General features: G+C 64.2%; 93 protein-coding genes and 1 pseudogene (2 of these 94 only partly in view). 47 read left to right on the top strand and 47 right to left on the bottom strand.

Translation table 11 applies throughout. From position 1 onward, the window contains the following. On the top strand, positions 1-728 hold the 3' portion of the coding sequence (locus IVB19_RS29680) for a catalase family peroxidase (RefSeq protein WP_018454108.1). 199 nt of this gene lie to the left of the window's left edge; the window shows 728 of its 927 coding nt (coding positions 200-927); its start codon lies beyond the left edge, outside the window; it ends in the stop codon at positions 726-728. 3 nt (positions 729-731) lie between these two features. On the opposite strand, the gene IVB19_RS29685 is transcribed toward IVB19_RS29680, so the two are convergent. The 7 genes from IVB19_RS29685 to IVB19_RS29715 all read right to left on the bottom strand — a co-directional run bounded on the left by IVB19_RS29685 (position 732) and on the right by IVB19_RS29715 (position 9681). After that, entirely contained in the window at positions 732-1658 is a 927-nt protein-coding gene (locus IVB19_RS29685; RefSeq protein ID WP_018454107.1) for an AraC family transcriptional regulator, read from the bottom strand. Between the two features lie 270 nt (positions 1659-1928). Continuing rightward, positions 1929-3797, bottom strand: coding sequence for an ABC transporter ATP-binding protein (locus IVB19_RS29690; RefSeq protein WP_018454106.1), 1869 nt, complete (start codon positions 3795-3797; stop codon positions 1929-1931). Between the two features lie 9 nt (positions 3798-3806). Beyond that, complete coding sequence (locus tag IVB19_RS29695; protein ID WP_018454105.1) at positions 3807-4733, bottom strand: 2-hydroxyacid dehydrogenase; 927 nt, start codon at positions 4731-4733, stop codon at positions 3807-3809. Positions 4734-4746: 13 nt separating this feature from the next. After that, positions 4747-6075 carry an NAD(P)/FAD-dependent oxidoreductase gene (locus IVB19_RS29700; protein WP_247820461.1) on the bottom strand — a complete coding sequence of 443 codons (1329 nt, stop codon included), beginning with the start codon at positions 6073-6075 and terminating at the stop codon, positions 4747-4749. 58 nt (positions 6076-6133) lie between these two features. Then, positions 6134-7009 (bottom strand): ABC transporter permease, encoded by an 876-nt coding sequence (locus IVB19_RS29705; protein ID WP_026232671.1) that lies wholly within the window; start codon positions 7007-7009, stop codon positions 6134-6136. 2 nt (positions 7010-7011) lie between these two features. Beyond that, positions 7012-7962, bottom strand: a complete 951-nt coding sequence (locus IVB19_RS29710; protein WP_018454102.1) for an ABC transporter permease — start codon at positions 7960-7962, stop codon at positions 7012-7014. A 27-nt stretch (positions 7963-7989) separates the two neighbouring features. Further along, the gene (locus tag IVB19_RS29715; protein WP_018454101.1) at positions 7990-9681 is read right to left on the bottom strand and encodes a peptide ABC transporter substrate-binding protein; all 1692 of its coding nucleotides are present in this window, start codon (positions 9679-9681) and stop codon (positions 7990-7992) included. Positions 9682-9897: 216 nt separating this feature from the next. Between IVB19_RS29715 and IVB19_RS29720 the strand changes: the two genes are divergently transcribed. Continuing rightward, positions 9898-10530 (top strand): cupin domain-containing protein, encoded by a 633-nt coding sequence (locus IVB19_RS29720; protein WP_018454100.1) that lies wholly within the window; start codon positions 9898-9900, stop codon positions 10528-10530. Between the two features lie 142 nt (positions 10531-10672). After that, complete coding sequence (locus tag IVB19_RS29725; RefSeq protein ID WP_039798950.1) at positions 10673-12532, top strand: ATP-binding protein; 1860 nt, start codon at positions 10673-10675, stop codon at positions 12530-12532. Positions 12533-12708: 176 nt separating this feature from the next. On the opposite strand, the pseudogene IVB19_RS29730 reads toward IVB19_RS29725, so the two are convergent. Next, a pseudogene (locus IVB19_RS29730) lies at positions 12709-13727 on the bottom strand (helix-turn-helix transcriptional regulator). A 187-nt stretch (positions 13728-13914) separates the two neighbouring features. Here IVB19_RS29730 and IVB19_RS29735 point away from each other — a divergent pair. From IVB19_RS29735 to IVB19_RS29750, 4 genes are all read left to right on the top strand, one after another. Next, positions 13915-14364: a cupin domain-containing protein gene (locus IVB19_RS29735; protein ID WP_018454097.1), complete on the top strand. Its 450-nt coding sequence runs from the start codon at positions 13915-13917 to the stop codon at positions 14362-14364. A gap of 106 nt (positions 14365-14470) precedes the next feature. Further along, positions 14471-15961, top strand: coding sequence for a flavin-containing monooxygenase (locus tag IVB19_RS29740; protein ID WP_247820462.1), 1491 nt, complete (start codon positions 14471-14473; stop codon positions 15959-15961). 102 nt (positions 15962-16063) lie between these two features. Continuing rightward, a complete protein-coding gene (locus tag IVB19_RS29745; RefSeq protein ID WP_018454095.1) occupies positions 16064-17137 on the top strand; it encodes a hypothetical protein in 1074 nt (357 codons plus the stop codon). A 154-nt stretch (positions 17138-17291) separates the two neighbouring features. Continuing rightward, positions 17292-18467: a YncE family protein gene (locus tag IVB19_RS29750; RefSeq protein WP_018454094.1), complete on the top strand. Its 1176-nt coding sequence runs from the start codon at positions 17292-17294 to the stop codon at positions 18465-18467. Positions 18468-18503: 36 nt separating this feature from the next. On the opposite strand, the gene IVB19_RS29755 is transcribed toward IVB19_RS29750, so the two are convergent. Next, entirely contained in the window at positions 18504-19298 is a 795-nt protein-coding gene (locus tag IVB19_RS29755) for an ABC transporter substrate-binding protein (protein WP_018454093.1), read from the bottom strand. A gap of 255 nt (positions 19299-19553) precedes the next feature. Between IVB19_RS29755 and IVB19_RS29760 the strand changes: the two genes are divergently transcribed. After that, a complete protein-coding gene (locus IVB19_RS29760) occupies positions 19554-20747 on the top strand; it encodes an efflux RND transporter periplasmic adaptor subunit (RefSeq protein ID WP_247820463.1) in 1194 nt (397 codons plus the stop codon). A 24-nt stretch (positions 20748-20771) separates the two neighbouring features. Next, positions 20772-23930 carry an efflux RND transporter permease subunit gene (locus tag IVB19_RS29765; protein ID WP_247820464.1) on the top strand — a complete coding sequence of 1053 codons (3159 nt, stop codon included), beginning with the start codon at positions 20772-20774 and terminating at the stop codon, positions 23928-23930. On the opposite strand, the gene IVB19_RS29770 is transcribed toward IVB19_RS29765, so the two are convergent. Both IVB19_RS29770 and IVB19_RS29775 read right to left on the bottom strand, forming a co-directional pair. Continuing rightward, a complete protein-coding gene (locus tag IVB19_RS29770) occupies positions 23927-26194 on the bottom strand; it encodes a cation:proton antiporter domain-containing protein (RefSeq protein WP_018454090.1) in 2268 nt (755 codons plus the stop codon). The genes IVB19_RS29765 and IVB19_RS29770 overlap by 4 nt on opposite strands. Positions 26195-26627: 433 nt before the next feature. Continuing rightward, positions 26628-27800 carry an MFS transporter gene (locus IVB19_RS29775; RefSeq protein ID WP_018454089.1) on the bottom strand — a complete coding sequence of 391 codons (1173 nt, stop codon included), beginning with the start codon at positions 27798-27800 and terminating at the stop codon, positions 26628-26630. A 59-nt stretch (positions 27801-27859) separates the two neighbouring features. On the opposite strand from IVB19_RS29775, the gene IVB19_RS29780 reads away from it, so the two are divergent. Together IVB19_RS29780 and IVB19_RS29785 are read left to right on the top strand one after the other, a co-directional pair. Continuing rightward, complete coding sequence (locus tag IVB19_RS29780) at positions 27860-28711, top strand: AraC family transcriptional regulator (protein ID WP_026232669.1); 852 nt, start codon at positions 27860-27862, stop codon at positions 28709-28711. A 171-nt stretch (positions 28712-28882) separates the two neighbouring features. Next, positions 28883-30235, top strand: a complete 1353-nt coding sequence (locus tag IVB19_RS29785; RefSeq protein ID WP_085351884.1) for a malonyl-CoA decarboxylase — start codon at positions 28883-28885, stop codon at positions 30233-30235. 189 nt (positions 30236-30424) lie between these two features. On the opposite strand, the gene tarD is transcribed toward IVB19_RS29785, so the two are convergent. The 5 genes from tarD to IVB19_RS29810 all read right to left on the bottom strand — a co-directional run bounded on the left by tarD (position 30425) and on the right by IVB19_RS29810 (position 34234). Beyond that, the gene (gene tarD, locus IVB19_RS29790) at positions 30425-31594 is read right to left on the bottom strand and encodes a D(-)-tartrate dehydratase (RefSeq protein WP_247820465.1); all 1170 of its coding nucleotides are present in this window, start codon (positions 31592-31594) and stop codon (positions 30425-30427) included. Positions 31595-31738: 144 nt separating this feature from the next. Beyond that, positions 31739-31996, bottom strand: a complete 258-nt coding sequence (locus IVB19_RS29795; protein WP_007613756.1) for a DUF3297 family protein — start codon at positions 31994-31996, stop codon at positions 31739-31741. Next, positions 31993-32469, bottom strand: a complete 477-nt coding sequence (locus tag IVB19_RS29800) for a glutathione peroxidase (protein WP_018454085.1) — start codon at positions 32467-32469, stop codon at positions 31993-31995. Before IVB19_RS29800 ends, IVB19_RS29795 begins: the two co-directional genes overlap by 4 nt. 2 nt (positions 32470-32471) lie before the next feature. Then, entirely contained in the window at positions 32472-33872 is a 1401-nt protein-coding gene (locus IVB19_RS29805) for an amidase family protein (RefSeq protein ID WP_026232668.1), read from the bottom strand. Positions 33873-33976: 104 nt separating this feature from the next. Further along, positions 33977-34234, bottom strand: coding sequence for a DUF6894 family protein (locus tag IVB19_RS29810; protein WP_007613759.1), 258 nt, complete (start codon positions 34232-34234; stop codon positions 33977-33979). 250 nt (positions 34235-34484) lie between these two features. Between IVB19_RS29810 and pqqA the strand changes: the two genes are divergently transcribed. The 10 genes from pqqA to IVB19_RS29860 all read left to right on the top strand — a co-directional run bounded on the left by pqqA (position 34485) and on the right by IVB19_RS29860 (position 44486). Next, on the top strand, positions 34485-34565 hold the full coding sequence (pqqA, locus tag IVB19_RS29815) for a pyrroloquinoline quinone precursor peptide PqqA (RefSeq protein ID WP_007595659.1): 81 nt from the start codon (positions 34485-34487) through the stop codon (positions 34563-34565). 118 nt (positions 34566-34683) lie between these two features. Then, the gene (pqqB, locus tag IVB19_RS29820) at positions 34684-35613 is read left to right on the top strand and encodes a pyrroloquinoline quinone biosynthesis protein PqqB (RefSeq protein ID WP_085361488.1); all 930 of its coding nucleotides are present in this window, start codon (positions 34684-34686) and stop codon (positions 35611-35613) included. Between the two features lie 20 nt (positions 35614-35633). Continuing rightward, a complete protein-coding gene (gene pqqC, locus IVB19_RS29825) occupies positions 35634-36401 on the top strand; it encodes a pyrroloquinoline-quinone synthase PqqC (protein WP_018454082.1) in 768 nt (255 codons plus the stop codon). A gap of 10 nt (positions 36402-36411) precedes the next feature. Continuing rightward, positions 36412-36723 carry a pyrroloquinoline quinone biosynthesis peptide chaperone PqqD gene (gene pqqD / locus IVB19_RS29830; RefSeq protein WP_007613770.1) on the top strand — a complete coding sequence of 104 codons (312 nt, stop codon included), beginning with the start codon at positions 36412-36414 and terminating at the stop codon, positions 36721-36723. Continuing rightward, positions 36720-37919 (top strand): pyrroloquinoline quinone biosynthesis protein PqqE, encoded by a 1200-nt coding sequence (gene pqqE / locus IVB19_RS29835; RefSeq protein WP_018454081.1) that lies wholly within the window; start codon positions 36720-36722, stop codon positions 37917-37919. Before pqqD ends, pqqE begins: the two co-directional genes overlap by 4 nt. Beyond that, entirely contained in the window at positions 37909-38895 is a 987-nt protein-coding gene (gene pip, locus IVB19_RS29840) for a prolyl aminopeptidase (protein WP_018454080.1), read from the top strand. The genes pqqE and pip overlap by 11 nt, the downstream gene beginning before the upstream one ends. 12 nt (positions 38896-38907) lie before the next feature. Then, on the top strand, positions 38908-39585 hold the full coding sequence (locus tag IVB19_RS29845) for a DUF4286 family protein (RefSeq protein WP_018454079.1): 678 nt from the start codon (positions 38908-38910) through the stop codon (positions 39583-39585). 232 nt (positions 39586-39817) lie between these two features. Continuing rightward, positions 39818-41617, top strand: coding sequence for an FAD-dependent oxidoreductase (locus tag IVB19_RS29850; protein ID WP_018454078.1), 1800 nt, complete (start codon positions 39818-39820; stop codon positions 41615-41617). After that, positions 41587-43434 (top strand): 2-oxoacid:acceptor oxidoreductase subunit alpha, encoded by a 1848-nt coding sequence (locus tag IVB19_RS29855; RefSeq protein ID WP_247523172.1) that lies wholly within the window; start codon positions 41587-41589, stop codon positions 43432-43434. Before IVB19_RS29850 ends, IVB19_RS29855 begins: the two co-directional genes overlap by 31 nt. Next, entirely contained in the window at positions 43431-44486 is a 1056-nt protein-coding gene (locus tag IVB19_RS29860) for a 2-oxoacid:ferredoxin oxidoreductase subunit beta (RefSeq protein ID WP_018454076.1), read from the top strand. The genes IVB19_RS29855 and IVB19_RS29860 overlap by 4 nt, the downstream gene beginning before the upstream one ends. 4 nt (positions 44487-44490) lie before the next feature. Here IVB19_RS29860 and IVB19_RS29865 read toward each other — a convergent pair whose 3' ends face one another. Then, on the bottom strand, positions 44491-44934 hold the full coding sequence (locus IVB19_RS29865) for a DUF4399 domain-containing protein (protein WP_018454075.1): 444 nt from the start codon (positions 44932-44934) through the stop codon (positions 44491-44493). Between the two features lie 17 nt (positions 44935-44951). Beyond that, positions 44952-46502, bottom strand: coding sequence for an SUMF1/EgtB/PvdO family nonheme iron enzyme (locus IVB19_RS29870; RefSeq protein ID WP_247820466.1), 1551 nt, complete (start codon positions 46500-46502; stop codon positions 44952-44954). A 303-nt stretch (positions 46503-46805) separates the two neighbouring features. On the opposite strand from IVB19_RS29870, the gene IVB19_RS29875 reads away from it, so the two are divergent. The 6 genes from IVB19_RS29875 to IVB19_RS29900 all read left to right on the top strand — a co-directional run bounded on the left by IVB19_RS29875 (position 46806) and on the right by IVB19_RS29900 (position 49448). Continuing rightward, a complete protein-coding gene (locus IVB19_RS29875; RefSeq protein WP_247820467.1) occupies positions 46806-47426 on the top strand; it encodes a hypothetical protein in 621 nt (206 codons plus the stop codon). Positions 47427-47458: 32 nt separating this feature from the next. Beyond that, a complete protein-coding gene (locus IVB19_RS29880) occupies positions 47459-47908 on the top strand; it encodes a DsrE family protein (RefSeq protein ID WP_018454072.1) in 450 nt (149 codons plus the stop codon). Between the two features lie 82 nt (positions 47909-47990). Beyond that, positions 47991-48317, top strand: a complete 327-nt coding sequence (locus IVB19_RS29885; protein ID WP_247820468.1) for an ArsR/SmtB family transcription factor — start codon at positions 47991-47993, stop codon at positions 48315-48317. Next, positions 48314-48745, top strand: coding sequence for an SRPBCC family protein (locus IVB19_RS29890; protein WP_018454070.1), 432 nt, complete (start codon positions 48314-48316; stop codon positions 48743-48745). The genes IVB19_RS29885 and IVB19_RS29890 overlap by 4 nt, the downstream gene beginning before the upstream one ends. 44 nt (positions 48746-48789) lie before the next feature. Continuing rightward, the gene (locus IVB19_RS29895; RefSeq protein ID WP_026232665.1) at positions 48790-49008 is read left to right on the top strand and encodes a hypothetical protein; all 219 of its coding nucleotides are present in this window, start codon (positions 48790-48792) and stop codon (positions 49006-49008) included. Between the two features lie 2 nt (positions 49009-49010). Next, the gene (locus IVB19_RS29900) at positions 49011-49448 is read left to right on the top strand and encodes a DUF1801 domain-containing protein (protein ID WP_026232664.1); all 438 of its coding nucleotides are present in this window, start codon (positions 49011-49013) and stop codon (positions 49446-49448) included. A 215-nt stretch (positions 49449-49663) separates the two neighbouring features. On the opposite strand, the gene IVB19_RS29905 is transcribed toward IVB19_RS29900, so the two are convergent. From IVB19_RS29905 to IVB19_RS29920, 4 genes are all read right to left on the bottom strand, one after another. Beyond that, complete coding sequence (locus IVB19_RS29905) at positions 49664-51199, bottom strand: SpoVR family protein (protein ID WP_018454067.1); 1536 nt, start codon at positions 51197-51199, stop codon at positions 49664-49666. Beyond that, on the bottom strand, positions 51196-52473 hold the full coding sequence (locus IVB19_RS29910; protein WP_026232663.1) for a YeaH/YhbH family protein: 1278 nt from the start codon (positions 52471-52473) through the stop codon (positions 51196-51198). The genes IVB19_RS29905 and IVB19_RS29910 overlap by 4 nt, the downstream gene beginning before the upstream one ends. Positions 52474-52492: 19 nt before the next feature. Then, complete coding sequence (locus tag IVB19_RS29915; protein ID WP_018454065.1) at positions 52493-54436, bottom strand: PrkA family serine protein kinase; 1944 nt, start codon at positions 54434-54436, stop codon at positions 52493-52495. Positions 54437-54735: 299 nt separating this feature from the next. Further along, positions 54736-55386: a hypothetical protein gene (locus IVB19_RS29920; protein ID WP_247820469.1), complete on the bottom strand. Its 651-nt coding sequence runs from the start codon at positions 55384-55386 to the stop codon at positions 54736-54738. A 308-nt stretch (positions 55387-55694) separates the two neighbouring features. Here IVB19_RS29920 and IVB19_RS29925 point away from each other — a divergent pair, with 308 nt between their 5' ends. From IVB19_RS29925 to IVB19_RS29950, 6 genes are read left to right on the top strand one after another with little or no spacing between them, the layout of a single operon-like run. After that, the gene (locus IVB19_RS29925) at positions 55695-58544 is read left to right on the top strand and encodes a bifunctional transaldolase/phosoglucose isomerase (protein ID WP_018454063.1); all 2850 of its coding nucleotides are present in this window, start codon (positions 55695-55697) and stop codon (positions 58542-58544) included. 13 nt (positions 58545-58557) lie between these two features. Continuing rightward, on the top strand, positions 58558-59556 hold the full coding sequence (gene gnd, locus IVB19_RS29930) for a phosphogluconate dehydrogenase (NAD(+)-dependent, decarboxylating) (protein WP_018454062.1): 999 nt from the start codon (positions 58558-58560) through the stop codon (positions 59554-59556). Positions 59557-59584: 28 nt separating this feature from the next. Beyond that, entirely contained in the window at positions 59585-61096 is a 1512-nt protein-coding gene (zwf, locus tag IVB19_RS29935; protein WP_018454061.1) for a glucose-6-phosphate dehydrogenase, read from the top strand. Further along, positions 61093-61845 carry a 6-phosphogluconolactonase gene (pgl, locus tag IVB19_RS29940; protein ID WP_026232662.1) on the top strand — a complete coding sequence of 251 codons (753 nt, stop codon included), beginning with the start codon at positions 61093-61095 and terminating at the stop codon, positions 61843-61845. The genes zwf and pgl overlap by 4 nt, the downstream gene beginning before the upstream one ends. Then, positions 61832-62362: a gluconokinase gene (locus IVB19_RS29945; protein WP_026232661.1), complete on the top strand. Its 531-nt coding sequence runs from the start codon at positions 61832-61834 to the stop codon at positions 62360-62362. Before pgl ends, IVB19_RS29945 begins: the two co-directional genes overlap by 14 nt. Before the next feature lie 34 nt (positions 62363-62396). Next, positions 62397-63209, top strand: a complete 813-nt coding sequence (locus IVB19_RS29950; RefSeq protein WP_247820470.1) for an HAD family hydrolase — start codon at positions 62397-62399, stop codon at positions 63207-63209. Position 63210: 1 nt separating this feature from the next. Here the strand turns inward: IVB19_RS29950 and IVB19_RS29955 are convergent, their stop codons facing one another. Both IVB19_RS29955 and malQ read right to left on the bottom strand, forming a co-directional pair. Continuing rightward, the gene (locus tag IVB19_RS29955) at positions 63211-65013 is read right to left on the bottom strand and encodes a glycoside hydrolase family 15 protein (RefSeq protein ID WP_018454059.1); all 1803 of its coding nucleotides are present in this window, start codon (positions 65011-65013) and stop codon (positions 63211-63213) included. 42 nt (positions 65014-65055) lie between these two features. Next, on the bottom strand, positions 65056-67017 hold the full coding sequence (gene malQ, locus IVB19_RS29960; RefSeq protein WP_247820471.1) for a 4-alpha-glucanotransferase: 1962 nt from the start codon (positions 67015-67017) through the stop codon (positions 65056-65058). A 204-nt stretch (positions 67018-67221) separates the two neighbouring features. On the opposite strand from malQ, the gene IVB19_RS29965 reads away from it, so the two are divergent. Genes IVB19_RS29965 through treY form a run of 6 tightly spaced genes read left to right on the top strand, consistent with a single transcriptional unit; the run spans position 67222 to position 81225 of the window. After that, positions 67222-69168, top strand: coding sequence for a maltotransferase domain-containing protein (locus tag IVB19_RS29965; RefSeq protein ID WP_018454057.1), 1947 nt, complete (start codon positions 67222-67224; stop codon positions 69166-69168). Between the two features lie 11 nt (positions 69169-69179). Then, the gene (gene treS / locus IVB19_RS29970) at positions 69180-72473 is read left to right on the top strand and encodes a maltose alpha-D-glucosyltransferase (RefSeq protein ID WP_018454056.1); all 3294 of its coding nucleotides are present in this window, start codon (positions 69180-69182) and stop codon (positions 72471-72473) included. After that, entirely contained in the window at positions 72466-74604 is a 2139-nt protein-coding gene (glgB, locus tag IVB19_RS29975; protein WP_247475576.1) for a 1,4-alpha-glucan branching protein GlgB, read from the top strand. The genes treS and glgB overlap by 8 nt, the downstream gene beginning before the upstream one ends. 3 nt (positions 74605-74607) lie before the next feature. Beyond that, positions 74608-76686 carry a glycogen debranching protein GlgX gene (glgX, locus tag IVB19_RS29980; protein ID WP_085385326.1) on the top strand — a complete coding sequence of 693 codons (2079 nt, stop codon included), beginning with the start codon at positions 74608-74610 and terminating at the stop codon, positions 76684-76686. After that, the gene (treZ, locus tag IVB19_RS29985) at positions 76683-78437 is read left to right on the top strand and encodes a malto-oligosyltrehalose trehalohydrolase (RefSeq protein ID WP_085351911.1); all 1755 of its coding nucleotides are present in this window, start codon (positions 76683-76685) and stop codon (positions 78435-78437) included. The genes glgX and treZ overlap by 4 nt, the downstream gene beginning before the upstream one ends. A 1-nt stretch (position 78438) precedes the next feature. Beyond that, positions 78439-81225 carry a malto-oligosyltrehalose synthase gene (gene treY, locus IVB19_RS29990; RefSeq protein WP_247820472.1) on the top strand — a complete coding sequence of 929 codons (2787 nt, stop codon included), beginning with the start codon at positions 78439-78441 and terminating at the stop codon, positions 81223-81225. A 3-nt stretch (positions 81226-81228) separates the two neighbouring features. On the opposite strand, the gene IVB19_RS29995 is transcribed toward treY, so the two are convergent. After that, on the bottom strand, positions 81229-81546 hold the full coding sequence (locus tag IVB19_RS29995) for a polyhydroxyalkanoic acid system family protein (RefSeq protein ID WP_085351913.1): 318 nt from the start codon (positions 81544-81546) through the stop codon (positions 81229-81231). 186 nt (positions 81547-81732) lie between these two features. Here IVB19_RS29995 and IVB19_RS30000 point away from each other — a divergent pair, with 186 nt between their 5' ends. Beyond that, a complete protein-coding gene (locus IVB19_RS30000; protein ID WP_007595743.1) occupies positions 81733-81897 on the top strand; it encodes a DUF3309 family protein in 165 nt (54 codons plus the stop codon). 103 nt (positions 81898-82000) lie between these two features. Here the strand turns inward: IVB19_RS30000 and ligD are convergent, their stop codons facing one another. Beyond that, the gene (gene ligD, locus IVB19_RS30005; protein ID WP_247475578.1) at positions 82001-84688 is read right to left on the bottom strand and encodes a DNA ligase D; all 2688 of its coding nucleotides are present in this window, start codon (positions 84686-84688) and stop codon (positions 82001-82003) included. A gap of 115 nt (positions 84689-84803) precedes the next feature. On the opposite strand from ligD, the gene ku reads away from it, so the two are divergent. Then, complete coding sequence (ku, locus tag IVB19_RS30010) at positions 84804-85688, top strand: non-homologous end joining protein Ku (protein WP_018454048.1); 885 nt, start codon at positions 84804-84806, stop codon at positions 85686-85688. A gap of 144 nt (positions 85689-85832) precedes the next feature. Here the strand turns inward: ku and IVB19_RS30015 are convergent, their stop codons facing one another. The 6 genes from IVB19_RS30015 to IVB19_RS30040 form a co-directional block, all read right to left on the bottom strand. Then, positions 85833-86522: a response regulator transcription factor gene (locus IVB19_RS30015; RefSeq protein WP_247475579.1), complete on the bottom strand. Its 690-nt coding sequence runs from the start codon at positions 86520-86522 to the stop codon at positions 85833-85835. Beyond that, entirely contained in the window at positions 86519-89242 is a 2724-nt protein-coding gene (locus IVB19_RS30020; RefSeq protein WP_085351915.1) for a DUF4118 domain-containing protein, read from the bottom strand. The genes IVB19_RS30015 and IVB19_RS30020 overlap by 4 nt, the downstream gene beginning before the upstream one ends. A gap of 37 nt (positions 89243-89279) precedes the next feature. Further along, positions 89280-89882: a K(+)-transporting ATPase subunit C gene (locus tag IVB19_RS30025; protein WP_247820473.1), complete on the bottom strand. Its 603-nt coding sequence runs from the start codon at positions 89880-89882 to the stop codon at positions 89280-89282. A 110-nt stretch (positions 89883-89992) separates the two neighbouring features. Continuing rightward, on the bottom strand, positions 89993-92107 hold the full coding sequence (gene kdpB, locus IVB19_RS30030; protein ID WP_247820474.1) for a potassium-transporting ATPase subunit KdpB: 2115 nt from the start codon (positions 92105-92107) through the stop codon (positions 89993-89995). A 49-nt stretch (positions 92108-92156) separates the two neighbouring features. After that, positions 92157-93860 (bottom strand): potassium-transporting ATPase subunit KdpA, encoded by a 1704-nt coding sequence (gene kdpA / locus IVB19_RS30035; RefSeq protein ID WP_247820475.1) that lies wholly within the window; start codon positions 93858-93860, stop codon positions 92157-92159. Between the two features lie 31 nt (positions 93861-93891). Continuing rightward, entirely contained in the window at positions 93892-93981 is a 90-nt protein-coding gene (locus IVB19_RS30040; RefSeq protein WP_018454042.1) for a K(+)-transporting ATPase subunit F, read from the bottom strand. A 689-nt stretch (positions 93982-94670) separates the two neighbouring features. On the opposite strand from IVB19_RS30040, the gene IVB19_RS40790 reads away from it, so the two are divergent. From IVB19_RS40790 to IVB19_RS30055, 3 genes are all read left to right on the top strand, one after another. Continuing rightward, entirely contained in the window at positions 94671-94937 is a 267-nt protein-coding gene (locus IVB19_RS40790) for a hypothetical protein (RefSeq protein ID WP_524536708.1), read from the top strand. Positions 94938-95151: 214 nt separating this feature from the next. Then, entirely contained in the window at positions 95152-95787 is a 636-nt protein-coding gene (upp, locus tag IVB19_RS30050; RefSeq protein WP_018454040.1) for a uracil phosphoribosyltransferase, read from the top strand. A gap of 34 nt (positions 95788-95821) precedes the next feature. Then, a complete protein-coding gene (locus IVB19_RS30055; protein ID WP_247475583.1) occupies positions 95822-97408 on the top strand; it encodes an AMP-binding protein in 1587 nt (528 codons plus the stop codon). 69 nt (positions 97409-97477) lie between these two features. Here the strand turns inward: IVB19_RS30055 and IVB19_RS30060 are convergent, their stop codons facing one another. Next, positions 97478-98644, bottom strand: a complete 1167-nt coding sequence (locus IVB19_RS30060) for an acyl-CoA dehydrogenase family protein (protein WP_007613843.1) — start codon at positions 98642-98644, stop codon at positions 97478-97480. A 179-nt stretch (positions 98645-98823) separates the two neighbouring features. On the opposite strand from IVB19_RS30060, the gene IVB19_RS30065 reads away from it, so the two are divergent. Beyond that, positions 98824-99327, top strand: a complete 504-nt coding sequence (locus IVB19_RS30065; protein WP_018454038.1) for a MaoC/PaaZ C-terminal domain-containing protein — start codon at positions 98824-98826, stop codon at positions 99325-99327. Beyond that, entirely contained in the window at positions 99327-100178 is an 852-nt protein-coding gene (locus tag IVB19_RS30070; protein ID WP_026232655.1) for an HpcH/HpaI aldolase/citrate lyase family protein, read from the top strand. The genes IVB19_RS30065 and IVB19_RS30070 overlap by 1 nt, the downstream gene beginning before the upstream one ends. Before the next feature lie 188 nt (positions 100179-100366). On the opposite strand, the gene IVB19_RS30075 is transcribed toward IVB19_RS30070, so the two are convergent. After that, the gene (locus IVB19_RS30075) at positions 100367-101164 is read right to left on the bottom strand and encodes a fumarylacetoacetate hydrolase family protein (RefSeq protein ID WP_085361511.1); all 798 of its coding nucleotides are present in this window, start codon (positions 101162-101164) and stop codon (positions 100367-100369) included. Positions 101165-101363: 199 nt separating this feature from the next. Between IVB19_RS30075 and IVB19_RS30080 the strand changes: the two genes are divergently transcribed. Further along, a complete protein-coding gene (locus tag IVB19_RS30080; RefSeq protein ID WP_018454035.1) occupies positions 101364-102263 on the top strand; it encodes a LysR substrate-binding domain-containing protein in 900 nt (299 codons plus the stop codon). A 105-nt stretch (positions 102264-102368) separates the two neighbouring features. On the opposite strand, the gene IVB19_RS30085 is transcribed toward IVB19_RS30080, so the two are convergent. The 13 genes from IVB19_RS30085 to IVB19_RS30140 form a co-directional block, all read right to left on the bottom strand. Then, positions 102369-103481, bottom strand: coding sequence for a trypsin-like peptidase domain-containing protein (locus IVB19_RS30085; protein WP_247475585.1), 1113 nt, complete (start codon positions 103479-103481; stop codon positions 102369-102371). Positions 103482-103508: 27 nt separating this feature from the next. After that, entirely contained in the window at positions 103509-103634 is a 126-nt protein-coding gene (locus IVB19_RS40280) for a hypothetical protein (RefSeq protein ID WP_018454033.1), read from the bottom strand. Continuing rightward, on the bottom strand, positions 103634-103966 hold the full coding sequence (locus IVB19_RS30090; RefSeq protein WP_247475586.1) for a hypothetical protein: 333 nt from the start codon (positions 103964-103966) through the stop codon (positions 103634-103636). The genes IVB19_RS40280 and IVB19_RS30090 overlap by 1 nt, the downstream gene beginning before the upstream one ends. 133 nt (positions 103967-104099) lie before the next feature. Beyond that, positions 104100-104561 carry an Hsp20 family protein gene (locus tag IVB19_RS30095; RefSeq protein ID WP_247820476.1) on the bottom strand — a complete coding sequence of 154 codons (462 nt, stop codon included), beginning with the start codon at positions 104559-104561 and terminating at the stop codon, positions 104100-104102. Between the two features lie 241 nt (positions 104562-104802). Further along, complete coding sequence (locus IVB19_RS30100; protein ID WP_247475587.1) at positions 104803-106293, bottom strand: amidase; 1491 nt, start codon at positions 106291-106293, stop codon at positions 104803-104805. 17 nt (positions 106294-106310) lie between these two features. Further along, positions 106311-107108, bottom strand: a complete 798-nt coding sequence (locus IVB19_RS30105) for an FAD binding domain-containing protein (RefSeq protein WP_247820477.1) — start codon at positions 107106-107108, stop codon at positions 106311-106313. Positions 107109-107119: 11 nt separating this feature from the next. Further along, a complete protein-coding gene (locus IVB19_RS30110; protein WP_247820478.1) occupies positions 107120-109507 on the bottom strand; it encodes a xanthine dehydrogenase family protein molybdopterin-binding subunit in 2388 nt (795 codons plus the stop codon). Between the two features lie 2 nt (positions 109508-109509). Next, positions 109510-110001, bottom strand: a complete 492-nt coding sequence (locus IVB19_RS30115; protein WP_247453303.1) for a (2Fe-2S)-binding protein — start codon at positions 109999-110001, stop codon at positions 109510-109512. Positions 110002-110022: 21 nt separating this feature from the next. After that, positions 110023-111129, bottom strand: a complete 1107-nt coding sequence (locus IVB19_RS30120; RefSeq protein WP_247475589.1) for an ABC transporter ATP-binding protein — start codon at positions 111127-111129, stop codon at positions 110023-110025. Positions 111130-111137: 8 nt separating this feature from the next. Then, positions 111138-112040: an ABC transporter permease gene (locus IVB19_RS30125; protein WP_247820479.1), complete on the bottom strand. Its 903-nt coding sequence runs from the start codon at positions 112038-112040 to the stop codon at positions 111138-111140. Then, complete coding sequence (locus IVB19_RS30130; RefSeq protein WP_247475591.1) at positions 112037-112954, bottom strand: ABC transporter permease; 918 nt, start codon at positions 112952-112954, stop codon at positions 112037-112039. Before IVB19_RS30130 ends, IVB19_RS30125 begins: the two co-directional genes overlap by 4 nt. A 55-nt stretch (positions 112955-113009) precedes the next feature. Continuing rightward, complete coding sequence (locus tag IVB19_RS30135) at positions 113010-114359, bottom strand: ABC transporter substrate-binding protein (RefSeq protein ID WP_247820480.1); 1350 nt, start codon at positions 114357-114359, stop codon at positions 113010-113012. 263 nt (positions 114360-114622) lie between these two features. After that, positions 114623-115343 carry the 3' portion of an MFS transporter gene (locus IVB19_RS30140; RefSeq protein ID WP_247475593.1) on the bottom strand. It continues 581 nt past the right edge of the window, so the window shows 721 of its 1302 coding nt (coding positions 582-1302); its start codon lies beyond the right edge, outside the window — the gene reads right to left on this strand; its stop codon occupies positions 114623-114625.

Here is a 115343-nt window from a genome sequence, read left to right on the forward strand (position 1 = left end):
TCTCCGTCGGCGGCGGCAATCCTGGGATGACCGACACCAACAACCTCGTGCTGCGCGGCTTCAGCTTCAGGCTGGGCGACGACGCCCATCGCTCGGACATCCTGACGGAAACCGCTCCGGTGCATTTTGCACGGACGCTCGACCAGATGCTCGCCTTCCTCGAGGCGCGCATTCCGGGTGCGGACGGCAAGCCCGACATCGAGAAGGTCCGGGCCTTTTCGGCGGCCAATCCTGAAACACTGAACCAGGCGAATTACGTCGCGGCACGCCGGCTGCCCGGCAGCTTTGCCGGCACGACCTATTGGGGCGTGCACTCCTTTCCCGCGACGAACGCGAAGGATGAGACCCGCTTCATCAAGTTCAAGGTCTCGCCGGTCGGCGGCGACGTCACCTTGAGCGAGGACGAAGCGAGGGCGAAGTCGGCCGATTTCCTGCATGACGATCTCGCGCGGAGGATCGTAGCCGGCGATGTCCGATTCAACGTGATGGCCTTGCTCGACCGTCCCGGCGATCCCACCATGGACGTGACCCTGCGATGGCCGGACGAGGACAACCGTGAGCAGGTGCGGCTGGGGACGATCGTCATCACCAGCCTCGAAGCCAACGCGGCCTGCGACGGCTCCATCTTCAATCCAGCCAATCTTGCCGACGGCATCGGCCATCCGCCGGACGAGATCTTTGCGGCGCGCCGCACGGCCTACACGATCTCGCTGGCAAAGCGCCGGTAAAATTCAAGTCTTGTCCCGTCCGCCATCCGTTTCGCGGCGCCACGCGCCCGGACTGACGCCGACGATGGACGAGAACACCCGCGTGAAATGGCTCTGATTGGCAAATCCGGCCGAGATGGCAATCTCGGACAACGGCAGGTCGCGGACTGTCATCAGTTGCTTGGCCGCCTTGACGCGCTGCTGGAGCAGCCATTGATGCGGCGGCAGGCCGGTGGAGATCCGGAACGCGCGTGAGAAGTGGCTGACTGACAGCCCAAGCTCGGTCGCGATCAGCTGTAGCGCGATCTTGCCCGAGAGATCGGAATCGAGCCGGTCACATGCACGCTTCACCTGCCATGGCGCAAGACCGCCGCGGCTCGGTTCTGCGGCTGGCTTCAGCCCACCATAGGTCTGGGCGACATGGGCGGTGAGCGCGAGCATCATGTGATCGACGAAAAGCTGGTTGGTCTCGTCGGGCCGACACAGTCCTTGCCGCAACGAGGCACCGACATGTCGAACGACCTCGTCGTCATGACCGACACCGGGCTCGTAGCTGAGCTCGCCTACGCGCGGCCCGCCCGGTTGCCTGGCAACGCTGTTGAGCGCAGAGCGCGGCAAATAGAAGAAGAGCGAGTGAAACGGCTTGTCGATCACATAGCGCGGGTCACGCTTGAGGTCGTACAGATAGGTCGCACCTGCGCGAACATCCGCCTTGGTGACACAGCGGCCCTCCTCCCAGCATTCGCAATCCGGATAGTCGCGGAGTTTCAGGCTGAGGAGATAGGCATCTTCCGCAGCCAGCGAGCCGGAAATATCCGGTGTCGGATCGTCGTTGCGGACTTCGGTGACCGCGAGCTCGGCGCTGTGCAGCGAACGCGTGATCAGGACCGGTGCTTGCTTGGAGCGAAGGCCCTGCCCGAGCCTCTGCCCGTAGACGCCTGCGTGTGTCATTCTAGTAAATCCATCCGTAAAGGCACGTCTTCGCCGGCCTTCCCGAGATCCGCACATTATCGGAGATCGCCGGCCGACGGTCCAGCTGCAGCGCATAACACGAAGCTGGCGCGGCCGGCCGTCGCACCGGGCCGTGCCGCGATGATTTCATTGTGATTTCAGCGTGATGTCACCGGCCTGGCGTCGCGAAGGACACCACCGTTGACCTGCCCGGCAGATCGCGGGGCGACTTCATCGTGCATTTTGGAAATGATTTGTGGCCTGCGCACGTCAGTTGGACCATTCCTCGCCCCAGAGCTGGACGACATGGCCCGGCGACACCTCACGATATTGACGCACGGGCGGCTGGTAATCGGGCGCACGCACCGGGCTTCTGATCTCGTCATTCGTGGCCTCGCGCCTGGTGCCGCGGCGCGCTGGATCGGGCACCGGCACGGCCCCCATCAGCTTCTTCGTATAGGGATGCTGCGGATTTCCGAACAGGGCCGCGCGTGGACCGGTTTCGACGATCTCGCCGAGATACATCACCGCGACGCGATGGCTCATGCGCTCGACCACCGCGATATCGTGGGAAATGAAGAGATAGGCAAGTCCCATGCTGGCCTGAAGGTCCAGCATCAGATTGACGACCTGCGCCTTGACCGAAACGTCGAGCGCCGAGACCGCTTCGTCCGCGACGATCAGCTTCGGTCCGAGCGCGAGCGCGCGGGCAATGCAGATGCGCTGGCGCTGGCCACCGGAGAATTCGTGCGGAAAGCGCGCGGCCATGTCGGCGGTGAGACCAACGCGGACAAGCAGGTCGGCGACCTTCTCCCGTGCCTGCGACGCCGTGACGAGCCCGTTGGCGAGCAATGGGGCCGCAATCGCCGTTCCCACCGACATGCGCGGGTTGAGGCTCGCGAACGGATCCTGGAACACGATCTGCATCTGCTTGCGAAAGTCACGCAAGGTGCGGGCATTCATCGCCAGCACATCCTGCCCGTCCACCAGAACGGTGCCGCTGTCCGGCTCCGTCAGCTTGAGAATGGAGCGGCCCGTCGTCGACTTGCCGCAGCCGGATTCGCCGACCAGCGCCAGCGTCTCCCCGGCGCGCAAGGTGAAGGAGATGTTCTCGACCGCATGGACGCGGCCCGAGACCTTGCCGAACAGGCCCGAGCGGATTGGAAAGCGCGTCGTGAGGTTGGAGACCTCGAGCAGCGGTCGCTCGGCAATCGAGACCGTATCGGGCGTCTCCGCCGGCTCGTCAGAGGTCCCCGTCACCTTGTCGACGGTCGGAAAACGCATCGGCCGCGTCCGCCCGTCCATCGAGCCGAGGCGTGGCACGGCCGCGAGCAGCGAGCGGGTATAAGGATGCGAGGGTGAAGCAAAGATGCGCGCGGTCGCATCGGTTTCCACTGCCTGGCCGCCATACATCACCACGGTGCGGTCCGCGATCTCGGCCACCACCCCCATGTCGTGGGTGATGAAGAGGATCGACATCTCCTCTTCCTGCTGAAGCTCCTTCAGAAGCTCTAGGATCTGGGCCTGGATCGTGACGTCGAGCGCGGTGGTCGGCTCGTCTGCGATCAGCAGCCTCGGCTTGCAGGCCAGCGCCATCGCGATCATTACGCGCTGGCGCATGCCGCCGGAGAAGCGATGCGGATGCTCGTGGAAGCGCGATTTCGCCGCAGGTATCCGCACGCGGTCGAGCAGGCATATGGTCTCGACCTCCGCCGCCGCGCGCGACAGGCCGCGGTGCTGGATCAGTGCTTCCGCAATCTGGAAGCCGATGGTCAGCACCGGATTGAGGCTCGTCATCGGCTCCTGGAAGATCATGGCGATTTCGTTGCCACGAACATCCTTCATGCTCGCTTCGGGCAGCGTCAGCAGGTCGCGACCGGCAAGCCGGACGCTGCCTTCGACCCGGCCGTTCTCCTTCGGAATGAGCCGCATGATCGAGAGCGCAGTGACGCTCTTGCCCGAACCGGACTCGCCGACGATCGCCACGGTTTCCCGCGAGGCAATATCAAACGACACGTCGCAGACGACGGGAATCCATTGCCGCTCACGCAGGAAGGACGTCGTCAGGCCGGAAACCGACAGCACCGGCGACTGCGCGTTGGCAGCGATTTGATCAGCTCCGCTTGCGCCCATGCTCATGCCAGTGTCCTAATAGCCACGACTACGATCGACACGCCCCGGCAATTCTTCACCGCGGCGGTGGCGCGCAATCACATCCAGCACGAAATCGACCGCCGTATCCGGCGTCGTCATGCTGGCATTGTGCGGCGTGACCAGGATGCGCGGGTGGCTCCAGAAAGGGTGACCCGCAGGCAGCGGCTCCGGCTCGGCGACATCGAGGACAGCACCCGACAACGCGCCGCTGTCGAGCGCCGCGAGAAGGTCGGCTTCGACCAGATGCGGGCCACGCCCGACATTGACGAGCGACGCGCCGCGCGGCAGGCGCGCGAACAAGTCCGCATTCAGGATGCCGCGGGTCTCGTCGGTCAAAGGCAGCAGGCAGACGAGAATGTCGGTCTGAGCAAGGAAATCCGGCAACGTCTCCATGCCCGCGTAACTCGTGACGCCCTCGATCTCGCGCGGCGAGCGATTCCAGCCGAGAAGCGGAAAGCCGAACGCCGTGAGGCGTTCGAGCACGGCCTGGCCGAGTTGGCCGAGACCGATCACGCCGACGCGACGACGTTTGGCCGGCGTGATCCGGATCTCGCGCCAGACCTGCGCCTTCTGCTGAGCAATGAAGTGCAGGAGATCGCGATGCAGCGCGAGCACAGCCATGGTGACGTATTCGACCATGGTCTCGGCGATACCGGGCTCAAGCATGCGCACCAGCGGAATGTGCGGCGGAACTATTGACGGGTCGAACTGGTCCACACCCGCACCGACCGAGAAAACGAGTTCGAGATTAGGGAAAGTCGTCGCGATGTCGTCCGGCGGCACCCACGCCACGAGATAGCGGATGTCGGCGGGATCGCCGATGTCGGGCCAGAGCCGGAATGGCACATCGGGCGCGCGCTCGGCGAAGAAGCCCGCCCATTCAGCGCCCCGAACCATGTTGGCCTTGTAGAGAACCGTCATGCCGCCAAAACTCTCAGAACGGGCTGACCGGCGCGAGCCGGCGGCCGTCGATCAGGCGCTTGTGGCTGTAGGCCGCGGGATCGACCAGCGGCGTCGCGCCCGTCACGATGTCCGCCGCGAGCTTGCCGGCCGCAGGACCGATGCCAAAGCCGTGGCCGGAGAAGCCGGTGGCAAGGAAGAAGCCGGGCATGGCATCGACCGGCGAGATGACCGGAATGGTATCCGGCGTGCAGTCGATCGTCCCGCCCCAGGCTTCCGCGATCTCGATGTCCTTCAATTCAGGGTTCGACTTGATCAGCGAAGCCAGCGCGGCATTGACCAGCGACATGTCAGGCGCGGGATCGCGCACCCGCTCGGTCTCGAATGGCGACGGCTTGTCCAAGCTCCAGTTCGTGCCGCGCATGAGCTGGTCGAAGAAGGATTTGCCGAACGACAGTTTCAACCCGTTCTTGCGATGCAGATAGGTCGGCCAGAAAGTTCGCGCGTACCGGAACAGATCAGGCGACAGTTCGACCGTGCCGCGGTTGCGTAGCGCCAGGGTAAAGCCGCCGTCGAGGCGGCGGCGGATGCAATAGAAATCGGTGCCGAGCGCACCGGAGGTGATCTCCGGCCCCGGCGTGGTCCGGCACGCGGTCGCATTGACGAGGCCGATCGGCAGCTCGATGCCGTGGCGACGGCAGAATAGCGACGACCAGGCGCCGCCGGACAGCAGCACCGATTGCGTGCGAACGGTGCCCTTCTCGGTGACGACGGCGCTCACCCGTCCACCTTGCGTCTCCAACCCACGCGCGGCGCAGCCCTGATGAATAGTGACGCCGTGCTTTCGCGCGGCGGTCGCAAGCGCCGGCACGGCCATTGAGGGCTCGGCGCGCCCGTCGCCCGGCGTGTGCAATCCGCCGACCCATTTTTCGGCATTGCCGGGCAGGCGCTCGGCGACCTCCGCCGGCGTCAGGACCGTGGAGTGGACCTGCATCTCGCGCGCCGTTACGGCCCATCGCTCCCAGCTGGCGAGTTCGTCCTTGCTCTTGGTCAGGAACAGCACGCCGGTGCGGCGGAAGCCGGCATCGACGCCGGCATCGTTCTGCATGTCTTCCCACAGTCGCAGTGCCTCGCGGGCCAGCGGGATCTCCTCACGCGCGCGGCCCTGCTGGCGGCACCAGCCCCAATTGCGGCTCGACTGCTCGCCGCCGACATGGCCCTTCTCGACCAGGGCGACGGAGAGGCCCTTCTTCGCGAGATGATAGGCCGCGGAGACGCCAATGACGCCGCCGCCGATGACGACGACATCCACCTGCGCCGGCAGGTGCTCGTCGCTGTTTATACGGGTGAGCGGCGGGGACATAGGACACTCCAGATATTCAGTTCGATCGGAGCAAGCTTGCTCATCGCTAGTTTGCAGATCATGGGATGTTCATTCGCGGATCGAGCGCATCGCGCAGGCCGTCGCCGAGGAAGTTGAAGCTCGTCACGGCAAGCGTGATGGCGAGGCCCGGCGCGATCGCAAGCCAGGGCGCACTGGTGAGATAGATCTGCGCGTTGTTGAGCATGTTACCGAGGCTCGCGGCCGGCGGCTGAATGCCGTAACCGAGATAGCTGAGATAGGATTCCAGCAGAATTGCCTTGGCGACGTTCAGCGTCGCCGCCACCACGATCGGCGCAATCGCATTGGGCACGAGCTCGCGGAACATGATCCGCAGGTTCGACGAGCCGAACGCGAGTGCAGCAACCGCAAACTCGCGTTCCCGCAGCGAACGCACCTGGGCCTCGACGACGCGGGCCACCCACATCCAGGCGGTTGCCGCGATCAGCACGGTGGTGGTGACGAAGCCGGGCTCGATGAGCGCCGCGAGCGCAAGCAGCAGGAAGATGGTCGGAAAGCAGAGCATGGCATCGACGAGCCGCATCAGCACCGCGCCGACCACGCCGCCATAGAAGCCGGCGAAGGCCCCGACGACGATGCCCACCGCCATCGCCATCACCATCGCGACGAAGCCGATCGACAGCGAGACGCGCGCGCCCATCATCAGCCGCGCCAGCACGTCGCGGCCGAGTTCGTCGGTGCCGAGGATGTGCGCGCCCGACAGCGGCGGTGCGAACCGCTTCATGATATCGATGTAGGTGTCGTCGAACGGCAGGAGGTACGGGCCGAATGCCGAACCGAGAACAAGGGCGAGAATGATCACCGCGCCTGCAAGCGCAAGCCGGTGCCGACGAAATCGCCGCCACGCGGCCTGGCCGGGTGCGGGTTGAGCGCTGGACAAGTCTACGGTCGTCATCCCTAGCCCACCCGGATGCGCGGATCGACGACGGCATAGAGGATGTCGGCCAGCAGCGACCCGATCAGCACCATGATCGCCGAGAACATCAGAATGCCCATCACCACGGGATAGTCGCGATATCCGATGGAATCGAGGAACAGCCGGCCCATGCCCGGCCAGGTGAACACGGTCTCGGCGACCAGCGCACCACCGAGCAGCGTCGGAAACTGAAGGCCGCCCACCGTGATCATCGGCAGCAGCGCGTTACGCAAGGCGTGAACCGTAAGGATTCGCCATTCCGGCATGCCCTTGGCGCGCGCGGTGCGAATGTAGTCCTGGTTGATGACTTCGAGCATCGAGGAGCGCATGAAGCGGCCCCACATCGCGGTCTCCACCAGCGCCAGCACCAGCGCCGGCGCAATGAGATGATGGAGCAGATCGAGCAGGGAGCCATCGCCGACGGTCTGCCGGTTGCCGGCCGGCAGCCAGCCGAGCTTCACCGAGAACACATAGATGGTGACGAGGCCGAACCAGAAGGTCGGGATCGACAATGCGATCATGGCGCCGACGGTTGCGAGCGAATCGAACAGCGAATAGCGGCGCAGCGCACCGAGTACGCCAATCCAGCAGCCGAGCAGCACCGCGATGATGGTCGCAGTCGCCATCAGTTCCAGCGTGGCGCCGAGATGCGACGAGATCACCGCCAGCACCGCCTCGCCGTCACGATACGAGCGGCCCCAATCGCCCCTCAGCATCCGGCCGAACCAATCGAGATACTGGATCGGCAGCGAACGATCGAGGCCGAGTTGCCGCGTGACGCGGTCGAGATCCTCCTGCGTCATCTGCGCGGACGCCGCGAATTGCGAGAGCGGACCGCCGGGCGCCAGATGCAGGATGGCGAAGCCGATCGCGGACACGATCACCAGCAGCATGATCGCCTGCGCCAGGCGATTGGCGACGTAACGGGCCATCTCAGGCGATCTCGCGCGCCTGAACCATCAGGCCCAATACCATTCGCGAATGTTCCAGCAGTTGATCGACATGTTGATGTTGGGACGGAAGCCTTGCAGCCCTTCCTTCACACCTTCGGCGATGAAGCCCTGGAACAGCGGCAGGATCGCGAGGTCGTCGCGGATGAGCTTTTGCAGAGCGCCATAGGTCGTCTTGCGCTGCGCCAGATCGAACTGCTTGGCACCTTCGGCGAGAAGCCGATCCGCCTCCGGGTTGCGATACTGATAGGTGTTGTAGCCGCGGCCACCTTTGGCAGGAATGGCGCCGGAGCCGAAGCGGGGCGTCACGTCGGGGTCGCTGCCGAGCATGAAATTCACTCCCACGATCACCGAATTGAATTTCGATTGCTGCCAGAAGTCGCCCCAGATCACGGCGGCCGGCATGTTGTTGACGCGCATCGCGGCACCGATCGCGCGCCAGTCCTGGATCAGCAGCTGCTGGGTCTGCTCACGCACCGCATTGCCCGACGTCGTTGAATTGGTGAATTCGAGCTTGACGCCGCCTTTCTCGCGCACGCCGCCGGCGCCGCGGACCCAACCGGCCGCATCGAGCAGCGTGTTGGCCTTGGCCGGATCGTATTTGTGCTGCGGCAGTCCCTGCTGGAACGACCAGGCCTGTTGCGGCACGAAGCTTTCGGTCTGCGTCGGCAAGCCGTAGTTCAGCGCGTCGATGATCGCCTGCTTGTTGATCGCGAGATACAGCGCCTCGCGCACCGTGCGGTCCGCCAACGCGCCGAACTCCAGATTGGGCGCGATGTGCTCCACCGACGACGTGGATGAGACGAAGATCTTGCGGCCCTTCAGCGTCTTCGCTTCCTGCACGAAGTTCGGCAGAATGCCTTGCAGGCCGGTGTAATCGACCTGGCCGGTGCGGAACTGGGTGTAGAGCACGGTCAGGTCTGGAATGTATTTGAACACCACGCGCTCAACGTAGGGTCCCTTGGCGTGATAGGCGGTATGGGCATTCAACTGAATGTGGTCGCCCGGCACGCGCTCGCCCCAGCGGAACGGTCCGGTGCCGACAGGCGCATTGTGGAACGGCGAGGCGTTCGGATCGGTCACCTTCTCCAGGATGTGCTTGGGCACGATGAAGGTCAGCGATCCCAGGATCGACATATAGGGCGAATAGGGAGCTTCCATGCGCCAGTGAATCTCGTCGGGCGCGACGATCTTGATGTCCTTGACGAGACTATGGCCGACGCGGCTGCGCGCGCGAAAATCGGGGTTGTTGATCAGCTCAAGCGAGAACTTCACGTCCTCGGCCGTGAACGGCGTGCCGTCGTGCCATTTCACGTCGCTGCGGAGCTTGATCTTCCAGGTCAGGCCGTCGGCCGAGAGGCCGCCATTCTCGACCGTCGGGACTTCGCGGGCGAGGTCGGGAACGAACTTGCCGTCGGGATCGATGAACCAGAGCGGCGAGAACACCTGCCACCAGATGCCCTGATCGACTTCGATGCCCGGCATCAGGGGATGAAAGACCGTCGGCTCCTGCGACAGCGCCGCGATCACCTGTCCGCGCGGCTTGTCCGGCGGATTGGTCGGGCGTTCTGTCTGCGCAAATGCGTTGCCCGATAGCGTCCATCCCGCCGCGGCGCCGGCCCCGAGCTGAAAGATCTGACGGCGATTCGGATTGCCGAGATGCAGTGCCCCAACGCCGAACTTCCCGGTGTCGTCCGCCATGACCACTCTCCGTTGTCGCACGCGGCACCGTCTCCCGGGCCCCGAGACCCCGGCAAAGGGACAGGAATGGGCTTTAGTGCTTCTAAATTTTCTATCAAAAGTTCATCACGACTAAATACAGCTGTCAATCATATTGCTAGGATGCGCGACCTTTTCACTCCGACTGAAGCTCCGGAACGTCATTGTCCGGGCTGAGATGATGCATGGGAGAGCGACATGGATGGTCGCGGCGAGATCAACGATCCGAAGGATGCCCCGCCGACCGAAGCCGACGATGCCGTCGACCAGCGCCTCGGCGAGACCGTGCGGCTGCTGCGGCAGCGCGCGGGCCTGTCGATCCAGGACGTCGCCAAGAAGACCGGCCTCTCCAACGGCATGATCAGCCAGCTCGAACGCGCGCGCGCCATGCCGTCGATACGCACGCTGCGCCTGCTCAGCATCGCGCTCGACGTTCCCATCTCCTATTTCTTCGAGACCACCGATCCCGCCGACGTGCAGCGCTATATCGTGCGCAAGAACGGCCGGCGCCTGCTGCGGCTCACCGCCAGCGGCGTCGTCAAGGAAGCGCTGACGCCGGCAGACAAAGGCCAGCTCGAATTCTACGAGCTCACGCTCAATCCCGGCGCCTCGTCCGGCACCGACTTCCTGCAGCACACCGGCGAGAAGGCGGGCTACATCCTTTCAGGCAGCCTGCGGCTGTGGCTCGACAACCAGGCCCATCTGCTCGACGCCGGCGACAGCTTTCGCTTTCCGAGCATCGTGCCGCACATGTTCGACAACCCGACCCAGCAGACGGCCCGCGTGATCTGGGTGACGACGCTGCGCCAGACCGATTCGCCGGCAGGTTGAAAGCGCCGCCAGCCCGGCACCACCGCAAATTGCCCCTCGACGCTGCCGCGCGGAATCTGTAGCTCACATCTGTAGCTCACGTGGAGCCGGTCATTGACAGGGCGGACACGAGGGTCTGCCACTGACGCGTTGGTGTGAGACCATGAAACTCAGGCGGCTTCTGACACTCGCGATGGCCGCGCAGGTCATCGTGACCGCGGCGGCTCTCCTCGTCTCCTATGCCGCGACCGGAACCGGGTTCGGCATTGCCCAGATCGTCGCCATGCTCGCAAGCGGCGCCATTGCGGTCCTGCTCGCTCGTCTGTGCACGCGCGCGATCGAAACGGCGCAGGAAAAACGGGCCGCCGCGCTACTGACCGAGCAGGCGCGGGCCAGCGCACAGATGACGCAAGCGGTCATCAAGACCGCGCTCGATGCCTTCGTTCAGACCGACCAGAACGGCATCGTGCTGGAATGGAGCCTTCAGGCCGAGGCCCTGACGGGATGGACGCACAAGGAGGCGCTCGGCACGGACGTCGTCAATCTCCTCATCGCCGAGCCGCTGCGCGACGGCTTCAGGCAACGCATGATGCGGCTGCTGCCGGAATTGTCGGATACGCCAATCGGCATCCGGTTCGAAGCGACCCTGCTGCACCGGGACGGCGACGAGATCCTGATCGAGGCCTCCAGCACGGCGCTCCACATCGGGGGGCGCACCCTCATCAACAATTTCGTCAAGGATGTCACCCAGAAGCGCGCCGCCGAGGAGCAGCTGATCCAGGCCCAGAAGATGGAGGCGATCGGTCAGCTCACCGGCGGCATTGCGCACGAATTCAACAACATGCTCACCGTGATCACGGGCACGATCGAGATCCTCGCCGACGCCGTGAAGGATAATCCGCCGCTCGCGACCATCACCAAGCTGATCAGCGACGCCGCCGATCGCGGCGCCGCGCTGACGTCGAGCCTGTTGTCCTTTGCCCGCAAGCAGGCGCTCAAGCCGGCCGAGAGCGACATCAACGAGCTGCTCGAAGAGCTCGCAAAGCTGCTGCTGGCAACCTTCGACAAGAAGATCGAGATCGTGACCCGGCTCGACGGCAACATTTGGCTCGCCCTCGTCGATCGCGGCCAATTGAGCTCGGCGCTTCTCAACCTCGCGATCAACGCCCGCGACGCGATGCTGGACGGCGGCAGACTGACGTTGACGACGCGCAACGTCGTGTTCGGCGTCCGCGAGGCCGTGGCGGTCGGGGCCGGCTATGCCGGCGACTATGTCGAGATCGAGATAGGCGATACCGGCACTGGCATTCCGCCGGCCATTCTGGAGCGGATCTTCGATCCCTTCTTCTCGACCAAGGACATCGGGAAGGGCACCGGGCTCGGGCTCAGCATGGTGTTCGGATTCATCAAGCAGTCCGGTGGCGGAATCAAGGTCGCTTCCGAAGAAGGACGCGGCACGACTTTCACGATCTATCTGCCGAAGGCGGAGGCGAGCACGCTTCGCCCCACCGGCTATGACGAGCGCAAGGTCGTGGGCGGGACGGAAACCATTCTTTGTGTCGAGGACGACCGCGACGTCCGCCAGTACGTCACGGTTCAGCTCGAAAGCCTCGGCTACAAGGTCATCCCGGCCGCCAATGCAGCCGAGGCACTGGCCATCGCGGCCGAAGGCACGCCCTTCGACCTGCTTTTCACCGACATCGTGATGGCCGGCAGCTTGAACGGACGAGAGCTCGCCGACGAGATGGTGGCATCGCGCCCCTCGCTGCGGGTGCTCTTCACGTCGGGCTATGCCTACGACGCCCCGCATGCGCAGGGGCGCGCCACCAAGGGCGCACCGCTTCTGACAAAGCCCTACCGCAAGGCCGAGCTCGCGCGCATGCTGCGCCGCTCTCTCGACACCGCTGTCGACGACGCGGGCGATCCGATCCCGACGCCCTATTCCGTGCAGGCCGATCTCGAAGGCTTTCTGCGCAGGCAGGCGGCTGAACGCGATGGCGCGACAAGGTCGCGGAAGACCTAGGCCATCCGCTGCGAATTCCAACGCGGGTGGCATGGTTGAATGGTCAATCAACGACAAGCTAAAAGACTGCGACGATCAGTATTGCTGGGGCGATGTTACTCAGGCGACGACGTTCAAATGATGCCGCGTCTTCGCGCCGCGCGCTCCCCAACCGACATCGGGAAGCCGCCGGCGCATCAGCTCATCTTCCGCCGCAGCGTCGCTGACGGCGTCTCGCCGAATTTTTCGCGATAGGCGCCGGCCATGCGGCCGAGATGGGTGAAGCCGAGATCGAAGGCGATCTCGGTGATCGAAGTGTCCAGCTCGGCTTGCGTGAGCCGGGTGTGGAGATTGGCGAGGCGCATGTCGAGCAGCATCTGCGAGATCGACACGCCGAAATGACGGCGGAAACCGAGCTGTAGCGCGCGGATGCCGATCCCGGACTCACAGGCGAGGTGCGCAACGTCGAGCGGCTCGCAGGCATTCGCCGCGAGGCAGTCCCGCGCAGTGTGCAGCGCGCGCGGCAGACGCTCGCCCTGGCCCGAGAACGTTCTGATCGCGTCGGACAGGCCGTGCCGCTGGCCGTCGAGGAGGTAATGAAGCAGCGCCTCGCGCCAGCCCGCGGTCGCGACCGGTGAAAGCCTGCCGGACGGTCCGAGACCTTCGGCGAGCATCATCAGCTCGACGAGCTTCGCCGCGAGGCCGCGCGCGGCCGGCACGTTCAGGTCGAGCGTAGGGTCGAACTCGACCGCGCCGGTCGCCCTGCCCGACAATGCCGCTGCGCGCTGCTCGACCATGCGGCGGTCGAGCAGCAGGATCGCTTGCGCCGACTCGGTCCAGATCATCCGGGTCGGGATGGTCGGCGACAACAGCGACGCCGTCCGTTCCGGCGCTGTGTCGAGTTCGCGGGTACCTGCGCGGATACGGGCCGTGCCGGCGAGCGGGATCTGCACCAGGAAGAAGCGGTCGAGGCAGCCGGGATCGATGGTGACGGATCCGCCATAGGCGACATAGTTGATGGAAAAGCCGTCGAAGGCGGCACAATTGTGCCTGGCCGAGAAGCCCGACCTCCGCATCGGCGTCAGATCATGCGGGCAGAAGATGCGCCCGACCTGCTCGGCCGCTCGTCGGCGTCGTCGGTGGTGACGCGGGCGAAAGCCGCGAGCCTTTCGGCCGCGGATCGAGGCGTGCTCATTTCCAGCTCGGCTGCGGACATCGCCGACCACGCTTGGCATCACGGAATATTTTAAACCTATAATAGTTCCCCGTCCCCGGAAAGAGCCCTGTCGCAAAAACGTCGTGCCGCACGGCACAGGACGTGTCCGGATTCGTTTAGCGGATAGACAGCAGCCCGCGCCTGACCGAAGCTCCACCCTCGTCGGGATCCACGATGGAGGCGAGCCATGACTGCACTCGAGAAGGGCATTACCGCGAACGGCACGGGCTATGGCGGCAAGACCTGGAATATTCTGGGCCAGGTCTATTTTCCCAAGGCCGTCACCGATTCCACCTTTGCCTTCGAGACCAACAGCGAGCCGGGCCAGTTCGTGCCAGTGCACATCCATCCGACCCAGGACGAATTCATCCTGGTGCAGGAGGGCACGCTCGACCTCAAGCTCGACGGCAAATGGGTCAAGGCCAACGCCGGCGATCTCGTGCGCCTGCCGCGCGGCATCCCGCACGGCTATTTCAACAAGTCCGACAAGCCGGCCCGCGCGCTGTTCTGGGTCTCGCCGATGCAGAAGCTGGAGGCGCTGTTCAACCAGCTCCACAATCTGGCCGACCCCGCCGAGGTCGTGCGCATCTCGGCCCTGCACGAGGTCGACTTCCTGCCGCCTGAAGCCAACGACTAGGCGGCCGCCCCACTCCCATTTCTGTTTCGTCGCAGGTCCAGCGGCCGCGCAGCGCGGCCGAACGCGGCCTGCTGTGCCCAGAACATTCGAGCTCGCGAGCAATCCCATGGTCAACCCAAAGCATGTCTGCGTGATCGGCGCCGGCGTCTCCGGCCTTGCCGCCGCAAAGGCGTTCTCGACCCGCGGTCACCGGGTCACCATCATTGAACGCAGCGCCGATCTCGGCGGCGTCTGGGAGCCGGCGCGCTCCTATCCGGAGGTGCAGACCCAGAGCCCGAAGGAGCTCTACCGCTACACCGACCGCGCCATGCCCGAAGCCTATCCGGAATGGCCGACCGGATCGCAAGTCCACGCCTACCTCGCCAACTACGCACGAATTTTTGGCCTCGACCGTATGCTGCGTTTCAACACCAGCGTGTCGGGCATGGCGCGACGCGCCGACGGCAGACCAGGCTGGACGCTCGCGCTCTCGGACAAGAGCGGCGCCAGCACAGCTGAGGATTTCGACTTCGTCGCGGTCTGCACCGGACAGTTCTACGAGCCGCGGGAGCTGCACTGCCCAGGCGAAGACGGCTTTCTAGCACAGGGCGGGCAGATCCTGCATTCATCGAAATACAACGATCCTCAAGTGGTGAAAGGACGGCGCGTCGTCGTGCTCGGCGGATCGAAATCGGCAACCGACATCGCGGTGAACGCCGTGAAAGCGGGCGCGCGTGAGGTGACGATCGTGATGCGCGAGCCGGTCTGGCGCATTCCTTATTTCATCGGCGGTCTCGTGAACTTCAAGCGCATCCTCTACATCCGTGCGCAGGAGGAGATGTTTCCGGGCTGGGGCATCGGCGCGATGTCGCGCCTTGCGCATCGCATCGCAGCACCGTTCGTCTGGGCAAACTGGCGCGGGCTGGAAAGCCTGTTGAAGGCGCAGCTCAAGCTGAAGCAATGCAACATGGTGCCGAAGGAGCGGATCGAGGACGGAGTCAACTGCTCGGTGCCGATCGCAACACCCGGCTTCCATCCGATGGTAGCCGACGGCCGCATCAAGGCCGTGTTCGGCAGCTTCGATCATTACGACGGTGACACCATCGTGATGAGCGGCGGCGAGCGCGTGGCGGCCGATGTCGCGGTGCTCGCGATCGGCTACAAGCTCGGCGTGCCATTCCTGCCCGCCGCGTACCAGGCAAAACTGGTCGATGCGGATGGGCAGTACCGGCTCTATCGCCTGATCGCCAATCCCGACCTGCCGGAGCTCGGTTTCGTCGGTTTCAACTCCTCGTTCTGCACCGTGCTCTGCGCCGACCTCGCCGCCAACTGGCTGGTCCGTTACGCCGACGGACAGCTCGCACGCCAGCCGACCGCGCAACAGATGCGCGACAACATCGAGATGATGCTGCACTTCAAGCGGGTCGAACGGCCGGCTGCGGGCGTCTATGGCGGCCTCTGCGTCGCGCCCTATCACTACCGTCACTTCGACGAGCTGATGGCCGACATCGGCGCCAAGGAGCAGAAGCGCGGCGGGCTCGCGGGCCACTTCCGGCCGCCGGACGCGGACGCCTATGCGCGGTTTCTCGCCTCCGTGCCGGATTACCAAGCGGCGTGAGGCCGCGAATTCGGGCCGAGTGGGATTTGCCGCTCGCCAGCCCTCGCCTCCGATGCTTACGATCCCCTTGGCCATCGAATCGACAGGCCCAGGGAACCGGCCATGAGAGCACGACATCGCGCCGCCGCAGTCATAACGGCGCTTGGGCTGATCCTTGCGACCTTCGTCCCGAGCCTGGCGCAAACGCTCACGGCCAGGCAATCGGAGGCGGTTGCGACCTACGAGCGTGCGCTCGGCGATTTCAAAGCGATTCTCTCCGAGCGGCGCCGCCAGATCGACGCCAAACAGCCGCTGCCGAACCTGCCGGGCCAGGCGCTCTATCTGGCACGCGTCGCCGTGATCAGTGCTTACAAGGATCTCACCGACGTCATGCCGTCGCGGACCGGCAGGCCCAACAAGTTCGAGATCCCGCCGGCCTATTTCGATGCCGACATCGAACCGCTGGTGGACGAATACTCAAAGCTGTTCGAGATCATGGAAGCGCCGCCGGCCGGCGCGCAGAACTCGGCGACACCGTTCAAGGACGTGGTGGATCTCGCGGTCGCGATCGCACGCGCCAAGGGGTTGGCGCCTGACCACGCCGAAGCCGCGGGCCGGATCAGTCTGGGGCTGTTCTTCGCCGAGACCAACGGCAAGCAGAACGTCCGCAACGGGCGCTCGAACACCTATATGGGCAGCTTCCAGACCGGCCCGTCCGAGGACCGCAACGGCCATAGGAAATGGGACGCCATCAAGGGCGAGATCGCGGCCGCCGATCCCGGGTTGAGCGCGCGCGACGACAAGGAGGAGGCGCGGGCCCGCGGCACCGATCATCGCTTCAATCACTGGACCAACGTGCGCGACGGCCTGATGAACGCGCATGCGGATATTTTCCGGGAGATCCCAGGAATCGTGAAGACGCTGCCCGACCCGATCGACCAAATGAAGCTGTTCGAGCTGATCCAGATCGTTCCCACGCCGACGCGGGCGGCGCTCAGGTCCGGCGATCTCCTGAACTACAGGGTGTCCAGTCCGACGATCATGAAGCACCTGCGCAACAACAGCATCTTCGCATTCGGACAGGCCGACCGGGCGCGCACCTCGGCAAGCTTCCGGGAAATCCTTGGCGCGATGTGGCTGTTCAAGCGGAAGTTCGAGAAGGCGATGGCGAAATACGCGGAGATCAAGCCACGCTGAGGGGCCTCGCCGCGTGGCACGCGACTGAGAGGCTAGCTCCCGCCTTGTAGCCGTCCGTCGGCGTCTTCAAAGGCAAACGCTCGCCACCTGGTCATTGCGTCCTGCGCCCGGTGCATTTAGCTTCTCCGGACAAGAACAAATCTCGGGGGGACATATGACAGCCGCTCTTCGCAAGCGCACGCGCCGTGCCGCATGTGCTTTGATCTCAACATCCCTGGCGGGCCTCGCCAATTTCGCCGCGCACGCCGAGATCGTCGTCACGGCCAATGACGGCAAGATGGTGCTCGAGAACGGCAGCGCCCTGGTGCGCAAGCAACCACTGCCGGACACGGTGAGCGTCATCGACTTCACCGACGGTGCCTTGAAACTTCTAGGCGAGGTGCCCGCCCCGGCCAGCGTCGTCGGACCGCCGCCGAGCGTGGCAATTGCGCCGGATGGCGCGTTCGCCCTCGTTACCGGCGCGATGAAGCTCGATCCCGCGGATCCGACCAAGACGGTGCCCGACGACAAGCTTTCGGTCATCGACCTGAAATCCACGCCGCCCAAAGTACTGGCGACCTTGCAAGCCGGCGCGGGCGCTGCCGGCGTTTCGATCAACCGCGCGGGCACGCTGGCGCTGGTTGCGAACCGCAGCGAAGGAACGGTCTCGGTCTTCACCATCAGCGGGGGCACGCTTGCGCCCGTCGGCAAGATCCAGCTCGGCGACGCCAAATCAGGCCCCAGCCACGCGGTCTTTTCCCATGACGGCGCGACCGCGCTGGTCACGCGCGACGGAGACAGCGAGATCTCGCTTCTGACTGTGGACGGGAGCAAGGTCGAGTACGCCAAGCGCGATCTCTCCGCGGGCATCCGCCCCTACGACATCGATGTCACCGGCAGCGCCGCCGCCATCGTCGGCAATGTCGGCGCCAGCAGCGGCGACAACGACTCGATCAGCCTGATCGACATGACGGCGAAACCGATCCGCGTCGTCACGACAGTCACCGTCGGGCAGACGCCGGAAGCCGTGAAGATGTCCCCGGACGGCAACTACGTGGCCGTGACCGTCATGAACGGTTCGAACAAGCCGTCGGCGTCGCCGTTCTTCAACGATTTCGGCCTGCTCAAGGTCTACAAGATTTCGGGCACTGACCTTACGCCGGTGACGGAAGCGAAGATCGGCCATTGGTGCCAGGGCATGGTGTGGTCCAAGGAGTCCAAATATGTCGTGGCCCAGTGCATGGTCGAAAACGAGCTGATCGCCTTCTCGTTCGATGGCAAGGCGCTGAACAAGACATCCACGCTCAAGATGCAAGTGAGCCCCGCGGGCATCCGCACCGCGGAGCCGTAGGGCCGGAGCGCGGCGCAGTCATCCTGCGCCGCCGTCCTATTCGGTGCGGATCGGCGCGTCCTTCAGGCCATTGCTGTCGTAGGCCTTGCGCAAGGTGCCATTCGTCACCGCCTCGTTCATGAATTTGGTGACGAAGGTCAGCGCTTGGGGGTGGCCGAGCGGTACAGCGACCGCCGTGACGGTCTTCTTGAAGGTCTCGTCGAGCACGCGCGTGCCCGGGATCTTCTGCGCCATCTTGTTGAGCTGGTCGCGCGACAGCGCAAACGCATCGATCTGGCCGCTGCTGAGGAGGCCGAAGATCTCGTCATAGGTCTGATAGCCCGTGACCTTCGCATTCTTCAGATGCGCGGCCGCGCCGCGCATCGTGGTCGTGGCGTTCACGGCCGCGACCTTGATGCCCACCTGATCGAGCGTGGCGAAATTGGTGACGTTCGAGCCTGATTTGACGATGTAGGTGGCGTCCGCGACCTCGTAGATCGGGCCGAACATCATCCTGCTCTCGCGCTCAGGATCTTTGGGCAACCAGGTGACGTCCCAGTTGCCGTTCGATGCCGCGTCAGTGATCTGCCCTGAATTCTGGTACACGACATATTCAACGGGCACGCCGAGTTGCCCGGCCATCTCCCTGCCGAGATCGACCGGCACGCCGGCATAGCCGTCTCCGGTCTTGGTGGACCAGAACGCGCCGCCAGCCAGGCTGATCGCAATCGCGACCCGCAGCTTGCCGGTCGGTGCGATCTCGTCCTTAAGTCCATCGCCTAGCGCGGGCATGACGACCGCCGCTGCGAGAATGAGGCCGGCAAGGACCGACTTAAGGACCGACGTGGGCATGTCATGATCTCCCGACCTTTTCTTCTTGTATTCTTCTCTTGTTCGTCCCGACCGCTTCGCGCGCCGTCGCTCGGCCTGTGACATAATTCTGGTCGATCGGGTGCGCGATGAAAAGCGGTTTGTGATGGCAAAACTGCCAAAGGCCACAGCGCGGTCCGCAGCGCAAGGCCGACGACTGCCATGGCTATGGTGTTCCACGTCCGGGCATTTGTTGGTAGCCTCCCGCCTCGACAGACAGCAACCGGGGGCCACCGAATGACCTGCGCGAATCCCGCATCTCCCGCACGGCGCAACGAAGCGTGGAGACATGTCGGGCAGGCACTGGCCGCCGCGATGGCCGTGGCCGCGCTCGCCGGCTGCGAGGACAAGAACAGTTTCGTCGCTCCGCCGCCGCCCAAGGTGGACGTCGCCGCGCCTGTGCAGCGCCCGGTGGCCCGTTATGTCGAGGCCACCGGCAACACCGCGCCGATCAAGAATGTCGATCTCGTCGCGCGCGTGCAGGGATTCCTGCAATCGATCGACTACCAGGACGGCGCCTTCGTCAAGCAGGGCACCCAGCTGTTCACGATCGAGCCCGAGACCTACAAGCTCAAGCTCGACCAGGCGCGGGCGGCCGAGGCCGGCGCGCAGGCCTCAGTCCGGCAGGCGGAAGCCGACTACAAACGGCAGGCTGAGCTGGTGCAGCGCCAGGCCGTCTCGCAGGCCACGCTCGACACCTCGACATCGACGCGCGATAACGCGCAGGCCAATCTCCAGCAGGCCGAGGCCAACACCAAGCTCGCCCAGGTCAACTACGGCTACACCAACGTGACCGCGCCTTTCGACGGCATCGTCAGCGCTCACATGGTCTCGGTCGGCGAACTCGTCGGCGTCTCCTCTCCAACTCAACTCGCGTCCATCGTCGCGATGGACCCGATCTATGTGAATTTCACCGTCAACGAGCAGGACGTGCTGCGCATCCGTGCCGAGGCCGCCCGCCGCGGGCTCACCGCCGCAGACATGAAGCAATTTCCGATTCAAGTCGGTTTGCAGACCGAGGCCGGTTATCCGCATGAGGGCAAGCTTGACTATGTCGCCCCGACCCTCACCCAGTCGACGGGCACGCTCGCAGTGCGGGGCCTTGTCCCCAACGACAAGCGGGTGCTGCTGCCTGGCTATTTCGTCCGCGTTCGCGTGCCCTTCACTCAGGAGAAGGACGCCCTGCTCGTGCCCGACACCGCGCTCGGCAGCGATCAGGGCGGCCGCTATCTCCTCGTCGTCAATGGCGACAACGTTGTCGAGCAGCGCAAGGTGCAGATCGGTCCCGTGGACAACGGCTTGCGCGTGATCGAAAGCGGCTTGAAGCCGGAGGACCGCGTGGTGACCGCGGGACTGCTGCGGGTGATTCCGGGCCAGAAGATCGACCCGCAGGTGACGAAGATCGAGCAGCCGCAGGCGTCTGCCAAGTAAGATCTGCAAGTAGGAGCGCCGGCCATGATCTCAAAATTCTTCATCGAGCGGCCGGTCCTCTCGAACGTCATCGCGCTGCTGATGATCCTGATCGGCGGCGTCGCGCTGTTCAACCTCGCGATCGCGCAATATCCCGACGTGGTGCCGCCGACGGTGCAGGTCACCACACGCTATCCCGGCGCCAGCGCCAAGACCGTGATCGACACAGTTGCCTTGCCGATCGAACAACAGGTCAACGGCGTCGAGGACATGCTCTACATGCAGTCCTACAGCGGCTCCGACGGCACCTATACGCTGACCGTGACCTTCAAGATCGGCACCGACCTGAACTTCGCGCAAGTGCTGGTGCAGAACCGCGTCTCCAGCGCGCTGTCGCAATTGCCCCAGTCGGTGCAGAACCAGGGCGTCACCGTACAGAAGCGGTCGACGTCGATCCTGCTGTTCGTGACGCTGACCTCGCCCGACAAGACGTTCGACAGCCTTTATTTGAGCAACTACGCCACCATCAACCTCCGCGACGAACTCTCGCGCCTGCCCGGCGTCGGCAACGTCATCGTGTTCGGCGCCGGTCAGTATTCGATGCGGGTGTGGCTCGATCCGAACAAGCTGCAGGTCCGGGGCCTGGTGCCGCAGGACGTGATCCAAGCGATCCAGCAGCAGAGCCAGCAGGTCTCCGCCGGCCAGGTCGGCGCACCGCCGACGCCGCCGGGTCAGGCGTTCCAGTACACCCTCAACGTCAACGGCAGGCTCGACGATACCACCGAGTTCGAGAACATCATTGTCAAATCAGGCACCAGCGGCGACGTCACGCGGGTGCGCGACGTCGGCTGGGTCGAATTGGGCGCGCAGACCTACAGCCAGATCTTCTCGCTCAACAAGCAGCCTGCCACCGGCATCGGCGTGTTCCAGTCACCCGGCGCCAACGCACTCCAGGTCGAGCAGGCCGTCGAGAAGAAGATGGCGCAGCTCGCAAAGGCCTTCCCGCAGGGCATGAAGTATGACACGCCGTTCGACACCACCAAATTCGTGCAGGCCTCGGTGCACGAGGTCTACATGACGCTGATCGAGGCCGGCCTGCTGGTGCTGGTCGTGATCCTGGTGTTCCTGCAGGACTGGCGCGCGATGCTGGTGCCGGCGACCACTGTGCCGGTGACCATCATCGGCGCCTTCGCCGCCATGGCCGCGCTCGGCTTCACCATCAACATGTCGACGCTGTTCGCGATCGTGCTAGCGATCGGCATCGTCGTCGACGATGCCATCGTCGTGGTGGAAGGCGCGGCCCACAACATCGAGCAGGGCATGAACGGCCATGACGCCGCGATCAAGGCGATGGACCAGCTGTTCGCGCCGATCGTCGGCATCACGCTGGTGTTGATCTCGGTGTTTTTGCCAGCGTCGTTCCTCGCCGGGCTCACCGGCCGCATCTATTCGCAATTTGCGCTGGTGATCGCGGCGACCGCGCTTCTGTCCGCCATCAACGCGGCGACGCTGAAGCCGACGCAATGCGCTCTCTGGCTGCGGCCGACGGTGCCGCCGGAGCAGCGCAACTTCTTCTATCGCGGCTTCAACGCGGTCTACAACCGCGTCGAGCGCGGCTACATCCGACTGATCGGCGTGCTGTGCAGGAACAGCACGATCTCTGTCGCGCTCGCGCTGGTGCTGATCGGGATCGGCGGCTACGGCCTGTCCCGGGTGCCGACCGGCTTCCTGCCGATCGAGGACCAGGGCTATCTGATCGCTGCCGTGCAACTGCCTGACGGTGCCGCGCTGGAACGGACCCAGAAGGTGCTCGACAGAGCGAGCGAGCTGATCAAGGACACGCCCGGAGTCCAGCAAGTCATCACCATCGCCGGCATCTCCGCGCTGGACAACAGCGCCAGCCTTGCCAATGCCGGCGTCGCCTACATCATCCTGAAGGACTGGGACGCGCGCAAAGGCCCGGGCGAGGATTTGCGTTCGCTGGTGTACGGGCTGAACGACAAGCTCGCGGCCATCATGGAAGCGCGCACGCTTGTGCTGCCGCCGCCGCCGATCCAGGGCATCGGCAACGCCGCCGGCTTCTCGATGCAGGTCGAACTGCGTGACGGCAACAGCGATTTTGCCAAGCTCCAGGCCATCACGGGCGCGATGGTCTCCAACGGCCAGAGCCAGAGCGCCCTGCAGCGCGTCCAGTCCTCGTTCCGCTCCTCGGTTCCGCAATTTAACGTCGAGATCGACCGCATCAAGACCCAGACGCTGCACGTGACGACGGACCAGGTGTTCGCGGCGCTGTCGACCTATCTCGGCTCGTCTTATGTCAACCAGTTCAACAAGTTCGGCCGCGTGTTCCAGGTCTACACGCAAGCCGATCCCGCCTTCCGCGTCACCGAGCGCGACATCGCCAACATGATGGTGCGCAACTCGAACGGCGACATGATCCCGATCGGCACGGTTGCCACGATCACGCCGGCCACCGGCCCGTCGCTGATCAGCCTCTACAATCTCTATCCATCGTCGACCGTGATCGGCCTGCCGGCGCAGGGCTACTCCTCTGGCCAGTCGCTGAAGCTGATGGAGGAGATCGCGGACAAGACGCTGCCGCCGGGCACCGGCTTCGAATGGACCGCGATGTCCTATCAGGAGAAGGCCGTCTCCAACCAGATCTACTGGGTGTTCGGGCTCGCCATGCTGCTGGTCTATCTCGTGCTCGCCGGCCAGTACGAGAGCTGGTACGCGCCGATCTCGGTAATCCTGGCGGTGCCGCTGTCGTTGCTCGGCCCCATGCTGATCCTCAACGCACTGAAGATCGACAACAACCTCTATTGCCAGATCGGCCTGATCCTGCTGATCGCGCTGTCGGCCAAGAACGCCATCCTGATCGTCGAGGTCGGGCTCGAGCTGCACGGCCGCGATGGCAAGCCGGTGCTGGAATCCGCGGTCGAAGCTGCGCGCGCCCGCTTCCGCCCGATCCTGATGACGTCGTTCGCCTTCATCCTCGGCGTGGTGCCGCTGGTGATCGCGACCGGCGCCGGTGCCAGCGCGCGCAAGTCGATCGGCATCACGGTGTTCTCGGGCATGCTGGCCTCGACCTGCCTCGCGGTGCTGTTCGTGCCGGCGTTCTTCGTGGTGGTGCAGCGCTTCGAGAACTGGCGTGCGTCGAAGAAAACGCCGAAGGCGGTGGCAGTGGCCGAAGTGAAATCCTAGGCTTTCTCCGTGGACGTCGGCCGCGCCTCCCCGCTCGAGACCAGGAGCACCGACACCTTCGCTTGCCTGAGCACGGCGTCGGCGACGCCGCCGAAGGAGAGATGATCGGCCTGGATGCGATCGACCCCCATCACCACGAGATCGACGGCGGTGGTCTCGATCTCGCGCAGGATCGCCGCTTCAGGCGCCCGGTTCGCGCGCAAGGTCGTGGTGATGTCGACCTCGTAACGGGCGGCGAGATCGCTGGCGTCCTTCAGGATGCCGGCCTCCTGGTTCAGACCACGCGAGGCGCCGCGCTGCGCGCCCTTGTCGCGCGTCGTCGCGACATAGATCACCCGGAGCGAGCCTGATCCCGCCTGCGCCAGCGCGACCGCGACCTCGGCGCCGCGCTTGGAGACGCCGCTGCCGGAGACCGGAACGAGGATGTTGAGCGCCTCGGGCGTCGGCTGCTTCAGGTGCTTGCCCTTGGCCGCCACGACCGCGAGCGGTCCCTCGAACTTCGCTGCGATGTCCTCGATCCTCCGATCGAAGCGATCCTTGGCGGCAGCAACCTTGTCGACGCCGATGACCAGAAGATCGAAGCCCTTGCGCGCTTCGTCGGCGATGGACTCGCCGAGCTCCGCACGCCTTGCCCGGGTGACGACGTCGACGCTGCCGACATCGCCATCGCCATGGGCCGATACGATCTCGGCGGCCTTCTTCACCACGGTTTCCGCGCTTTCCTCTTCATCGCGGCCCTTCTCCTGATCCTTGGCGCGCTTGCCGATGTGCAGCACGGTGATTGGCAAGCCGCGCATGCCGGCGATCAGGCCGGCGATGTGGGCAGCGAAGGTGGCGTTCACGCTCTCGTCCACGGCGAGCAAGGGGCGTTCGAGATTGGCGACGAAGCCGCGCTTCTCGAATTCTTCCCGCTCCAGGCGCTCTTGCTCGTCCTTGTTCATCGGCAGCTTTGCCAGCGCGGCGCGCAGCATCGGCGGCATCGCCATCGTGGTCACGATCGCCATGGTCACAATCATCGTGAACAGGTTCTGGCTGAGCACGCCGATCGAAAGACCGATGGTGGCGATGATCACCTCGGTCGAGCCGCGCGCGTTCATCCCGCTTGCGAGGGCCAGCGACTCCCTTGTGTTCAGCCCGCCCACGGTTCCGCCGACGAAGGCGCCGCCGAACTTGCCGACGCTGGCGATCACGACCAGCAGGCCGGTGAGCATCAGCAGATGGGGATCGCGCAGCACCGTGAGGTCGGCGCTCAGGCCGGCCAAACCGAAGAACACCGGCATGAAGAAGCTCGAGATCAGCCCGCGCAGCCGCTCGTCGATCTGCCGCGTCAGGATCGGGGACTCCCCGACCAGAATGCCGGCGACGAAGGCACCGAGCACGGTGTGGACGCCGATCAGATGCGTGACCAGCGCCATCGCGCACATCAGCAGCAGGATCACCGTGATGACCGGGGCGGTGCTGACGAGATTGTCGTTGGCCCATCGAATGAGCTGGAACACGATGCGGCGGCCGATGGTGAAGCTAATCGCGAGGAAGGCCAGCGTGCCCAGCACAGCTTTCGCCACCGAGGCGATATCCAGCGCGCCGTGCGAAGCGAGGCTGAAGATGACGGCGATGATGATCCAGCCGATGGTGTCGTCGATGACGGCGGTGGCGACGATGATCTGGCCGACATTGCGGCGCATGAAGTTCATCTCGCGCACAACCACCGCGACGATCTTCACCGAGGAGATTGACAGCGCCGTGCCCATGAACAGCGACGCAACCAGGCGGGCTTGCGGATTCGGCAACAGCGCATCTGGCAGGAATTCGCCGAGCGCAAAACCGCAGGCAAAGGGCACGAGGATGCCGGCAATCGAGATCGCGATCGCGGCCTTGCCGACCTTCCTGACCAGCTTGAGGTCGGTCTCCATGCCGGTCAGCAGCAACAGCAGCAGGATGCCGAACTGCGCGATGCCGTCGATCATCGCTTTCTGCTCGGGCGTTTTGGGGAAGATTGCCTGCTGTGCGTCAGGCCAGACCCAACCGAACAGCGAGGGACCGAGCAGGATGCCGGCGAGCAATTCGCCGATCACCGAGGGCTGGCCGAGGCGCTGCATGATCTCGCCGAGACCGCGGCCGACCGCGATCAACAGCACGATCTGGGCCACCAGCAGGAATTCCGAGGGACCGGCCGATTTGCCGCCCTCGGCGCTGGCCGCAACGGTGGTGAGGACAAGCGCCGCGGGGACAAGGCCGACCGGTCGGAGCAGGCTCCACTGCATGCAGGAATTTTACCCCTTCATCTGCCCCGGCGAGGTGCCGGGATGACGGGGATAGAACCCGCGGCAGGCAACGGGAGTTCCTTGACTTCGCGGCGGGTAAGGGGCCTCAACAAAAAAAACGCGAAAACAACCCCATGCACAGTAGAGATGAGGTTGAAAAGACTGGAGAAAATTTCGTCTTTGCCGAAATCTAATTTCGCTTTGCCGAAAATGCTTGCCCCGTCGGGCAAAACACTGGCATGATGGCATCATCGGCAGACTACGCGAGCCGCCGCCACTCCCACGTCATTGCGGGCGCGGCGACTTGACAGCCGAACCTTTAGCGAAGGCGGAAGCAATCCAGAATCCGTCCGCCGAAAGATTCTGGATTGCTTCGTCGCTACGCTCCTCGCAATGACGGGATTGAAACGGGCGCGCGCCTCACGCCGATCCCTCACACCGCCTGCGGTGTCCTGATCTCGCGCGGGAGAATGATCGCGGCTGCGATCGCGAGCAGGCAGAGTGCGGCGAAGGCATGCAGCATGGTGACGAAGCCGCCCTGCTCGTAGAGCCAGGCGACCAGGCCGACCGAGGCGCCGGCCGCGGTGAAGCCGATGAAATAGCGCACGGCATAGGCGCGCGAGCGCCATTCCTCGCTGGTGTATTTGCCGACCATGGCGTCGTTGACCGTGACCTGTCCGAACGCGCCCATGACGATGCCGATCGAGACCAGGATCAGCGGCAGATTGGACAGGCTCGCGGCGAGATACAGGAACGGCGCCAGCATGAAGGACAGCGGCAGCGCCACTGTCTTCAGCGAATAGCGGTCGAGCAGCCGGCCGATCGTATACTGCGTCATCGCGCCGAACACGTAGACGCAGGCCGCGATGACGCCGAGCAGCGCCGGGCTTTTGGTGAGATCGGCAAGCCGCTCCGCGAACAGCTTTGGCAGCGCCACGGTGACGGCGTTGAACGTCGTGGAGATCGCGATCACCACGATCAGCAGCGACAGGATCACGCGCCACATGTCCTGCTTGGCGACCCGCGCCTGCGCTGCCGCCTGCTTCGAGCCCTTGCGGTCCTCGTGAACGACCATCGTCGCGAACGCGATGCCGATCAGGATGGTGACGATGCCGGGGACGATGAAGGCGAAGCGCCAGCCGAGATACTGGCCGATCACGCCGGTGACCAGCGCCGACGAAGCGACGCCGAGATTGCCCCAGACGCCGTTGATGCCCATCTCGCGGCCGAGCCTGTCAGCGTAGGAGACGATCATGGCAGTGCCGACGGGATGATAGATCGAGGCAAAAATGCCGATCGCGAACAGCGCCGCGCCGAGTTGGGCCGGGGTCTGCACGAAGCCAACCGAGATCATGGAGGCGCCGATGCCGACGAAGAAGATCAGCATCATGTGGCGACGGCTCCAGCGGTCGCCGAGCCAGCCGGTGAGCAGCGAGCCCGCGCCGAAGGCGACGAAGCCCGGCGTCGCGTAAGGCAGGAGTTCCGAATAGGCCATGCCGAGCGCCGGTCCCATGATGATCACCGCGGCGGCGAAAATCAGCATCGCGTAATGGTCGATGAAATGGCCCGCGTTGACGAAACTGATCACCCGGCTGGGGCTGTTCATGGGAATCCTCTCCTGCTCCGAAATGAGTTATATGTCTTGGGCATGACGGGATGCTGCCAATGACTGTCGTCGAGACGCCAATCCTCCGGGCGGTCCGGAGCAATCATCGCTCGCCCGCGGGCGTGCATCTGGTCGCACGCGACTATCCCAAGGGCATGCGGATCGATCCGCATATGCACCGCGAGGCACAGCTGATCTATGCCGCCAGGGGCACCATGCAGGTGACGACGCCCGGAGGGCGCTGGCTGGTGCCGCCGGACCGCGCGGTCTGGGTCCCCGCCGGGCTCCAGCACGCCATCGATCTGCTCGCCGACATCGAGATGCGGACGCTGTATTTCGACTTGGCCTGGCTGAAGCGCGCGCAGCGCCATGAGGGACTGACCAAGGAATTCGTGGTGCGGGTGTCGCCGCTGCTGAACCAGGCGATCCTCGCGCTGTTCGACGCGCAAAATACCGAGGAGCGGACCGATCTGCTGGTTCGGCTAGTGATGCTGGAACTGGTCCGGGCCGAGGATTCCGCGACCTTCGTGCCGCTGCCACACGAGCCGCGCTGCCGGCGCGCGGCCATGATCGTGCTCGACGATCCCACCGGCCTGCACGACATCGACGCGCTGGCGCGCGAGGTCGGAACCTCCGCGCGCACACTGTCGCGGCTGTTTTCGACAGAGACGCAGCTGAGCTTCAAGAGCTGGTGCCAGCGTGCGAGGATTGCGGCGGCGATCCAGCGGCTGTCCACCGATGCCAATGTGTCCGTGAAGCAGCTCGCGACCCAGCTCGGCTATGCCAGCGTACCGGCGTTTTCGGCCGCGTTCCGTCAGGTGACGGGACGGACGCCGACGGAGTTTGCCACACACTCGGTGTCATCGCCCGGCTTGACCGGGCGATCCAGTACTCCGAGACGGCGCGGCTAGAAGCGAAAAGCTGCGGCGTACTGGATGCCCCGGTCAAGCCGGGGCATGACAACTCACTTGGGGCGCATAGCCCCGCTAAACTTGCCAAAATCCCCCGCTTGATTGTGATCGGATTCCGCCCAAATCCCGTGTAAGATTCCCGCACCGCACAAACCCGACACGAAAGCCCCGATGGCCAACGCCTTCTTCTCCGACTTACTTACTACCATCTCCGAGCGCGGCCGCACGCTGCTTCGCCGCGGGGATTCTGCCGACACCAAGCCGGACGCCGATGGGCTGATCGAGCTCTGTGGCGCGCTGCTGTCGGGCCGGGGTGAAGCTTCCGGCACCGCCATGGCGCGTGAGGTGCTCGACATCTACCAGGACCTGGATGCGGCGGGACGTCGCGCCTTTTTCGAAGCCCTGGTGCGCGATTTCGGCCCGGATCGGGAACGCCTGTCCAAGGCGATCGAGACATGGCGCGCCAAGCCGGCCGACGAGGATGCCAGCGCCCTGCACTTCGCCTCCGAGCCGCGCCGGCAGGAGCTGATCCGCCGCCTCAACCGCGCACCCGGCGGCACCGGCGATCTCGTCAAGATGCGCGCCGACCTGCTCGACATGATGAACAGGCACGCCGATCTCGCCGCACTCGATCGCGACGTTTCGCATCTTCTCTCGTCATGGTTCAACAGGGGGTTTCTCGTGCTGCGCAGGATCGACTGGTCGACCCCGGCCAACATCCTCGAAAAGATCATCCGTTATGAGGCCGTGCACGAGATCAGCGACTGGGACGATCTGCGCCGCCGCATCGATCCGGTCGACCGCCGCTGCTACGCCTTCTTCCATCCCGCGATGGTGGACGAGCCCCTGATCTTCGTCGAGGTCGCGTTGACCGAGACGATCCCCGGCGCGATCGCGCCGCTGCTCGCGGTCGATCGCCCATCCGTCCCGATCGAGCGCGCCCGTACCGCCGTGTTCTACTCGATCTCCAACACCCAGCGCGGTCTGGGCGGCATCTCCTTCGGCAGCTTCCTGATCAAGCAGGTGGTGGAGGAGCTGCGCCGCGAATTGCCCAAGCTCGACAATTTCGTGACGCTGTCGCCGGTGCCGGGCTTCATGCCATGGGTGAAGCAGGACAAGGATTTGCCGCTGTCGGACGAGGACCGCGAGATCCTGAAGCGCCTCGACGATCCCAAATGGTTCGAGAACCCCGAGACAACGACACTGCTACGTGGCGTGATCGAACCGCTCGCGGCGCACTATTTCCTGAAGGCGCGCACACCCAAAGGCAAGCTGATCGACTCCGTCGCGCGCTTCCATCTCGGCAACGGCGCCCGCCTCGAGCGCATCAATTGGTTAGGCGATCTCTCGCCGAAGGGCGTGCGCGAGTCCGCCGGCGTGATGGTCAACTACCTCTACCGCCTCGACGACATCGAGAAGAACCACGAAGCCTACGCCAATGACGGCGAAGTCGTGGCCTCGAGCGCGGTGAAGAAGCTCTTGAAGGGCGAAGGGCGGCGGCTGTTGGATATGCGACTGTCGTAAGGGACGACCTCGGCTGATTGCGTTGGTTCGTCCACAATCTCGGTGTCATCGCCCGGCTTGACCGGGCGATCCAGTATTCCAGAGGCCTCCGTTGAAGCGCTCGCTCTCGCCACATTCGCGACGGCGTACTGGATGCCCCGGTCAAGCCGGGGCATGACAGCGGAAAGCATGGCGTGGCCGTCGCGCCCCCTACTCCGCCAGCGCCTTCATCTCCTTGTAGAGATCCGACTTGCCTTCGAAGCCGATGCCTGACAGCTCCGGCATGGTGATGTGGCCGTTCTCGACGCGGACGCCGTCGGGGAAGCCACCATAGGGCTGGAACAGGTCGGGGTAGCTCTCGTTGCCGCCAAGGCCTAAGCCGGCTGCGATGTTGAGCGACATCTGGTGGCCGCCGTGGGGGATGCAGCGGCTCAGCGACCAGCCATGAGTTTTCAGCACCTCCATCGTGCGCTGGTATTCGCACAGGCCGTAGGACAGCGCGCAATCGAATTGCAGCCAGTCGCGGTCGGGGCGCATGCCGCCGTAGCGAATCAAATTGCGGGCATCCTGGTGGCTGAACAGGTTTTCGCCTGTTGCCATCGGGCCCGGATAGAATTCGGCGAGGGCTGCCTGCAGCGCGTAGTCGAGGGGGTCGCCAACTTCCTCGTACCAGAACAAGGGATAATCCCGCAGCATCTTGGCATAGGCGATGCCGGTCTCGAGATCGAAGCGGCCGTTGGCGTCGACGCCGAGCTGCGCGTCCTTGCCGATTTCCTTCAGCACCGCTTCGATGCGGGTGCGGTCGTCCTCGATATCAGCGCCGCCGATCTTCATCTTCACGACGTTGTAGCCGCGATCGAGATAGCCTCGCATCTCGCCGCGCAGCATCGAGAGGTCCTTGCCGGGATAGTAGTAGCCGCCGGCAGCGTAGACGAACACGCGCGGATTGGCTTTGACGCCGTGACGCTCAGCCAGCAGGCGAAACAGCGGCTGGCCCGCAATCTTCGCGACCGCATCCCACACCGCCATGTCGATGGTGCCGACCGCGACCGAGCGCTCGCCGTGACCGCCCGGCTTCTCGTTGGTCATCATCGCGGCCCAGACCTTGTCGGGGTCGAGATTGTCGCCGGCCGCGTTCAGCAGCGATTTCGGATCGGCCTCCAGGATGCGCGAGGCAAAACGCTCGCGGATCAGGCCGCCCTGCCCGTAGCGGCCGTTGGAGTTGAAGCCGTAGCCGACGACGCGCTTGCCGTCGCGAACGACGTCGGTGACGACGGCCACCAGGCTCGTCGTCATCTTGGTGAAATCGATATAGGCGTTGCGGATCGGCGAAGAGATCGGCTTCGTGATCTCGCGGACGTCGACGATGCGGACGGACATGGGGTTTGGCTTTCTGCGGGCTCCCTCCTCTCGTCATGGCCGGGCTTGTCCCGGCCATCCACGTCTTAGCCGCTCGAAGAACGTGGATGCCCGGGACAAGCCCGGGCATGACGGCGTGCCCCAAGCACGCTTCGCATTCCAAAACTACTTCTTATCCCTGAAATACGGCTCGACCGGGCCGTGCACCTTGATGGTCAGCGGGTTGCCGTGGCGGTCCTTGGCGTTGCCTGCGGTGACGCGGACCCAGCCTTCGCTGATGCAGTATTCCTCGACATTGGTCTTCTCGACACCCTTGAAGCGGATGCCGACGTCGCGCGCCAGAATGTCCGCATTGTAAAAGGGGCTGTTCGGATCGACCGAGAGGCGGTCCGGAAATTCGTCGCTCATGATTGTCTCGCTCATAACAGGGTCTCGATTTGCTGCCGCAATCCTTCGGGCCGCGCGGTCGGCGCATAGCGCGAAACCACCTTGCCGGCGCGGTCCACCAGGAATTTCGTGAAATTCCATTTGATGGAGGCGCCCAGCAGGCCGGATTGCTGGCGTTTCAGGTACTCATACAACGGATGGGCATTGCTGCCGTTGACGTCGATCTTCTCGAACAGGGGAAAGGTGACGTCGTAATTGGTCGAGCAGAACGCCTGGATCTCGCTCGCCTGCCCTGGCTCCTGCGCACCGAACTGGTTGCAGGGAAAGCCGAGCACCGAGAAGCCGCGCGGGGACAGGTCGCGATGCAGATCCTCCAGCCCGCGATATTGCGGCGTGAAGCCGCATTTGCTCGCGGTGTTGACGATCAGCAGCACCTGCCCCTCGAAGCTGCGCATCGGCACTTCTTCGCCGAGAAGCGAGTTGGCCTTGAAGTCGTAGATCGCGGACATCGCTAACCTACGGGATCGATCGGCGACGGCGGCACGCCGCCCGCCTCGATCGCCTCGCCTGCGAGCAGGCAGAGATCCTCGCGATAGCGGCCCGACACGATGTGCACGCCGACCGGCGCCTTGCCGACGAGGCCCGTGGAGACCACGAGGCCCGGCAGGCCCATGAAGGGAATGGCGATCTGCGGCAACTGCGCTTCCCAGACGCGTTTGAAGGAAGAGTCGTCCTTGCGGTCGAGATGATCGGGGAACGGCAGTTCGCCGGAGACCGGCGTCAGCAGCACGGCATAGGTCTCGAAGAACAGCATCCAGTCGCGGGTCAGCCTGGCGCGGCGGGTCAATGCCTTGGCGTAATTGGCCTGGTCCATCGGCGTGACCCTGGCACGGTTGCCACGCAGGCACGCCAGCGCGCCGGGATCGCCTTCACGCTCGGCCATCTCGAGCTGCGCCTCATAGCCGTCGCCGAGCCAGAGCTTGATCTGCCACTCGACCGCTTCGCGCATCGGCGGGGTGTTCTCGATTGTCTCGACGGTCCAGCCGGCCCGTTCGAGCCGCTTGCCGGCGTCGATGACGGCGGCCTTCACCTCGGGCGCGGTGGCCAGGCCGTCCGGGTCGAGACAGAGCGCGGCGCGCTTCGGCCGCGCGGGGCCTTCCAGCGGCACCGGCACAAACCAGGGATCGCGGATGTCGCGGGCCGACATGGCCGCGAGCGAAATCCTGATGTCGTTGACGGTGCGCGCCAGCGGCCCCGACACCGCCATGATCTGCGGCCCGATCGGGCGCTCCGGCAGGGCCGGATTGAAGGCCGGGATGCGGCCCAAGGTCGGGCGCAAGCCATGCACGCCGCAGGCATAGGCGGGATAGCGGATCGAGCCGGCAATGTCGGTGCCATGGGCGATATGGCCGATGCCGGCCGCGACCGCCGAGCCCGCGCCGCCGGACGAGCCGCCCGGCGTCAGCGAGGCGTCGCGGGGGTTCTTGGTGTCGCCGTGGACCAGGTTGGTGGTGAACCAGCGATAGGAGAAGGCCGGGCAATTGGTGCGCCCAAGCAGAACGGCGCCGGCTTTGCGGAAATTGGCGACCACCGGATTGTCCTCGCGCGCGATCAGGTCGCGCTGGAGCTTGAGGCCGTTGGTGGTGGCAAAGCCCTCCTGGTCGACATTGGCCTTGATGGTCACGGGCACTCCGGCCAGCATGCCGGGGTCCTCGCCCCTGGCGATGGCGGCATCGACGGCGTCGGCCTGCTTGAGCACGTCCTCGGGCCGGTGGTCGATCACGGCGTTGAGGCTCGGATTGACGGCGTCGAGCCGGGCGAGGCCGGCCTGCGCGGCCTCCCTGGCGGAGACCTTTTTGGTTTTGACGAGATTGGCGAGGTCGGCCGCCGACAGGCGCCAGAGATCTTGCATGACTTGCTCCGTGTAACCGGCGTCTTTTAGCCCCGGGAACGCGGCAAAGCCATGCGGATTTCGCAGGGATTCCTCCGCCATTGCGACGGTGGCGAGAGCAAGCCTTAATGCCGGGTGGCGGACTGGTCCGGAATGTCCAGGAGTGCCTCGGTGAAGGGGAATTCGAGCACGATCTCGCCTTCGCGGTCGGTGACCTCGATGACGGCCTCAAGCAGGGCCGGCTGGGTGCCTTCCGATCTCAGCACCTCCAGAATCATCTGGCGGGCAACCTCCCAGGCGCGATCGGGATTGCGCAAATCCTCTCCCTCAGGATCCACGATCAGTTCGTCGCCGATACGGGTGTTGAAGAAATATCTGGGCATCACGAAGTTCCAGTTGGGTCGCCTGTACCGGATTGAAAGCTGCACTGCACTCACAACCGCTTTATCAGGACAGGGTTCGCGACCGAATGCGCCGGGCGCAAGGCAGCATCACCAGCAAGTATCGTTCCGGCAGCATTTTTCGCGCCGCAACATGGCTTTCTCGGGAAAATTTCACTGGCGAACTTTTCCACCCGCACTAACTTAAGGGTTGGGCGGATACGTCCGAATTCTCGAAAATGGAGAGCCGAAAATGGCCTGGAAAGCCCCGAAGATCGTCGAAGTGCCCTGTGGCATGGAAATCAACATGTATGTGAGCGCCACCCGCAAGTAAGCGGTTGGTGAGTTCGCGTTCTGCGCAGGTGGATCTTTCGGTCACGATGCATGTCCGGAAGACAGGATTTGTGTTTGCGTGAGGTCCACCTCGCGACATTGCCTCCAGGAGACGGATCATGCTTCGCGTCGTCGTCCTGGGCGCCGCAGCCGGCGGCGGAGTGCCGCAATGGAATTGCGGCTGCGAGGGCTGCCGGACGGCCCGTGATAACGGCCAAGAGCTGCAACGGACCCAAGCCTCGGTCGCCTTCAGCGGCGACGGCGAGCACTGGTTCTTGATCAACGCCTCCCCCGACCTCCGCCAGCAATTGAATGCGACGCCACAGCTGCATCCGAAGGCAGGCGCGCTGCGCCATACGCCGATCGCAGGCGTGATCCTGACCAACAGCGAGGTGGACGCAGTGGCCGGCCTGCTGTCGATGCGCGAGGGTTCGCCCTTCACGGTCTATGCGCACGAGAAGGTGCTGGCGATCCTGAAGGCGAACAGCATCTTCAATGTGCTGAACGAGAAAAACGTGCAGCGCCTGCCGGTCGACATCAATGAGCCGTTCGAGCCGCGGCTGCCGGACGGGGCGCGCTCAGGACTTGAGGTGCTGCCCTTCGCGGTCTCGGGCAAATCGGCCTGGTACCTGGAAGGCAAGACGCATCCGGGCGGCGACAGCGGCGAAGGCGATACGCTGGGGCTGAAGATCACCGACAAAGCAACCGGCAAATGCTTCTACTTCATCGCCGCCTGCGCCGAGGTCACCGACGCGCTCAAGGCCGAGATCGACGGCGCTGCGCTGGTGTTCTTCGACGGCACGGTGTGGCAGGACGACGAGATGATCAAGGCCGGGCTTAGCCACAAGACCGGCAAAAGCATGGGCCACGTCGCGATGTCCGGCGACCACGGCGCCATCGCGCGGCTCGCCGACCTCACACTCGACAGGAAGATATTTCTGCATATCAATAATTCGAATCCGGCGCTGCTGCCCGCTTCCCCGGAGCGCAAGGCCGCTGAAGCGGCGGGCTGGCAGATACCCGCGGACGGAACGGAGATCGTGCTGTGAATGCCGCGTCACTGACTGGAATGACCGCGCTCTCGATCGGCAAGGACATCAGGCTCACTTGCGCCGAGGAGCTGGAGGCGACGCTGCGTCACATCGGTGCGACGCGCTATCACAGCCTGCATCCGTTCCATAGACTGCTGCATGGCGGCAAGCTCAACAAGGGCCAGGTGCAGGCCTGGGCGCTGAACCGCTACTATTACCAGAGCACCATCCCGATCAAGGACGCGGTGGTGATCTCGCGCTTCCGCGACCGCGCCACGCGGCTGGAATGGCGCCACCGCATCGAGGATCATGACGGCGACATCGGCTCCGAAGGCGGTATCGAGCGCTGGCTGAAGCTGACCGAAGGCCTCGGGTTGGACACAGCTTACGTGGAATCGACCGAAGGCATCCTGCCGGCGACGCGCTTTGCGGTGGAAGCCTATGTGCATTATTGCCGCGAGAAGTCGCCGCTGGAGGCGATCGCGTCCTCGCTCACCGAATTGTTCGCGCCGAACCTGCACGAAGAGCGCATCTCCGGGATGCTGGAGCACTACGACTTCGTCAATCCTGATATCATGAGCTACTTCAAGCGCCGGCTGGCGCAGGCGCCGCGCGACGCCGGGTTTGCGCTCGACTATGTCAAGGCGCATGCCGTCACGCCCGAGCAACGCGCGTCCGTCTGCAATGCGCTGATCTTCAAGACCAACGTGCTATGGGTGCAGCTCGACGCGTTGCAACACGCCTATGTCGAGGGCCATATTCCGCCGGGCGCGTTCGTGCCCCAAGAACACCAAAAGGCGAGCTGAGGAACGAGCGATGGCCGGGCCGCGTCACATCAGCGTCAGCGAGACGAGCAGGCCGGTTCTGCCGCGGCACGCCAAGCTGAAATATGACGAGACGCGAAAAGTCTGGGTGATCCTGGCGCCCGAACGCGTGCTGGCGCCGGACGAGATCGCGGTCGAGGTCTTGCAGCTCTGCGACGGCGAGCGCAATGTCGGCGAAATGTCCGACCAACTCGCGGCAAAATACGCCGCGCCGCGCGAGGCGATCCTGGCCGACGTCATCGTCATGCTGCAGGATCTCGCCGACAAGGGCTTTCTCACGGAGGCCCGGGAGAAGACGTCATGAGCGATGTGCTCGGCAATCCCACCATCCCGCCCGACGCCAGCGACAGCCTCGCGGTGCTGGAGAAGAGCCGCTCGACGGCAGAGACGTTCGGCATTCCGCTCGCCGTGCTGCTCGAGATCACCCATCGCTGCCCGCTGCAATGTCCCTATTGCTCCAACCCGGTCGAGCTCGACCGCTCGGGCAAGGAGCTGACGACCGAGGAATGGAAGAAGGTATTGAGCGAACTCGCCGAGATCGGCGTGCTGCAGGTGCATTTCTCCGGCGGCGAGCCGACGGCGCGCAAGGACCTCGTCGAGCTGGTCAAGCATGCGAGCGACGTCGGGCTCTACACCAACCTCATCACTTCGGCGGTGCTGCTGACGCGTGAGCGGTTGAGCGAACTTGCCGATGCCGGGCTCTGCCACGTCCAGATCAGTTTTCAGGGCGTTGAAGAAGCCCTCGCCGACCGCGTCGGCGGCTACAAAAACGGGCACCGCAAGAAGCTCGAAGTCGCAAAATGGACGCGCGAGCTCGATTTGCCGCTCACCGTGAATGCGGTGATGCATCGGCAAAACCTGCACCAGCTGTCTGATATCATCCAGATGTCGGTGGACCTCGACGCCGACCGGCTCGAGGTCGCCAATGTCCAATATTACGGCTGGGCGCTAAAGAACCGCGCCGCGCTGATGCCGACGGTGGCGCAGCTCGACGAGTGCACCCGCATCGTCGAGGAGGCGCGCGAGCGGCTGAAGGGCCGGCTCACGATCGACTATGTCGTGCCCGATTATTACGCGCTGCGGCCGAAGAAGTGCATGGGCGGCTGGGGTCGGCAGTTCTTCAACATTTCGCCGGCCGGCAAGGTGCTGCCCTGCCACGCCGCCGAGAGCATCACCGGGCTCGACTTCGAATCCGTGCGCTCCAACCATTCGATCGCCTGGATCTGGCAGAACTCGGACGCCTTCAACCGCTACCGCGGCACCGGCTGGATGAAGGAGCCGTGCAAGAGTTGCGAATTCCGGGAGATCGATTTCGGCGGCTGCCGCTGCCAGGCCTTTGCGCTGACCGGCGACGCCGCCAACACCGATCCCGCCTGCGCGCTGTCGCCGCTGCACGAGACCATCTTCAAGCAGGCCGAGCGCGAGGCTGAGGGCGAAACCAACCGCTTCCTCTATCGCAATTTCGCCGGCGGCACCCTGGAATCCGAGAATGGTGCCTGACGCCGACGCGGCCAGCTCAGTCAAGCGCGCCGATCCCTTTGCACCGCTGACCTCCGAAATGCTCGACGTCGGCGGCGGCCACGAGCTCTATGTCGAGAGCGTCGGCCGCACCGACGGAATCCCGGCGGTCTATCTGCATGGCGGCCCCGGCAGCGGCTGCCAGCCCGACCACCGCCGGCTGTTTGATCCCGACCGTTTTCATGCCGTGCTGTTCGACCAGCGCGGCTGCGGTCGCAGCCGGCCGAAGGGATCGCGCGCACACAACACCACGCAGCATCTGATCGCGGACATGGAAAAGATCCGCGAGAAATTCGGCGTCGCGCGCTGGATGGTGGTCGGCGGCTCCTGGGGCGCGACGCTGGCGCTGGCTTATGCGCAGGCGCATCCCGAGCGCGTCTCCGGAATTGCGCTGCGCGCGACCTTTCTCGGCACGCGTGCTGAAGTCGAGATCGCCTTCACCTCGCGCCTGTCGCAATTCTACCCCGCGCTCTACGACGATTTTCTGAGCGTGCTGCCGGTAGAGGAGCGCGCGCAACCGGTGGAAGCCTACTATCGCCGCATCCTCGATCCCGATCCGGCGGTGCATGGCCCGGCCTCGCGCGCCTGGCACGATACCGAACGCGCCTTGTCGGAGCACAAGGCGGCAAAGACACGGCTGGATCTGGCGTCGCTGAACGTGTGGCGCACATTGCCGGCGACGCCGTTCATGGAGGCGCATTATTTCGTCCAAGACAGCTTCATGACGGAGAACGAGTTGTTGCGGAACGCCGGCAAGCTCAACGGCATTCCCGGCATCATCGTCCAGGGCCGCTACGATCTGTTGTGCCCTCCCGAGACATCGCAGGCGCTCGCGAAAGTGTGGCCGGGTTCCGAGATTCGCATCGTGGAAGAAGCCGGCCATTCGCTCTATGATACCGGCGTGCGGGACGCGGTCATGAAGTCGATCGCAGATATCGCTTCGAAGATTTCGCGATAGCGGGACAAGAAAATGCCACTCGCCGGGAAGGGCATGTTGCTCACGTCGATGAATATCGACGTTCCAAATGAACCCGATTTCAACCGCTGGTACGATCGCGAGCATCTGGAAGAGCGCGTTGCGATCGAGGGCTTTCTCGAAGCGCGGCGCTATGTCGCGCACGCCGCCAATCCCAAATATCTCTCGCTGTATTCAACCGCGACGCTCGACGTGCTCGACAGTCCCGCCTACCGGGCGAGGCTCGCCAGTCAGACCGAATGGTCGCGGCGGAGCATGGCGCATTTCAAGGACATGCTCCGCGTGGTCGCCCGCATCACGATCAGCAACGGTACCGGACGCGGCGCGGCGCTCGGCCTCGTGCGGCTGCGGCCGACGGCGGACAATGCAGTCGCGTGGCGTGACGCACTGCAAGAACGGCTGGCGCCGGAAAAACACGACGGCATCATCTCCATGCATCTGCTCGAAAGCGAGCCGGAACTATCAGGCGCGACCGCGGATATTCCGGCGGTGCGCAACGAAGGCGCGCGCGACTGGTTCGTGCTGATCGACGGCACGCATGTCGGCGCGGTCTCGTCCGTGATCGCCGAGCGCTTCACCGGCCCTGCCGCCTCGCCATTCCCGCTTCCCGTGTCGGTCGGCTCCTACTGCCTGATGTGGGACCTCGCGAAGAGCGACATCGCGCGCAACTAAGCCATTGGACGCATCGCAACATGCTGCACCGCCACATACTGCGCACGGCCGTTAATCTGTGCGCGCGTAGCTCCCATGAAAGAGGGGAAGCGCGAAATTTGCCGTTGTACTTCGGAGCGGTTCTAATAAGCTAACCCAATGACGTCATTCAGAAACCAGATCGCCGCGCGTTAGCGTTCGCAAGCTCAAGAAAAGGCCGCGGGGTCTTTGAGCCTGCGCGGACAGGGTAGGAATGAAACCGACCGATATTGCGGCCCCCGACTACTTTCACAAAGTGGTCGATTGCCAATGGGCCTGTCCTGCGCACACTCCCGTTCCCGAATACATCCGACTGATCGCCCAAGGCCGCTACAGCGACGCCTATATGATCAATTGGAAATCGAACGTGTTTCCAGGAATTCTGGGACGGACCTGCGATCGTCCATGCGAGCCGGCGTGCCGCCGCGGACGCGTCGAGGAGACGCCGGTCGCGATCTGCCGCCTGAAGCGCGTCGCCGCCGACTTCAAGGACGACATCACGCAGCGCTTGCCGCGCCCCTCGGCCAAGAACGGCAAGCGCGTTGCATTCGTGGGCGGTGGTCCCGCTTCGCTGACGGTCGCCCGCGATCTCGCGCCGCTCGGCTATCACTGCACCGTGTTCGACGCCGATGCCCAAGCCGGCGGCATGATGCGCTCGCAGATCCCGAAATTCCGCCTGCCGGATTCGGTCATCGACGAGGAGACCGGCTACATCCTGGGTCTCGGCGTCGACTTCAAGGGCGGCCATCGCATCGAGAGCATGAAGGCGCTGCTCGCGGAGAAGTACGACGCAATCTTCGTCGGCTCCGGCGCACCGCGCGGCCGCGAACTCGACATCCCCGGACGCAAGGAAGCAGCCGCCAACGTCCATATCGGCATCGACTGGCTGTCCTCGGTCTCGTTCGGTCATACCGACAAGATCGGCAAGCGCGTCATCGTGCTCGGCGGCGGCAACACCGCGATGGATTGCTGCCGCACTGCGCGTCGCCTCGGCGGCGAAGAGGTGAAGGTCGTCGTGCGCTCCGGCTTCGAGGAAATGAAGGCCTCGCCCTGGGAGAAGGAAGACGCGCTCCACGAAGACATTCCGATCCTCAATTTCCTCGTTCCCACAGCGTTCGTCCACGAAAACGGCAAGCTCACCGGCATCACCTTCCAGAAGGTGAAGGCCGAATACGACGCCAAGGGCCGCCGCAACCTCGTCCCCTCGGGCGAGCCGGACCAGACCATCGAATGCGACGACGTGCTGGTCGCGGTCGGCCAGGAGAACGCCTTCCCCTGGATCGAGCAGGACTGCGGCATCGAGTTCGATAAATGGCACATGCCCAAGGTCGATCCGCAAACCTTCGTCTCGACCAACCCGAAGGTGTTCTTCGGCGGCGACGCCGCGTTCGGGCCGAAAAACATCATCTGGGCGGTGGCGCAGGGCCATGACGCCGCGCTGTCGATCCACAAAATGCTCTCGGGCGAGGACATCACCGAGCGGCCATTGCCCGACGTGTACATCTCCTCGCAGAAGATGGGCATCCACGAATGGAGCTATGACAACGACATCTCCAACGACAAGCGCTACAAGGTGCCGCATCGCGACAAGGTGATCGCGCTGAAGGACATCCGCACCGAGGTCGAGCTCGGCTATGACGTCAAGCTGGCGCTGGGCGAAGCTCATCGCTGCCTGAACTGCGACGTCCAGACCGTGTTCTCGACCTCGCTCTGCATCGAGTGCGATGCCTGCGTCGACATCTGTCCGATGGATTGCATCACCTTCACGGACAACGGCGAGGAAGGCGATCTCCGTCAGCGCCTGAAAGCACCCTCGCTGCATCCGGACCAGGATCTCTATGTGTCCAGCGACCTCAAGACCGGGCGCGTGATGGTGAAGGACGAGGATGTCTGCCTGCATTGCGGGCTGTGCGCCGAGCGCTGCCCCACCGGCGCCTGGGACATGCAGAAATATTTGATCGAGATGACTCACGCAGGTTCAGCATGTCCGACAAAAAGCCGATCAGCAGCGTAAACGACTTCGTCGTCCGCTTCGCCAACGTCAACGGATCCGGCTCGGCCAGCGCCAACGAGATGTTTGCGCGCGCGATCCTGCGCCACGGCGTTCCGGTGAGCCCCCGTAACATCTTCCCCTCCAACATCCAGGGCCTGCCGACCTGGTACGAGGTGCGGGTGACCGAAGACGGCCATCTCGGCGCCCGCGGCGGCGTCGACATGATGGTCGCCATGAACCCGCAGACCTGGGACAAGGACGTCGCCGGCATCGAGCCCGGCGGCTACCTGTTCTATGATTCCACCAAGCCGATGCCGTCGACCAAATTCCGCGACGACATCACCGTGATCGGCGTCCCCCTGACCGCGATCACCAACTCGACCTATACCGATCCGCGCCAGCGCCAGCTGTTCAAGAACATCATCTATCTCGGGGCGCTCTCGGCGCTGCTCGACATGGATCCGAAGCTGATCGAGCAGCTGATCGGCGAGCAGTACAAGGGCAAGGAGAAGCTGCTCTCGTCCAACGTCCACGCGCTGCATCTCGGCCGCGACTGGGCGCTGCAAAACCTGAAATGCCCGACCGGGCTGCGGGTGAAGAAGTCCGACAAGGTCGGCGACCGCATCTTCATCGAAGGCAACAGCGCCGCCGCGCTCGGCGCCGTCTATGGCGGCGCCACGGTGTGCGCCTGGTATCCGATCACGCCGTCCTCGTCGGTGGCAGAAGCTTTCACCGCCCACTGCAAGAAGTACCGGCACGACCCGGAGACCGGAAAGGCGAAATACGCCATCGTGCAGGGCGAGGACGAGCTCGCCTCGATCGGCATCGTGATCGGCGCCTCCTGGAACGGCGCGCGCGCCTTCACCGCGACCTCCGGCCCCGGCATCTCGCTGATGACCGAGTTCATCGGGCTGTCGTATTTCGCCGAAATCCCGGCCGTGATCATGAACATCCAGCGCGCCGGTCCCTCGACCGGCATGCCGACCCGCACCCAGCAATGCGACATCATCGCCTGCGCCTATGCTTCGCATGGCGACACCAAGCATGTGCTGCTGTTCCCCGAAGATCCCGCCGAAGCGTTCGAGTTCGCGGCCGCGGCTTTCGATCTCGCCGAGCGGCTTCAGACCACCATCTTCCTGATGCTCGACCTCGACATCGGCATGAACCACCGGCTCTGCCGTCCGCTGAAATGGGACGACGCCAAGCAATATGACCGCGGCAAGGTGATGACCGCGGAGATGCTGGACGAAGGCCGCGATTTCGGGCGCTATCTCGACGTCGACGGCGACGGCATCCCCTACCGAACCTATCCCGGCACGCATCCGACCAAGGGCTCCTATTTTACCCGCGGCACGTCGCGCGACCGCTATGCGCGTTACTCCGAAGAGGGCTCGGTCTACGCCGACAACATGCAGCGCCTGATGCGCAAGTTCGAGACCGCGCAGGATCTGGTGCCGCGGCCGCTCCAGGCCAATGCGGAACGGCCAACCAAATACGGCGTGATCGATTTCGGCTCGACCACGCCGGCGATGGACGAGGCGATCGGATTGCTGGAAGCGCGCGGGCATCAGCTCGACCGCCTGCGCATCCGCGCCTTCCCGTTCCACTCCAGCGTGGCGAGCTTCCTCGCCGAGCACGATTTCGTCTATGTGGTCGAGCAGAATCGCGACAGCCAGCTGCGCCAGCTCATCGTCAACGAAAACGGCATCGACCCGGTGCGGCTGGTGCCGATCGTGCATTACGACGGCTCGCCGATCACCGCCCGCTTCATCGCAAAAGCCATTGGCGACCACCAGGATCACATCAAGGTGACCCCGCTCCGCAAGACCGTGTCATGACCTACATTGCAAAGCCGAAATTCCACCATCCCGGGCTGAAGAAGAACGAGCTCGGCTACACCCATCGCGATTACGAGGGCAAGATCTCGACGCTGTGCGCCGGCTGTGGCCATGACTCTATCACGGCCTCCATCATCGAGGCCTGCTATGAGCTTTCGATCGAGCCGCACCGGGTCGCCAAGATTTCGGGTATCGGCTGCTCGTCGAAGACGCCGGACTATTTTCTCGGCAATTCGCACGGCTTCAACTCCGTGCACGGCCGCATGCCCAGCGTCCTGACCGGCGCCAATCTCGCCAATCGCGACCTGATCTATCTCGGCGTCTCCGGCGACGGCGATTCCGCCTCGATCGGCTTCGGCCAGTTCGCGCATTCGATCCGGCGCGGCGTCAACATGACCTATATCGTCGAGAACAACGGCGTCTACGGTTTGACCAAGGGCCAGTTCTCGGCGACCGCCGACCGCGGCTCGAAGTCCAAGAAGGGCGTCACCAACACCGACAACGCCATCGACCTCGTCGCGATCGCGCTGCAGTTGGGAGCGACTTTCGTCGCGCGCTCGTTCTCCGGCGACAAGACCCAGCTCGTGCCGCTGATCGCGGCCGCGATCCGCCACAAGGGCGCGTCGTTCATCGACGTCATCAGCCCCTGCATCGCCTTCAACAACCATGCCGGCTCGACCAAGAGCTTCGACTATGTCCGCGAGCACAATGACGCGGTGAACCGGCTCGATGTGCTGGTCGGCCGCGATCCGATTGCGGTGGATTACGCACCGGGCACCGTGCAAATGGTCGAGCAGCATGACGGCAGCAGGATCGCGCTGCGCAAGATCGACGCCGACTACGATCCGCACGACCGGCTCGGCGCCCAGACCTTCCTGCAAAAGCACGCCGCCAAGGGACAGATCGTCACCGGCCTGCTCTATGTCGATCCCGACGCGGAAGACCTGCACGAGCATCTCAACACGGTCGAAACGCCGCTCAACACGCTGGAAGCCGACACGCTCTGCCCGGGCTCGGCGGCGCTGGACAAGTTCAACGCCAGCCTGCGGTGATTGCCTATCGCGCCGCGGCCGGCTGCCGGACGCGTATGGTGATCTTCTCCGACACGATGGGCGGCTCGAACGGATAGTGCTTGGCATCGCCCAGCACGAGTTGAAGCGTGTGCGTCCCGGGCGGAAGCTCGAGCAGCGTTTCGGTCTGCCCTGCCCCGAAATGCAGATGCGACTTGTCCTGCAGGATCGGCTCCTTGGGATCGATGGGGTCGTTGACGTCGATCAGCAGATGATGGTGACCGGCGTTCTGGTACTCGTCGCCGGCATGGGTCACTCCCATGTTGCGCAAGCCGAACCGGACCCAGAATCCGCCGCGCACCTTCTGCCCGTCACGCGGGGTGATGAAATAGAGCTTTGCGTCCTTGGGCGCTGCCTTGCCCTGCGAAAAGGCTGCCCCCGGAAGCAATGCGAGCGCCGCCGCCAGCGCGACGCAACGAAGGATCTGCATCAAACCAACTCCACCACTTAAGGACTGAGCGCCACGCGGAATCCGTGCGTGGGGTAACGAACATTGGTGTCGTAGCCATCGCGGTTGGACGGCCGCACATATCTCGAATCGTTCTTCCAGGAGCCCGAGCGCAGGACATGAGCGCTGCAGTCCCCGCTGCTCCATGCCGAGCCGTCGGTGGGCGCGCCCTGATAGGTCTTGTGCCAGCAGTCCTCGACCCACTGATCGACACCGCCGCCCATGTCGTGGAGCCCGAACGGGTTCGGCTTGAAGCTGCCGACTTTCGCTGGCTGCTCGGCCGCGAGATCACCGCAATCCTTGCAACCGGCCATGCCCGGCTGCAGCTTGTCGCCCCACCAATATCTGGTCTGCGTTCCGCCCCGCGCGGCATATTCCCATTCGGCTTCGCTCGGAAGCCGATACGTCTTCTTCGTCGCCTTGGCGAGATAGGCCGCATATTGCTGCGCGTCGGTCCAGCTCACATTGCTGACCGGCGCATCGTCGTTGCCGATGGCGGTGAAGCTGCACGCCTTTGCAGCGGCGCACTCGTTCCATTCCTGCACGGTCACGGGATATTTGCTGATCGAGAACGGCTTCACCGTCACCTGATGGACGGGACGCTCGGTCGGGTCGTCGTTGCTTCCCATCGCAAAGCTGCCGCCGCGAATGGCGACCATCTCGGGTTCGCGGACGGGAATCGGCGATTGACTTACCGATTGACTCGTCGATTGACTTGGCGCCGGAGCGGGCGATGGAGATGATGAAGCCGACGAGGGAGAAGGCTGCGGCGTCTGCGGCGCCGCTTCGCGCGGCGGAGGCTGCGGGCTCGGCGATGCGACAGGAGAGGCGGGAGTGACGGCGGCCTGCTCGCCCACCCTGCCCGGCGCCTGAGCCAGAAGATACCACAGCACGCCGGCGGCCATCACCGACAGCGTGATACCCAGGAGAAAGATCAGGGCATTCTCGCGCCGCCCCCGCGTCCTGCCGACCGCGTCTGCATCCGGCAGCACTTTATAAACGCGCACGGGATCGGTGATGTTCTTGACCTTGCGGTCCCCGAGCGACTCGTAACCGCACACGACCTTGTGCTTGATCTGCTCGTAGATCGCGCCGGAGATAAAGACCTGGCCTGGCTCGGCGATGCCCTCGATACGCGTGGCGATATTGACGCCGTCGCCGTAGACGTCGTCAGGCTCCACGATGACGTCACCGAGATTGACGCCAATCCGGTACTCGATCCGGGTGTTCTTCGGAAGCGAGGCGTTGCGGCCGATGAGATTCTGCTGGATGACGATGCTGCATCGGACGGCCTCGACCGGACTGTCGAAAATCGCGATGAAGCCATCGCCCGTCGTCTTCACCAGACTTCCGTTGTGCTCGACGATGCTGGGCTGGATGAGATCCCGCTCGATCCGCTTGACGCGGACGTGCGTGCCCTCTTCGTCGGCCTGCATCAGGCGGCTGTAGGAAGCGATGTCACCGACAATGATGGCCGCGAGGCGACGAGGCATAGGGCCGTGCGAAGGCGGCTCGTCATTCCCGGATCTGAAGTTGCGAATTTCGCCCATTGCGGGGACTCCACAAACTTGCAAAGGCAGACCCCAGCCTACGACTGCCAAAGGCGATCGTCTGTGAAGGCTATCACATCGATGGAATCGGGCAATGTCCGTGGAATCGCAGGCGCCGAGTTCCGAAAGGCGAAGGCGTCACGTCGAATGAACCTTCAGGACCCCACCGACGACTAATGCCCGGCGTGGAACTAATCACCTCGCTCCGCCCTGCGATGATGCTGTCAGCTGTGCGGACGTTGAACGCGTCGCACCGGGGCTGCGTCTACAGCGTACAGCTCAGCTGCTGCACGCGAGGCCATCATGAAGTCTTTTCTCGTTGCGGCCGTCTTCCTTGCCGCGCTCGGCGGCGCCGCTCACGCCGAGGAGGCCGACGATATCCGTGAGGCCATCAAGGCCGAAGCCGAAACCTTCAACGCGCGCACGTATGCCGGCGAACCCGGCAACAAGGCCTATGCCTGCTTCGTGCGCCGCTACGATGCCGAGCATCTGGCGCACCATCCGAAGCAGAAGGTCGCCTCGATGAAGCTGCTGATCTCGGCGGAGATGGACACCGAAGACAAGCAGTTCCACAACTCCTTCCGCCTCGGCTTCAGATATCGTCACCGCTCCGGCGATTTCGATTCCAGCGGCTCCTGTCATCACGCTGTGTTCACCAAGGACGGCACCGAAATCCGCCTCGGTTGCGGCGTCGACTGCGAGGGCGGCGGCATCGGCGTCGCGCTCTCGAAGGACGACAAATCGGCGATCGTGCGGCTGGCGCGGGTCAGGGTCTGGCAGAACAACAAGCCGGACGACGATGCCGAACTGTCACTGGTCGCCGGGGCCGACGACGGGATTTTCCGCCTAGATCGAACGGACAATAAGGAATGCGCCTCGCTCGTGACCGACCGCAAGGAACTCGCCGCGCTCCGCCACAAATGATATGTGTCCGGCACAATCGAGGGGAGATCGTCATGAACCGCCGGAACATCTTGTGGAGCGCCGTCTCAGGCCTGGGCGCGGCACTTGGCGCCTCCAGCGCGAAGGCCTCGACCGAGGCCGGCACGGGCAACAAGCTGAAGGTGGTCTATCACCTGAGCGATGCCGAGAAGGTCAACTTCGTCCTCGGCAACATCCAGAACCACATCGATGGCGTCGGCGGCCCCGACCATGTGACGATCGCGCTGGTGATCCACGGCCCGGCACTGAAGGCGTTTCACTCGGCGCAGGCCAACCCTGACATTAGCAAGCGCGTCGGCGATTTTTCCAAGGATGGCGTCGAGCTTGCCGCCTGCGGCAACACGATGAAGGCGCAGAACGTCACGCTCACGGATCTCCTGCCGGGCTTCGTCAGCGCGGAGAAGGGTGGCGTCGTCCGTTTGGCCGAGCTCCAGTCGCAGGGTTATCTCTATCTGCGGCCGTAGGAGCGCGCGCTCGACATCCCCCTTGACGTACCCATAACCCCAGGGTTATGAATATATCCATAACTTGCAGGTTATGGATTTTATGCCCGCCACCGCTCACGACCTTCTGTTCAGGACGCTCGCCGACCCCACTCGTCGGGCGATCTTCGAGCGATTGTGCCGCGGGGGCGAACAGACGGTCGGAGCCCTGACAGCACTGTCGGGCGTTTCCCAGCCCGCAGTCTCAAAACATCTCGGCGCGCTGAAGCAGGCTGGCCTGGTGCGCGACCGGCATCAAGGGCGGCAGACGCATTACAGCGCCCAGCCCGGCGCGCTCAATCCGCTGATCGACTGGACCAGCCAGATGACCGGATTCTGGCAGAACCGGCTCGATGCGCTCGACGATCTCCTGAAGAGGATGGACCAATGAACGAATCCCCCACCGAAACCCGATCTGTCGTCGTCGAGCGCGAATTTGCCTTTCCGGCAGAGCGGATCTGGCGCGCGCTGACGCAGCCACATCTGATCGAGGAATGGCTGATGAAGAACGACTTCAAGCCGAACGTGGGCCACCGCTTCAACCTTCGCGGCGAGTGGGGCGGCGTGCTGGACTGCGAGGTCCTCACCATCGAGCCGCAGAAGACACTCGCCTACACCTGGAATTTCTCGCATGACGACGCGGCGTTCGATCTCAAGAGCGTCGTGACCTTCACGCTGACGCCGGCGGGCGCAGGCACGCATCTGCGCGTCGAGCAAGCGGGCTTCAGCCCGACGCAGAAGCAGGCTTTTGGCGGCGCGCATGCCGGCTGGAAGCAGTTTCTCGCCAAGCTGGACGAGCTGCTGGCAAGGGCAGACTAGCTTGGCCGCCGGCCTTCATTCAATCATCTCAAGAGGAGGTTTCATTGACCGGAAACATGTGGGTTCGACAGATCCATCGTTGGCTGTCGATCGCTTTCACGCTTGCCGTCATCGCCAACATCGTCGCCCTGACGCTGCAAGTCCAGGCGACGTGGATCGGCTTGCTCGCCTTCGTCCCATTGATCCCATTGCTTGCGACCGGACTCTACATGTTCGCGCTGCCATATCTCGGCCGCAGCCGCGGCGCCCGACAAGAGGCGTGAACATGAAGAAGGCCATCACCGTGAAAAACAGCAGCGCGACGAAGGCGGATGGCGCTTCGCCATCCAGGATGATCGACGGCAGGATCAAGGAGCTCGGCGACTGGCGCGGCGACATGCTCGGACGAATCCGCGGCCTGATCAAGGAGGCCGATCCTGACGTCGTCGAGGAATGGAAATGGCGCGGCGTTCCGGTGTGGGAGCACGACGGCATCATCTGCACCGGCGAGACCTACAAGGCCGTGGTGAAGATGACCTTTGCCAAGGGCGCAGCGCTGGACGATCCAGCCGGCCTGTTCAACTCGAGCCTCGACGGCAACGTGCGGCGCGCGATCGATATTCGCGAAGGCGAGAAGATCAACGAGAAGGCGTTGAAGGCGCTGATCCGCGCAGCCGTGGCGCTGAATGCGTCCAAGAAGAAGCCGGCGAAACGTTCCGGATAGAACAGCCGTTGTGGAGCCACGAACGCTTTCCTTCTCCCCTTGTGGGAGAAGGTGGCGCGAAGCGCCGGATGAGGGGTCTCTATCGACACGGGAAACGTTGAGAGATACCCCTCACCGCAGTGAGCTTGTGTCTCCGAGCGTCGCCGCCCTCTCCCACAAGGGGCGAGGGCGCATCAACGCGCATCTCGCCGTATTGCTCCGCATAGTCAGCAGCGTCAGGCCACCGCCGAGATCGGGCGCGGGCTCACGACATATTCGCGCAGCACCTTGTCACCGGCGTCGACCTCGATCAGTGCGACGTCGTAGGTCCAGAGATCGGCTAGATGCTGGAGCACGCGCTTGGCGTCGGTCTCGTTGAGCTGCGCGCCCTTGATGACATGGTGATGCAGGATCAGCCGCCGGTCGCCGGAGAGATCGACGTCGACCACCTCGATATTCGCGTCGATGTAGCCGACATCGTGCTGCCGTGCCAGCTCGCGCCGGACACGGCGGAAGCCCCGCTCGTCGTGAATGGCGTCGACCCGGATGCCGGCGCGTTCCTCGGGGTCATCATGCAGGTGGAACATGCGGAGGTGCCGCATCAGCTTCGGACTCAGGAACTGGGCGATGAAACTCTCGTCGCGGTAGTTGGCCCAGACGTCGCGCAGCACGCCCATCACGTCGTTCTTGCCGGCGATGTCCGGGAACCATTCGCGGTCCTCGTCTTCCGGCCTGGTGACGATGCGCTCGATGTCCTGCATCATGGCGAAGCCGAGCGCATAGGGATTAAAGCCGGAAAAGCGCTGGTCATCGAATTCGGGCTGGAACACGACATTGGTGTGCGACTGCAGGAATTCGAGGAAATTGCCGTCGCTGATGCGGCCCTGCTGATGCAGCTTGGTCATGATGCGATAGTGGACGTAGGTCGCCGTCCCCTCGTTCATCACCTTGGTCTGGCTCTGCGGATAGAAATATTGCGCGATGTGGCGGACGATGCGCAACAGCTCGCGCTGCCAGGGCGCCAGCCGCGGCGCGCTCTTCTCGAGGAAATACAGCAGGTTCTCCTGCGGCAGGCCGAGCAGCTTGCGGCGGCGTTCGATGCTGAGCGCGGACCGGGTCTTGCTCTTTCCCGCCGGCACGGTGCGCCAGAGGTCGTTGAAGACCTCCTCCTCGTGCTGGCGGCGGCGCCCTGCCCGCTTCTCTTCGGCGCGGAGGTCGAGCTTCTTCTTGCCGGGATAGCGGTCGATCCCATGCGACATCAACGCATGCGCGGCATCGAGGGTGCGCTCGACCTCCACCCGGCCGTAGCGATCCTCGCATTGCATGACGTAGTTCTTGGCGAAATCCAGATAGTCCAGGATGCCGTCGGCGTCGGTCCACTGCTTGAACAGATAGTTGTTCTTGAAGAAGTGATTGTGGCCGAAGGCGGCGTGCGCGATCACCAGGGTCTGCATCGTCGCCGTGTTCTCTTCCATCAGGTAGGAGATGCAGGGCGAGGAGTTGATCACGATCTCATAGGCGAGGCCCATGAGGCCCTTGCGGTATGAGGCCTCGTGATACGCAAAGTGCTTTCCGAACGACCAGTGCTTGTAGAACAGCGGCATGCCGACCGACGAATAGGCGTCCAGCATCTGCTCGGCGGTGATGACTTCGATCTGGTTCGGATAGACGTCGAGCCCGAGATCTTTCGTCGCCACCTCCTCGCAGGCATCCGTGATGCGCTGCAAGGTGTGAAAATCCCAATCGGCGCCTTCGAACAAGCGTTCCGTCATGGAGCGGCTTTCTCCTGGGCAGTGTCGCGGCGCTGAAACAGATCGTGGAACACCGGAAAAATTTCGCTGCGCTCGCTGACCTTGCGCATCGAGAGCGGTGCGCCGCTGTTGCGCAAGCGCTCGTAGAGGGTCCAGAGCGAGGAGTCGGACAGATCGAAGGCGCTGCCGCCGGACTCGCCGACCTCGAGATAGGCGAAGAACTGGCAGACCGGCAGGATTTTGTCGGTCAGCAGCATGCCCGCGAGCTCGCCGTCGGAATAGGAATTGTCGCCGTCGGAAGCTTGCGCAGCGTAGATATTCCAGTCCGACGGGCTGAAGCGTTCGCGCACGATCTCGTGCATGGCCTGCAGCGCGCTGGAGACCAGCGTGCCGCCGGAAGCCGGGCCATAGAAGAAGGTCTGCTCATCCACCTCCTCGGCGCGATCGGTGTGGCGGATGAAGACGATGTCGACATGCTTGTAGCGGCGCTTCAGAAATACGTAGAGCAGCATGTAGAAGCGCTTGGCGAGATCCTTCATGTGCTCGGACATCGAGCCCGACACGTCCATCAGGCAGAACATCACAGCCTGGGCAACGGGCTTTGGAACCGTCTCGAAGCGGCGGTAGCGGATGTCGAGCGGATCGATGAAGGGAATGCGCTTGGATTTCGCCTTCAGTTTTTCGAGCTGGGCTAGCAGCAGCAGACGCTCGTCCTCATCTGCGCAGGCAGCGATGGCGGATTCAAGCTCTTCGATCTCCTCCTTGCTGGGACGCTTGAGCGCGATACGGCGCGCCATTGCGCGCCGAACCGTCCGGCTCACCGAGATGTTGGATGGCGAGCCCGACGTGGTGTAGCCGGCGCGCTGGATGCCCTCGCTCTCGGTCTGCGCGATCTTGCGCTTGGCGAGATCAGGAAGTTCGAGGTCATCGAGGAAGAGATCGACGAATTCGTCGCGGCTGAGCACGAAGCGGAAGGCGTCCTCGCTGTCGCCTTCGCCCGGACCGGAATCCTTGGCACTGCCCTGGCCGGAGCGCTGGAGATAGTCGCCCTCGATGAACTTCTTGTTTCCGGGCAACACCATGTCGCGCGTTCCGCCGTCGCGGCGGAAACGCGGCTCGTGCATGCCGTCGAGCGGAATGGTGACCTCGCCACCCTCCAGGACGTCCTTGATGTCGCGTTCCTGCGAGGTCTTCTTGACGGCGCCCTGCACCAGGGATTTGGCCCGACGCAAGAACCGCTGCCGGTTCTCGAGACTCTTGCCGCCTGGATTCAGGCGCCTGTCAATAATGTGAATCGGCACTTTTCCATCCGCCTCAACCGGCCTGCTTCACGCGCATGTACCATTCGACGAGCCGGCGAACCTGACGCTCGGTGTAGCCGCGCTCCACCATGCGTGCGACGAACTCGCCGTGCTTCTTCTCCGTCTCGCCGTCCTTCTTCGACCCGAAGGAGATGACCGGAAGCAGGTCCTCAACCTGGGAGAATATCCGCTTTTCGATCACATCGCGAATCTTCTCGTAGGAGATCCAGGTCGGATTCTTGCCGCCGTTCTGGGCGCGCGACCGTAACGAGAATTTGACCACCTCGTTGCGGAAATCCTTCGGGTTGGCGATGCCCGCCGGCTTCTCGATTTTGGTCAGCTCCTGGTTCAAAAGCTCACGATCCAGCAGCTGGCCGGTGTCGGCGTCCTTGAAATCCTGGTCCTCGATCCAGGCATCGGCGTAGTCGACGTAGCGGTCGAACAGGTTCTGGCCGTAATCCGAGTAGGATTCGAGATAAGCCTTCTGGATCTCGTTGCCGATGAACTCGGCATAACGCGGCGCAAGGTCGGCCTTGATGAATTCGAGGTAGCGCTTCTCGACTTCCTCGGGCAGTTGCTCGCGCTTGATCGATTGCTCCAGCGCGTACATCAGATGCACCGCGTCGGCGGCGACTTCCTGCGGATCGTGGTTGAAGGTCGCAGCCAGGATCTTGAAGGCAAAGCGGGTGGAAACACCGTCCATGCCCTCGTCGACGCCGGCGGCATCGCGATATTCCTGGACGCTGCGCGCCTTCGGATCGGTCTCCTTCAGGCTCTCACCGTCGTAAACCCTCATCTTGGCGTAGATCGTGGAATTTTCGTGCTTGCGCAGGCGCGACATCACCGAGAACCGCGCCAGCGTTTCCAGCGTCGCGGGCGCGCAAGGCGCGGCCGCGAGCTCGGAGCCCTGGATCAGCTTCTCGTAGATCTTCTGCTCCTCCGTGATCCGCAGGCAGTACGGCACCTTGATCACGCAGATGCGGTCGATGAAGGCCTCGTTGTTCTTGTTGGCCTTGAAGCTCGACCACTCGGCTTCATTGGAGTGCGCAAGGATGACGCCGGTGAAGGGGATCGCGCCGATGTTCTCGGTGCCGATATAGTTGCCTTCCTGCGTCGCGGTGAGCAGCGGGTGCAGCATCTTGATCGGCGCCTTGAACATCTCGACGAATTCGAGCACGCCCTGGTTGGCGCGGTTGAGGCCGCCGGAATAGCTGTAGGCGTCGGGATCGTTCTGCGCGTAGGTTTCGAGCTTGCGGATGTCGACCTTGCCGACCAGCGAGGAGATGTCCTGGTTGTTCTCGTCACCCGGCTCGGTCTTGGCGATCCCGATCTGGCGCAGCCGCGACGGCTGGATCTTTGCAACCCGAAACTGGGAAATGTCGCCGCCGAAGGCTTCCAGCCGCTTGTAGCACCACGGGCTCATCAGGCCGGTGAGACGGCGGCGCGGAATGCCGTATTTCTCTTCCAGCATCGGGCCGAGCTGATCCGGATCGAACAGGCTGAGCGGGCTTTCGAACACGGGCGAGAGCTCGTCGCCGGCCTTGAGCACGTAGATCGGATGCACCTCCATCAGCGACTTGAGCCGCTCAGCGAGCGAGGATTTGCCGCCGCCGACCGGACCGAGCAGATACAGGATCTGCTTGCGCTCTTCGAGGCCCTGCGCCGCGTGACGGAAGAAACCGACGATGCGCTCGATGGTTTCTTCCATGCCGTAGAAACCGGCGAAGGCCGGATAGGTACGGATCGTGCGGTTCAAAAAAATACGGCCAAGGCGTGGGTCCTTGGCCGTGTCAATCGTCTGGGGCTCACCGATCGCTGCTAGCAGTCGTTCGGCCGCGTTTGCGTATTTCATGGGATCGCTTCGACACGATTCCAGATATTCCGCCATCGACATGTCGTGTTGGCTTCTCGCCTCGAACGACTTAGCGAAAGCGTTGAATAGAGAATCGTTGTACATGATCCCTCTCCGCGTGAGTTCCGCTACACAATTGAACGAAAGCAGCGACCGGACCGTTCCTTAGCGCCACTCTCGAATCAGCGTGAGCACATGACGATCATTCGACACCCGGGCGCCTTCTCGGCGCAACGCACAACGTAGGCACAGGGTGAGTTACGAACAGGCACCTGCCTGATATTTGAGCGAATCTTTGTCTATATTGGCTCATTTCCAGAAAATGTCACTCGCTCGCAACATCCGGGCATTACCGGGGATGCGTTCATCCGGCGCCGCATCATAGCCGTCTGCGAACGGCGATCTTATGACCCTTGTGCGGCGAAGCCTTGCATGGCGCGTTCATCTTCCTGCTGCAATGCGGTGCGTGGACCGCCGGCGGCGTGACAGTCGCGGCAAACGCGCAGCAGTGTATCAAAATCGGTCGCCAGGCCCTCCGACCGGATGACGATGCGATCGTCCGTCGCACCGCGGGCCAAGCCGCGGATGCTGCAGAGCTGCCTCTGCAAGGCCGGCGTCGGCGTCAGCACGATCACCTTGCGCCCGCGGCGTTCTTCAGCCGAAATCTCCGCGATCGAGTCCCACAGCAGAAATTCATTGCCGATGCGAAGGTCGCGAATGCCATAGGGGGTGACGATCACCACCGATGCCCGCTCGGCGGGGAGCATCCAGATCAGCCGGCCGGTCATCGCGGCGAACGCCACCACGCCGGCATAGCCGACCGTCGTGTCGTAATCGCCAAAAGCATTCCACCAGCCCAAGGCGAGCGTTGCGCTGAGCAGCGTCATGGCGAAACCCGCAACGATCAGCAACCGCAGTTGGGTCGTACATGGACCGATTTCGAGATCGTGGGACGCATCGACGCATCCGGTCGACGTGACCGACTGGGGGCTGTCTGTGACAGCGAGCGCCAGACGGTCATGATGTGCTTGCATGCTTTCCCCCAGCATGGCCATTCGCGACCGAGCCACGATGCATCAGGCGGACCGGAATCCGCTGATGAGTACTCCGCGCAGCCACTGGCGGCGAGGCGAGGCAGCTGGCGTTACACAACAAGGGCCTAGCCGATTCCTCACGGCCAACGACCTTTTACGCAACTCGGCTCCCTCTACGCGGATCGCCATGATCGCGACGGAGTTACACTGGAGGATATGACGCCCATACCCTTGATTGGTTCCCTCAAGGAAGCATGTAAGCTAGAGGATAGCGCGTCAGGACCGGCGCGGAAACCCCTCGCCCGCAGGCTTGGAGATAAATTAGCATCATGAATCCCGTCAAAGAACTGGAAAAGCACGGACAAGCCGTCTGGCTGGACTTCCTGGCCCGCGGCTTCATCGCCAAGGGCGACCTGAAGCGGCTGATCGACACCGACGGCGTCAAAGGCGTCACCTCCAACCCCTCGATCTTCGAGAAAGCGATCGGCAGCTCGGACGAGTACGACGCGCCGATCGGCAAGGCATTGAAGCGCGGCGATCGGTCGGTCGCCGATCTGTTCGAGGCCGTCGCGGTCGAGGACATCCAGAACGCCGCCGACGTGCTGCGCCCGGTCTACGACCGCCTCAAGGGCGGCGACGGCTATGTCAGCCTGGAAGTCTCGCCCTATCTGGCGATGGACACGGGTGAAACGGTCACAGAGGCGCGGCGGCTCTGGAAGGACGTCAACCGCAAGAACCTGATGGTGAAGGTGCCGGCAACGCCGGAGGGCCTGCCGGCGATCGAGACCCTCATCGGCGACGGCATCAGCATCAACATCACGCTGCTGTTCTCCAGGGACGTCTATCTGCAGGTTGCCGAGGCCTATCTCGCCGGTCTGGAGACATACGTCGCAGGTGGCGGCGATCCCTCGCACGTGGCGAGCGTGGCGAGCTTTTTCGTCAGCCGCATCGACTCGGTGGTCGACAAGCAGCTCGACGAGAAGATTGCCCGCGCCAACGACCCGAGCGAGAAGGAACGGCTCGCCGCGCTGAAGGGCAAGGTCGCGATCGCCAATGCGAAGGTCGCCTACCAGGATTACAAGCGCCTGTTCTCAGGTCCGCGCTGGGACAAGCTCGCGGCCAAGGGCGCCAAGCCGCAGCGCATGCTGTGGGCCTCGACCGGCACCAAGAACAAGGACTACAGCGACGTCCTCTATGTCGAGGAATTGATCGGTCCCGACACCATCAACACCGTGCCGCCGGCGACATTGGATGCGTTCCGCGACCACGGCACGCCGCGGGACAGCCTGGAAGAGAATGTCGACGACGCCAGGCGCGTGCTGGAAGAACTGGAGCGCTCCGGCGTCTCGCTCGATGCTATCACCGAGGAACTCGTCAAGGACGGCGTCAAGCAGTTCGCCGACGCCGCCGACAAGCTCTATGGCGCTGTCGCCCACAAGCGCGCCACCGTGCTCGGGCCTGCGATCGACCGCCAGCTTCTCTCGCTCGGCGACGGCCTCGGCAAGGCCGTGGCCAAGAGCACCGAGGAATGGCGCGCGTCGGCAAAGATCCGCAGGCTGTGGCAACGGGACAAATCGGTCTGGACCGGCACCGACGAGGACAAATGGCTCGGCTGGCTCGACAGCGCCGCCAAGGCCGACGTCGCCGATTATGAGGATTATGCCAGCCGCGTGAAAGGCCAGAAATTCTCCGACGCCGTCGTGCTCGGCATGGGCGGGTCAAGCCTCGGGCCGGAGGTGCTGGCCGAGACCTTCGGCAAGAAGCCCGGGTTCCCGAAGCTGCACGTGCTGGATTCCACCGATCCGGCGCAGGTGCGGGCAATGGAGGCCAGGATCGACATCGCCAACACCGTGTTCATCGTCTCCAGCAAGTCCGGCGGCACCACCGAACCGAATGCGATGAAGGATTATTTCCACCAGCGCGTCGCGCAGGCGGTCGGACCGAAGGTCAAGACCGGCCATCGCTTCATTGCGGTCACTGATCCCGGATCGTCGCTGGAGACGGCGGCGAAGACGCTAAGCTATGCGCGCATCTTCCACGGCGAGCCCTCCATCGGCGGACGCTACTCGGTGCTCTCGCCATTCGGCCTGGTGCCGGCGGCAACCGCGGGCGTCGATATCAAGACCTTCATCAAGCACGCGCTTGCGATGGCCCGCTCCTGCGGACCGGACGTGCCGCCGGCCGAGAACCCCGGCGTGCAGCTCGGCCTTGCCATGGGCCATGCAGCGCTCGAAGGCCGCGACAAGGTGACGATCCTGTCGTCGAAGAAGATTGCCGATTTCGGCGCCTGGGCCGAGCAGCTCATCGCGGAATCGACCGGCAAGGACGGCAAGGGCCTGATCCCGATCGACGGCGAGCCGCTGGGCGAGCCGGCGGTCTACGGCAATGACCGGCTCTTCATCGACATCCGTATCGAGGGCGAAGCGGACGCCGCCCATGACTCGCAGCTTGCTGCGATCGAAGCGGCCGGCCATCCCGTCGTGCGCATCGTGATGAAGTCGATCGACCATCTCGGCCAGGAGTTTTTCCGCTTCGAGATGGCAACGGCGGTCGCGGGCAGCATCCTCGGCATCAACCCGTTCGACCAGCCGGACGTGGAAGCGGCCAAGATCAAGACCCGAGAGCTCACCGCCTCGTTCGAAAAGACCGGCGCGCTGCCGGCCGAGCAGCCGGTGGTCAGCACCACCGAGGCCGATCTCTACACCGACGAGACCAATGCCGCAGCCCTGCGCGCTGCCGGCGCCAACGGCGACCTCACCTCCTGGCTGAAGGCGCATCTGTCGCGCTCCAATCATGGCGACTATGTCGCCCTGCTCGGCTACATCGCCCGCGACAAGGCGACGATCGACGCGCTCCAGGCCATGCGGCTCGAGGTGCGCGAGAAACGACACGTTGCGACCTGCGCCGAGTTCGGCCCCCGCTTCCTGCACTCGACGGGGCAAGCCTACAAAGGCGGGCCGGACAGCGGTGTGTTCCTCCAGATCACCGCCGACGATGCCAGGGACCTGCCGGTGCCGGGCCAGAAGGCCAGCTTCGGCGTCATCAAGGCCGCGCAGGCGCGCGGCGACTTCGACGTGCTTACCGAGCGCGGCCGGCGCGCGCTGCGGGTCCACTTGAAGGGCGGGCTCAAGAAGGGCCTCGCGGCGCTCAATGCGGCGCTCAACGAGGCACTGAACTAAGGGAATTCTTCAAATGCAACTCGGCATGATCGGCCTCGGCCGGATGGGCGGCAATATCGTTCGCCGACTGATGCGCCAGGGACATTCGACCGTGGTCTACGACAAGGACGCCAAGGCCGTCGCCGGCCTTGCGGCAGACGGCGCGGTCGGCTCGGCGACGCTCGAAGAGTTCATTGCGAAACTGGAGCGGCCGCGCACGGCCTGGGTGATGCTGCCGGCCGGCCACATCACCGAGACCACGATCGACACGATCGCGGGCGCGATGCAGGAAGGCGACGTCATCATCGACGGCGGCAACACGTTCTGGCAGGACGACGTCCGCCGCGGCAAGGCGCTGAAGGAGCGCGGCATCCACTATGTCGACGTCGGCACCTCCGGCGGCGTCTGGGGCCTCGACCGCGGCTATTGCATGATGATCGGCGGCGAGAAACAGGTGGTCGATCGGCTCGATCCGATCTTCGCCGCGCTCGCGCCCGGCGCCGGCGACATTCCGCGCACGGAGGGACGTGAGGGGCGCGATCCCCGCATCGAGCAGGGCTACATCCATGCCGGCCCCGTCGGCGCCGGTCATTTCGTCAAGATGATCCACAACGGTATCGAATACGGCCTGATGCAGGCCTACGCCGAAGGTTTTGACATCCTCAAGAACGCCAACATCGAGGCCTTGCCGGCGGATCATCGTTACGATTTCGATCTCGCCGATATCGCCGAGGTGTGGCGGCGTGGCAGCGTGATCCCGTCGTGGCTGCTCGACCTTACCTCGACCGCGCTCGCGGATAGCCCTGCACTGGCGGAGTATTCGGGTTTCGTGGAGGATTCCGGCGAAGGACGCTGGACCGTGAACGCGGCGATCGACGAGGCCGTGCCGGCCGAAGTCCTGACCGCGGCGCTGTTCGCACGTTTCCGTTCCCGCAAGGAACACACTTTCGCCGAGAAAATTCTCTCAGCGATGCGAGCCGGCTTCGGCGGCCACAAGGAGCCGAAGCAGCCGGCCGCTTCGAAGCCGAAATAGCAATTAGCAGAGCGAAGGCCAGTAGTTCGTGACAAAAGACCCGCAAGCCAAGCGCAAGCCGGAAAATTGCGCCTTCGTCATCTTTGGTGTCACCGGCGACCTCACCCATCGGCTGGTGATGCCATCGCTCTACAATCTGGCGGCCGAGCATCTGTTACCCGAAAAGTTCTGCGTGGTCGGCGTCGCCCGCCGGGGCCAGTCGGACAACGAGCTGCGCGACAGCCTGTTGAAGGGCTTGCGCCAGTTCGCGACCCGGCCGGTGGACGACGACATTGCCAAGAAGCTGCTGGAATGCGTGACCTTCGTCGAAGCCGACGCAAAGGATCCGCCATCCTTTGATCGCCTGCGTGAGCATCTGGATTCCCTGGAATGCGCGCAGGATACCGGCGGCAACCGGCTGTTCTATCTCGCGACCCCGCCGGCTGCGTTCGCGCCGACCGCGCGCGAGCTCGGCCGCACCGGCATGATGAAGGAGAACGGGGCGTGGCGGCGCCTGGTGATCGAAAAGCCGTTCGGCACCGACCTCGCCTCGGCGCGCGCGCTGAATGGCGAGCTGCTGAAGATCATGGACGAGCACCAGATCTACCGGATCGATCACTATCTCGGCAAGGAGACGGTGCAGAACATCCTGGTGCTGCGCTTTGCCAACGGCATGTTCGAGCCGATCTGGAATCGCAACCATATCGATCACATCCAGATCACGGTGGAGGAAAAGCTCGGCGTCGGCCATCGCGGCGGCTTCTACGACGCCACCGGCGCGCTACGCGACATGGTGCCGAACCACCTGTTCCAGCTGATGTCGCTGGTCGCGATGGAGCCGCCGGCGCGTTTCGACGCCCATTCCGTGCGCTCCGAGAAGGCCGAGATTCTGACCTCGATTCAGCGCCCGAGCGAAGAGGAAGCGCTGAAGAGCTCGGTGCGCGCCCAATATCTCGCAGGGCGCATCGGCGACGATGAGATCCCGGACTATCGCAAGACCGAGGACGTCAAACCCGGCAGCACTACCGAGACCTATGTCGCGCTGAAGCTGATGATCGACAATTGGCGCTGGGCCGGCGTGCCGTTCTATTTGCGCACCGGCAAGGCGCTCGGCCACAAGCGCACCGAAGTCGCGATCAAGTTCAAGCAGGCGCCGCTGTCGATGTTCTCAGGCACGGCTGTCGATCGTCTCTCTCAGAACTTCCTCACGATCGGCATCGCACCGACCGAGACCATCGAGCTCCAGTTCAACGCCAAGATCCCGGGGCCGAGCGTCACCATCGACGGCGTCGAGATGAAGTTCCGCTATGGCGACTATTTCCGGGCCGATCCCTCGACCGGCTACGAGACGCTGATCTACGACTGTATGATCGGCGACAACATCCTGTTCCAGCGTGCCGACGGCATCGAAGCCGGATGGGAGGCGGTGCAGCCGTTCCTTGACGCCTGGAAGAACGCGGGCAGCAACGGCATCGAGACCTATCAAGCCGGCAGCGACGGCCCCGCCTGCGCCGATGAATTGCTCCGCCGCGACGGCCGAAGCTGGCGTAAATTTTCGTGACGGCGACGGCCGGACAGCCGAAGCTGATCGTCGAGGCCGACGCCGAGGCTCTCGCGCGGACCGCGGCCGGACGGGTGATGGCGCGAATCGCGGCCAATCCCGGGCGCATTGCGATCTGCCTGACCGGCGGCTCCAGCCCAAAGAGGCTCTACCAGCTGCTGGGCAGCGAGGCTTGGCGCGAAAAAATCCCGTGGGAGCGCGTGCACTGGTTCATCGGTGACGAGCGCTTCGTGCCCGAAAGCGATCCCCTCAACAACATGGCGGTCGCGCGCGCGACCTTTCTCGATCGCAACGCGCCCTCCGGCCATGTTCACCCGATCCCGACGACGGCTGACGACCCTGATCAGAGCGCCGAGGCCTATGCGCGCGAGTTGCAGGCTTTCTACGGCGCGGAAAGCCTGGATCCGGCACGGCCGCTGTTCGACATGGTCTTGATGGGCGCGGGGCCGGACGGCCACACGGCTTCGCTCTTCCCGGGCTACCCCGCGATCGAGGAGATGGGAGGCTGGGTGGTCGGCGTCCCCAAGGCCAATGTTGCCCCCTTCGTGCCGCGGGTCTCGCTCACCCTGCCCGCGCTGGCGTCCTGCCGCGAAATGCTGTTCGAGATAGCGGGGCACGACAAGCAGCCGATCTTGACGCGCCTGCTCAATGGCGAGACTCTGCCGGTTGTACGCGCGCGCTCGAATGGCGAGACCGTCTGGCTGGTCGACCAGGCCGCGCTTCCGGAGGGAATTCGTGGCGGGCGTTGAAGCACCTTGTGCATTGATCGTGATGGGCGTGTCGGGCTCGGGCAAGAGCACGGTTGCAAAAGCGCTCGGCGAGCGCCTCGGCTGGCGTTTCGAGGACGGCGACAGCTTTCATCCCGCCAGCAATGTCGAGAAGATGCGGGCCGGCCATCCCCTCACCGACGAGGACCGCTGGCCCTGGCTCAACGCCATTGCCGACGAGATCGCGAGGGTCTGTGACAAGGGCGAGCACGTCATCATCGCCTGCTCGGCGCTGAAGCATACTTATCGGGACGTGCTCCTGCGCGGACGCGACGACGTCCGCTTCATCTTCCTGAGGGGGACGAAGGAGCTGATCGCCGCTCGCCTCGCGCAACGTAAGGGGCACTTCATGCCGCCCGGCCTGCTGACGAGCCAGTTCAACACGCTGGAGCCGCCGGAGGCTGGCGAGCACGTGATCACAGTCTCGATCGACGAATCCGTGGAAGCGATCGTAGATGGCGCGGTGCGGCAGTTGAAACTGGGCGGCGCGAAACGCTGAGGCCAAACACCCAAGAAACACCCAAGGGACCGTCATGACAAAAATCTCGCTCGTCGTCTCCGACGTCGACGGTACGCTGCTGACCAAGGACAAGACGCTGACCGACCGCGCGAGGTCCGCGGTTCAGCGTCTGCACCAGGCCCGTATCGGCTTCACGATTACGTCGAGCCGCCCCGCGATCGGCATGCGTTTCCTGATCGAACCGCTGGCGCTCTGGCTGCCGGTCGGCCCGTTCAACGGCTCCTCGATCGTCGACCCCGAGATGACTCCGCTCGAACAGCATCTCATCCCCGCCGCGGCGGCCGAGCGAAGCTTGCAAATTCTGCGGGACTTCGGCGCCGACATCTGGCTGTTCACCACCGACAAATGGCTGATCGACAAGCCTGATGGCCAATACGTGGCACATGAGCAGCACACCATCCGCTCCGACCCGACCATCGTGACGGATTTCTCGCCGTATCTCGCGAGCGCCTGCAAGATCGTCGGGGCCAGCGCCGATGCAGCCGGCCTCGAAGCTTGCGAGAAGGCGATGCAGAAGGCGCTCGGCAGCGAGGCAATGGCGGTGCGCTCGCAGACCTATTACCTCGACATCACCCCGCCCGGCTTCGACAAGGGCACATTCGTGCAAGCCATGGCCAAGCGCCTCGGCATTTCAACGGACGCGGTCGCCACCATCGGCGACATGCAGAACGACCTCGCGATGTTTCGCGTCAGCGGCGTTTCGATCGCAATGGGCAATGCGGCCGACAACGTCAAGGACCAGGCGACCCACGTCACCGCGACCAACGAGCAGGACGGTTTTGCGGAAGCGATGGAGATGATTTTGAAGCGGAACGAGGTCACCTAGGTCACTGCTTCGACCGCTGCATCGCGGGCTTCTTGCTGCCCTGCCTTGCGGCCGACAGGTTATGCGCGGTGTTGACCAGCGCGATATGAGTCAGCGCCTGCGGGAAATTGCCGGTCTGACGCCTGGCGCCTGAATCATATTCCTCGGCCAGCAGTCCCACATCATTCGCGACACCGACCACGCGATCGAACAACGCTTGCGCCTTGTCGAGATCGCCCGCCAGTACATGGGCATCTGCCAGCCACAGGCTGCAGGCGAGGAAGGCGCCCTCGATCGGCTGCTTCTCCTCGGACACTTCGCGCGGATCGTGCCGCAGCACAAAGCCGTCAGGCATCATGTGCTTTTCCATCGCCGCGATGGTGCCGCGAATGCGCGGATCCGACGCTTCCAGGAAGCCAACGGACGGCAGCAGCAGCACGCTGGCATCGAGCAGCTTCGAGCCGTAGGACTCCACGAAGGCATTCTCCTCCGCGTCGAAGCCCCGGTTGCAGACGTCGCGATGAATGGCGTCGCGCAAGGTGCGCCAGTGCAGCAGCGGCGCCTTGAAGCCGAAGGTCTCGGCGCTCTTGATGCCGCGGTCGAAGGCGACCCAGGTCATCACCTTGGAGAAGACATAGTGCTTCGGCTGTCCGCGCCGCTCCCAGATGCCGTGATCGGGCTGGTCCCAGACTTCGGCGAGATGCTTGAGCACGGCGCATTCCAGCGCCCAGCTCTCGTCGTCGAGCTTGAGCTTGGCCATCCGCGATTGGTGGAAGGCGTCGATCAGTTCGCCGTAGACGTCGAGCTGGAGCTGCGCATGCGCGGCATTGCCGACGCGCACCGGCTGTGCGCCCTCGTAGCCATCGAGCCAACCGGCCTCCCATTCCAGCAGCCGCCGCTGGCCCCAGATGCCGTACATGATCTGCATGTTCGCCGGTGAGCCTGCCGCCGCACGCAACAGCCAATTGTGCCAGGCCGAGGCTTCCTCGGTGTAACCCGAGTTCATCAGCGCCAGCAGCGTGAAGGTGGCATCGCGCAGCCAGCAGAAGCGGTAGTCCCAATTCCTGGCGCCGCCGAGCTTCTCCGGCAACGAGGTGGTCGGCGCCGCGACGATGCCGCCGGTCGGAGCGAAGGTCAGCGCCTTGAGTGTGATCAGCGAGCGCACGATCAGGTCGCGATAGTCGCCATCGCGATTGCAGTGGCTGCACCAGTCCTGCCAGAATTTCTCGGTCTCCTTGAGTGCGACCTCCGGATCGATTGGCGCGGGCGGCTCGAGATGCGAGGGGCCGTAGGTCAGCACGAACGGCACGGTCTCGCCGGCCTTCACCTCGAAATCGGAAACCGTGGTCAGATCCTCGCCTCGGGTCTTGGCCGGTGTCCGCAGCACGGTCATGTCCTGCCCGGCGACCGCCAGCAGGGAATGGTCGATCCGCCGCACCCACGGGATGTCGACGCCGAAGCCGAAGCGGATGACGAGCTCCATCCGCATCTTCACCGTGCCGCTGACACCGCGGACCAGCCGCACGATGTCGGAGGCCTTGCCGCGCGGCGGCATGAAGTCGATCAGCGCAACGGTGCCGCCGTCAGTCTCAAAGCGCGTTTCGAGGATGAGGGTGTCGCCGAGATAGCGGCGCGACGTCGCGGTGACGTCCTCGCTCGGCGCGATCAGCCAGCGGCCGTTCTTGTGCGTGCCGAGGAGCGCGGCAAAGCAGGCATCGGAATCGAAGGCCGGCCAGCACAGCCAGTCGATCGAGCCGTTGCGGCCGACCAGCGCCGCGGTCTCGCAGTCGCCGATCAGCGCATAATCTTCAATCCTCTGAGACAATGTCGTGCGAGCCTCGAAAACGACGTCCGGAGACCCCGGCGATCAACGCCCGCCGGGTAACGAGCGTTCCCGTGTCGCGGCCTTCAAGGCTGCGACATCGACCTTCGAAACGATCTTGTCGAGCGTCACAGGCAGGCGCTGGCGCCAGTTCGGATGCTCGTCAATCGTACCGGGAATGTTGGGCTGGTCGATCACGCCGAGCAGATCCTCCAGCGACACCGCAAGCAGCCGCGACGGCGTGCGCGACAGGAAGGCGAGCACCGAATAGACATCATTGGCACGGATGCCGTTGGCACGCAGGATCTCGTCGAGCAGGCCGAGCGCATCCCAGCGGGCCTGATCGTTCTCGCCGGGATCGAGCCCGAGCGAGCGCTTCATCTTGAGATCGCTGAAAGAGCGCCAGCCGGCATAGGTCGACAGATCATGCGTGTTCAACGTCACCAGCGCGTTGGGCCGGTAGTGATCGACGGGCCGGAAGTGACCGGCATCGTCGCGCTCGAACATCATGACGAGGTAGGACCAGATGCCGAAATCCTGCATGGTCTCGCGAAAACCTTCCGGCACCGTGCCGAGGTCCTCGCCGATGACGATGCACTTATGGGCCGCGCTCTCCCGCGCCACGGTCGCCAGCAGCGCCTCGAACGGCATCTGCACATAGGCGCCGTTGTCGGGCTTGAAGCCGCGCGGCACCAGATAAAGCCGCTTCAAGCCGAGCACGTGATCGAGACGGATGGCTCCGGAATGGCGCATCGAAGCCGCGAGCATATCGGCGAATGGCACGAAGGATTGCGCCTCCAGGCCGCCGGCATTGAAGCCGGCCAAGCCCCAATCCTGGCCAATGGTATTGAGCACGTCCGGCGGCGCGCCGACGGCGAGATGACGAGAAATCGCCTCCTGCTCGTTCCAAGCATCGAAGCCGTTCGACTGCACGCCGACGGCAACGTCAAGATAGAGCCCGACCCGCATGCCGAGCTGGCCGGCCAGCTCCTTGGCCGCATGCAACTGGCTATCGGCGGTCCATTGCACGAATTCGACGAACTCGACCTCGTGCTTGTCCGGGCCGTTGCGCAGCTCGGCGCATTTCGTCTCATCCGGCTTTTGCCATTCCTGCGGCCATTCCCACCACGGCGCCGCAAAGCGATGGCGTAGCACCTCGAAGCAGGCAAAACGGGACAACAGCGGCGCGCGAGCCGCCCGGAAGGCGTCGAACTGGTTGCGGCGGACGCCGCTCGCGGTTTTCACGAAGCTGTCGAAGGCGGCACGCAAGGCCAACCATTTCAAGGCCGCCATGTCCGGATAGGGCACACGATCACCGTCGCGGAGCCGCGCGGCGGTCGCGGCCGCATCGGGGACGAGGTCGGGGGAAAATTCCGGGATCGCCTCGACGTCGATATAGAGCGGATTGAGAAACAGCCGGCTGTTCGGCGAATAGGGGCTGCAATCGGCCGGATGGTCATCGAACAACACATGCAGGGGATTGAGCCCGACGCCGTCGGCGCCCAACTGCTTCGCGAGCCGGACCAGACCGGCGACGTCGGTGAAATCGCCGATGCCCCAATTGCGGTCCGAGCGGACGCTGTAGAGCTGCACGGCAAGCAGCCAGCCCCGGTCGAAATCGCCGCCGAAGGCCCGCTCCGGCGCCACGATCATCGGCACCTCTTCCGTCACGCCTCCGGCATCCGTCAGCGTCAGCCGGTGATAGCCGAGCGGCAGGCCGGCCGGCCAGGCAATCACGGGCTCGCGCGTCTCACCTTGCGCGATCAAATTGCCGTTGCCGGTCATCTTCCATTTGAGCGGCGGCGCACCGATCGTCACCAATTCGGTGCGCGGATGGCCCAAGGCGCGTACCACCACAGGCCCGCCGACGAAGCGGTAAACCCGCTTTTCCGGCAAGGCGTCGAGGATGGATTTGAGGGCCACGGGATCGGTGACCCGCAGCTTTCCGAGGGCATCGACGAATTCGGATTGAACGCCCTTGATCCGGGCTTGAGCTAAAAGATCCATTCGGCACGCAGCTTGCAGGCCATTTTGTGGCCGGGGGCATCGATTTTAACGAGGTCGCGGAAGAGGTTAGTCAGGGTTAACTCGCGAGCCGCGCCTGCCGTTCCCCAGGGAACCAATGACACACAAGCGGCTTTCTATAGTGGTATCAAGCGTAGGTTCCCGGCAAGGGAAACGGGCTCCTGCTTTCTTGTCAATGGCATCACCGTGAACAAGACAATTCAAACTGTCGAGAGTGCCGCAGCCGGCAGCACTTTCCTCATCGAGGACGTCTATCCCCTGATCGACGGCGGGCGCTTCCCCGTGAAGCGGATCGCGCGCGAACCGGTCGAGGTCTGGGCCGACATCTACCGGGACGGCGACGCCGTGATCGGCGCAGCGCTGATCTGGCGACAGGAGCAGGACCGCGAATGGCAGAGCGAGCCGATGATCCCTCACGGCAATGACCGCTGGTCCGGCGCGTTCACACCCGTCGAGCCCGGCAAATATGTCTATGCGATCGAAGCCTGGACCGACGAATTCGCCACCTGGTCGCACGCGGTCGCGCGCAAGCAGCGCTCCGGTGCCGACGTCACGCTCGATGCGATCGAGGGCGCCGGCCTTTTGACCAAGGCGCATGGCGCGCAGCAGGACGCCGCCGCCGTCATCGTCAGGCGATGCGAGGACTATCTTCAGACCGGCGACGTTGCCCCGCTGCTGGCAACCGAGCTCGGCGCAGCCATGGCCGAGAGCCAGTTGCGGCCTGATCTCACGCGCTCGGCGCTATTCCCACTGTTCGTCGACCGCGACAAGGCACGCTTCGGCGCCTGGTATCAGATGATGCCGCGCAGCCAGAGCGTGGTGCCAGGACAGCATGGCACGCTCCGCGACTGCATCGCGCGCGTGCCCGACATCGCCGCGATGGGCTTTGACGTGCTGTACTTCACGCCGATCCATCCTATTGGCCGCACCCGGCGCAAGGGCCGCAACAACATGCCGGTGGCGGGCGACGGCGATCCCGGCTCGCCTTATGCGATCGGCGCCATCGAGGGCGGGCACGACGCGCTGCACCCCGAACTCGGCACGATCGAGGATTTTCGCGCGCTGGTCGCGACCTGCCTGGAATACGGCCTCGAACTCGCGCTCGACTTCGCCGTGCAATGCTCGCCGGACCACCCGTGGCTGACGCAGCATCCGGAATGGTTCAAATGGCGCCCGGATCGGTCGGTGCGGACGGCTGACGGGCCCTATTCCGATATCGTCATCCCCGATTTCGCGTCCGTCGACCGGGCTGGACTGTGGAACGCGTTTCGCGACGCCATGCTGTTCTGGATCGACCACGGCGTCACCATCTTCGCGATCGACAATCACGACACCGCGCCGCTCGCCTTCTGGGAGTGGCTGATCCGTGACATCCGCCGCCGGCATCCCGAGGTGATCCTGTTTTCCAAGACGTTCGCGCGCCCGAAGCTGATGAAGGGCCTCGCCAAGCTCGGCTTTGCGCAATCGTTCAGCTATTTCCCCTGGCGCACGGCGAAGTGGGAGCTGGAGCAATATCTCGGCGAGCTGACGCGCTATCCCGAACGTGACTTCTATCGGCCGAACCTGTTCGTGAATACGCCCGATCTTTTGCCCTATCATCTCCAGGGCGGCGAGACATGGGCGTTCAAATCGCGCGTCGCGCTGGCGGCGACGCTGTCCGGCAATTACGGCGTCTACAGCGGGTTCGAGCTGCTGGAGCACGACGCGATCCCCGGCCGCGAGGAATATCTCAACTCCGAGAAATACCAGATCAAGCAGCGCGACTGGAACAAGCCCGGCAACATCAAGGCCTACATCACGGAGCTCAATCGCATCCGCAGCGAGAATGCTGCGCTTCAGCGGACGGCGAACCTGCGCTTCCTCGGCATCGAAGAGGGCGAGACGATCGCCTTCGTCAAGGAAGCGACCGACCCGGCCAACATCGTCGTGGCCGTGGTTGCGCTCTCGTGCCACGTGCGCGAATTCTGGTTGCCGCTCGGCGACGTCACGGTTGACGCCGGCGGGCAGCGACACCATGTGTCGGCACTCGAAAACCTCCTCACCGGCGAACAGGCCCGCATCGAATGGGGCGGGATCAAATTGCGTATCGATCCCGAGCGCGATCCGGCGCTGCTGTTCCGCTGCCTGGCGTAAGGGCGCACGCCATGAACGTATTGTCTTCCGTCGACACCAAGAAAGCCGAGGCTGCCGAGATCGTGGACGAGCTCTGGTACAAGGACGCCATTATCTATCAGCTTCACGTCAAGGCGTTTGCCGATAGCAACAATGACGGCATCGGCGACTTCGCCGGGCTGACCGAGAAGCTGCCCTATCTCCAGGAGCTCGGCGTCACCGCGCTCTGGCTGCTGCCGTTCTATCCCTCGCCCGGCCGCGACGACGGCTACGACATCGCCGACTACGGTTCCGTCAATCCCGATTTCGGGACGATGAAGGATTTCAAGCGCTTCATCCAGGAGGCGCAGAAGCGAGGCTTGCGCGTCATCACCGAGCTCGTCGTCAACCACACCTCGGACCAGCACAATTGGTTCAAGCGTGCTCGCCGCAGCCCGGCAGGCTCGAGCGCCCGCAACTGGTATGTCTGGAGCGACACCGACCAGAAATACCAGGGCACCCGCATCATCTTCACCGACACGGAGAAGTCGAACTGGACCTGGGATCACGAGGCCGGGGCGTTTTATTGGCACCGCTTCTTCTCGCACCAGCCGGACCTCAATTTCGACAATCCGCGCGTCGTCAGCGCGCTGATCCAGGTGATGAAGCGCTGGCTGGATGCCGGCGTCGACGGCTTCCGTCTGGACGCCATTCCCTATCTCTGCGAGCGCGAAGGCACCTCGAACGAGAACCTCCCCGAGACGCATGCCATCATCAAGCGGCTCCGCCACGAGCTGGATTCCTACTCCAAGGGCAAGCTGCTGCTGGCCGAGGCCAATCAATGGCCGGAGGACGTGCAGGAATATTTCGGCCGCGGCGACGAGTGCCACATGGCCTACCACTTCCCGCTGATGCCGCGCATCTACATGGCGATCGCCCAGGAGGACCGTTTCCCGATCACCGACATCCTGCGCCAGACGCCGGATATTCCGGCGAGCTGCCAATGGGCGCTGTTCCTGCGCAACCATGACGAGCTGACGCTGGAGATGGTGACCGACGTCGAGCGCGACTATCTGTGGACCACCTACGCCAACGATCCGCGCGCCCGCATCAATGTCGGCATCCGCCGGCGCCTCGCGCCGCTGATGGACAACGACCGGCGCAAGATCGAGCTGATGAACTCGCTGCTGCTGTCCTTCCCCGGCACGCCGATCATCTACTACGGCGACGAGATCGGGATGGGCGACAACATCTATCTCGGCGACCGCAACGGCGTGCGCACGCCGATGCAGTGGAGCCCGGACCGCAACGGCGGCTTCTCGCGCTGCGACCCGGCCCGCCTCTACGCGCCGCTGATCATGGATCCGGTCTACGGCTATGAATCGGTGAACGTGGAGGCGCAGTCGCGCAGCCTGTCCTCGCTGCTCAGCGCGACCAAGCGTCTGATCTCGGTGCGCAAATCGACGCTCGCCTTCGGCCGCGGCACCATGACCTTCATCCGCCCGGCCAACCGCGCCGTGCTGGCCTATGTCCGGCAGTACCGCGACGAGGTGATCCTCTGCGTCGCCAATCTGTCGCGCGCGGCCCAGGCGACCGAGCTCGATCTGTCGCCCTGGAAGGACCGCATCCCGCAGGAGATGCTCGGCCGCACGCGTTTTCCGGCGATCGGCGAACTGCCCTACATGGTCACGCTGGGGCCCTATGGCTTCTACTGGTTCCAGCTCACCGAGCGCGACAAGTCCGAGCCGGTGACGCCGCGCGCAGTGCCCGAATTCGAGACGCTGGTGGTGCCGGTGAACTCGACCTGGGTGTCGCTGGCGCGCGAGCGCGGCGTGTTCGAGCACGAGGTGCTGCCGGGATTCCTGTCGCGCACGCGCTGGTATCCGGAGCACAATCCCAAGCACATCAAGCCGACGCTGACCTCGGCAGTACCGTTCTGCGACATCGGCGACAACAGGCCCTGGATCGCATTCTTCGAGGCCGCGCAGGGCGACGTCACCACGCGCTACGTGCTGCCGATGCAGATCGAATGGGTGCGCTTCGACCGCGAACGTTTCAATCCCAGGGCGCTCGCCGCCGTGCGTCAGGGGGCCCGCGAAGGCACGCTGCTGGACGTGGCAACCGAGCAGATCTTCATCGGCCTGTTCCTGCGCAATCTGTCGCAGAATCTGGTGGTGGAAGAAAACAATCTGCGGCTGGAGTTCAAGGCGACCAGCCGGTTTGCCGAGTACACCATCAAGGAGCCCGAACGCATCCGCACGATCGAGCAGTCGAACAGCACCGCGCTGGTCGACAACCAGTATGTCGCCAAGATCTATCGCCAGCTCGAAGCCGGCATCAATCCCGAGATCGAGATCGGCTCCTACCTCACCGAGATCGCCCGCTTTGCCAATACGCCGGCACTGCTCGGCAGCGTCGAGCTGGTCGAAGACGACCGTCGCAGCGCAGTCGGCGTGCTGCACGCCTATGTCGAGAATCAGGGCGACGGCTGGGGCGTCACCGCGGGCTATCTCGACCGCTATATCGACGAGCAACGGGTGCTGCCACCGGGCGAGATGCCCCGCGAGACCCAGGAGCAAGCGCCCTATCTGCACTTCATTGCGCAGATCGGCCGACGGCTCGCCGAGCTGCATGTGGCTCTGGCCGCTGCAAAGCCCGGAGATCTCGCGCCGGAGCCCATTGGCTCCGCACACGTCAAGCGCTGGTCATCCGAGCTCGAGACACGGGCCGAGCGGGTTTTCGAGCGGCTGGCCGCCAGCACCGACCGCCTGCGGGAGGTGGACCGACCGCTGATCAATCAGCTCGCCGCGGAGCGCGCGACCCTGTCCGGCCGGCTCAACGCGCTCTTACCTTCCGAGCTCGGCGGGTTGAACATCCGTCATCATGGCGATTTCCGCCTCGGGCAAACTCTGATCGTGAAGGACGATATCTTCATCATCGACTTCGACGGAGATCCGCGTTTGCCGCTGGCCGACAAGCGGCGCAAGCTGCCTGCGGCGCGTGACGTTGCCGGCCTGATCCGCTCGATTGATCTTTCGGTTAACGCGGCGCTTCACCGCGCGCTCACGGGCGCCTCCGACGAACAGGGCCGTCTCACGGCTGCGCTCGACGAATGGCGCGAGCGCACCACCGCGACGTTCCTCACCGCCTACCGCGAAGCCATGACCGATCGGCGGCTGTGGCCGGAAGATCCGCAATCTGCGGCTGGCCTGTTAAGGTTTTTCCTGCTTGATCAAGCGTTCGAGGAAGTAGAGTACGAGCTGTCCCACCGGCCTGAGGGGCTCCATGCGCCGCTGTCCGGACTGCTTCGCATTCTGTCCAGTATCGAGAGCGAAGCCCATGCCTAAACTCCCTGCCGAGGCCTATGCGATCATCGAGGGTCGTCACTCCGATCCGTTCCACTATCTCGGGCTGCATCCCGAGGGCGACAAGAGCGTGGTGCGCGCGTTTCTTCCCGATGCTTCCAACGTCGAGGCGGTGGGCGAGCACGGCGAGGTGGCGAAGCTCGATCGCGTCCATGATGCCGGCCTGTTCATCGGAGCTCTGCCGAACGGCGCGAAGCACTACCAGCTCCGCGCGAAGTTCGGCGACAACGTCATCGAATTCGAGGACACCTATCGCTTTCCGCCGATCCTGACCGATTTCGACCTCTATCTGCTTGGCGAAGGCACCCACCAGCGCCTTTACGACAAGCTCGGCGCGCATCCGATGCGGCTCGAAGGCATCGATGGCATCGGCTTCGTGGTGCTGGCGCCCAACGCCCGGCGCGTCTCCGTGGTCGGCGATTTCAATTTTTGGGACGGACGGCGCCATCCGATGCGGGTGCGCGGCGCGGGTTATTGGGAATTGTTCATCCCGCACGCCAAGGCCGGCGACCACTACAAGTTCGAAATTATCGGACCGCATGGCCATCTGCTTCCGCTGAAGTCCGATCCGATGGCTTTTGCAAGCGAGGTGCGCCCGAAGACCGCTTCTATCGTGTTCGACGAAGCACATCTGCCCCGGCCGCGACCGGCGCCCGACGGCATCAACGCGTTGTCCGCGCCGATGTCGATCTACGAGGTCCATCTCGGCTCATGGCGGCGCAAGAACGGCAATGAATGGCTGACCTATTGCGAGCTGGCCGAGCAGCTGCCGGCCTACGCCCGCGACATGGGCTTCACCCATCTCGAATTCCTCCCCGTCAGCGAGCATCCTTTCGACGGCTCGTGGGGCTATCAGCCGACGGGGCTGTATGCGCCGACCAGCCGCTTCGGCACGCCGGAGGATTTTGCCGCGCTGGTCGATGCCTGCCACCGCGAGGGCGTCGGCGTGCTGCTCGACTGGGTGCCCGGCCACTTCCCGGACGATCCGCACGGGCTCGGCAGCTTCGACGGCACAGCGCTGTACGAGCACGCCAATCCGCTCCAGGGCCGGCATCTCGATTGGGGCACGCTGATCTACAATTACGGCCGCACCGAAGTGACGAACTTCCTGGTCTCGAACGCGCTGTTCTGGCTCGAGCGCTACGCGATCGACGGACTGCGCGTCGATGCCGTCGCGTCCATGCTCTACCTCGACTACAGCCGTCCGCCCGGCGCGTGGATTCCGAACCAGCATGGCGGCCGGGAGAACATCGAGGCGATCGCGTTCCTGCGCCGCTTCAACACCGAGCTGTTCGCGCGTTTCCCGCAGGCGACCACGGCCGCCGAAGAGTCCACCGCCTGGCCGCAGGTCTCGCGCCCGGTCGAATTCGGAGGGCTCGGCTTCGGCTACAAGTGGAATATGGGCTGGATGCACGACACGCTGAACTACATCAGCAAGGACCCGATCCACCGCAAGCATCATCACGGCGACATCCTGTTCGGCCTGCACTACGCCTTCTCGGAGAACTTCGTCCTGCCGCTGTCGCACGACGAAGTCGTGCACGGCAAGCGCTCTATCCTCGGGCGCATGCCCGGCGACGAATGGCAGCGCTTCGCGAATTTGCGCGCCTATTACAGCTTCATGTTCGGCCATCCCGGCAAGAAGCTGCTGTTCATGGGCGCCGAGATCGCGCAAAGCCGAGAATGGAATCACGACCAATCGCTCGACTGGCACTTGCTCGAGTACAAGCCCCATTCAGGCATCCAGGCGTTGATCCGCGATCTCAACCGGCTCTATCGCGCGGTGCCCGCCCTGCACCAGATGGACTGCGAGCAGGCCGGCTTCGAATGGCTGATCACCGACGACGCCAACCGCAACGTGTTCGCCTGGCTGCGCAAGGGATTTGACGAGCACGCCCGGTGCATGGTGATCGTCAACTTCTCACCCAATGTCTATCGCAATTACCGCGTTCGCGCGCCGTTCGGTGGCAAGTGGAAGGAAGTGTTCAACTCGGACTCCGCCCATTACGGCGGCAGCAATGTCGGCAACATCGGCGAAGTCCACGCCGTCAATGGCGAGCTCCGCCTCACCATTCCGCCGCTCGCCGCGATCTTCCTCGTTCCGGAAAGCTGAACGATGCGCCTGACTGCTGGATCGCCCGCACGCCTCGGCGCAAGCTGGGACGGACGCGGCACCAATTTCGCGCTGTTCTCCGCCAACGCGCAGAAGGTCGAGCTGTGCCTGTTCGACATGCAGGGCCGCCGCGAACTCGAGCGCGTCGAGCTGCCGGAGCGCACCGAGGATGTCTGGCACGGCTATCTCAACGACGTCTCGCCCGGCCAGCTCTACGGCTACCGCGTGCATGGCCCCTACGAGCCGGAGCACGGCCACCGCTTCAATGCCAACAAGCTCGTGCTAGACCCCTATGCCAAGCGGCTTTCCGGGCGGCTGGTCTGGAGTGACGCGCATTTCGCCTATCGCACCGGAAGCCCGCGCGAAGACCTGTCGTTCGACCGGCGCGACAACGCGCGCGGCATGCCGAAGGCCGTCGTCGTCGACGAGACCTTCAACTGGGGCCGCCGCGAGATCCGGCCCAACATTCCCTGGGAAGATACCATCATCTACGAGGCCCACGTCAAGGGACTGACACAGAAGCGCGACGACGTGCCGCCGAATTTGCGCGGCACCTATGGCGGCCTGTCCTCGCCCGCGATGATCGAGCACCTGAAGAAGCTCGGCGTCACCACGGTAGAGCTTCTGCCGGTGCACAGCTTCGTCGACGACCGCATCTTGGTGGAGAAGAAGCTCGTCAACTACTGGGGCTATAACACCCTGTCCTTCTTCGCGCCCGAGCAGCGCTACGCCCAGGACAACGCTCTCGATTCCTTCCGCACCACGATCGCACGTCTGCACGATGCCGGCATCGAGGTGATGCTCGACGTCGTCTACAATCACACCGCCGAGGGCAATCATCTCGGTCCGACGCTGTGCTATCGCGGCATCGACAACGCCTCCTATTACTGGCTGAACCGCGAAAACCCGCGCTACTACGACGATTTTACCGGCTGCGGCTCGTCGGTGAACCTCACCCACCCGCGCGTGCTGCAGATGGTGATGGATTCACTGCGCTACTGGGTCGAGGTCTGCCACGTCGACGGCTTCCGTTTCGACCTCGCCACCACGCTGGCCCGCGGACCGAACGGTTATGATCGAGGCAGCTCGTTCCTGACCGCGATCCGCCAGGACCCGGTGCTGGCGAGCGTCAAGCTCGTCGCCGAACCCTGGGATCTCGGCCTTGGCGGCTATCAGGTGGGCGCATTTCCCTCGCAATGGTCGGAGTGGAACGACCGTTACCGCAGCGCCATGCGCCGCTACTGGAGCGGCGAAGGCAGCCTGATTGGCGATATCTCCAGCCGCATGACGGCGTCCTCCGACCTGTTCAACCACGACGGACGGCGGCCGCGCGCCAGCATCAACCACATCACCGTGCATGACGGCTTCACCCTGGCCGATCTCTTCAGCTACAACGAGAAGCATAACGAGGCCAATGGCGAGGACAATCGCGACGGCTCCAACGACAACCACAGCAACAATTGCGGTGTCGAGGGTCCGACCGACGATCCCCAAATCGTCAGCTTGCGCCGGCAGCTTCGCAAGAACGTACTGGCCTGCCTCATGCTGGCGCAGGGCATTCCGCTGATCCTCGCAGGCGACGAGGTCGGGAATTCGCAATCAGGCAACAACAACGCCTATTGCCAGGACAACGAGGTGGGCTGGGTCGGCTGGGACAATCTCGGCAAGGACGGCGACGACATGGTCGGTTTTGTCGCCGAACTCGCCGATATCCGCCGCCGGTTCTCGCAGCTTCGCAGCCATCGCTGGCTCGACGGCCGCCCCAAGGACGGCATCTCCTATGGCGCGCTGTGGCTGACGCCGGCCGGCGACGAAATGACGGAAAGCGACTGGAAATTCCCGGAAGGGCGGTTCCTCTCCTATGTGATGGGGCCGATGGAACCGGGCAGCGCCGCGATCTTTATCGTACTCAACGCAGCCCCCGAAGAGATCGCATTCAAATTGCCAAAAATGACTGAATACAAGAGCTGGCAGCAGATCCTGAACACGACCGATGCCAAGCTGAATACGATCGACTTCCAGCCCGGGAGCGACAGCAAGGCGCCGCCGCGCTCCGTGATCGCTTTCGCGGGGGCGCTATGAGGCCATCCTTCGGGGCGAGGCCGACGAGGGACGGCGTATCGTTCCGGCTGTGGGCGCCTGCCGCGCGCCGTGTCGATCTCCTGCTCGACAGACGACACGCGATGCAGCGCCGGCAGGATGGCTGGTATGTCGCCGAGATTGCCAATCTGCCCGTCGGCAGCAACTACAAATTCAGGATCGATGACGAGATCGACGTGCCCGATCCGGCGTCTGCATTCCAACCCGACGACGTGTTCGGCCCGAGCGAGGTGATCGATCATGACGCCTTCGCCTGGCGCGCATCCGATTGGCGCGGCCGCCCGTGGGAAGAGACGGTGCTGATCGAGACGCATGTCGGCACCTTCACTGCGGAAGGCACCTATCGTGCCATGATCGACAAGCTCGATCATCTCGTCGCGACCGGCATCACCGCGATCGAACTGATGCCGCTGGCTGACTTCGCCGGTCGCCGCGGCTGGGGTTATGATGGCGTGCTGTGGTACGCGCCCGACAGCGCCTATGGTCATCCCGATGAATTGAAGACGCTGATCGACGAAGCCCATCTGCGCGGGCTGATGGTGTTCCTCGACGTCGTCTACAATCATTTCGGCCCCGAGGGAAATTACCTCGGCCGCTACGCGCCGGCCTTCTTCACCGACGCGCACACGCCATGGGGCAGTGCGATCGATTATCGCGTGCCGCAGGTTCGCGCTTTTGCCGTCGAGAACGCGCTGTCGTGGCTCAGCGACTATCGCTTCGACGGCCTGAGGCTCGATGCCGCCAATCACATCATGGCGATCCCCGGCGAGCAATCGATGCTGCAAGACCTTAGCGTCGCCGCGGGCGAGCTTGCCAAGGCGACGGAGCGCCATATCCATCTCGTGCTGGAGAACGGCGACAACCGCGCGAGCCTGCTCGACGCGGCGCAGGAGCCTCCGAACGGCAAATATCGCGGCCAGTGGAACGACGACTACCACCACGTCTGGCACGTGATGCTGACGGGCGAACTCGCCGGCTATTATGCGGACTATCAAACGCCGCGGCTCGATCTCGCACGCGCGCTCGCCTCCGGCTTCGTCTATCAGGGCGAGATCTCGGAATTCTGGGGCAAGAAGCCGCGGGGCGAGAACAGCGGCGAGCTGCCGCCGGCAACCTTCGTCAACTTCCTGCAGAACCACGACCAGATCGGCAACCGGCCGCTTGGCGACCGGCTCGAAAGCCTGGCATCGCCCGAGCAGATCGAAGCCGCACTCGCGGTGACCCTGCTCGCACCGATGGTGCCGATGCTGTTCCAGGGCGAGGAGTGGGGCTCCATCGCGCCCTTCCCGTTCTTCTGCGACTTCCAGGGCGGACTGGCTGATGCCGTCCGCAAGGGGCGCAGGCAGGAATACGCCTGGGCCTATGAAAAGTACGGCGACGAGGTGCCCGACCCGCTCGATCCGGCAACACTGCAATCGGCCGTGCTCGACTGGACCGACCACACGCCGGAGCAGGATGCGCGTCTCGCGCTGGTGCGGGAGCTGCTCGCACTCCGCCACAAGGAGATCGCGCCACGACTGAAAGGTGCGCGCTTCGGTGATGCCGCCGTGGCCGATAGCGGCCTGCTCACCGCACATTGGCACATGGGAGATGGCGCGACGTTGCGCCTCGTGGCCAATCTCTCCGACAAGGACATCGCGTGTTCCGACGGCGGTGTGGGGACCCTGATCTGGGGCGGCGCAACCGGCGACCGGCTTGCGCCCTGGTCGGTGGTCTGGCGCCTCGGAGGTTGAGATGCCTCCAGCCATTCCTCTCGCAACCTACCGGCTTCAGCTCACCGCGGATTTCGACTTCGACAAGGCCGCCGCGGTGGTGCCCTACCTGAAGGCGCTGGGAATCACGCATCTCTACACCTCGCCGGTGATGAAGGCCCGCAAGGGCTCGACGCACGGCTATGACACCGTCGACCACAGCCAGTTCAATCCGGAGCTCGGCGGCGAGGCCGGCTTCGCGCGGCTGAGCGAGGCGCTGACGCGACACGACCTCGGCCTCATCATCGACTTCGTACCGAACCATGTCGGCGTGCACTTCGCCGACAATCCCTGGTGGCTGGACGTGCTGGAATGGGGCCAGGCCTCGCCGCACGCCGTCTCCTTCGATATCGACTGGGATCAACTGGCCTTCCGCGCCCGCGGCGGCGTGCTGCTGCCGATCCTCGGAGCGTCCTATGGCGAAGCGCTCGAGAGCGGCGATATCGAGCTGCGCTACGATCCCAACGAAGGTAGTTTTTCCGCCTGGTATTTCGAACATCGATTGCCGATCGCGCCGGAGCGCTATGGCGAGGTGCTGCGGATGATCGTGAAGGACGCCGACGCCGCCGAGACCGAGACGGGCAAGCGCCTGCTGTCGCTCGCGGCGCGCTACACGGGACTGCGCCGCCCCAACCGCAAGGAAGCACCCGGCTTCAAGGCGGAGCTCAGGGAGATCGCAGGCAGCGCCGATATCATCGGGCGCGGCCTCGGCGCCTATCGCGCGGCCAAGGACCGTCCCGCGCAGACGCTGGCGCTGCATCATTTGCTGGAGCGCCAGCACTACAAGCTGGGGCACTGGCGGCTTGCCTCCAGCGACATCAACTATCGACGTTTCTTCGACGTCAACGGGCTCGCCGGCATGCGCGTCGAGGATCCCGGCACGTTCGCCGCCACGCACCGGCTGGTGAAGCAACTCATTGCCGACGGCAAACTGCAAGGCATCCGGCTCGATCATATCGACGGCCTGCGCGATCCCGCGCAATATTGCCAGCGGCTGCGCCGGCTGGTGCGCGACGCTCAGGGCACCACAAAGCCGTTCTATACGGTGATCGAGAAAATCCTGTGCGAGCACGAGCGCCTGCCGCATTTCGCCGGCGTCCAGGGCACCACCGGCTATGAGTGGATGAACGCCATCACTCACGTTCTGGTCGACGCCAAGGGGCTGGAGGCCATGGACGAGACCTGGCGACAGATCAGCAACCGGCCGCCGCGGCTCGCGCCTTACGTCAAGGATGCCAAACGGCGCGTGCTGGAGACGCTGCTGACCAGCGAATTCACGGTTCTGACGCGCCTGCTTGCGCGCATCGCCAACGGGCACTACTCGACCCGCGACTTTTCCGCCGACAGCCTGCGGCAGGCGCTCGAGCTCTATGTGCTGCATTTCCCGGTATACCGCACCTACCTCACGACAGGCGCGCCGACGGCGAACGATCGCAAGCTGATCGACGACACCATCGAGCAAGCGCGCCGGGAATGGTTCGCCGCGGACGAAGGCATTTTCGACTTCCTGCGCGACGCGCTCACCATGGACCTGCTCAAGCCTGGCCGTCCCCCGCACAGCGCCCCGCGGGTGCGCCGCTTTGCGCTGAAGGTGCAGCAATTCACCGGGCCGATGATGGCGAAGTCGCTGGAGGACACCGCCTTCTATCAATTCCACCGGCTGCTCGCCCTAAACGAGGTCGGCGGCGATCCCGCGAGCAAGGGCCTCACCATTCCCGCTTTCCACGACACCATGCAGGCCCGCGCCAGGGAATGGCCGCAAGGGATGACGGCGACCGCCACGCACGACACCAAACGTGGCGAGGACGCCCGGGCGCGGATCGCGGCCTTAAGTGAAATTCCCGGCGAATGGACCAGCGCCGTGGCACGCTGGAAAGTCCTGAACGCACCGCACCTCGCGCTCGACGGCAATCTGCGCGCTCCGTCGGCCACGTTCGAATACATGCTCTACCAGACCCTGCTCGGCGCCTGGCCGCTCGTGGAGCCGGCCGATGCCGGTTTCGTCGCGCGTATCCAGGCCTATGCGCTCAAGGCCGCGCGCGAGGGCAAGGAGGAGACCAGCTGGCTCAACCCGCACGAGGCCTATGAGAACGGCGTCAAGAGCTTCATCGCGAAGATCCTCGATCCCGCGCAATCAGGCGAATTCCTGGAGGCGCTGAACACGCTGGCTCGCCGCGTCGCGCTGCTCGGCGCGCTGAACGCGCTGAGCCAGCTCACGCTCAAGGCGACACTGCCGGGCGTGCCCGACTTTTACCAGGGCACCGAATTCTGGGATCTGTCGCTGGTCGATCCCGACAACCGCCGCCCGGTGGATTTTTCCGCGCGACACGCGGCGCTGGGCACGCTGGACAACCCGGATTGGAATCACCTGATCAAGAGCTGGCCGGACGGTCAGCTCAAGCTGGCCTGGACGCGGCACCTGCTCAAGCTGCGCAACGAGCTGCCCGACGTCTTCGCGCGAGGTGACTACCAGCCGCTTCAGGTGCGGGGCGCACATGCCGACCATGTCGTAGCGTTTGCCCGCCGCCACGGCCGGGCTGCGGCGATCGTCGTGGTCGGGCGCCAGTTCGCACCTTTCACGCAAGCAGGCCGCGAATGGCCGGCGTTCGATGGGGCCGACGCCACTATTGACGTCACGGGCTATAATGTGCCGGGTTTCGCCGGCAACGATCTGCCGCTCGCGCAGGCGCTTCGCGGTTTTCCCGCTTCGGTCATCCCCGCGCGCCCAGCGGGCGCGGCGAAGCCGGTGCGACAGCGCACCCGCGCTTGAACGCTAGCTTTTCCCGTCCTTGCCCAACAGCAGCTGGCCGCGCTTGCGAATCGTGGCCTGCGCCATCTCCGCAAAGCGCTGCAATAGCCAGGGCAGCACCACCTGCACCTTGACATGGTCGTCGGCGACGTCGACCTGCCCCGTCGCGATCTGCCCGAGCGCGCGGATGCGGAAATTCATGCTGTCGCCGCTCCAGCTCTCCTCCTCGACCTGCATCACGGGAATGCTCGCCGCAGCGCGGCCTAGCCCAGTCTTGAGCCGGCGCACCGCCTCCTCGCGGCCCAAGCGGTGGGGAATGGAGACGACAAGCGGTGCTGACATGGCTCTGCCCGGTTAGTGATTGAACCTCACATAGTCATGCCCGGCGGTACCACAAAGGTTCCATGCAAGTTGCGCGTGCACCCGGTGTTTCATTGGCGGAACTTTAGAACCTGCGGCAAGTTGCCCTCGCACCACGGGACAGGTTGCAAACGACCCTTCTAACGAAGGGCTGGAGGAGATTTCCGCATGTCTATCGGTACGATCATTCTGATCATTTTGGTCATCGCGCTGCTCGGCGGCTTCAGCGGCATCGGCGGCGGCCCGTTCTACGGCACCGGCTATTACGGCGGCGGCGGTCTCGGGCTCGTCATCGTGATCCTGCTGATCCTGCTCCTGCTGGGACGGATCTAGCCACCAAACGAAGATCTAGTAGGGTGGGCAAAGGCGCAATGCGCCGTGCCCACCTTTTTGCTCGGCTGAGAGAAGATGGTGGGCACGCTTCACTTTACCCACCCTACTTCGTTTTCCCGGCGAGCTTCTTGATCGCCGCCTTGATCGACGCGGCTGCATCGTCATAACCATCCCACGCCTTCGATCGCGCCAGCAAGCCGGGCACCGTCCGCACCGTGTACCGCTTCGGATCGAGGTCGCTCTTCACCTGCGCCCACGTGACCGGCATCGACACAGTCGCACCATCTCGCGCACGCGGCGACAGCGGCGCCACCGCCGTCGACATCCGATCGTTGCGCAGATAGTCCAGGAAGATCTTTCCGTTGCGCAGCTTCTTCGACATGTTGAGCAGATAGCGCTCGGGAGCGTCGTCCGCCATCCACTGGCAGACGCCTTGCGCGAAGGCCTTGGCCTCCTTCCAGCTCACCTGGTCGCGCGCGCCGTGACGCAGCGGGACCACGACGTGCAGACCTTTGCCGCCGGTGGTCTTGCAGAAGCTTTCCATGCCGATGTCGGTCAGCCGCTGCCGCATCTCCTTGGCGGCCTCAACGACCTCGGCGAAGACGACGTCGGGCGCGGGATCGAGATCGAACACCAGCCGGCCCGGGATATCGTAGGCGTAGGGCGCGCAATTCCAGGGATGCAGCTCGACGCCGCCGATCTGCGCCACGGCCGCGAGCCCTTCGATGCGGTCGATCTGCAAATAGGGCTTGCGGTCGCCGGAGACCCGCGCGAGCTCCAGAAGGTTCGAGGTGCCCTGCATGGCGTGGCGCTGGAAGAAGCATTCGCCCTTGATGCCGTCAGGGGCGCGGATCAGCGAGCACGGCCGGCCCTTGAGATGCACGATCATCCATTCGCCGACGGCTTCGAGGTAGCGCGCGAGATCCAGCTTGGTAACGGGATCGCCATTGCCGTCGTCCGGCCACAGCGCCTTGTCCGGCTTCGAGAGCACGACACCCATCACTTCGGCAGTGCCGGCTTGCGCTGTTCGTGCACCGGTCTTCGCTTGCGCGCGCGGCTTCGCGCGCTGCTTCGTCGAGGGCTCGGCAAGCTCGGTATCGACCGGTGTCTCGGCCTCGACCTCCTCCGCCGGCTTGTCCTGCCGCAGACCCTTGAAGGCGGCCTGGCGGATATTGCCGTCGGCAGTGAAGCCGGCGAACTCGATCTCCGCCACGAGCTCCGGCTTCAGCCAGTGCACCTCGCGCGTCTTTTTCGGTGCGTTCTTGCCGCCGAAGGGGCTTTGCTTCGCCTCCATAGCCTTCAAGGACGGCATGATGCGCTTGACCTTGTCCGCGCCGAAGCCGGTGCCGACCATGCCGACGAAGGCGAGATGATCACCGCGGTGCACGCCGGCCATCAGCGAACGGAATTTGCCATTGGTGGTCTTGTAACCGCCGATCACGACCTCATGGCCGGCGCGGCATTTTGCTTTGGTCCAGCTTTCTGTCCGCCCCGAACGATAGGGCGCGTCCAGCTTCTTCGACACCACGCCCTCGAGCTCGAGCTTGCAGGCGGATTGCAGCACGGCGTCGCCGCCGCTTTCGAAATGCTCGACATAGCGAATCTGGCTCGATTTGCGCTTACGCGCTTCCAGCAGCTCCTTCAACCGCGCCTTGCGCTCGCCGAGCGGCAGCCGGCGATAATCGAGGCCTTCCGCAAACAGCAGGTCGAACGCAAAGAAGATGAGCTCCTCGGTCTTGCCGTCCGACAGCGCCGCCTGGAGCGACGAAAAATTGGGTGCTCCATTGTGGTCGAGCGCGACGATCTCGCCGTCGACCATCATATCCGGCAGCGCGCCCGCCTCCTTCGCGATAGTTGCGAATTTTTCGGTCCAGTCGAGGCCTTTGCGCGTCTTCAACGTCGCCTTGCCGCCCTCGACCCGCAGCTGCACGCGGTAGCCGTCGAACTTGATCTCGTGGCACCAGCCGTCGCCGCCCGGCGGGCGCTCGACCGACGTACAGAGCTGCGGCGCCACGAAATCCGGCATCTCCGCCGCCTTGTTCGCGGTCGTCGCGGTCGTCGCTTTCTTCTTGACTGTTTTGCCGGTTTTCAACGCCGCGCGGGGCGCCGGCTTGACCGTGCGCTCTTTCGCCTCGTCCGCCCGGTTGGACTGCCAGACCGCGTCGGCCTTGGCCTTGGTGCCCTTCGCCAGCATGAACGGTTTTGGCGCACGGCCCTTGCCTTCGGCGATCTGATCCATCGCGCGGCCGGAGGCGACCGATTTGTCCTCCTCGAGAATGTCGTTGTCTGCGCCCTCGCGAACATATTCGTCGCGATGCTTGATCAGGAGCCAATTGGTCCGTTTGCCGCCGGTGCGGTCGTTGCGCATGCGCACCAGGACCCAGCTGCCGTGCAGCTTCTCGCCGTGCAGCGTGAACTTCAGATCGCCCTTCTTGAAACCGCGTTCGGGATCATCGGATTCCCAGGTGCCGCGATCCCACAGCATGACCGTGCCGCCGCCGTACTGGCCTTCCGGAATCGTGCCTTCGAAGTCGCCATAGTCGAGCGGATGGTCCTCGACCTCGACGGCCAGCCGCTTGTCGTGCGGATCGAGCGAGGGCCCTTTTGTCACCGCCCAGGACTTGAAGACGCCATCGAACTCGAGCCGCAGATCGTAGTGCAGCCGCGAAGCGTCATGCTTCTGAATCACGAAGCGGCGCTGCTTCGACGGCGCCACCGCGGTCTTGCCCGATGGCTCGGGCGTCTTCTCGAAATCACGTTTCTGTCGATACTTGGAGAGCTTTTGCAGCACGACTGGTCCCGGATTCTCTTGGCGTGAAGCCTATCACGGCCCGCATCCCACCCGGAACCAAAACCCCGCGGGACGGTTGGGGTTCCAAAATGACTCGCAGACGCTGGAGAACGGAATGGCACCGCGCGCCTATTGGAAGGGAACGTTGAAGCTCTCGCTGGTCAGTTGCCCCGTTGTGCTTTATCCGGCGACCACCGCGGCCGAGAAGACGCGGTTTCACATGATCAACCGGGAGACCGGCAACCGGTTGAAGCAGCAGATGATCGACGCCGAGACCGGCGACGTCGTCGAGAGCGACCAGAAGGGGCGCGGCTACGAGCTGCGCAAGGGCAAATATGTCGAGATCGAGCCGGAGGAGCTCGAAGCGGTCCAGATCGAGAGCAACCACACCATCGACATCGAGAGCTTTGTGCCGAGCGACGAGATCGACCAGCGCTATCTCAACCACCCCTACTACATCGCGCCCGACGGCAAGGCCGCGGTCGATGCTTTTGCCGTGATCCGCGACGCCATGAAGGACCAGGATCGCGTCGCGCTCGCCAAGATCGTGCTCACCAATCGCGAGCACATCATCGCGATCGAGCCGCTCGGCAAGGGCCTGCTCGGCACCACGCTGCGCTTCCCCTACGAATTGCGCGACGAGGACCAGTTCTTCGACGACATCAAGAGCCCGAAGATCACCAAGGACATGGTTGAGCTCGCCGGCCATATCCTCCAGACCAAGACCTCCCATTTCGATCCCAGCAAGTTCAAGGACGACTACGAGACCGCGCTGAAGGCCCTGGTGAAGCGCAAGGCCAGCGGCAAGACAATCGAACTGCCGGAGCCCGAGGAGAAGCCGAGCAATGTGGTCAGCCTGATGGATGCGCTGAAGCAGAGCTTGAAGGGACGCGGCGGGAAGAAGACGGCGGCGAAGTCCCATGCGCGCCGGGCGTCGGGGCGAACGGGCGCCGCGAAGAAGACGCATCGGTCGACAGCGCGGCAGAGGAAGGCGGGTTAGCTCTCCACCGCGCACCTCACTCTCTTCCCTCATGGTGAGGAGGCGCGAAGCGCCGTCTCGAACCATGCAGGCCTCGCTGCAACAGTCGGGACCTTCATCCTTCGAGACGCGCGTTCCGCGCTCCTCAGGATGAGGGATGCAGCGTCAATCCCCCGCCTTCAGCCGATAGCCGATCCCCGTCTCCGTCAGCACATGTTGCGGCCGTTCCGGATCCGCTTCGATCTTTTGCCGGAGCTGGCGGACATAGACGCGGAGATATTGCGCGTCGGTCAGCTCGTCCCATAACTCCCTCAGCAGGAAGCGGTGGGTGAGCACCTTGCCGGCGTGCTGCACCAGCACACGCAGGAGGTCATATTCCTTCGGCGACAGTTTGACGTCGCGCTCGCCGACCCTGACGACCCGGCGCACCAGATCGACCGAGAGATCGCCGGCACGAAACACCGGCCGTTCGCCCTGGATCTGAAGCTGGTGCCGCAGCGCGGCGCGCAGGCGCGCCAGCAGCTCGTCCATGCCGAACGGCTTTGTCAGATAATCGTCGGCCCCGAGATCGAGCGCCTCCACCTTGCCGGCTTCGTCGCCACGGCTCGACAGTACCACGATCGGCACAGCTTCATTGCGGGCGCGGATGGTGCGCAGCAGCTCGTGGCCCTGAATGTCAGGCAGGCCGAGATCGAGGATGATCAGCGCGGGACCCTCGCTGAGCTTCTCCAGCGCGGTCTTGCCGTTCGACGCCTCCAGGATCTCATAGCCTTGCGTCGAGAGCCCCATCCGCAGCAATTTGCGGATCGGCGGCTCGTCGTCGATGACCAGCACCTTGATCGGGGCTGCGCTCATGCGGCGGTATCCAATGCGTGGGTCCGGGCCGGAATGGGCAGACGGATGGTCAGAACCGCGCCGCTCCGGTCGCTGCGATTCGCGGCCGAGATCGTGCCACGCATCGCCTCGACGAAGCCGCGGGAGATGGCGAGCCCGAGCCCGGTACCGGGACGGACATGATCGCCCTTCCGCGCGCGATAAAACTTGTCGAACACGCTCTCGAGCTCCTCGGACGGAATACCCTCGCCCTCATCGGTAATCTGGAGCACCACATGATCGCCGTCGCGCCGGCTGCGAATCGAGACCGTCGCGTGGGGCGGCGAATATTTGGCGGCGTTGTCGAGCAGGTTGAACAGCACCTGCTCGAACAGCACCGCATCGAGCTGGAGCATGGGAAGGTCTGCGGCCGACTCCAGCTCCACCTTGTGGGCGGTGAGGATCTTGGCTGCCCGCCGGAGCGCGCTGCCGACGATCTCTCCGAGATCGTGCAACGCAGCGTTGGGCACGATGGCGCCGGATTCGAGCTTGGTCATGTCAAGCAGATTGGCAATGAAGCGGTTGAGCCGTTCGGATTCGTCGATCACGGTGGCGAGCAGGTCGCGCTTCTCGGTGTCGGAGAGCGCGCTGGCGAGATCGCGCATGGTCGAGGCCGCACCCAGCACGGATGCGAGCGGCGTCTTCAGGTCGTGCGAAATCGACGTCAACAATGCGGAACGCAGCCGCTCGGATTCGACGGAGCGCTTGACGCGATCGACGTCCTCGACCAGCAGCACGCGCTCGATTGCCAGCGCACCCTGGTCGACCAGCGCATCGAGCAGCCGGCGCTGGTCCGGCGTCAGCAAGGGACCGGTGCGGTCGTTGTCGATCCCGATGACCCCGATCGGGCCGCGCCCGGTGCGCATCGGCAGGAATAGCCGTTTTGCACCAGGCAGCGTGTCCGAGCCGCGGCCTGCAGGCCGGTCATTGCTCCAGGCCCAGTTGGCGGCCGCAAGGTCGGCCTGATCGAGATCGTCCTCGGGCGGATAGCCCGACTTCACCGTGAGCAGCCCTTCGTCCGGCAACAGCAGCACCACGCGGACTTTCAGCATCAGCGCGATCTGGTAGGCGGTCGCCCACAGCACGTCGTCGAGCGTGCCGGTGCCGGCGAGCTTGCGGCTGAAAGCATAGAGCTGCTCGGTGGTCCGGATGCGGCCGATCGCAGCATCAGCCTGGGTGCGGACCCGCCCCGCCACATTCGACACCACAAACGCAATCAGCATGAAGAAAAAGAACGCCGCGACATTGGTCGGATCGGTAATGGTGAAGGTATAGACCGGCGGCAGGAAGAAGAAATTGTAGGCGAGGGACGCCGCGACACTCGCAAGCAACGACGGCCACAATCCGTAGCGCACGGCAACCGTCACCACGGCGGTCAGAAACATCAGGTCGACGTTTTCAATGCCGAAATACGGCTTGATCGCCACGGCGGCAGCGAGGCCAAGCGCGGTGATCCCGACCGCCTTCAGATAGGGCCGCCCATCGAACGGGTCCGATCGCGTTGCGGTCTGTACCGCCGTCTTCGGCGGCGGCTCGTTCGTGAATTCGTCGCCAGGGATGACATGCACGCTGATGTTACCGGCGCGGCGCACCAGATCGTGCACGACGGAGCCGCGCGTCATCTCGAACCAGAGCGAGCGCGTGGACTTTCCGATCACGATCTGGGTGACGTTGTTGCCCTGCGCGAAGTTGACCACGTCGTCGGCGAGGCGGCGGCCGACGCCCGGAATCGTCAGTGCCTCGCCGCCGAGCGATTCCGCGAGCCGCAGCGTATCGGCGAGCCGGTCGCGCTCCTCATCGGACATTTGCAGGGACCGCCGCGTCTCGATCGACACCGCGATAAACGGCGCGTGCAGCCGGTCGGCCAGCCGCTTGGTGTAACGCACGAGGCTGGCCGCGCGCGGATCTTCGCTGATGCAGACGAGGATGCGCTCGCCTGCGGCCCAGGGACCGGCGATCGCGTTCGCCTGCATGTGGCTGAGTAGCTGCTCGTCGACCCGTTCGGCCGTGCGCCGCAGCGCGAGTTCACGCAGCGCGGTCAGGTTGCCCGGCGAGAAATAATGCTCCAGCGCCCGCTCGGCCTGCCTGGGGACATAGACCTTGCCTTCCTTCAGGCGCTGGATCAGGTCGTCGGGCGTGAGGTCGATCAGCTCGATGGCGTCTGCGCGGTCGAACACCGAATCCGGCACGGTCTCGCGCACCCGCACATGGGTGATCTGCGCGACAACGTCGTTCAGGCTCTCGATGTGCTGGATATTGACGGCGGTGTAGACGTCGATGCCGTGGGACAGCAGCTCCTCGACATCGAGATGGCGTTTTGGATGGCGGCAAAGGGGAGCATTGGTGTGGGCGAGCTCGTCGACCAGCGCGATTTTCGGCCGGCGCGCGATCACGGCGTCGAGATCCATTTCTTCGACAATCTGGCCGCGGTAGTCGAGCTTCTTGCGCGGGATCACTTCCAGCCCACGCACCAGCGCCTCTGTCTCGGCCCGGCCATGGGTCTCGACGAAGCCGACCACGAGGTCGATGCCGGCCTTGCGCTTGGCGTGGGCGCTTTGCAGCATCTCGTAGGTCTTGCCGACGCCGGGAGCGGCGCCGACGAAGATTTTCAGCTTGCCGCTCACGCCCTCCTCCCGGCGCGCGGCCTCCAGCAGCGCCTCGGGCGAAGGACGTTGTTCGGGATCGCGGCGCTCTCGGACCATCAGATCAATATAATCATCCGCGCGGACATAGCCTAGACTACTTCGTGGCACGATCGAGCGCGAGATTCAGAGTCAGCACGTTGACCCGGGGCTCGCCGATCAGGCCGAGCAGGCGGCCCTGGGTGTTGGAAGCCACCAGTTGCTTGACCTGATCCTCCGGCACGTTTCGCTCCTTCGCGACGCGCGGCACCTGGAATTGCGCCGCTTCCGGCGAGATATCCGGATCGAGGCCACTGGCTGAGGTCGTCACGAGGTCGACCGGCACGGCGGCATTCGGATTCTCGCCCCTGAGCTTGTCCACGTCTTCCTGCAGCCGGTCGGCCAGCGCCTTGCTGGTCGGGCCGAGATTTGAGCCACCCGAATTCGCGGCGTTGTAGGGCGCCGGTACCGTCTTGGTCGAATCGTTCGGATTCGGCGCCACCGTCGCCGAGGGACGGCCGTGGAAATATTTGTCGTCCTTGAACTCCTGCCCGATCAGGGCGGAGCCGACCACCTTGCCGTCGCGCTCGATCAGGCTGCCCTGCGCCTGCGCGGGGAAGATCGCGCCGGCAATAGCGGTCATCGCGAGCGGATAGGCTAAGCCAGTGATGGCGGTGAGCACCAGCAGCAGGACGATGGCGGGGCGGATTTCTCTGAGCATGTGTTTCTCCTATTTCTTTCGTCATTGCGAGGGGCGAAGCGACGAAGCAATCCAGTCTCTCAGCCGCGGCAAGAATTCTGGATTGCTTCGCTTCGCTCGCAATGACGGGGTTAGGCCAAATGCAAAGCGGTCACCACGAGGTCGATCGCCTTGATGCCGATGAAGGGAATGACGATTCCGCCGAGGCCGTAGATCAGCAGGTTGCGCCGGAGCAGTGCGCCGGCCCCGACCGCGCGATAGGCGACGCCCTTCAGCGCCAGCGGGATCAGCGCGATGATAACAAGCGCGTTGAAGATGATCGCCGACAGGATGGCGCTCTGCGGGCTCGACAGATTCATGATGTTGAGCACATTGAGCTGGGGGTAGAACGCCAGGAACATCGCCGGGATTATCGCGAAATATTTCGCGACGTCGTTGGCGATCGAGAATGTAGTCAGCGCGCCGCGCGTCATCAGGAGCTGCTTGCCGATCTCGACCACCTCGATCAGCTTGGTCGGATTGGAGTCGAGGTCGACCATGTTGCCGGCCTCGCGAGCCGCCTGGGTGCCCGTGTTCATGGCGACACCGACATCTGCCTGCGCGAGCGCCGGCGCATCGTTGGTGCCGTCGCCGCACATCGCCACCAACTTACCCTTGGCCTGCTCGTCGCGGATCAGCTTGAGCTTGTCCTCGGGAGTTGCCTGCGCCAGGAAGTCGTCGACGCCGGCCTCCGCTGCAATCGCGGCGGCCGTCATGGGATTGTCGCCGGTAATCATGACGGTGCGGATGCCCATGCGTCGCAGCTCGGCAAAGCGCTCGCGGATGCCGCCCTTGACGATGTCCTTGAGCTGGATGACGCCGAGCAGCTTGCCGTCCTTGGCGACCGCCAGCGGCGTGCCGCCGGCCTTCGATATCTCGTCGGCAATGGTCTGGATCTCGCGGCCGATGTCCGAGAGCCCGGCGGGCTGGATGGAACGAGCCGTGTTGCCGGAGGCGACCACCAGCGGCGCACCGCCACCGACATAGTTGAGGATCGCATCGACCGCGCCCTTGCGCACCGACGAGCCGCCGGCATCGACGCCGCTCATGCGGGTCAGCGCCGTGAACGGGATGAAGGTGGCTCCCAACTCGGCCATGTCGCGGCCACGGATACTGTATTTTTCCTTGGCCAGCACCACGATCGAACGGCCCTCCGGGGTCTCGTCGGCGAGCGAGGCGAGCTGGGCCGCGTCCGCGAGCTCCTGCTCGGTGACCCCGCGCACCGGGCGAAAGGAGGTCGCCTGGCGGTTGCCGAGCGTGATCGTTCCGGTCTTGTCGAGCAGTAGCGTGTCGACGTCTCCGGCGGCCTCGACCGCACGGCCGGACATCGCCAGCACGTTGAAGCGGACCAGACGGTCCATGCCGGCGATGCCGATCGCCGACAGCAGTGCGCCGATCGTGGTCGGGATCAGCGTCACGAACAGCGCAACCAGCACAACCACCGAGATCGAGCCGCCGGCATAGGCCGCGTAGCTCGGGATGGTGACGGTGGCGAACACGAAGATGATGGTGAGGCCCGCCAGCAGGATGTTGAGCGCGATCTCGTTCGGAGTCTTCGCCCGCTCGGCGCCCTCGACCAGCTTGATCATACGGTCGATGAAGGTCGAGCCCTGCGCTGCCGTGATCCGCACGCGAAACCAGTCGGACAGCACCTGGGTGCCGCCGGTCACCGCCGAACGGTCGCCACCGGATTCGCGGATCACGGGTGCGGACTCGCCGGTGATGGCGGCCTCGTTGACGGACGCGACGCCCTCGATCACCTCGCCATCGGAGGGAATGGTATCGCCGGCCTCGACCAGCACGATGTCGCCGACCTTGAGGCGGGTGCCGGGCACCAACTTGAAGGTGCGGTCAGAGCCGGTCAGTAGCTTGGCCTGGCTCTCGGTGCGGGTCTTGCGCAGCGATTCCGCCTGCGCCTTGCCGCGGCCTTCTGCTACCGCTTCGGCGAAGTTGGCAAACAGCACCGTAAACCAGAGCCAGACGATGATCTGGAAGGTGAAGCCGAGATTCTCACCGGCGGTGAGGAGATCGCGCAGGAAGATCACAGTGGTGAGCGCGGCCACGATCTCGACCACAAACATCACCGGATTCTTGATCATCAAGCGCGGATCGAGCTTGATGAAGGACGCGCGGATCGCAGGCACGACGATCTTGGGATCGAGCATCGCCGAGACGGACGCGCGTTTTTGCAGTTTCGTGGTATCCATGGAGGTCACTCCAAACAATCAGAAGGCGGTCGATCAGAACACTAGTCGTTCAGAACACCTGGCCGGCGTTCATCGCGAGATGCTCGACGATGGGGCCGAGGGCGAGGGCCGGGAAGAAGGTGAGGCCGCCGATGATCAGGATCACGCCGACGACGAGGCCGACGAACGGCCCGCCCGTGGTCGGGAGGGTGCCCGCGGACGGCGGGATCGATTTCTTGGCGGCCAGCGAACCCGCGATCGCCATCGCCGGGATGATCATGAAGAAGCGGCCGACGAACATCGCGCTTGCGAGCGTGAGATTGTAGAAGAAGGTGTTGCCGGTGAGGCCCGCGAAGGCCGAGCCGTTGTTGCCGGTCGCCGAGGTGAAGGCATAGAGCACCTCGGTGAAGCCATGCGGCCCGGCATTCGCCATCGAGGCGACCGCCGCCGGATAGACCACGCCGACCGCGGTCCATCCCAGATACATCAGCGGCAGCACCAGGATCGCGAGCATCGCCATCTTCACTTCGCGCGCCTCGATCTTCTTGCCGACATACTCCGGCGTGCGGCCGACCATCAGGCCTGCCACGAAGATCGCGAGCACGACGAACAGCAGCATGCCATAAAGGCCGGCGCCGACCCCGCCGACGATGATTTCGCCGAGCTGCATATTGATCAGGGGAATCATGCCGCCGAGCGCCGTGAAGCTGTCATGCATGGCGTTGACCGCGCCACAGGAGGCGGCCGTCGTGATCACCGCGAACAGGGAGGACGCGACGATGCCGAAGCGAACCTCCTTGCCTTCGATGTTGCCGCCGGTCAGGCCGAGCGCGTGCAGGGTCGAAGTACCGTTGGCTTCCGCCCAATAGGTGATGGCGACACCGGCGACGAACAGCACACCCATCACGGACAGGATCGCCCAGCCCTGGCGCTGGTTGCCGACCATGCGGCCGAACACGTTGGTCAGCGCCGCACCCAGAACGAAGATCGACAGCATCTGCACGAAGTTCGACAGCGCGGTTGGATTTTCGAACGGATGCGCCGCATTGGCGTTGAAGAAGCCGCCGCCATTGGTGCCGAGCATCTTGATCGCGACCTGGGAGGCGACCGGGCCGACCGCGATGGTTTGCTTGGCACCCTCGAGCGTGGTGGCCTCGACATAGTCACCGAGCGTCTGCGGGATGCCCTGCCAGACCAGGAACAGCGTATAGACAATACCGATTGGCAACAGCACATAGAGGCTGCAGCGGGTGACGTCGACCCAAAAATTTCCGACGGTGCGCGCCGACGCGCGCGAGAAGCCGCGGATCAGGGCGACCGCCAGCGCGATGCCGGTTGCCGCCGACAAGAAGTTCTGGTGCGTCAAGCCGAGCATCTGCACGAGATCGGACAGCGTGCTCTCTCCACCGTAATTCTGCCAGTTGGTGTTGGTGATGAAGGAGATCGCGGTGTTGAAGGAGAGATCCGCGGCGACAGCGCTTTGGCCGGCCGGATTGAACGGCAGGACGGCCTGCAACCGCATCACGCCGTAGATGATGAGGAAGCCGCCGACATGGAAGAACAGCATGGCGACCGTATAGGTCAGCCAATGCTGCTCGCGCTTCTCGTCGACGCCGGCGAACCAGTAGATGCCGGCCTCGATCGGACGCAGCACCGGAGACAGGAAGGTCCGCTCGCCGTTGAACACGCGCGTCATGTACCAGCCGAGCGGTTTTGTGAGCGCGACGGTAATGACGCAAAAGAGAATGATCTGGAGCCAACCGATCATAGTCATGATATCAACCCTTCAGGCTTCGTGAGCACGGTCAGAACCGCTCGGGCCGCAGCAGCGCGTAAGTGAGGTAGAACAGGAGGCCGAGCGAAACGGCGCCGGCGAGCGAATAATCGAAGATCATGGCCGCTCCTTCAAAGCCGTTCGCAGGCGTAGGTGTAGCCAATCGCAAGGGCGAAGAAGCCGAAGCCCAGCGCCAGCATCAGAATGTCCATCATGGAGATACTCCTCGTTGCGCCATTGATTTGGACGCAACCGTTTCTCGGGAGACCCGGTCGGCGCGTGAAAGGAAATGCCAGTGCATTTCCACCGCGCCCACCGGGACCTTTGACCGTGCTGAAGTGCCACCCCAGGCATAGGTTTTCGAGACGAGGGCCGTGGCGAAGTTATAGGAATCTCATAAAAGGCCGAGGCTGGCCTGGTCGGACAACGCTCGCGAGGCACATCACATCGTCGTCCCGGCGAAGGCGGAGAATGGCGCGCGACCGCCCCCATCCCGCACTTATGAAATCCCTATATCTCCCGCCCCGCCCCCATCTCGTTTTCAAATGCCGTTTTGGCCATCTTGGAGAGGCCGGCCGACTGACCGACGCCACCTCCAGGAGGCCTGACATGACCACCGCCGCTCTCCGACACTACGATCCACCGTCACTTGGCAACCGCTTGCGCAATGCGCAGGTGATGACGCGAACCGTTGATGCTCGAGATCATCGACAAGGCGTGTCGGCACTTCCCTTCGCTCGGACAGATCGAGCCCACCGCGCGCGTCACGCGCCTGATCGAAGCAGAGGCCTGGGCCGATGCCGCGCACTGATGGAGCTGGAGCTGCCGCTCTGGCAAGTCCGCCGCATCGCCTATGACGAGGGTGAATGGCATTGCGCTCTCTCGCGCGAGCGCGAATTGCCGGACTGGCTCGACGCCGCGGTCGAGGCGCGCTACTCCGATCTCGCGCTCGCACTGCTGTCGGCTTTCATCGAGGGTCGGGCATTGGCCCTGGAAGTTTCGCGTCCGAGCGTTCCCACTGTTCGTCCCGCGCCTGACCCGCTCTACGAGCCGGTCGGCAGCGAAAATTTCGGCTAGTGGGCGCGGTCCTGACACTCGTCATCACACTCGTGGCGCGCGGACTCGGAGCATAAACCGTCACGCCCATCGACCGCGAATTGACCATGGCTGCCTACGGGGCGAGCAACCGGCTCCGCAGCGCGGTCGCGACGCCCGGCTGAAGGCACGTCTCCCGCACCAAAAACACTCGGCCGATCTGGCGCAGTTTCACGGAACCGTGTAGATCGGTTTCATGAGCATCAGCAACGTCAACGTGGTCGCCCATCCCCTGGTCCAGCACAAGCTCTCCCTGATGCGGGAGAAGGACCGCTCGACCAAGAGCTTTCGCGAAATCCTGAACGAGATCGGGATGCTGCTCGGCTACGAGGTGACGCGCGACCTGCCGCTGGAGCTGGTCGAGATCGAGACGCCGATTGCGCCGATGCGGGCGCCCAAGATCGCCGGCAAGAAGCTCACGCTGGCGCCGATCCTGCGCGCCGGCGTCGGCTTCCTCGACGGCATGCTGGCGTTGATGCCCTCGGCGCGCATCGCTCATATCGGGCTCTACCGCGATCCTGATACGTTGCAGGCCGTGGAGTATTATTTCAAGGCGCCGCAGGACCTGTCGGACCGCACCGTGATCCTGATGGATCCGATGCTGGCGACCGGCAACTCGGCCTGCGCCGGCGCCTCGCTGCTGAAGGCGCGCGGCGCCCGCGACATCCGCTTCGTCTGCCTTCTGGCCGCGCCTGAAGGTATCGCGCAGTTCCAGAGCGAGCATCCGGACGTGCCGGTCTGGACCGCCGCGATCGACGAGCGGCTCAACGACCACGGCTACATCGTGCCGGGGTTGGGCGACGCCGGCGACCGGATGTTCGGCACCAAGTAGACAGGTTCGCGCGATCGGGTTAGTCCGGTTGCAAATGAGCGCCAATGAATTCTCGCTGCAATCGCTGATCCGGGCCGAGGCGGCCGCTGATCCCGCCTTCGTGTTCGACGGCACGCTGGTTTCGCGCGCCGAATTCTCGGAACAGATCGAGCAGACCGCCGCCTGGCTTGCCGCGCGCGGTATCGGCAAGGGCGACGTCGTCGCGGTCTGGCTGGTTAACCGGATCGAATGGATCGCACTGCTGTTCGCCGCCGCCCGGCTCGGGGCCATCGTTGCCGCCGTCAATACGCGCTACCGCAGCGCGGAGGTCGCGCATCTCCTGAAGCTGTCCGGCGCCAGGCTGATGGTGATCGAAGCCGCGTTCCGCTCGATCGACTTTGCCGCTATTCTCGCCGACGTCGCCAAGGACGAGGTGCCTGCGCTGCGAGAGCTTGCAGTTGTGGGCGCGGATGAGATTCCCGCCCAATGGCCATGCGTGCGCTTCGATGCCTTCGACAAGCCCCATCCGCCGGCTCCGCCTGCGGAGGAGGACGTCGATCTGCCTTTGCTGCTCTACACGACATCGGGCACCACCAAGGGACCGAGGCTTGTCGCGCATTCGCAGCGAACGCTGGCCACGCACGCCGCTGCCGTTGCCAAGGCGCTCAAACTCTCGCCGCAGCGCCATGCGCTGCTGGCAATGCTGCCGTTCTGCGGCACTTTTGGAATGACGAGCCTGCTCGGCTTCGTCGCAGCGGGCGCGACCGTCCATGCGCTCGATATTTTCGAGGCGGCGCCGGCGCTGAAGATTCTCCGCCAGCGCGCGATCACGCACGCCTTTGGCTCGGACGAGATGTTCCGCCGCATCCTCGCCCTCACCGACGCGCCGCATCCGTTTCCGCATCTCGAAGTCTGCGGCTTTGCCGCGTTCCAGCCCGGCTGGCGCGAACTCGCCGCGGAGGCCCAGGCGCGCGGCATGTCCCTGTTCGGCCTCTACGGTTCGAGCGAGGTTCAGGCGCTGTTCTCGATCGCACGCTCAAGTGATGGCTTCGCCGATCGCATCGAGGGCGGCGGCTGGCCGATGTCGCCGGAGGCCAAGGTCCGCGTGCGCGACACCGAGACCGGCGAACTCGCCCCTCGCGGCGTCTCCGGCGAGATCGAGATCCGTGCGCCATCACTCTTTCTCGGCTACTACAACAATCCCGACGCGACGCGCGACGCCTTCACCGCGGACGGCTTCTTCCGCACCGGCGATATCGGCCGGCTGCGCGGCGACGGCTCCTTCGTCTACGAAACCCGCGCGGGCGACGCCATGCGGCTCGGCGGCTTCCTTGTCGCGCCCGGCGAGATCGAGGACGAACTCAAATCGTGCGCTGGCGTGGCCGACGCCCAGGTCGTCGCGGTCGATCTGAAGGGAAACGCACGCTGCGTTGCCTTCGTGATCCCTGCTCGGGAAACCCACCACGAGCCGCCGCGGCAGGACGCGTTGACCGCGCGCCTGCGCGAGCGGCTCGCCGGCTACAAGGTCCCGGCGCGGATCTATGTCGTGGAGGCCTTCCCCGTCACCGACAGCGCCAACGGCGTCAAGATCCAGCGCGCCCGACTTCGGGCCATGGCGATGGAGCGGATCGCGGCCGAATAGCTCTGCCGTAGCGCGTCGCGGTGATCGGGCGCGAATATCGCGGCGCCCGGCAATGGTACGTGTTCGAGTTTAGTATGACTTGGCCAGTCCAAGCACCTTTTCCGCGATGAAGCTCAGCGCAAGCTGCGGGCTGACCGGCGCGATGCGCGGAATCAGAACTTCACGCAAGTAACGCTCGACGTGAAACTCCTTGGCATAGCCAAAACCGCCATGGGTCATCACCGCCTGCTCGCAGGCGTGATATCCGGCCTCACCCGCAATGTATTTCGCGGCATTGGCGGCGCCACCGCAAGGCATGCCCTTGTCGTATTGCCAGGCCGCCGACATCACCATCAACCAGGCCGCCTCGAGCTCGACCCAGTTTACAGCCAGCGGATGCTGAATGCCCTGGTTCTTGCCGATCGGCCGGTTGAACACCACGCGGGTCTTGGCGTATTCGGTCGCGCGCGACAGCGCGAGCTTGCCGAGGCCGACGGCTTCCGCGGCGATGAGAATGCGCTCGGGGTTCATGCCTTCGAGAATGTACTGGAAGCCTTTGCCCTCTTCGCCGATGCGATCCTCCATCGGGATTTCAAAGTCCTCGAAGAACAGCTCGTTGGAATCGACGACCTTGCGGCCCATCTTCTCGATCTCGTGGACCTTGATCCTGTTGCGGTCGAAGTCCGTATAGAACAGGCTCAGCCCATGCGTCGGCGAGCGCACGTCCTCCAGCGGCGTGGTGCGCGCCAGCAGCAGGATCTTGTGCGCGACCTGCGCGGTGGAGATCCACACCTTCTGGCCGTTGACGATATAGCGGTCGTTCTTGGCCACCGCTCGGGTCTTGAGCTGTGTGGTGTTGAGGCCGGTGTTGGGCTCGGTCACGGCAAAGCACGCCTTCTCGCGGCCCTCGACCATCGGCGGCAGCATGCGCTTGCGCTGTTCCTCGGTGCCGAACACGACCACGGGATTGAGACCGAACACGTTGATGTGCACCGCGGAGGCGCCGGACATGCCGGCGCCGGATTCCGCGATGGCGCGCATCATGATCGCGGCTTCGGTGATGCCGAGGCCGGAGCCGCCATATTCCTCCGGCACGCAGATGCCGAGCCAGCCGGCGTCCGCCATGGCCTTGTGAAAGTCGTGCGGGAAGCCGCCGTCGTGGTCCTTCTTCAGCCAATAGGCGTCGGGAAAGTCTTCGCAAACCTTTGCGACGGCGTCGCGAATGGCTTCCTGCTGAGCGGTGAGCGCGAAATCCATATTCTTGATCTCCTTCTTGGGAGAAGCGAACGCGCAATCTCCCCCTCGTCGCGTTCCCCACGCGAAGGCCGTGGCGGATTGGTGCGCCCGAACGTGCCTTCGCTTGCGTTCTTTAACTTGAAAAGCAGGGTACAGATACGTGAATTTCCCTATCAACTGTGTGTAGCATGCATAGGGTCATGCGGCGCGAGGATGCGAGCGCGCCGTTATTTCGCAGGGAGGAAACCGCGATGGCCGGACTTTATTTCGAGGAGTTTTCGGTGGGCCAGGAGTTCAGGCATCCCCTGACGCGGACCGTCACGGAGATGGACAACACCCTGTTCAGCCTGCTGACGCTCAATCCGCAGCCGCTGCACATCGACGCACATTTTTCGGCCCAGACCGAGTTCGGCCAGCGCATTTTCAACAGCCTTTACACCCTCGGCATCATGATCGGCATGACGGTCTATGATACGACCATGGGGACCACCGTTGCCAATCTCGGCATGACGGACGTCACTTTTCCGAAACCGGTCTTCCATGGCGATACGCTGCGGGCGACGACAAAGGTGCTTTCGTTGCGGGAATCCAAATCGCGCCCCAAGGCGGGCATCGTCGAGTTCGAGCACCACGCTCTCAACCAGAACGACGAGATCGTCGGCAAATGCCGCCGCATGGCGATGATGCACAAGAGGCCGGTCTGATGCGTTCGATGCTGTTCGTGCCGGGCGACTCCCCGCGCAAATTCGAGAAGGCCAGCGAAGGCAACGCCGACGCGCTGATCATCGATCTCGAAGATTCCGTCGTCACCGACAAGAAGCCGGAGGCGCGCGGGTTGACACTGACGATGCTGAAGGGCCGCAACAAGCCCCACCAGCTCTATGTCCGCGTCAACGCGCTCGACACCGGCATGACGCTCGCCGACCTTGCCGCGGTGATTCCGGGCCAGCCCGACGGCATCGTGCTGCCGAAATCGCAGGGCGGCGACGACGTGCGACAGGTCGCGACCTGGCTGGAAGCTTTGGAAGCTGCGGCTGGTATCGCCATTGGCTCAACACGCATCGTCTGCGTCGCGACCGAAACCGCAGCTTCGATCTTCGGGCTCGGCAGCTACAAGGGCTGCTCTCCTCGCCTCGCGGGCCTGATGTGGGGCGCGGAAGATCTCTCGGCCTCGCTCGGCGCGACTGAGAAAGCGGCGGGCGGCGTGTTCCACAGCCCTTATCGTCTGGCCCGCGATCTCTGCCTGATGGCGGCCGCCGCGGCCGAGGTCGCGCCGATCGACACCGTCTTTACCGACATCGACAATCTCACCGGACTCGAACAGGAAACGCGCGCGGCGCGGCGTGACGGTTTTTCGGCGAAAGCGCTGATCCATCCCAAGCACGTCGACGTGGTCAACGCGGCGTTCGAGCCGACCGAGGCCGAGCGCAATTGGGCCGAGAAGGTGATCGCGGCGTTCGCGAGCAATCCGAACTCCGGCACGCTGCGCCTCGACGGCCAGATGATCGACAAGCCGCATCTTCGCGCCGCAAAGAAGATCCTCGGCCAGAGTTAGATCAGGACGCCGCGCTGCGACAGATGGGATCGAAGCCACTCTCAGCGTCGTCGTGGCCGGGCTTGTCCCGGCCATCCACGGGCTTCCACGCAACCGGCACCCAAAACGTGGATGCCCGGGACAAGCCCGGGCATGACGAAGCGAAAACGTCCGGCCCCTCACTTTCCGCAGGCGGGGAGAGGGGAGCGTTAGACGATCTTGATCGACATATCCGGCAAGCCGTCGAGCTTGCACAACAGCACGTCGCCCTTCACGACCGGGCCGACATTCTCCGGCGTGCCGGAATAGATGATGTCGCCGGCCTTCAGCTCGAACGCTTCCGACAGTTTTGCGATTTGCTCGGCCACGCTCCAGATCATCTTGCTGAGATCCGAGCTCTGCTTCACCGTCCCGTTGATCGCCAGCGAGATGGCGCCCTTGTCGAAATGCCCGGTCTTGCTGGCCGGGTGGATCGGACCGATCACCGCGGCGTGGTCAAAGCTCTTGCCGATCTCCCACGGCTTCTTCTCCGCGGCCATGCCGTTCTGGAGATCGCGCCGGGTCATGTCGAGGCCGAGCGCATAACCATAGACATGGTCGAGCGCCTTCTCGGCCGGGATGTTGCTGCCGCCGGATTTCAACGCGGCGACCAGCTCGACCTCGTGGTGATAGTTCTTGGTCAGCGACGGATAAGGATGATCGGCGACCTCGCCCACAGCGACGTTCTGGATCGCGTCGGTCGGCTTCTGGAAGAAGAACGGCGGCTCGCGGTTCGGGTCCGAGCCGCGCTCGATCGCGTGCGCCGCATAGTTGCGCCCGATGCAGTAGATGCGGCGGACCTGGAACACCTGGGTTTCGCCGACGATCGGGATGGTGACCATCGGCACCGGAAAGATCGGCTTCGGCCCTGCCTGCGCCGCGGCCGGCGCAACTTCCGCGATTGAGGCAGCACTTGCCGCCGCGGCAATTGCGAGCAGCTCCCGTCGCGTTGCTGATGTCTCTTTCATGGCTTGTGCTCCCTTTTTATGTTCGTTGGGCGCATCATGCGCGCCGAGCCGCCTGATAATCAATATTCAGTATGCCAGCAATGCTGGACCGGCAGGTCGTCTAATTGAGAACAGGCCGGCTGCAGCCGAGCCTTCCGAAACCCGCTCCCTTTCGCCCTAGCATGGAACTTGCATAAATTCTGGGCGACATGGACGCCGCATGAACCTCATCAGCCTCGATATCCGCATGCTCCGGTCGCTGATCTCCGTGGTCGAGACCGGCAGCATCACCGAGACCGCGCGGCGGCTGGGCCGCACTCAGCCGGCGATCACTCTGCAATTGCAGCGGCTGGAGGAGCTCACCGGCAAGCAATTGTTCGAGCATGTCGGGCGCCGGCTCACGCTGAGCGAGGACGGCACCACGGTTCTCACCTACGCCAAATCCATCCTGAGGTTGCATGACGAATTGATTTCGCAGCTGGCGTCACAGGAGATCGAGGGTCAGGTCGTGCTCGGCACGCCCGACCTCTATGCCGCCTTCATGCTGCCGCAGATCCTCAGCGTGTTCCGAAAATCATTCCCGCGCGTCCAGGTCGAGCTCAATTGCGCGCTCTCGACGCCGCTGGTGGGCCTCGTCAAGCGCGGCGATGTCGACATCGCGCTCGTCACCCGCATGAACGATTTTACGGGCGGCCAGGTGGTACGGCGCGAGCAACTGGTCTGGATGACCGGCGAGCAGTCCTCCGCGCACCAGGAACGGCCTATCCCGCTGGCGTTGCTGCCGCCCGGCAACATCTATCGCGACTACGCAATCGACACGCTGGAACGTGCGAATTTGCGCTGGCGCATCGCCTGCGTTAGCGAAAGCGTCGGCGGCCTCCAGGCGGCGGCCTTCGCCGGCATGGCCGTGACCGTACTCGGCCGCAGCGCCCTGGTGCCGGCGATGCGCGAGATCGGCCCGAACGAGGGCCTGCCGCCGCTGCCGAAGATCGAGCTGCTGCTTTACAAGTCGAGCGGCGCGACCTCGAAGGCGGCGACCGCCTTGCACGACTATCTCGCGCACTATCTGCGCCTCGACGAGGAGCTCAGCGGCCGCGGCGAGCCGATCGAGCTGGGATAAAGCCATCCGGACGTTCGCGCAGCGATCGTCCCAAACTGCGTCCCGGGTCCACGATCGCAGACAAAGAGCGACCGGCTTGCTGCGGTGATATCCTCTTTGATTGGCCTAGCGAACGAGGCGGTTGCTTCCTGCATTGGCATTGCGCGGCTCGGTTGCTGGAGCCACTCGGACGAGGACCGTGAGCGGTGTGCCGTTGCGCAGCAGAGCGAGCTTCACCTCGTCGCCGACCCGCGCAAGACCAATGGTATTGCGCAGCTGCGCGGCGGTGCGGATCGGGCGGCCCTCCGCCGTGGTGACAATGTCGCCCTTGTGCAGGCCAGCCTTCTCGGCCGGCGAATCCGCGGCAACTTCGGCGATGAGCGCGCCTTCGGTGCGTCCCTTGTTGACGGACGGGTGGAGGTCCTTCAGCGAAATGCCGATGCGACCGCGCTCGACCCTGCCGGTGGCGATGATCTGCTCCATCACCTTGCGCGCCATGTTGACGGGAATGGCAAAGCCAATACCGACATTGCCGCCAGCGGGCGAGATGATGGCCGAATTTATGCCGACCAGTTCGCCCTGCAGGCTGACCAGCGCGCCGCCGGAATTGCCGGGATTGATAGCGGCGTCGGTCTGAATGAAGTCTTCATAACCCTGCTTGCCGAGGCCGGTTCGGCCTAGGGCGCTGACGAGGCCCGACGTCACCGTCTGGCCGAGGCCGAAGGGATTGCCGATCGCGAGCACGAAGTCCCCGACTGCCAATGCATCGCTGTCACCGAGGGGAAGCGCCTTCAGCCCGGTCGGATTCTGGATCTGGAGCACGGCGACGTCCGTCGGCGAGTCGCGGCCGACGACCTTTGCGGAAAACTGCCGGCCGTCCTTGGTCGTGATCTGGACGACGGAGGTGCCTTCGACCACGTGGTTGTTGGTCAGCACGTAGCCGCTCCGGGCATCGACGATCACGCCGGAGCCGGTCGCGCTGACTTCCTTCTCGATCTGCCTCGGAACGTCGAAGAATTCGCGGAACAGCGGGTCACGATAGAGCGGATTGTCCTCGCGTACCCGGCCGTGCACCGAGATGTTGACCACCGCCGGCGTCACCTGCCGAACCAGAGGCGCCAAAGTCAGCACCGAGCCGCCCGGCTTCAGATCGGGGATCTGGCCTGCTGCGGGATGTGACGCCGTCAGTATCAGCACCAGCAACGCAAGCGAGAACGAACGCATAGCAATCGTCTTCATGACCTGTCGCATCGTCTGAGATTGAAATCAGAGAGCCGCTTCACGTTTGTCTGGCGGCACGTCGAGCCAGCCTTGCAAGGCTAAAAATGGAATGGCCCAGGCCGCGGAGACCTGGCCGACCAGCACCAGAGCAAGAACGGCCTGCGTGAGCATCACGCGCCTCGCCGTTCTGCGGCGGCCCAAGGCCGCCGCAGGCGCATCGGGACGCCGCCGCCGCGCGGCGGGTCGTCGTCATTGTCGCCGTCGAGCCGGCGCAGGGCCGCGAGAATATCGGCGAGCCGAATCGTACGGTTCATGCCGGGAATTTCACGCAAAGCGGGACAGGATTCGACGGCGTACATGTCGGACGCCCATGACGACAGAATGATCCGCTTCTCCGGCGTGGAGAGCTCCTTTGCATTCAGGACATCCGCGGGCGAACCGTAGTGAACCGCGGGATGAAACAGCGGGTTGAGATTTACGGAATTCGTATTCACGTTTGTCATCGGTTGGGCCTCCCCTGACGCTCCTTTCGAAGGGATGGATGTGCTGATGATCGAATGGCCGTTCTCTCATGCATGTGGGAGCGCGGCGCGCATATCTGAGCGCCGCGTTCCACCATTCCCCTCGATCGAGCGCTTAGGCTGCTTTCTTCTGCTCGATCTGAGTTGCAGGAGAGGCCGCGCCCGCGATCTGGATCCGGCGCGGCTTCATCGCTTCCGGAACCTCACGGACGAGGTCGATGATCAAGAGGCCGTCCTGGAAGGACGCCTGCTTCACCTGGACATAATCGGCCAGGTTGAACACGCGCCGGAACGGCCGTGCGGCGATACCCTGGTACAGATATTCGCCCGTCGCACCTTCGGGCCTCTTGCCCTCGACGGTCAGCGCATTCTGTTCGGCCGTCACCGTGATATCGTTGACGCCAAAGCCCGCCACAGCGAGGCTGATCCGGTAGTGATCTTCGCCGGAGCGTTCGATGTTATAGGGGGGATAGTTGTCTTCGCTCGCCTGGCGCAGCGCGCTGTCGACGAGACCGGCCAGATGATCGAAGCCGACGGTGGAGCGCCACAGGGGCGCGAAGTCAAACGTGGTCCTCATAACCAAGTCCTCCAAAGAGCAAGATGGATACGAAGGAGCGCAGGACAGGGTTTTAGACGGGTCCAAAGACACCGGCCCGGCGCCCGCTCCGGGCCCCTCGCGGGCACCCGGCACACCGCTCTCGCGGCGAAAATGACTTAGAAGAACGCAAGTCGACTTCAAGAGGGCCCCTCGAAAAATTTTTTGGGGCGCAGAGGCCAACCGGCAGGACGCGGCCGGCCGGTTCCAGGCCGGGTTCGGCTCACGCCTTCACGCGGGCACGGTCCGGTTCGCGCAACGTCAGCTGTGGCCAGAACGCCGCCCATGGCTGGGCCGCTTCGAACGCAGCGGCGATGCGGAAGATCATGGGCTCGTCGAGCCAGGGAGCGACGATCTGCAACCCGATCGGCAGCCCATCGCGATCGAAGCCGCAGGGCAGCGTCGCGGCCGGAAGGCCGGCGAGATTGATCGGCCAGGTGAAGGGCGACCAGCCGAGATGCGGATCGACCTTGCCGCCGTCGATCGTGTCGACGCCGAGGCGGCCGGCCTCGAACGCGGTCACCGCGACGGTCGGCGTCACCAGCGCATCGACTCGCTCGAACAGCTTCAGGAAGCTGCTGCGAGCCTGGGCGCGGCGATACCCTGCTTCGATATAGTCCGTGCCGCTGTAGCGCCTGCCGGCACTGATGACGTCAAGATAATCTGCTTCGGAGCTGGCGAGATCGGCCGTGGTCTTGCTCGAGACCGCGCCCGCCTGTTCGGTAAAGGCGATCGGCTTCAGCGTGTGCTCCAGGATCCCGGGATCGAGGCCCGGACCATCCATGGTGACCTGCGCGCCGCAGGCATCGAGAATGGCCAGCCCCTTGCCGAACGCCGCGCGCACATCGGGGCTGACCGCGGCGTAGCCGAGATCGACGCTGGCGCCGATGCGAATGCCGTTCAACGGCGCGGCCTTCGTATCGAACCGACGCGCCGCCACCGGCAGGCTTGCGGGATCGCGCAGATCGTAAGCAGCGATGATCTCCAGCGTCAACGCGGCATCCGCGACCGTGCGCGTAATCGGCCCGGTATGCGCGAGCGAGCCCCAGGACGGTGGCGAGAAGCCGGGCGAACGGGGCACCAGGCCAAAGGTCGGCTTCAGGCCAAACACACCGCAGAAGGACGAGGGCACGCGGATCGAGCCGACCCCATCGGTTCCGATCGCGATCGGACCGCAGCCGGCGGCAACGCCCGCCGCCGCGCCGCCGCTCGATCCGCCACTGGTGCGACCCGGGTTCCAGGGATTGCGCGTGGTGCCGGTGACCGGGCTGTCCGCCGTCAACTTGTAACCGGACTCGCAGGTCGTGGTCTTGCAGGTGACGATCGCACCCGCTTCCTTCAGCGCTGAGACAACCGCCGCGTCGACATCGGGCACGAACGCCTTGTTCATCGGTGAGCCGCCATAGGCCGGCACGCCCGCGACAAAGACCAGGTCCTTGATCGTGACGGGGACACCGGCGAGCGCTCCCTTGGTCTCGCCGGCGCGCATCTCCCTGGTGAGACGGTCGGCCTCCGCCCTCGCCTGCCCGTACATCGGCGTCACCACCGCGTTGCAGGCCTCGTTCGTCGCCTCCAGTGCGGCAATGGTGTCGTCGACGACATCGCGCGGAGTGAACGCCTTGCGCCGGTAGCCGGCCAGGATCTCGGTTGCGGAAAGCGAGCCAAGGCCAGTCGGCACCGGCGGGAAGGCCGTTCGGCCGGAACCATCAGTCATCATCAACCCTAAAAGAGCTAGCTGAGCGCCGCGTCGACGGCGCGCTTGGCCATGACCGTGACGAGATGTGCACGGTAGTCGGCTTCGGCGTGGATATCGGAGGTGAGACCGTCGGTGTCGATCCTGATCGCCGCGATCGCGGACGGATCGAAATTTCGCGACAGTGCTTCTTCCATCGGGGGAACGCGGAATACGCCGGAGCCCGCGCCGGTCACGGCCACGCGAACACCATCGGCGAATTTCGCGACGAACACGCCGACCAGCGCATAGCGCGACGCCGGCGCCTTGAACTTGGCGTAGCCCGCCCTGAGCGGCACAGGAAAGCGGATCGCCGTGATGATCTCGCCAGGTTCAAGCGCGGTCTCGAACAGACCACGGAAGAACCCGTCGGCCGCGATCTCGCGCGTGCTGGTGACGACGGTCGCGCCCAATCCGAGCACACCTGCCGGATAATCGGCCGACGGATCGTTGTTCGCGACGGAGCCACCGATAGTGCCGCGAATGCGTACGGCGGGATCGCCGATCATCGAGGCCAGCGCGGCGAGACCCGGGATCTTCGTCTGCACCAGCTTCGAGGCTGCTACCATGGCATGTGGCGTCATTGCACCGATGGTGATGGTGCCGCCGTCGTTGGTGATGCCCTTCAGATCTCCGAGCCTCGACAGGTCGACTAGGGCTGGCGGACTGGCGAGCCGCTGCTTCAGCGTCGGGATCAGCGTCATGCCGCCGGCGAGGAGCTTGCTGTCTTCGATCGAGGTCAGCAGTTTGGCAGCTTCGGGAATCCGGTCCGGCTGGTGATAGGCAAACGGCTTCATTGTCATCCTCCCTATTCCGCAGCGACCGGCAGCGACGCGTTCTGCAGCAGGCGCCAGATCCGGTTCGGCGTTGCCGGCATGTCGACATGGGTGACGCCGAGATGCGACAGCGCATCGACCACCGCGTTGATGACGGCGGCCGGCGAACCGATGGTGCCGACCTCGCCGCAGCCCTTCACGCCCATCGGCGTGTGCGTACACAGCGTCGAATGGGTCGCGATGTTCATCATCGGCATGTGGTCGGCGCGCGGCATGCAATAGTCCATCAGCGAGCCCGATAGCAGCTGGCCCGAGCCCTCGTCATAGACCGCGTTCTCGTACAGCGCCTGACCGACGCCCTGCACGATGCCGCCGTGCAACTGGCCCTCCACGATCATCGGGTTGATGACAGTGCCGACGTCGTCCACCGCGGTGTAATTGACCAGCGTCACCGTGCCGGTCTCCGGGTCGATCTCGACCTCGGCAATGTGGCAGCCGCCGGGATAGGTGAAGTTGACGGGATCATAATAAGCCTGCTCTTCGAGCCCCGGCTCCAGCACTTCGAGCGGATAGTCGTGCGGCACGTAGGCGGCGCCCGCGATCTCCTCGAACGTCCTCATGCGGTCGGTGCCTGCGACCAAGAATTTTCCAGCCTCGAACTGGATATCCACTTCGGCCGCTTCAAGCAGATGCGCCGCGATCTTCTTGCCTTTCGCGACCACCTTGTCCGTCGCCTTCGACAGCGCCGCGCCGCCGACCACCAGCGAACGCGAGCCATAGGTGCCCATGCCGAACTGCACGCGATCGGTATCGCCGAACACGATGTCGACATTGTCAAACGCGACGCCGAGCTTTTCCGAGACGATCTGGGCGAACGTCGTCTCGTGGCCCTGGCCGTGATTGTGGGTGCCGATCATGACCGTGACCTGGCCGGTCGGATGCACCCGCACCGTGGCGCTCTCATAGAGCCCGCCCCGCGCGCCCAATCGTCCCGCGAAGCGCGACGGCGCGAGGCCGCAGGCCTCGACATAGGTCGAGTAGCCGAGCCCGCGGAACTTGCCCCTGCGCGCCGACTCCGCCTTGCGGATACCGAAGTTCTTGACGTCGGCCGCGACAAGAGCGCCGTCGAGACACCCCATCGGATCGCCGGAATCGTACTCCACCAGCACCGGCGTCTGGTAGGGATAGGCCTCCTTCGGGATCATATTGCGTCGGCGGATCTCGACCCGATCGATACCCATCTCGCTGGCCGCGACATCGACGATGCGCTCCAGCACGAAGGTCGCCTCGGGACGGCCGGCGCCGCGATAGGCGTCGACCGGGACGGTGTTGGTGAACACCACCTTCACGTTGCAATAGATTGCCGGCGTGGTGTAGACGCCGCCGAGCAGCGGTCCGTAGAGATTGGTCGGAATGTTCGGCCCGAAGGTCGAGAGATAGCCGCCCATATTGGCGAGCGTGTTGACACGGAAGGCCAGAAACTTTCCGGTCTCGTCCAGTGCGAGTTCGGCCTCGGTGACGTGATCGCGGCCGTGGCGGTCGGAGACGTAGCCTTCGGAGCGGCTCGCAACCCATTTGATCGGCCGCATCACGCGCTTGGCGGCCCAGGTGATCACGGCCTCCTCGCCGTAGTGGAACTGCTTGACGCCAAAGCCGCCACCGACATCCGGCGCCACCACGCGCAGCTTGTGCTGCGGAATGTTCAGCACCAGCGCGCCCATCAGGAAGCGCACGACATGCGGGAACTGGCTGGTGGTCCACAGCGTGAAGCGATCCGTGCCGGGCTCATATTCGGCGATCGCCGCCCGCGGCTCCATCGGGTTGCCGATCAGCCGGTTGTTGACGAGACTGAGCCTTGCGACATGCGCCGCTTTCCGGAACGCGGTCTCGACCGCCGCCTTGTCGCCGAGCTCCCAATCGCAACAGATGTTGTTCGGAACGTCGTCGAACAGTTGCGGCGCGCCGTGCCGCACGGCTTCAAGCACGCCGACCACCGAGGGCAGCACCTCGTACTCGACCGTCAGCAGCTCGGCTGCAGCGCTGGCCTGCGCCGGCGTCTCCGCGACGACGAAGGCCACCATGTCGCCGACGAAGCGCACCTTGCCCTGCGCCAGCATCGGGAACGGCGGCTCCTTCATCGGCACGCCCTTGGCATCCGTGATACCCCAGCCGCAGGGCAGCGAGCCCAACTTGTCCGCCGTGGCATCCTCGCCGGTCAGCACCGCGATGACGCCGGGCGATGCGAGCGCCGCACTCCTGTCGATGCCGCGCAGGATCGCGTGTGCGTGCGGCGAGCGCACGAACACACCCGCCGTCATGCCCGGACGCTTGATGTCGGAGACGTAATTGCCGCGTCCGGTGAGGAAGCGCTGGTCCTCTTTCCGTTTGGGTGAAGCGCCGATCCCGATCACGTTGCCCATGGTCACTCTCCCCTGGCGGCGTTCATGGCGGCAGCGCCAGCCATGACCGAGACGACGATGTTCTGATAGCCGGTGCACCGGCAGATGTTGCCTTCAAGGCCGTGGCGTACGTCGGCTTCCGTCAGGTCCGGCTTTTCGGTCGCGAGCGCCACCGCCGTCATCAGCATGCCGGGCGTGCAAAAGCCGCATTGCAGGCCGTGATGCTCGCGAAATGCCTCCTGCATCGGATGCATTTGGTTCGAACCGGGGGCACCATGAAGCCCCTCGATGGTGAGCAGCGTTGCACCGTCGAGCGCGGGCGCAAGCAGCGTACAGCTCTTCACCGGCAGGCCGTCGAGATGCACCACGCAGGCGCCGCACTGGCTGGTGTCGCAACCGATATGGGTGCCGGTGAGGTTGAGCCGCTCGCGCAGCAGCTCGGCGACGAGCGTCGCCGGCTCGACATCGACAGTGGTTGGCCGTCCGTTGAGTGTGAAGGATATTTGCACGATCATACTCCTGTGCGCGACGGGTCTTTAGGCGAGTGGAAGCGCGCTGCCGGTGGCCCATGTGGCCAACACGACATCGCCGACGGTGAAGGGATCCGCGAAGAAAGTCTTTTCCGGCACGTAGGCCACGAACGCGTCGTCCGGCACGGTGTCGAGCATGACCTTGACGAAATAGCCCTGGTATTCGATCGCGAGCACGCGACTCGGCAGCGAGGTGGAGCAGCCCGGCGGCAGCTCCCTGCCCGGCCGGACCAGCGCGACATCGTCGCGGCGCACGGCGATATCGATCTTGTCACCGACGCTGACCGTGGGCCGCGCCTGAAGCGGGACCTCGATGCCATCAGGCGCGGCCTGCGCAAGCGTAAAGGTCGAACCGTTGACCTTCTCGACCCGCCCCGACAACACGTTTTGCCCGCCCATGAACTCGGCGACGTAACGATCGTGCGGATGGGCATAGACGTCGCGCGCCGCGCCCGCCTGCTTGATCCTGCCCTGCTCCATCACCACCACGAGATCGGCGAGCGCGATCGCCTCGAGCTGGGTATGGGTGACGTGAATGAAGGTGATACCGAGCTCCTGCTGCATCCGCCTGAGCTCCTGGCGCATCTGCACGCGGAGCTGCTCGTCGAGGGCGGACAGCGGCTCATCGAGCAAAAGCACCCTCGGCTCGGTGATCGCCGCGCGCGCCAGCGCCACGCGCTGCTGCTGGCCGCCGGAGAGCTGCGCCGGCAGGCGATCGGCGAACTGCGTCAGCCGCACCTTCTCGATCATGGCATCGGCTGCGCGGAGGCGATCGGCCTTGGACTGGCCGCGGACGCGCAATGCGAAGGCGATATTCTCGCGCACGGTCAGATGCGGGAACAGCGCGTAGGACTGAAACATCATCGCGGTGCGTCGCTGCACCGGCGCGAGCCCGACGACGTTCTGGCCGCCGATCACGATCTCGCCGGCGGTCGGGTCCTCGTGGCCGGCGATCATACGCAGAATCGTGGTCTTGCCGCAGCCGGACGGACCGATGAAGCAGCAATAGGCGCCATCGGCGATCTTGAGGTTGACGCCGTCGACCACGTTGCTGACGCCGTCAAAGCTCTTGCAGACGCCCGCCAGTTCGATATCGCCGCGATCGCTCTTCATTTCCCGGCTCAACCCTTTGTGCTGCTGCCGCGCTTCTTCTGGATCAGCACGATGCTGCCCAGGCTCGCGCCGATCACGATGAAGGAGACGATCGTCGTCACCGTGCCGAGCGCATAGAGCGAGGGCGAGGTGACGTTCAGTGTCATGCTCCAGATCTCCAGCGGCAGCGTATTGAGCGAGCCCGCGGTCTGGAGGCTGCGGGCAAACTCGTCGTAGGAGAGCGTGAAGCCGAACAGCGCGACCGCGACCAGGCCGGGCGCCAGCACCGGGATCATCACCAGCCGGATCGATTGCCAGCGGCTGGCACCGAGGTCGTAGGCCGCCTCCTCCCAGACGTGGTTGAAGCGCGACATCACCGCGAACATCACGAGCACGCCGAACGGCAGCGTCCAGGACAGTTGGGCGCCGAGCACCGAGGTGTACCAGCTCGCATTAAGTCCGAGGGCCTGGAACAACAGACCGGTACCGAGGCCGAGCACGAGACCCGGTGCGACCAGGCTGCCGATCATCATGTAGAACACGACGGTGTCGCCGCGAAAGCGCTTGCGAAAACCGAGCCCGGCCAGGAACGAGACCACCACCGTGATGGCAGTGATAATGACGGCGAGCTTGATCGAACGATCGAACGAGCCCTTGACGTCGCCGGTTCGTACCTGAGTGAAGAGATCGACGAACCAGTGCAGCGAGGTGCCCTTCATCGGGAATACGAGGCCGCCGCGGATGTCCTGGAACGAGAGGACGTAGATGCAGAACATCGGGCCGTACAGCGCGATCACATAGAACGCGAACAGTGTCGCCAGAACATAGAACGTCCACGGCCGACCGCCCTTGCTCGGCGCAATCGCCTTTGTCACCGGCGCGATCGCCTTTGACACATCAGTCTTGGACATGTCGGCGAGAACCGCGCTCATCGCGTGATCTCCTGCCTGATGTCGACGGTGCGCAGGATCAGCGAGACGATGGCGACCAGCACCAGCGTCAGCAACACCGCGCTTGCCGCCGCCGTCGGATACTGCAGCACGCCGACGTCCTCGTAGAACGCGCTGACCACCGAAGCCGAGCCGCCGCCGGACATCACTTTGACCACGAAGAAATCACCCATCACGATCGACACGACGAAGATGGTGCCGAGCGCGATGCCGCTCTTGGACATCGGCACCACGATCAGGCGCATGATGTCGAACCGGCTGGCGCCTGCATCGATCGCGGCCTCGATCAGCTTCTTGTCGATCCGCGCCATGGAATTGAAGATCGGCACGATCATGAAAATGGTGAGCTGGTGGACATAGGCGATGACCACCGCCAGGTCCGAGAACAGCAGCACTTCCAGCGGCTGGCGGATCACGCCAAGGCCCAGCAGCGCCTGGTTGATCAAGCCTTCCTTGCCGAGCAGCGGAATCCAGGAAATCATCCGGATGATGTTCGAGGTCCAGAACGGTACCGTGCAGAGCAGGAACAGGCCAATCGCCAGCAGTTGGTTGCGGACGTGGAAAACCAGGAAGTAGGCGACGAAGAAGCCGATGATCAGCGTGAAGATCCAGCTCAGCACGGTGAACTTGATGGTCGCGAGATAAAGCTTCAGCGTCAGCGTCGAATGCAACACCTCGACATAGCTTGCGAGCGTGAAGCCCGGCGTCAGCCCGCCGAAGCCGTCGGTGGCGAAGAAGCTCGCGGCCAGCACGACCAGGATCGGCGCCACGAAGAACGGCACGAGCACCAGCACGAGCGGCGAGACATAGAGCCAGCCGGCGAGATTTGCGCGTGGTGGGGCTTGAGCTGGACTAAGACTTGGCTGCATGTCGGCAAACGCCTCGAAGTCGGTCATTTGGCACCGGCGCATCGCCGCGCCGGCGCTTCGTTCACGTCAGGGAAAGCAGGTTTCAGGCCACCTTGAAGTCGTTCCAGCGCTTGTTCATGTAGGCGGCTTCGTCCATCAGCGTGTTCCAGCACGAGATGTTCTTGACGCGGTCGAGGAACGAGCCGCCGTCACGCTTGGTGCCGGTCTTCTCCATCGGCACGCCATAGGGATCGTTGACCACCTCCGGCGCGGGCTGGCCCTCGTACCAGAACGCCCATTCGGCCGGCGTGAGGAATTTCTTCGCAGTCGAAGGCACCGGGCTGTAATAGCCGTAGCGCGCGACGAAGCCGCCCTGCCAGCCCGACAGATACCAGTTGAGATATTCGTAGGCCGCATCCAGCTTCTTGCCGGAGAGATGCTTCATCAGCCCCATGCCGTTGCACCAACCGCGATAACCTTCCTTGCCGTTCTTGATGTTGACCGGCGCGTAGACGCAGGGGATTTCTTTCACGCGCACCGCGGCAACCGCCGGCGACCACATCGACTGGATCACCACTTCGCCCGCCGCCATCAGCTGCACCGACTGGTCGAAGGTGGTCCAGGTCGCGCGGAATTGGCCCTGCTTCTTGAGCTCGATCAGCTTGTTGCAGGTGAAGTCGATCTCCTCCTTGGTCATGTTGCCCTTGTTGTTGTACTTGATCAGCCCGGCACTTTCGAAGCAGAGCGCGGCGTCCATGATGCCGATCGCAGGCACGTCGAGAATCGCGGCCTTGCCCTTGAATTTCGGATCGATCAGATCCTTCCATTCCGTGACTTCGTGGCCGACGAGGTCGGGCCGATAACCGATGGAGTCGGCGTTGTAGACCTGCGGCAGGAAGGTCGCCCATTCGGTCACACCGTCGTTCAGATCGGTCGAATCGGGCTTGGCGATATACATGGCCTCGTAGGGCGAGATGCCCTGGCGCGGAATCTTGTGGCCGTCGATCTCGCCCTTGGTGAAGATCGGCAGAATGTTGTCGAACTCTTTGACCTTCTTGACCTCGATGCCCTGGATCACGCCGCGCTTGGCAGCGAGCTTGGCCTGCCAGCCCTCGAGATCGGCGATATCGACCGTGTTAGGCTGGCTTATGAAGCGGTTGATGGCAGCGGAGGTGTCGAGGTTCTGCATCGTCACCTTGAACCCGAGATCCTTGGCGGCCTGGTCGCCGATCGCCTTCACCACCGAATATGACACGCCGACATGGCGCAGCTCGATGTCCTTGATCTCCTGCGCCCAGATGGTCGGGAATCCGCGGATCGCGTCCGATCCTGCGGCCGCGCCGGCCACCGCCGCAGCGCCCTTCAACAGCGTGCGCCGGCTCAGCTTTTTCGCAGACTTGTCGCTCGTCCCCGCCGGATTGGCAGTGGATGTCCCCTTGTCCCTGTCAAGCATGGCAACCCTCGTTGGCTACAATGAACGCTGCGCACCGGTCGCCATTGACCGGCTGCGGATGTGATCAATTGCGAGGGAGGCTATGGGCGGGATGTTGTGAAGTAAAATTGGAAGTAAAAATTCGCCGCATAAACGCGGCTAATGGTTCACCCCGCTGCATCGGCTTTTGGCAGCGCGCATAAGAAGGCGTCAGGACGTGCATACAAAAAGATAGCTTCGAACGTGCGGGCCCGTTCGCGCGGCAGACGTGATGACGGCGGTCCTCAGGACCTGAGCTGGTCCCGCGCCGTCTCCGGCGCTATCAGCGTTGCGATGATGGTAATGACCGACAGCGCGACGATGTAGACCGAGACAGCCCAATAAGAACCGGCCCATGCCAGCAGTGCCGTCGCAATCAGCGGCGAGAAGCCGCCGCTCAGCGCGGCGGCAACGTTGGCTCCCAGCGATGCACCGCTGTAGCGCACCTGGGTACGGAACAGCTCCGGCATGAAGGCCGCCTTCGGCCCGAACAGCAGCGCATGCGTCAGTGTCATCGTGACGACGAGCGCGAGCGTGATCAGCGCCGGCTCCCTGGTGTCGAGGAACCAGAACAACGGAAACGCCAGCGCCACCGAAAACACGCCACCGGCGAGATACAGTGCTTTGCGGCCGAAGATGTCGGACAGCCAGCCTGCGAGGGGCAGCGTCGCGAGCTCGACGAGCGCGGCATAGACCACCGCATTCAGGATCACCTGCCGCGGCAGGCCGAGCTGCGTCGTGGCGTAGACCACGGTGAAAACAGTGAGGAGATAAGCGAGCCCGACTTCGGACACCGTGATGCCGATCGCGAGCAGGAAGCTGCGCCAGTCGCGGCGCAGGACTTCCCATACCGGCTGCGCCAGAACCTCCTTGCGCTCGAGCACCTCCTTGAAGTGCGGCGTCTCCGCAAGTTTCAGCCGCACGATGAAGCCGACGCCGACGAGCAGGATGCTGATCAGAAACGGC

It is taken from the genome of Bradyrhizobium sp. 187 (assembly GCF_023101005.1).
Classification (GTDB): Bacteria; Pseudomonadota; Alphaproteobacteria; order Rhizobiales; family Xanthobacteraceae; genus Bradyrhizobium; species Bradyrhizobium canariense_D.

Bases quoted from the DNA above. Each gene is read 5' to 3' on its own strand.
- IVB19_RS29685 (WP_018454107.1), bottom strand. From the start codon at position 1,658: ATGACACACGCAGGCGTCTACGGGCAGAGGCTCGGGCAGGGCCTTCGC.
- IVB19_RS29690 (WP_018454106.1), bottom strand. From the start codon at position 3,797: ATGAGCATGGGCGCAAGCGGAGCTGATCAAATCGCTGCCAACGCGCAG.
- IVB19_RS29695 (WP_018454105.1), bottom strand. From the start codon at position 4,733: ATGACGGTTCTCTACAAGGCCAACATGGTTCGGGGCGCTGAATGGGCG.
- IVB19_RS29700 (WP_247820461.1), bottom strand. From the start codon at position 6,075: ATGTCCCCGCCGCTCACCCGTATAAACAGCGACGAGCACCTGCCGGCG.
- IVB19_RS29705 (WP_026232671.1), bottom strand. From the start codon at position 7,009: ATGACGACCGTAGACTTGTCCAGCGCTCAACCCGCACCCGGCCAGGCC.
- IVB19_RS29710 (WP_018454102.1), bottom strand. From the start codon at position 7,962: ATGGCCCGTTACGTCGCCAATCGCCTGGCGCAGGCGATCATGCTGCTG.
- IVB19_RS29715 (WP_018454101.1), bottom strand. From the start codon at position 9,681: ATGGCGGACGACACCGGGAAGTTCGGCGTTGGGGCACTGCATCTCGGC.
- IVB19_RS29720 (WP_018454100.1), top strand. From the start codon at position 9,898: ATGGATGGTCGCGGCGAGATCAACGATCCGAAGGATGCCCCGCCGACC.
- IVB19_RS29725 (WP_039798950.1), top strand. From the start codon at position 10,673: ATGAAACTCAGGCGGCTTCTGACACTCGCGATGGCCGCGCAGGTCATC.
- IVB19_RS29735 (WP_018454097.1), top strand. From the start codon at position 13,915: ATGACTGCACTCGAGAAGGGCATTACCGCGAACGGCACGGGCTATGGC.
- IVB19_RS29740 (WP_247820462.1), top strand. From the start codon at position 14,471: ATGGTCAACCCAAAGCATGTCTGCGTGATCGGCGCCGGCGTCTCCGGC.
- IVB19_RS29745 (WP_018454095.1), top strand. From the start codon at position 16,064: ATGAGAGCACGACATCGCGCCGCCGCAGTCATAACGGCGCTTGGGCTG.
- IVB19_RS29750 (WP_018454094.1), top strand. From the start codon at position 17,292: ATGACAGCCGCTCTTCGCAAGCGCACGCGCCGTGCCGCATGTGCTTTG.
- IVB19_RS29755 (WP_018454093.1), bottom strand. From the start codon at position 19,298: ATGCCCACGTCGGTCCTTAAGTCGGTCCTTGCCGGCCTCATTCTCGCA.
- IVB19_RS29760 (WP_247820463.1), top strand. From the start codon at position 19,554: ATGACCTGCGCGAATCCCGCATCTCCCGCACGGCGCAACGAAGCGTGG.
- IVB19_RS29765 (WP_247820464.1), top strand. From the start codon at position 20,772: ATGATCTCAAAATTCTTCATCGAGCGGCCGGTCCTCTCGAACGTCATC.
- IVB19_RS29770 (WP_018454090.1), bottom strand. From the start codon at position 26,194: ATGCAGTGGAGCCTGCTCCGACCGGTCGGCCTTGTCCCCGCGGCGCTT.
- IVB19_RS29775 (WP_018454089.1), bottom strand. From the start codon at position 27,800: ATGAACAGCCCCAGCCGGGTGATCAGTTTCGTCAACGCGGGCCATTTC.
- IVB19_RS29780 (WP_026232669.1), top strand. From the start codon at position 27,860: ATGACTGTCGTCGAGACGCCAATCCTCCGGGCGGTCCGGAGCAATCAT.
- IVB19_RS29785 (WP_085351884.1), top strand. From the start codon at position 28,883: ATGGCCAACGCCTTCTTCTCCGACTTACTTACTACCATCTCCGAGCGC.
- tarD (WP_247820465.1), bottom strand. From the start codon at position 31,594: ATGTCCGTCCGCATCGTCGACGTCCGCGAGATCACGAAGCCGATCTCT.
- IVB19_RS29795 (WP_007613756.1), bottom strand. From the start codon at position 31,996: ATGAGCGAGACAATCATGAGCGACGAATTTCCGGACCGCCTCTCGGTC.
- IVB19_RS29800 (WP_018454085.1), bottom strand. From the start codon at position 32,469: ATGTCCGCGATCTACGACTTCAAGGCCAACTCGCTTCTCGGCGAAGAA.
- IVB19_RS29805 (WP_026232668.1), bottom strand. From the start codon at position 33,872: ATGCAAGATCTCTGGCGCCTGTCGGCGGCCGACCTCGCCAATCTCGTC.
- IVB19_RS29810 (WP_007613759.1), bottom strand. From the start codon at position 34,234: ATGCCCAGATATTTCTTCAACACCCGTATCGGCGACGAACTGATCGTG.
- pqqA (WP_007595659.1), top strand. From the start codon at position 34,485: ATGGCCTGGAAAGCCCCGAAGATCGTCGAAGTGCCCTGTGGCATGGAA.
- pqqB (WP_085361488.1), top strand. From the start codon at position 34,684: ATGCTTCGCGTCGTCGTCCTGGGCGCCGCAGCCGGCGGCGGAGTGCCG.
- pqqC (WP_018454082.1), top strand. From the start codon at position 35,634: ATGACCGCGCTCTCGATCGGCAAGGACATCAGGCTCACTTGCGCCGAG.
- pqqD (WP_007613770.1), top strand. From the start codon at position 36,412: ATGGCCGGGCCGCGTCACATCAGCGTCAGCGAGACGAGCAGGCCGGTT.
- pqqE (WP_018454081.1), top strand. From the start codon at position 36,720: ATGAGCGATGTGCTCGGCAATCCCACCATCCCGCCCGACGCCAGCGAC.
- pip (WP_018454080.1), top strand. From the start codon at position 37,909: ATGGTGCCTGACGCCGACGCGGCCAGCTCAGTCAAGCGCGCCGATCCC.
- IVB19_RS29845 (WP_018454079.1), top strand. From the start codon at position 38,908: ATGCCACTCGCCGGGAAGGGCATGTTGCTCACGTCGATGAATATCGAC.
- IVB19_RS29850 (WP_018454078.1), top strand. From the start codon at position 39,818: ATGAAACCGACCGATATTGCGGCCCCCGACTACTTTCACAAAGTGGTC.
- IVB19_RS29855 (WP_247523172.1), top strand. From the start codon at position 41,587: ATGTCCGACAAAAAGCCGATCAGCAGCGTAAACGACTTCGTCGTCCGC.
- IVB19_RS29860 (WP_018454076.1), top strand. From the start codon at position 43,431: ATGACCTACATTGCAAAGCCGAAATTCCACCATCCCGGGCTGAAGAAG.
- IVB19_RS29865 (WP_018454075.1), bottom strand. From the start codon at position 44,934: ATGCAGATCCTTCGTTGCGTCGCGCTGGCGGCGGCGCTCGCATTGCTT.
- IVB19_RS29870 (WP_247820466.1), bottom strand. From the start codon at position 46,502: ATGGGCGAAATTCGCAACTTCAGATCCGGGAATGACGAGCCGCCTTCG.
- IVB19_RS29875 (WP_247820467.1), top strand. From the start codon at position 46,806: ATGAAGTCTTTTCTCGTTGCGGCCGTCTTCCTTGCCGCGCTCGGCGGC.
- IVB19_RS29880 (WP_018454072.1), top strand. From the start codon at position 47,459: ATGAACCGCCGGAACATCTTGTGGAGCGCCGTCTCAGGCCTGGGCGCG.
- IVB19_RS29885 (WP_247820468.1), top strand. From the start codon at position 47,991: ATGCCCGCCACCGCTCACGACCTTCTGTTCAGGACGCTCGCCGACCCC.
- IVB19_RS29890 (WP_018454070.1), top strand. From the start codon at position 48,314: ATGAACGAATCCCCCACCGAAACCCGATCTGTCGTCGTCGAGCGCGAA.
- IVB19_RS29900 (WP_026232664.1), top strand. From the start codon at position 49,011: ATGAAGAAGGCCATCACCGTGAAAAACAGCAGCGCGACGAAGGCGGAT.
- IVB19_RS29905 (WP_018454067.1), bottom strand. From the start codon at position 51,199: ATGACGGAACGCTTGTTCGAAGGCGCCGATTGGGATTTTCACACCTTG.
- IVB19_RS29915 (WP_018454065.1), bottom strand. From the start codon at position 54,436: ATGTACAACGATTCTCTATTCAACGCTTTCGCTAAGTCGTTCGAGGCG.
- IVB19_RS29920 (WP_247820469.1), bottom strand. From the start codon at position 55,386: ATGGCCATGCTGGGGGAAAGCATGCAAGCACATCATGACCGTCTGGCG.
- IVB19_RS29925 (WP_018454063.1), top strand. From the start codon at position 55,695: ATGAATCCCGTCAAAGAACTGGAAAAGCACGGACAAGCCGTCTGGCTG.
- gnd (WP_018454062.1), top strand. From the start codon at position 58,558: ATGCAACTCGGCATGATCGGCCTCGGCCGGATGGGCGGCAATATCGTT.
- IVB19_RS29950 (WP_247820470.1), top strand. From the start codon at position 62,397: ATGACAAAAATCTCGCTCGTCGTCTCCGACGTCGACGGTACGCTGCTG.
- malQ (WP_247820471.1), bottom strand. From the start codon at position 67,017: ATGGATCTTTTAGCTCAAGCCCGGATCAAGGGCGTTCAATCCGAATTC.
- treS (WP_018454056.1), top strand. From the start codon at position 69,180: ATGAACGTATTGTCTTCCGTCGACACCAAGAAAGCCGAGGCTGCCGAG.
- glgB (WP_247475576.1), top strand. From the start codon at position 72,466: ATGCCTAAACTCCCTGCCGAGGCCTATGCGATCATCGAGGGTCGTCAC.
- glgX (WP_085385326.1), top strand. From the start codon at position 74,608: ATGCGCCTGACTGCTGGATCGCCCGCACGCCTCGGCGCAAGCTGGGAC.
- treZ (WP_085351911.1), top strand. From the start codon at position 76,683: ATGAGGCCATCCTTCGGGGCGAGGCCGACGAGGGACGGCGTATCGTTC.
- treY (WP_247820472.1), top strand. From the start codon at position 78,439: ATGCCTCCAGCCATTCCTCTCGCAACCTACCGGCTTCAGCTCACCGCG.
- IVB19_RS29995 (WP_085351913.1), bottom strand. From the start codon at position 81,546: ATGTCAGCACCGCTTGTCGTCTCCATTCCCCACCGCTTGGGCCGCGAG.
- IVB19_RS30000 (WP_007595743.1), top strand. From the start codon at position 81,733: ATGTCTATCGGTACGATCATTCTGATCATTTTGGTCATCGCGCTGCTC.
- ku (WP_018454048.1), top strand. From the start codon at position 84,804: ATGGCACCGCGCGCCTATTGGAAGGGAACGTTGAAGCTCTCGCTGGTC.
- IVB19_RS30015 (WP_247475579.1), bottom strand. From the start codon at position 86,522: ATGAGCGCAGCCCCGATCAAGGTGCTGGTCATCGACGACGAGCCGCCG.
- IVB19_RS30020 (WP_085351915.1), bottom strand. From the start codon at position 89,242: ATGGTCCGAGAGCGCCGCGATCCCGAACAACGTCCTTCGCCCGAGGCG.
- IVB19_RS30025 (WP_247820473.1), bottom strand. From the start codon at position 89,882: ATGCTCAGAGAAATCCGCCCCGCCATCGTCCTGCTGCTGGTGCTCACC.
- kdpB (WP_247820474.1), bottom strand. From the start codon at position 92,107: ATGGATACCACGAAACTGCAAAAACGCGCGTCCGTCTCGGCGATGCTC.
- kdpA (WP_247820475.1), bottom strand. From the start codon at position 93,860: ATGACTATGATCGGTTGGCTCCAGATCATTCTCTTTTGCGTCATTACC.
- IVB19_RS30040 (WP_018454042.1), bottom strand. From the start codon at position 93,981: ATGATCTTCGATTATTCGCTCGCCGGCGCCGTTTCGCTCGGCCTCCTG.
- IVB19_RS40790 (WP_524536708.1), top strand. From the start codon at position 94,671: ATGGAGCTGGAGCTGCCGCTCTGGCAAGTCCGCCGCATCGCCTATGAC.
- upp (WP_018454040.1), top strand. From the start codon at position 95,152: ATGAGCATCAGCAACGTCAACGTGGTCGCCCATCCCCTGGTCCAGCAC.
- IVB19_RS30055 (WP_247475583.1), top strand. From the start codon at position 95,822: ATGAGCGCCAATGAATTCTCGCTGCAATCGCTGATCCGGGCCGAGGCG.
- IVB19_RS30060 (WP_007613843.1), bottom strand. From the start codon at position 98,644: ATGGATTTCGCGCTCACCGCTCAGCAGGAAGCCATTCGCGACGCCGTC.
- IVB19_RS30065 (WP_018454038.1), top strand. From the start codon at position 98,824: ATGCGGCGCGAGGATGCGAGCGCGCCGTTATTTCGCAGGGAGGAAACC.
- IVB19_RS30070 (WP_026232655.1), top strand. From the start codon at position 99,327: ATGCGTTCGATGCTGTTCGTGCCGGGCGACTCCCCGCGCAAATTCGAG.
- IVB19_RS30075 (WP_085361511.1), bottom strand. From the start codon at position 101,164: ATGAAAGAGACATCAGCAACGCGACGGGAGCTGCTCGCAATTGCCGCG.
- IVB19_RS30080 (WP_018454035.1), top strand. From the start codon at position 101,364: ATGAACCTCATCAGCCTCGATATCCGCATGCTCCGGTCGCTGATCTCC.
- IVB19_RS30085 (WP_247475585.1), bottom strand. From the start codon at position 103,481: ATGAAGACGATTGCTATGCGTTCGTTCTCGCTTGCGTTGCTGGTGCTG.
- IVB19_RS40280 (WP_018454033.1), bottom strand. From the start codon at position 103,634: ATGCTCACGCAGGCCGTTCTTGCTCTGGTGCTGGTCGGCCAGGTCTCC.
- IVB19_RS30090 (WP_247475586.1), bottom strand. From the start codon at position 103,966: ATGACAAACGTGAATACGAATTCCGTAAATCTCAACCCGCTGTTTCAT.
- IVB19_RS30095 (WP_247820476.1), bottom strand. From the start codon at position 104,561: ATGAGGACCACGTTTGACTTCGCGCCCCTGTGGCGCTCCACCGTCGGC.
- IVB19_RS30100 (WP_247475587.1), bottom strand. From the start codon at position 106,293: ATGACTGATGGTTCCGGCCGAACGGCCTTCCCGCCGGTGCCGACTGGC.
- IVB19_RS30105 (WP_247820477.1), bottom strand. From the start codon at position 107,108: ATGAAGCCGTTTGCCTATCACCAGCCGGACCGGATTCCCGAAGCTGCC.
- IVB19_RS30110 (WP_247820478.1), bottom strand. From the start codon at position 109,507: ATGGGCAACGTGATCGGGATCGGCGCTTCACCCAAACGGAAAGAGGAC.
- IVB19_RS30115 (WP_247453303.1), bottom strand. From the start codon at position 110,001: ATGATCGTGCAAATATCCTTCACACTCAACGGACGGCCAACCACTGTC.
- IVB19_RS30120 (WP_247475589.1), bottom strand. From the start codon at position 111,129: ATGAAGAGCGATCGCGGCGATATCGAACTGGCGGGCGTCTGCAAGAGC.
- IVB19_RS30125 (WP_247820479.1), bottom strand. From the start codon at position 112,040: ATGAGCGCGGTTCTCGCCGACATGTCCAAGACTGATGTGTCAAAGGCG.
- IVB19_RS30130 (WP_247475591.1), bottom strand. From the start codon at position 112,954: ATGACCGACTTCGAGGCGTTTGCCGACATGCAGCCAAGTCTTAGTCCA.
- IVB19_RS30135 (WP_247820480.1), bottom strand. From the start codon at position 114,359: ATGCTTGACAGGGACAAGGGGACATCCACTGCCAATCCGGCGGGGACG.